Source organism: Pseudoalteromonas sp. UG3-2, assembly GCF_037120705.1.
GTDB lineage: Bacteria > Pseudomonadota > Gammaproteobacteria > Enterobacterales > Alteromonadaceae > Pseudoalteromonas.
On the sequence record NZ_JAWLJU010000002.1, the window covers coordinates 3,180,491 to 3,295,833 of the forward strand.

109 protein-coding genes, 5 tRNA genes and 1 riboswitch (2 of these 115 running past the window's edge) are annotated in these 115,343 nt (G+C 46.1%); of the genes, 71 read left to right on the top strand and 43 right to left on the bottom strand.

Annotated elements, in window-relative coordinates:
* On the bottom strand, positions 1-681 hold the 5' end (the start) of the coding sequence (locus tag R3P39_RS17465; protein ID WP_336569054.1) for a chloride channel protein. It extends 1,002 nt beyond the left edge of the window; only the first 681 of its 1,683 coding nucleotides appear in the window; its start codon is at positions 679-681; its stop codon lies off the left edge, out of view.
* A 190-nt stretch (positions 682-871) separates the two neighbouring features.
* Here R3P39_RS17465 and erpA point away from each other — a divergent pair, with 190 nt between their 5' ends.
* Positions 872-1,210: an iron-sulfur cluster insertion protein ErpA gene (gene erpA, locus R3P39_RS17470; RefSeq protein ID WP_336569056.1), complete on the top strand. Its 339-nt coding sequence runs from the start codon at positions 872-874 to the stop codon at positions 1,208-1,210.
* A gap of 73 nt (positions 1,211-1,283) precedes the next feature.
* On the opposite strand, the gene R3P39_RS17475 is transcribed toward erpA, so the two are convergent.
* Complete coding sequence (locus R3P39_RS17475; RefSeq protein WP_336569057.1) at positions 1,284-1,469, bottom strand: hypothetical protein; 186 nt, start codon at positions 1,467-1,469, stop codon at positions 1,284-1,286.
* A gap of 396 nt (positions 1,470-1,865) precedes the next feature.
* On the opposite strand from R3P39_RS17475, the gene R3P39_RS17480 reads away from it, so the two are divergent.
* Positions 1,866-2,108: a helix-turn-helix domain-containing protein gene (locus tag R3P39_RS17480; RefSeq protein WP_336569059.1), complete on the top strand. Its 243-nt coding sequence runs from the start codon at positions 1,866-1,868 to the stop codon at positions 2,106-2,108.
* A gap of 32 nt (positions 2,109-2,140) precedes the next feature.
* On the opposite strand, the gene R3P39_RS17485 is transcribed toward R3P39_RS17480, so the two are convergent.
* From R3P39_RS17485 to R3P39_RS17500, 4 genes are all read right to left on the bottom strand, one after another.
* Positions 2,141-3,523 (bottom strand): AmpG family muropeptide MFS transporter, encoded by a 1,383-nt coding sequence (locus R3P39_RS17485; protein ID WP_336569060.1) that lies wholly within the window; start codon positions 3,521-3,523, stop codon positions 2,141-2,143.
* A gap of 73 nt (positions 3,524-3,596) precedes the next feature.
* Positions 3,597-4,217 (bottom strand): peptidylprolyl isomerase, encoded by a 621-nt coding sequence (locus R3P39_RS17490; protein ID WP_336569062.1) that lies wholly within the window; start codon positions 4,215-4,217, stop codon positions 3,597-3,599.
* Positions 4,217-4,774 (bottom strand): YajG family lipoprotein, encoded by a 558-nt coding sequence (locus tag R3P39_RS17495; RefSeq protein ID WP_336569064.1) that lies wholly within the window; start codon positions 4,772-4,774, stop codon positions 4,217-4,219. The genes R3P39_RS17490 and R3P39_RS17495 overlap by 1 nt, the downstream gene beginning before the upstream one ends.
* Before the next feature lie 3 nt (positions 4,775-4,777).
* A complete protein-coding gene (locus tag R3P39_RS17500) occupies positions 4,778-5,908 on the bottom strand; it encodes a methyltransferase (RefSeq protein WP_336569065.1) in 1,131 nt (376 codons plus the stop codon).
* 38 nt (positions 5,909-5,946) lie between these two features.
* On the opposite strand from R3P39_RS17500, the gene R3P39_RS17505 reads away from it, so the two are divergent.
* The 19 genes from R3P39_RS17505 to ung all read left to right on the top strand — a co-directional run bounded on the left by R3P39_RS17505 (position 5,947) and on the right by ung (position 22,301).
* Positions 5,947-6,543: an alpha-ketoglutarate-dependent dioxygenase AlkB family protein gene (locus R3P39_RS17505; RefSeq protein WP_336569066.1), complete on the top strand. Its 597-nt coding sequence runs from the start codon at positions 5,947-5,949 to the stop codon at positions 6,541-6,543.
* A gap of 40 nt (positions 6,544-6,583) precedes the next feature.
* The gene (locus R3P39_RS17510; RefSeq protein ID WP_336569068.1) at positions 6,584-6,898 is read left to right on the top strand and encodes a BolA family protein; all 315 of its coding nucleotides are present in this window, start codon (positions 6,584-6,586) and stop codon (positions 6,896-6,898) included.
* Between the two features lie 152 nt (positions 6,899-7,050).
* Positions 7,051-8,241 carry an enoyl-ACP reductase FabV gene (fabV, locus tag R3P39_RS17515; protein ID WP_336569070.1) on the top strand — a complete coding sequence of 397 codons (1,191 nt, stop codon included), beginning with the start codon at positions 7,051-7,053 and terminating at the stop codon, positions 8,239-8,241.
* 423 nt (positions 8,242-8,664) lie between these two features.
* Positions 8,665-10,008 carry a Na(+)-translocating NADH-quinone reductase subunit A gene (locus R3P39_RS17520; protein WP_336569071.1) on the top strand — a complete coding sequence of 448 codons (1,344 nt, stop codon included), beginning with the start codon at positions 8,665-8,667 and terminating at the stop codon, positions 10,006-10,008.
* 2 nt (positions 10,009-10,010) lie between these two features.
* The gene (locus tag R3P39_RS17525; protein WP_336569072.1) at positions 10,011-11,213 is read left to right on the top strand and encodes an NADH:ubiquinone reductase (Na(+)-transporting) subunit B; all 1,203 of its coding nucleotides are present in this window, start codon (positions 10,011-10,013) and stop codon (positions 11,211-11,213) included.
* Positions 11,203-11,952, top strand: a complete 750-nt coding sequence (locus R3P39_RS17530) for a Na(+)-translocating NADH-quinone reductase subunit C (RefSeq protein WP_336569073.1) — start codon at positions 11,203-11,205, stop codon at positions 11,950-11,952. The genes R3P39_RS17525 and R3P39_RS17530 overlap by 11 nt, the downstream gene beginning before the upstream one ends.
* Positions 11,952-12,584, top strand: coding sequence for an NADH:ubiquinone reductase (Na(+)-transporting) subunit D (locus R3P39_RS17535; protein ID WP_336569074.1), 633 nt, complete (start codon positions 11,952-11,954; stop codon positions 12,582-12,584). Before R3P39_RS17530 ends, R3P39_RS17535 begins: the two co-directional genes overlap by 1 nt.
* A 10-nt stretch (positions 12,585-12,594) precedes the next feature.
* The gene (gene nqrE, locus R3P39_RS17540) at positions 12,595-13,203 is read left to right on the top strand and encodes an NADH:ubiquinone reductase (Na(+)-transporting) subunit E (protein WP_336569075.1); all 609 of its coding nucleotides are present in this window, start codon (positions 12,595-12,597) and stop codon (positions 13,201-13,203) included.
* Positions 13,204-13,223: 20 nt separating this feature from the next.
* Positions 13,224-14,450: an NADH:ubiquinone reductase (Na(+)-transporting) subunit F gene (nqrF, locus tag R3P39_RS17545; RefSeq protein ID WP_336569077.1), complete on the top strand. Its 1,227-nt coding sequence runs from the start codon at positions 13,224-13,226 to the stop codon at positions 14,448-14,450.
* A gap of 90 nt (positions 14,451-14,540) precedes the next feature.
* Positions 14,541-15,581 (top strand): FAD:protein FMN transferase, encoded by a 1,041-nt coding sequence (locus tag R3P39_RS17550; protein WP_336569079.1) that lies wholly within the window; start codon positions 14,541-14,543, stop codon positions 15,579-15,581.
* Positions 15,582-15,664: 83 nt separating this feature from the next.
* Positions 15,665-15,814: a hypothetical protein gene (locus R3P39_RS17555; RefSeq protein ID WP_336569081.1), complete on the top strand. Its 150-nt coding sequence runs from the start codon at positions 15,665-15,667 to the stop codon at positions 15,812-15,814.
* Entirely contained in the window at positions 15,805-16,053 is a 249-nt protein-coding gene (locus R3P39_RS17560) for a DUF1496 domain-containing protein (RefSeq protein ID WP_336569082.1), read from the top strand. Before R3P39_RS17555 ends, R3P39_RS17560 begins: the two co-directional genes overlap by 10 nt.
* A 207-nt stretch (positions 16,054-16,260) precedes the next feature.
* The gene (gene nqrM / locus R3P39_RS17565) at positions 16,261-16,473 is read left to right on the top strand and encodes a (Na+)-NQR maturation NqrM (RefSeq protein ID WP_336569084.1); all 213 of its coding nucleotides are present in this window, start codon (positions 16,261-16,263) and stop codon (positions 16,471-16,473) included.
* A 150-nt stretch (positions 16,474-16,623) separates the two neighbouring features.
* Positions 16,624-16,762, top strand: a riboswitch (cobalamin riboswitch).
* Positions 16,763-16,837: 75 nt separating this feature from the next.
* Positions 16,838-17,635 carry an ABC transporter ATP-binding protein gene (locus tag R3P39_RS17570; protein ID WP_336569085.1) on the top strand — a complete coding sequence of 266 codons (798 nt, stop codon included), beginning with the start codon at positions 16,838-16,840 and terminating at the stop codon, positions 17,633-17,635.
* Entirely contained in the window at positions 17,632-18,627 is a 996-nt protein-coding gene (locus R3P39_RS17575) for a FecCD family ABC transporter permease (protein WP_336569086.1), read from the top strand. Before R3P39_RS17570 ends, R3P39_RS17575 begins: the two co-directional genes overlap by 4 nt.
* A 90-nt stretch (positions 18,628-18,717) precedes the next feature.
* A complete protein-coding gene (locus R3P39_RS17580; RefSeq protein ID WP_336569088.1) occupies positions 18,718-20,190 on the top strand; it encodes a cobyric acid synthase in 1,473 nt (490 codons plus the stop codon).
* A gap of 1 nt (position 20,191) precedes the next feature.
* On the top strand, positions 20,192-20,788 hold the full coding sequence (gene cobO / locus R3P39_RS17585) for a cob(I)yrinic acid a,c-diamide adenosyltransferase (protein WP_336569089.1): 597 nt from the start codon (positions 20,192-20,194) through the stop codon (positions 20,786-20,788).
* Between the two features lie 41 nt (positions 20,789-20,829).
* Positions 20,830-21,636 (top strand): cobalamin-binding protein, encoded by an 807-nt coding sequence (locus R3P39_RS17590; protein WP_336569090.1) that lies wholly within the window; start codon positions 20,830-20,832, stop codon positions 21,634-21,636.
* A complete protein-coding gene (gene ung / locus R3P39_RS17595) occupies positions 21,633-22,301 on the top strand; it encodes a uracil-DNA glycosylase (RefSeq protein ID WP_336569091.1) in 669 nt (222 codons plus the stop codon). The genes R3P39_RS17590 and ung overlap by 4 nt, the downstream gene beginning before the upstream one ends.
* A 46-nt stretch (positions 22,302-22,347) precedes the next feature.
* On the opposite strand, the gene R3P39_RS17600 is transcribed toward ung, so the two are convergent.
* Positions 22,348-22,536: a DUF3545 family protein gene (locus tag R3P39_RS17600; RefSeq protein ID WP_336569093.1), complete on the bottom strand. Its 189-nt coding sequence runs from the start codon at positions 22,534-22,536 to the stop codon at positions 22,348-22,350.
* 445 nt (positions 22,537-22,981) lie between these two features.
* Complete coding sequence (gene tal / locus R3P39_RS17605) at positions 22,982-23,932, bottom strand: transaldolase (RefSeq protein ID WP_336569094.1); 951 nt, start codon at positions 23,930-23,932, stop codon at positions 22,982-22,984.
* 257 nt (positions 23,933-24,189) lie between these two features.
* Between tal and yaaA the strand changes: the two genes are divergently transcribed.
* On the top strand, positions 24,190-24,966 hold the full coding sequence (gene yaaA / locus R3P39_RS17610; protein ID WP_336569096.1) for a peroxide stress protein YaaA: 777 nt from the start codon (positions 24,190-24,192) through the stop codon (positions 24,964-24,966).
* 284 nt (positions 24,967-25,250) lie between these two features.
* Here the strand turns inward: yaaA and R3P39_RS17615 are convergent, their stop codons facing one another.
* From R3P39_RS17615 to R3P39_RS17625, 3 genes are all read right to left on the bottom strand, one after another.
* Complete coding sequence (locus tag R3P39_RS17615; protein ID WP_336569097.1) at positions 25,251-26,036, bottom strand: hypothetical protein; 786 nt, start codon at positions 26,034-26,036, stop codon at positions 25,251-25,253.
* Between the two features lie 89 nt (positions 26,037-26,125).
* The gene (locus R3P39_RS17620) at positions 26,126-26,311 is read right to left on the bottom strand and encodes a hypothetical protein (RefSeq protein WP_336569098.1); all 186 of its coding nucleotides are present in this window, start codon (positions 26,309-26,311) and stop codon (positions 26,126-26,128) included.
* The gene (locus R3P39_RS17625; protein WP_336569099.1) at positions 26,269-26,421 is read right to left on the bottom strand and encodes a tyrosine/phenylalanine carboxypeptidase domain-containing protein; all 153 of its coding nucleotides are present in this window, start codon (positions 26,419-26,421) and stop codon (positions 26,269-26,271) included. The genes R3P39_RS17620 and R3P39_RS17625 overlap by 43 nt, the downstream gene beginning before the upstream one ends.
* A 134-nt stretch (positions 26,422-26,555) precedes the next feature.
* Here R3P39_RS17625 and R3P39_RS17630 point away from each other — a divergent pair, with 134 nt between their 5' ends.
* Complete coding sequence (locus tag R3P39_RS17630) at positions 26,556-26,807, top strand: hypothetical protein (RefSeq protein WP_336569100.1); 252 nt, start codon at positions 26,556-26,558, stop codon at positions 26,805-26,807.
* A gap of 357 nt (positions 26,808-27,164) precedes the next feature.
* On the opposite strand, the gene R3P39_RS17635 is transcribed toward R3P39_RS17630, so the two are convergent.
* Positions 27,165-28,730, bottom strand: a complete 1,566-nt coding sequence (locus tag R3P39_RS17635; protein WP_336569101.1) for a methyl-accepting chemotaxis protein — start codon at positions 28,728-28,730, stop codon at positions 27,165-27,167.
* Positions 28,731-28,932: 202 nt separating this feature from the next.
* Positions 28,933-31,164, bottom strand: coding sequence for a S9 family peptidase (locus tag R3P39_RS17640; protein WP_336569102.1), 2,232 nt, complete (start codon positions 31,162-31,164; stop codon positions 28,933-28,935).
* 111 nt (positions 31,165-31,275) lie between these two features.
* Between R3P39_RS17640 and R3P39_RS17645 the strand changes: the two genes are divergently transcribed.
* Together R3P39_RS17645 and R3P39_RS17650 are read left to right on the top strand one after the other, a co-directional pair.
* Positions 31,276-31,674: an HIT domain-containing protein gene (locus R3P39_RS17645; RefSeq protein ID WP_336569103.1), complete on the top strand. Its 399-nt coding sequence runs from the start codon at positions 31,276-31,278 to the stop codon at positions 31,672-31,674.
* A 124-nt stretch (positions 31,675-31,798) separates the two neighbouring features.
* Positions 31,799-32,080 carry a hypothetical protein gene (locus tag R3P39_RS17650; RefSeq protein WP_336569104.1) on the top strand — a complete coding sequence of 94 codons (282 nt, stop codon included), beginning with the start codon at positions 31,799-31,801 and terminating at the stop codon, positions 32,078-32,080.
* A 74-nt stretch (positions 32,081-32,154) separates the two neighbouring features.
* Here R3P39_RS17650 and R3P39_RS17655 read toward each other — a convergent pair whose 3' ends face one another.
* The gene (locus tag R3P39_RS17655; protein WP_336569105.1) at positions 32,155-33,849 is read right to left on the bottom strand and encodes a dipeptidyl-peptidase 3 family protein; all 1,695 of its coding nucleotides are present in this window, start codon (positions 33,847-33,849) and stop codon (positions 32,155-32,157) included.
* Between the two features lie 355 nt (positions 33,850-34,204).
* Here R3P39_RS17655 and R3P39_RS17660 point away from each other — a divergent pair, with 355 nt between their 5' ends.
* Positions 34,205-35,044 carry an HDOD domain-containing protein gene (locus R3P39_RS17660; RefSeq protein ID WP_336569106.1) on the top strand — a complete coding sequence of 280 codons (840 nt, stop codon included), beginning with the start codon at positions 34,205-34,207 and terminating at the stop codon, positions 35,042-35,044.
* 149 nt (positions 35,045-35,193) lie between these two features.
* Here R3P39_RS17660 and rdgC read toward each other — a convergent pair whose 3' ends face one another.
* Positions 35,194-36,108, bottom strand: a complete 915-nt coding sequence (gene rdgC / locus R3P39_RS17665; RefSeq protein WP_336569107.1) for a recombination-associated protein RdgC — start codon at positions 36,106-36,108, stop codon at positions 35,194-35,196.
* Between the two features lie 163 nt (positions 36,109-36,271).
* Positions 36,272-38,032, bottom strand: coding sequence for an ATP-binding protein (locus tag R3P39_RS17670; protein WP_336569108.1), 1,761 nt, complete (start codon positions 38,030-38,032; stop codon positions 36,272-36,274).
* 199 nt (positions 38,033-38,231) lie between these two features.
* Here R3P39_RS17670 and R3P39_RS17675 point away from each other — a divergent pair, with 199 nt between their 5' ends.
* From R3P39_RS17675 to R3P39_RS17740, 14 genes are all read left to right on the top strand, one after another.
* Positions 38,232-38,597, top strand: coding sequence for a response regulator (locus R3P39_RS17675; protein WP_336569110.1), 366 nt, complete (start codon positions 38,232-38,234; stop codon positions 38,595-38,597).
* Positions 38,598-39,027: 430 nt separating this feature from the next.
* Entirely contained in the window at positions 39,028-41,442 is a 2,415-nt protein-coding gene (gene thrA / locus R3P39_RS17680; RefSeq protein WP_336569111.1) for a bifunctional aspartate kinase/homoserine dehydrogenase I, read from the top strand.
* Positions 41,443-41,450: 8 nt separating this feature from the next.
* A complete protein-coding gene (thrB, locus tag R3P39_RS17685) occupies positions 41,451-42,389 on the top strand; it encodes a homoserine kinase (RefSeq protein WP_336569112.1) in 939 nt (312 codons plus the stop codon).
* Positions 42,389-43,672 carry a threonine synthase gene (gene thrC, locus R3P39_RS17690; RefSeq protein ID WP_336569113.1) on the top strand — a complete coding sequence of 428 codons (1,284 nt, stop codon included), beginning with the start codon at positions 42,389-42,391 and terminating at the stop codon, positions 43,670-43,672. Before thrB ends, thrC begins: the two co-directional genes overlap by 1 nt.
* A gap of 253 nt (positions 43,673-43,925) precedes the next feature.
* Complete coding sequence (gene glyA, locus R3P39_RS17695; protein WP_336569114.1) at positions 43,926-45,182, top strand: serine hydroxymethyltransferase; 1,257 nt, start codon at positions 43,926-43,928, stop codon at positions 45,180-45,182.
* 285 nt (positions 45,183-45,467) lie between these two features.
* Positions 45,468-45,917 (top strand): transcriptional regulator NrdR, encoded by a 450-nt coding sequence (nrdR, locus tag R3P39_RS17700; protein ID WP_336569115.1) that lies wholly within the window; start codon positions 45,468-45,470, stop codon positions 45,915-45,917.
* Positions 45,914-47,029: a bifunctional diaminohydroxyphosphoribosylaminopyrimidine deaminase/5-amino-6-(5-phosphoribosylamino)uracil reductase RibD gene (ribD, locus tag R3P39_RS17705; protein WP_336569116.1), complete on the top strand. Its 1,116-nt coding sequence runs from the start codon at positions 45,914-45,916 to the stop codon at positions 47,027-47,029. Before nrdR ends, ribD begins: the two co-directional genes overlap by 4 nt.
* Before the next feature lies 1 nt (position 47,030).
* Complete coding sequence (locus R3P39_RS17710) at positions 47,031-47,687, top strand: riboflavin synthase (protein WP_336569117.1); 657 nt, start codon at positions 47,031-47,033, stop codon at positions 47,685-47,687.
* A 29-nt stretch (positions 47,688-47,716) separates the two neighbouring features.
* A complete protein-coding gene (ribBA, locus tag R3P39_RS17715; protein WP_336569118.1) occupies positions 47,717-48,829 on the top strand; it encodes a bifunctional 3,4-dihydroxy-2-butanone-4-phosphate synthase/GTP cyclohydrolase II in 1,113 nt (370 codons plus the stop codon).
* Positions 48,830-48,945: 116 nt separating this feature from the next.
* The gene (gene ribH / locus R3P39_RS17720; protein WP_336569119.1) at positions 48,946-49,410 is read left to right on the top strand and encodes a 6,7-dimethyl-8-ribityllumazine synthase; all 465 of its coding nucleotides are present in this window, start codon (positions 48,946-48,948) and stop codon (positions 49,408-49,410) included.
* Between the two features lie 11 nt (positions 49,411-49,421).
* Complete coding sequence (gene nusB / locus R3P39_RS17725; protein WP_336569120.1) at positions 49,422-49,832, top strand: transcription antitermination factor NusB; 411 nt, start codon at positions 49,422-49,424, stop codon at positions 49,830-49,832.
* A gap of 43 nt (positions 49,833-49,875) precedes the next feature.
* Positions 49,876-50,838 carry a thiamine-phosphate kinase gene (gene thiL, locus R3P39_RS17730; protein WP_336569121.1) on the top strand — a complete coding sequence of 321 codons (963 nt, stop codon included), beginning with the start codon at positions 49,876-49,878 and terminating at the stop codon, positions 50,836-50,838.
* 8 nt (positions 50,839-50,846) lie between these two features.
* Complete coding sequence (locus R3P39_RS17735) at positions 50,847-51,329, top strand: phosphatidylglycerophosphatase A family protein (RefSeq protein WP_336569122.1); 483 nt, start codon at positions 50,847-50,849, stop codon at positions 51,327-51,329.
* Positions 51,330-51,353: 24 nt separating this feature from the next.
* Entirely contained in the window at positions 51,354-54,434 is a 3,081-nt protein-coding gene (locus R3P39_RS17740; RefSeq protein WP_336569123.1) for a two-component regulator propeller domain-containing protein, read from the top strand.
* Positions 54,435-54,529: 95 nt separating this feature from the next.
* Here the strand turns inward: R3P39_RS17740 and dxs are convergent, their stop codons facing one another.
* From dxs to xseB, 3 genes are all read right to left on the bottom strand, one after another.
* Positions 54,530-56,395: a 1-deoxy-D-xylulose-5-phosphate synthase gene (gene dxs / locus R3P39_RS17745; protein ID WP_336569124.1), complete on the bottom strand. Its 1,866-nt coding sequence runs from the start codon at positions 56,393-56,395 to the stop codon at positions 54,530-54,532.
* Between the two features lie 157 nt (positions 56,396-56,552).
* Positions 56,553-57,452, bottom strand: coding sequence for a (2E,6E)-farnesyl diphosphate synthase (gene ispA, locus R3P39_RS17750; RefSeq protein WP_336569126.1), 900 nt, complete (start codon positions 57,450-57,452; stop codon positions 56,553-56,555).
* Entirely contained in the window at positions 57,452-57,691 is a 240-nt protein-coding gene (gene xseB / locus R3P39_RS17755; protein WP_336569127.1) for an exodeoxyribonuclease VII small subunit, read from the bottom strand. The genes ispA and xseB overlap by 1 nt, the downstream gene beginning before the upstream one ends.
* 234 nt (positions 57,692-57,925) lie before the next feature.
* On the opposite strand from xseB, the gene pomA reads away from it, so the two are divergent.
* Positions 57,926-58,693, top strand: coding sequence for a flagellar motor protein PomA (pomA, locus tag R3P39_RS17760; RefSeq protein ID WP_336569128.1), 768 nt, complete (start codon positions 57,926-57,928; stop codon positions 58,691-58,693).
* Positions 58,694-58,695: 2 nt separating this feature from the next.
* The gene (locus R3P39_RS17765) at positions 58,696-59,625 is read left to right on the top strand and encodes a flagellar motor protein MotB (RefSeq protein ID WP_336569129.1); all 930 of its coding nucleotides are present in this window, start codon (positions 58,696-58,698) and stop codon (positions 59,623-59,625) included.
* A 144-nt stretch (positions 59,626-59,769) separates the two neighbouring features.
* On the opposite strand, the gene R3P39_RS17770 is transcribed toward R3P39_RS17765, so the two are convergent.
* The 14 genes from R3P39_RS17770 to leuS form a co-directional block, all read right to left on the bottom strand.
* A complete protein-coding gene (locus R3P39_RS17770) occupies positions 59,770-60,972 on the bottom strand; it encodes an aromatic amino acid transport family protein (RefSeq protein ID WP_336569130.1) in 1,203 nt (400 codons plus the stop codon).
* Between the two features lie 229 nt (positions 60,973-61,201).
* Positions 61,202-62,167 (bottom strand): lipoyl synthase, encoded by a 966-nt coding sequence (lipA, locus tag R3P39_RS17775; protein WP_336569132.1) that lies wholly within the window; start codon positions 62,165-62,167, stop codon positions 61,202-61,204.
* A complete protein-coding gene (gene lipB / locus R3P39_RS17780) occupies positions 62,164-62,817 on the bottom strand; it encodes a lipoyl(octanoyl) transferase LipB (RefSeq protein ID WP_336569133.1) in 654 nt (217 codons plus the stop codon). The genes lipA and lipB overlap by 4 nt, the downstream gene beginning before the upstream one ends.
* 15 nt (positions 62,818-62,832) lie before the next feature.
* Positions 62,833-63,111, bottom strand: a complete 279-nt coding sequence (ybeD, locus tag R3P39_RS17785) for a DUF493 family protein YbeD (protein WP_336569134.1) — start codon at positions 63,109-63,111, stop codon at positions 62,833-62,835.
* Positions 63,112-63,252: 141 nt separating this feature from the next.
* The gene (locus tag R3P39_RS17790) at positions 63,253-64,416 is read right to left on the bottom strand and encodes a serine hydrolase (protein ID WP_336569350.1); all 1,164 of its coding nucleotides are present in this window, start codon (positions 64,414-64,416) and stop codon (positions 63,253-63,255) included.
* Between the two features lie 105 nt (positions 64,417-64,521).
* Positions 64,522-65,295 carry a septal ring lytic transglycosylase RlpA family protein gene (locus R3P39_RS17795; protein ID WP_336569135.1) on the bottom strand — a complete coding sequence of 258 codons (774 nt, stop codon included), beginning with the start codon at positions 65,293-65,295 and terminating at the stop codon, positions 64,522-64,524.
* Positions 65,295-66,401: a rod shape-determining protein RodA gene (rodA, locus tag R3P39_RS17800; RefSeq protein ID WP_336569136.1), complete on the bottom strand. Its 1,107-nt coding sequence runs from the start codon at positions 66,399-66,401 to the stop codon at positions 65,295-65,297. The genes R3P39_RS17795 and rodA overlap by 1 nt, the downstream gene beginning before the upstream one ends.
* Positions 66,385-68,265, bottom strand: coding sequence for a penicillin-binding protein 2 (gene mrdA, locus R3P39_RS17805; RefSeq protein WP_336569138.1), 1,881 nt, complete (start codon positions 68,263-68,265; stop codon positions 66,385-66,387). Before mrdA ends, rodA begins: the two co-directional genes overlap by 17 nt.
* Before the next feature lie 2 nt (positions 68,266-68,267).
* The gene (gene rlmH / locus R3P39_RS17810) at positions 68,268-68,738 is read right to left on the bottom strand and encodes a 23S rRNA (pseudouridine(1915)-N(3))-methyltransferase RlmH (RefSeq protein WP_336569139.1); all 471 of its coding nucleotides are present in this window, start codon (positions 68,736-68,738) and stop codon (positions 68,268-68,270) included.
* A 1-nt stretch (position 68,739) separates the two neighbouring features.
* A complete protein-coding gene (rsfS, locus tag R3P39_RS17815) occupies positions 68,740-69,057 on the bottom strand; it encodes a ribosome silencing factor (protein ID WP_336569140.1) in 318 nt (105 codons plus the stop codon).
* 95 nt (positions 69,058-69,152) lie between these two features.
* On the bottom strand, positions 69,153-69,791 hold the full coding sequence (gene nadD, locus R3P39_RS17820; RefSeq protein WP_336569141.1) for a nicotinate-nucleotide adenylyltransferase: 639 nt from the start codon (positions 69,789-69,791) through the stop codon (positions 69,153-69,155).
* Positions 69,788-70,831, bottom strand: coding sequence for a DNA polymerase III subunit delta (holA, locus tag R3P39_RS17825; protein WP_336569143.1), 1,044 nt, complete (start codon positions 70,829-70,831; stop codon positions 69,788-69,790). Before holA ends, nadD begins: the two co-directional genes overlap by 4 nt.
* A complete protein-coding gene (locus R3P39_RS17830; protein ID WP_336569145.1) occupies positions 70,831-71,340 on the bottom strand; it encodes an LPS-assembly lipoprotein LptE in 510 nt (169 codons plus the stop codon). The genes holA and R3P39_RS17830 overlap by 1 nt, the downstream gene beginning before the upstream one ends.
* Positions 71,324-73,912: a leucine--tRNA ligase gene (leuS, locus tag R3P39_RS17835; protein WP_336569147.1), complete on the bottom strand. Its 2,589-nt coding sequence runs from the start codon at positions 73,910-73,912 to the stop codon at positions 71,324-71,326. The genes R3P39_RS17830 and leuS overlap by 17 nt, the downstream gene beginning before the upstream one ends.
* Positions 73,913-74,241: 329 nt before the next feature.
* Between leuS and R3P39_RS17840 the strand changes: the two genes are divergently transcribed.
* The 5 genes from R3P39_RS17840 to yegD all read left to right on the top strand — a co-directional run bounded on the left by R3P39_RS17840 (position 74,242) and on the right by yegD (position 81,417).
* Positions 74,242-76,377: a TonB-dependent receptor gene (locus R3P39_RS17840; RefSeq protein ID WP_336569148.1), complete on the top strand. Its 2,136-nt coding sequence runs from the start codon at positions 74,242-74,244 to the stop codon at positions 76,375-76,377.
* Positions 76,378-76,485: 108 nt separating this feature from the next.
* The gene (locus R3P39_RS17845) at positions 76,486-76,944 is read left to right on the top strand and encodes a zinc ribbon-containing protein (protein ID WP_336569149.1); all 459 of its coding nucleotides are present in this window, start codon (positions 76,486-76,488) and stop codon (positions 76,942-76,944) included.
* Between the two features lie 67 nt (positions 76,945-77,011).
* Positions 77,012-79,423 carry a Lon protease family protein gene (locus tag R3P39_RS17850; RefSeq protein ID WP_336569150.1) on the top strand — a complete coding sequence of 804 codons (2,412 nt, stop codon included), beginning with the start codon at positions 77,012-77,014 and terminating at the stop codon, positions 79,421-79,423.
* Position 79,424: 1 nt separating this feature from the next.
* On the top strand, positions 79,425-79,904 hold the full coding sequence (locus tag R3P39_RS17855; RefSeq protein WP_336569151.1) for an FKBP-type peptidyl-prolyl cis-trans isomerase: 480 nt from the start codon (positions 79,425-79,427) through the stop codon (positions 79,902-79,904).
* A 157-nt stretch (positions 79,905-80,061) separates the two neighbouring features.
* Positions 80,062-81,417, top strand: a complete 1,356-nt coding sequence (yegD, locus tag R3P39_RS17860) for a molecular chaperone (protein WP_336569152.1) — start codon at positions 80,062-80,064, stop codon at positions 81,415-81,417.
* Here yegD and R3P39_RS17865 read toward each other — a convergent pair.
* The 3 genes from R3P39_RS17865 to putA all read right to left on the bottom strand — a co-directional run bounded on the left by R3P39_RS17865 (position 81,414) and on the right by putA (position 86,564).
* On the bottom strand, positions 81,414-81,872 hold the full coding sequence (locus tag R3P39_RS17865) for a methylglyoxal synthase (RefSeq protein WP_336569153.1): 459 nt from the start codon (positions 81,870-81,872) through the stop codon (positions 81,414-81,416). The two genes, yegD and R3P39_RS17865, sit on opposite strands and share 4 nt — an antisense overlap.
* Before the next feature lie 57 nt (positions 81,873-81,929).
* Entirely contained in the window at positions 81,930-82,574 is a 645-nt protein-coding gene (locus R3P39_RS17870; protein ID WP_336569154.1) for a LysE family translocator, read from the bottom strand.
* A gap of 186 nt (positions 82,575-82,760) precedes the next feature.
* Positions 82,761-86,564: a bifunctional proline dehydrogenase/L-glutamate gamma-semialdehyde dehydrogenase PutA gene (gene putA, locus R3P39_RS17875; protein WP_336569155.1), complete on the bottom strand. Its 3,804-nt coding sequence runs from the start codon at positions 86,562-86,564 to the stop codon at positions 82,761-82,763.
* 391 nt (positions 86,565-86,955) lie between these two features.
* Between putA and R3P39_RS17880 the strand changes: the two genes are divergently transcribed.
* Together R3P39_RS17880 and R3P39_RS17885 are read left to right on the top strand one after the other, a co-directional pair.
* Positions 86,956-87,444, top strand: coding sequence for a winged helix-turn-helix transcriptional regulator (locus R3P39_RS17880; RefSeq protein WP_336569156.1), 489 nt, complete (start codon positions 86,956-86,958; stop codon positions 87,442-87,444).
* A gap of 18 nt (positions 87,445-87,462) precedes the next feature.
* Positions 87,463-88,209: an SDR family oxidoreductase gene (locus R3P39_RS17885; protein WP_336569157.1), complete on the top strand. Its 747-nt coding sequence runs from the start codon at positions 87,463-87,465 to the stop codon at positions 88,207-88,209.
* On the opposite strand, the gene R3P39_RS17890 is transcribed toward R3P39_RS17885, so the two are convergent.
* The 4 genes from R3P39_RS17890 to srmB form a co-directional block, all read right to left on the bottom strand.
* The gene (locus R3P39_RS17890; RefSeq protein WP_336569158.1) at positions 88,147-88,749 is read right to left on the bottom strand and encodes a GNAT family N-acetyltransferase; all 603 of its coding nucleotides are present in this window, start codon (positions 88,747-88,749) and stop codon (positions 88,147-88,149) included. The two genes, R3P39_RS17885 and R3P39_RS17890, sit on opposite strands and share 63 nt — an antisense overlap.
* Complete coding sequence (locus tag R3P39_RS17895; RefSeq protein WP_336569160.1) at positions 88,742-88,969, bottom strand: helix-turn-helix domain-containing protein; 228 nt, start codon at positions 88,967-88,969, stop codon at positions 88,742-88,744. The genes R3P39_RS17890 and R3P39_RS17895 overlap by 8 nt, the downstream gene beginning before the upstream one ends.
* A 576-nt stretch (positions 88,970-89,545) precedes the next feature.
* Positions 89,546-90,526 carry a transposase gene (locus R3P39_RS17900; protein WP_336569162.1) on the bottom strand — a complete coding sequence of 327 codons (981 nt, stop codon included), beginning with the start codon at positions 90,524-90,526 and terminating at the stop codon, positions 89,546-89,548.
* Positions 90,527-91,081: 555 nt separating this feature from the next.
* Complete coding sequence (srmB, locus tag R3P39_RS17905; protein WP_336569164.1) at positions 91,082-92,299, bottom strand: ATP-dependent RNA helicase SrmB; 1,218 nt, start codon at positions 92,297-92,299, stop codon at positions 91,082-91,084.
* Between the two features lie 67 nt (positions 92,300-92,366).
* On the opposite strand from srmB, the gene R3P39_RS17910 reads away from it, so the two are divergent.
* The gene (locus tag R3P39_RS17910) at positions 92,367-93,065 is read left to right on the top strand and encodes a tRNA1(Val) (adenine(37)-N6)-methyltransferase (protein ID WP_336569165.1); all 699 of its coding nucleotides are present in this window, start codon (positions 92,367-92,369) and stop codon (positions 93,063-93,065) included.
* Between the two features lie 309 nt (positions 93,066-93,374).
* Here the strand turns inward: R3P39_RS17910 and fldB are convergent, their stop codons facing one another.
* On the bottom strand, positions 93,375-93,896 hold the full coding sequence (gene fldB / locus R3P39_RS17915; RefSeq protein ID WP_336569166.1) for a flavodoxin FldB: 522 nt from the start codon (positions 93,894-93,896) through the stop codon (positions 93,375-93,377).
* A gap of 53 nt (positions 93,897-93,949) precedes the next feature.
* Here fldB and xerD point away from each other — a divergent pair, with 53 nt between their 5' ends.
* The 11 genes from xerD to R3P39_RS17970 all read left to right on the top strand — a co-directional run bounded on the left by xerD (position 93,950) and on the right by R3P39_RS17970 (position 104,210).
* Positions 93,950-94,903, top strand: coding sequence for a site-specific tyrosine recombinase XerD (gene xerD / locus R3P39_RS17920; protein WP_336569167.1), 954 nt, complete (start codon positions 93,950-93,952; stop codon positions 94,901-94,903).
* Positions 94,904-94,980: 77 nt separating this feature from the next.
* Positions 94,981-95,718: a bifunctional protein-disulfide isomerase/oxidoreductase DsbC gene (gene dsbC / locus R3P39_RS17925; protein WP_336569168.1), complete on the top strand. Its 738-nt coding sequence runs from the start codon at positions 94,981-94,983 to the stop codon at positions 95,716-95,718.
* 134 nt (positions 95,719-95,852) lie between these two features.
* The gene (gene recJ / locus R3P39_RS17930) at positions 95,853-97,580 is read left to right on the top strand and encodes a single-stranded-DNA-specific exonuclease RecJ (RefSeq protein WP_336569351.1); all 1,728 of its coding nucleotides are present in this window, start codon (positions 95,853-95,855) and stop codon (positions 97,578-97,580) included.
* A gap of 195 nt (positions 97,581-97,775) precedes the next feature.
* A protein-coding gene (gene prfB, locus R3P39_RS17935) for a peptide chain release factor 2 (RefSeq protein WP_336569169.1) occupies positions 97,776-98,874 on the top strand; the annotation gives its coding sequence in 2 pieces (ribosomal slippage) (positions 97,776-97,850 and positions 97,852-98,874; 1,098 coding nt in all).
* A 27-nt stretch (positions 98,875-98,901) separates the two neighbouring features.
* Complete coding sequence (gene lysS, locus R3P39_RS17940) at positions 98,902-100,452, top strand: lysine--tRNA ligase (RefSeq protein ID WP_336569170.1); 1,551 nt, start codon at positions 98,902-98,904, stop codon at positions 100,450-100,452.
* An 851-nt stretch (positions 100,453-101,303) separates the two neighbouring features.
* Positions 101,304-101,396, top strand: a tRNA-Ser gene (locus R3P39_RS17945).
* Between the two features lie 23 nt (positions 101,397-101,419).
* Positions 101,420-101,496 (top strand) — tRNA-Arg (locus R3P39_RS17950).
* Positions 101,497-101,629: 133 nt separating this feature from the next.
* Positions 101,630-101,706: transfer RNA gene (locus tag R3P39_RS17955), tRNA-Arg, on the top strand.
* Between the two features lie 133 nt (positions 101,707-101,839).
* Positions 101,840-101,916, top strand: a tRNA-Arg gene (locus R3P39_RS17960).
* Between the two features lie 131 nt (positions 101,917-102,047).
* Positions 102,048-102,124, top strand: a tRNA-Arg gene (locus R3P39_RS17965).
* A 928-nt stretch (positions 102,125-103,052) separates the two neighbouring features.
* Positions 103,053-104,210, top strand: a complete 1,158-nt coding sequence (locus R3P39_RS17970; protein ID WP_336569171.1) for an exo-beta-N-acetylmuramidase NamZ family protein — start codon at positions 103,053-103,055, stop codon at positions 104,208-104,210.
* A 7-nt stretch (positions 104,211-104,217) separates the two neighbouring features.
* Here R3P39_RS17970 and R3P39_RS17975 read toward each other — a convergent pair whose 3' ends face one another.
* Positions 104,218-105,063, bottom strand: coding sequence for a MurR/RpiR family transcriptional regulator (locus R3P39_RS17975; RefSeq protein WP_336569172.1), 846 nt, complete (start codon positions 105,061-105,063; stop codon positions 104,218-104,220).
* Positions 105,064-105,273: 210 nt separating this feature from the next.
* On the opposite strand from R3P39_RS17975, the gene R3P39_RS17980 reads away from it, so the two are divergent.
* The 8 genes from R3P39_RS17980 (at position 105,274) to csrA (ending at position 113,668) form a co-directional block, all read left to right on the top strand.
* Complete coding sequence (locus R3P39_RS17980) at positions 105,274-106,650, top strand: Na+/H+ antiporter NhaC family protein (protein WP_336569173.1); 1,377 nt, start codon at positions 105,274-105,276, stop codon at positions 106,648-106,650.
* Positions 106,651-106,753: 103 nt separating this feature from the next.
* The gene (locus tag R3P39_RS17985) at positions 106,754-107,260 is read left to right on the top strand and encodes a DUF3087 domain-containing protein (protein ID WP_336569174.1); all 507 of its coding nucleotides are present in this window, start codon (positions 106,754-106,756) and stop codon (positions 107,258-107,260) included.
* Positions 107,261-107,452: 192 nt separating this feature from the next.
* Complete coding sequence (locus tag R3P39_RS17990) at positions 107,453-108,076, top strand: GTP cyclohydrolase II (RefSeq protein WP_336569175.1); 624 nt, start codon at positions 107,453-107,455, stop codon at positions 108,074-108,076.
* A gap of 197 nt (positions 108,077-108,273) precedes the next feature.
* A complete protein-coding gene (locus R3P39_RS17995) occupies positions 108,274-109,065 on the top strand; it encodes a BPSS1780 family membrane protein (protein ID WP_336569176.1) in 792 nt (263 codons plus the stop codon).
* On the top strand, positions 109,065-109,553 hold the full coding sequence (locus tag R3P39_RS18000) for a regulatory protein RecX (RefSeq protein WP_336569178.1): 489 nt from the start codon (positions 109,065-109,067) through the stop codon (positions 109,551-109,553). The genes R3P39_RS17995 and R3P39_RS18000 overlap by 1 nt, the downstream gene beginning before the upstream one ends.
* A 4-nt stretch (positions 109,554-109,557) precedes the next feature.
* Positions 109,558-112,161, top strand: coding sequence for an alanine--tRNA ligase (gene alaS, locus R3P39_RS18005; protein WP_336569179.1), 2,604 nt, complete (start codon positions 109,558-109,560; stop codon positions 112,159-112,161).
* 7 nt (positions 112,162-112,168) lie between these two features.
* Positions 112,169-113,392, top strand: coding sequence for an aspartate kinase (locus tag R3P39_RS18010; protein WP_336569180.1), 1,224 nt, complete (start codon positions 112,169-112,171; stop codon positions 113,390-113,392).
* Positions 113,393-113,482: 90 nt separating this feature from the next.
* Positions 113,483-113,668, top strand: coding sequence for a carbon storage regulator CsrA (gene csrA, locus R3P39_RS18015; RefSeq protein ID WP_336569181.1), 186 nt, complete (start codon positions 113,483-113,485; stop codon positions 113,666-113,668).
* Between the two features lie 121 nt (positions 113,669-113,789).
* Here the strand turns inward: csrA and R3P39_RS18020 are convergent, their stop codons facing one another.
* Complete coding sequence (locus R3P39_RS18020; RefSeq protein ID WP_336569183.1) at positions 113,790-114,293, bottom strand: hypothetical protein; 504 nt, start codon at positions 114,291-114,293, stop codon at positions 113,790-113,792.
* 452 nt (positions 114,294-114,745) lie between these two features.
* Here R3P39_RS18020 and R3P39_RS18025 point away from each other — a divergent pair, with 452 nt between their 5' ends.
* Both R3P39_RS18025 and oadA read left to right on the top strand, forming a co-directional pair.
* On the top strand, positions 114,746-115,000 hold the full coding sequence (locus tag R3P39_RS18025) for an OadG family protein (protein WP_336569184.1): 255 nt from the start codon (positions 114,746-114,748) through the stop codon (positions 114,998-115,000).
* 9 nt (positions 115,001-115,009) lie between these two features.
* Positions 115,010-115,343, top strand: the start of a protein-coding gene (oadA, locus tag R3P39_RS18030; protein WP_336569185.1) for a sodium-extruding oxaloacetate decarboxylase subunit alpha. 1,448 nt of this gene lie beyond the right edge of the window; the window shows 334 of its 1,782 coding nt (coding positions 1-334); its start codon is at positions 115,010-115,012; its stop codon lies beyond the right edge, outside the window.

Genomic DNA, 115,343 nt, shown 5'->3' on the forward strand with positions numbered 1-115,343 from the left:
AAAACTCAGAGGCGTAATGTCAATCAACGCAAGTTCAGAGCTGTTACCAAACACATATTGCGTGCTGAGCGCCCCAATCACTGAGGCCAGCATAATGGGCACAAAAATATGCACTTTATATTCCCGTAACACCACCTCCATGACAAAAATAACGGCGGCCAAAGGAGTGTTGAAAGAAGCCGAGATCCCAGCGGCAACACCGCAGCCTGCGAGGGTTCTGGCGGCGTTGAGTGGTAAGTGGAGGCGCTCTGAAAGCACGCTGGCTGCCGTCGCGCCCATATGCACAGAAGGGCCTTCGCGACCAACCGAAAAGCCACTGATTAACGCCACGGCACCACCAAAAAATTGGTTGGCAGAATTCCAAATCGGCATATGGCCATAATGGTGCTTTATGCGATTAATCACATAAGGAATGCCAAGGCGATAATGTTTAAAGCCTGTTAAAGCGGCAAAGGTGGCAATTAATAACGCGGCTAACACCGGAAGAAATAAACGGTGTAACTGAGATAATTCGGTAAAGTCATCGCCGTGGCTTAAAAAGCTGGCTTGCACCAGTTCAATGGTGAGACGAAAAGCAATAATTAATAGCGCCGCAAGCAAGCCTGCTACTGCACCAAGGAGGCACAGTTGTACTGAGGTTTTAGGTTTTGCGAGACTGCGTCTGAGCGCATCCAATGACATGAGCCGCCTTCCATAACTATCGACCGCTTAAGAATAACAAATTTTTTAAATTAAATCCTTGTGCTATCACAAGTTACTGTTATCAAAACACCGTAACAAGGGAATTAGGCACAAACAGGCTTTGCTATACTTGATTAAAACACTCAGGTATTAGATAATTTGGCTATTACAGGATTAGGGGTTTAAATCTATGTCTGAACAGTTACCAATACAGTTTTCCGATGCCGCGGCAAGCCGCGTGAAAGAGCTTATCGAAGAAGAAGAGAACAACGATCTTAAGCTTCGAGTGTATGTCACCGGTGGTGGTTGCTCAGGCTTTCAATATGGTTTTACTTTTGATGAAAAAGTTAATCCAGGTGATTTAGAAATCGTAAAGAACGGTGTCACTATGGTGGTTGATCCAATGAGTATTCAGTATCTCATCGACGGTGTTGTGGATTACACTGAAGGGCTTGAAGGCGCGCGTTTCTTTATTGATAACCCCAATGCCACCACCACCTGTGGTTGCGGTGCCAGCTTTAGCGTTTAACTCACGCGGGTATTGCACGCGGGTATTGATTGAGCCACGATAATTATCGTGGCTTTTTTGTATCTACAACGTGTTATAGCGAGTCAAAGCTACCTGTTACGTACATCATCAACAAAAAGAAACCCAGCACTAAGGTTGAAAAAACCAGGATATAAATGAATCCTCGCTTTCCTTGCTTTAAGGGCACGCCGTTGCTACGTAGAAAGTAATACCAGCCGAAGCACAGCAAAGCCGGTAGTAAGAACAGTAATCGCATCATTTCTATTTCGCCTTAATTTTCACCACTTAGACAATGTTAGCTCTAAGTTTTTATTTTTTAAAGAAAAATAATTTATTTCAAATACTGGTACATTTTTTAAAAAATTTGTTAAAGTGTTACGGTGTAATACAGCAAAGTAAAGCGCTTACAGAGACCGCAAAAAAGCAAAAATAAATTAGGTAGTTTAATGGTTTTAGGCTATACCTTATTGGGTACATAGGTATAAGTTAACATTTTATTTTCTTGTAACTATCTCTGTCATCAGTATTGCTGAACAATGAGTGCTATACGCTCAGGTTCACAATAGTGATTGCTGTAATGTCTAGAAACTAAATGAGACGGGCATATTTCATTTAGTAAATTTTAAGTTGTTCATCTAGTAGGAGATGTTTAATTATGATGGGTAAAACGGTTTCTTCGGAAGAAAACGGTAAACTAACTAAGTGGCTAAAATCAAAACGCCATGAGAAAGGCCATACAATGCGCAGCCTAGCTCAAGTATTAGGCACACCGCATTCATTTATCGGTAAAATTGAAAACCAAGAGCGCCGTTTAGATGTGATTGAGTTTTTGCGCTACTGTGAAGCACTAGAAGTAGACCCGTACGAAGGCCTACAACTTCTAAAAGAGGAGCAATAAGCTCGAGCTTCTAGGTGCAAGGATAGGCACCTCTAGTTTTTATTGGCGTGATACGATTTTTCAATGGCATACAGTTTATGCCGGATCAAATACAAAAACACCAAAGACGGTAACACCATCACCGCCGTCAACGCGAAGAACAGCGCCCAATCCCCTTTTAACAAGTCATCTATTACAAAGCCACTGTATCCTGATAGCACCGTGCGACTTAAACTGCCCAGTGAGGCCAATAGGGCATAATGAGTTGCGCTAAAGGCACGGTCGCAAAGCATCGAAATAAACGCCACCATCGCCACTAATGACCAAGCTTGAGTAAAGCCATCGACCACAATGGCCAACATGTATAGCTCTTCAACAGGGCCTGCAAGCGCAATCCAAGAGAACATTAAATTCGAGCCTGCCATGGCCACACCACTGATGAACAAGCCTTTAACAATACCGTATTTGTGGTTAAACATACTGCCTAAGAAGGCAAAGATGATGGTAATGATACCGGTACCGAGTTTCGAGTATTGGCCTATTTGGGTGTTACTAAAACCGATTTCTTTATAAAACACGATAGACATTCGGGCCAAGAATGCCTCACCAATTTTAAACAAAAAGATAAATGCCAGCAGGGCACAGGCAGTTTTCACTCCGTTGTTTGCAAAGAAGCGCCGAAACGGCTCAACCAAAGTGACCGCCAACCAGGCAAGCGCTTTTTTTATTCGACTGCTAGAGCCGGCTTGGCGCAGCTTTTCTTCGTAACTTGCCTGCAGCTGTGCTTGCACTTGTTCGCGGTGTGAGCTGGGCTCAGTGGCCAGCAGAGTCACCAACAGTAACACCAGCATCATGAGCGCTAAAAGTTGATAAATCAATGGCCAAGTAAAGTCAGGTAAATCCGCAATAAAAAATGGGATCGCGCCTAACAAGGCGTAGCCTGACCACCACCCTGAAGTGGCCATGGCCGCGGCTGCAGTGGCTTTATCGCTTTCTGACTCAGGGATAATGTCGATGCGATAAGCATCGATAGCAATATCTTGAGTTGCCGAGAACAACGCAATGATAAAGCACAATAAGGCGGCATAGAAAAGGTTGTCTTTGATAGCCAAGCCGGATAGAAAAAAGGTGGTTATGACAATGGCCAATTGGCAGGTTGCTATCCAACTGCGGCGCTGACCTAGGAGCCGATACAGGGGTAATTTGACTCTATCGACTAAGGGAGACCAAAGAAAGTTGATGGTATACGCACCATAAACCAAGCCAAACAGCCCAATTGTACTGCGACTTAGGCCTTCGTCTTTGAGCCATGCTGACATCACCGAGCCAATTAATACCCAGGGAAAGCCACTACTCATGCCAAAAGCAAAAATAGTCAATAAGCGTTTGTCTTTATAATAACTTAAATATTGTGAAAAGCTTGATGATATAAGCATTGAAAGCCAAGGTCCTTGACGGTGAGTAACAGCTTACTCACCATACTATTTTTTTATTGTTGTCACCGAGAGTTTAGTACTCTGGTTGTTTAAGTACATCCACAGAAAGAATAATAATGGGTTCTTTGGGGATAAAGGTATAACCTAGCTTTTCATTGTAACCGGTTTCTACGCGCATGATTTTGTCTAAGGTTTCATACCCCTCAATGACGTTACCAAACACCGCAAAACCCCAATCTTTGCCTGGGTTTAAATGTTCATTATCGTCCATATTAAAGAAGAACTGGCGTGTGGCAGAGTGCGGTTTGTTGTCTTGGTAGGCCATGGCGACGGAGTACATGTCATTTTCTAAGCCATTGCCGCTTTCGTTAAAGATGGCTTCACGCTCGAACATACCATCGTATTCGCGGTCGTAACCGCCACCTTGAATAACAAAATCTTGGTCGTTGACTTCGTCACGCTCAACACGATGAAAAACCGAGCCATTGTAGTCTTTGTTTACCACATAGGTTAAGAAATTATTGACCGTAATGGGAGCTCGAGAGCGGTCTAGCTCCAGTACGATGGGGCCTTTACTGGTATTAATCTGTACCCGAGGAAATAAATTATTTTTTTGTACAAACTTGCCGCTCATTTCAGCAATGGCGCAATTACTTAGTAATAAGACAGTTAAGCAGAGTATTATTTTTTTCATTAGCTTCCTCTTACAAATTTAATTAATTCAGGATCTTGGACAATTCTAGACACCACATGTTGGGCCAACTGGTTGAGCTGCTGCTCAACGCCAGCCTGGCTGTGTTGCAGAGGCCCTGTGAGGTTGGCGTTACCTTGATACTGCTTTTCAAAGCGGCGTGTGCCCTGAGTAACTCGTACGGTAACCGCAGCGTTGGCCTGACTTTGATGCTGCGATAAAGACTCTGTAATGATGGCTTTTAAGCGCGTAATATCAACCTCTAGTTGTGTTGCGGCATTGCCTGAAACTTCTGCGCCGTGCGCGGCCAGTGCTTGCTGCATAACGTCTTGAAAGTTTAGTGGCAGGTTGGCATCTGGCATATAGAGTGCGGGCTCCTGATCTTTAACCCGAATGGTGTACTTGGTGGTACGCAAGTCATTGACTTGTAGCGCAACTGACAGCGGCAATTGGTTTGAACTATTACCCTGATATTGCGGATGCAAAATAACGCTTCTGGGTGAGCTCGCGCACCCCACAAGTAACATAACAACCACAGCGATTAGTAGCTTTGCAGGCATTGATCAGTTCCTCTTTATTGCACTTAATACGGTAAATTTTTTATTATTCCCCAGCACCTTACAGTTTCCGAACAGACGCTTGAGTTTGTCATCATAGTCTAAGTGGCGGTTACCAATAATCCTCAGCTCGCCACCTGAGCGAAGCGCTGCTTTGGCTTGGAGAAACATTTGCCACGCTATATGGTCGGTAATGGCGTTCGCTTGGTGAAAAGGTGGGTTACATAATACTAAATCCACCCCACGGTGCTCAAAGCCAGTTAAACAGTCGTTTTGCACAAACTCACAGTGTTGCAGTCGCTCTGGCAAGTTAGTCATGATGTTTTGCTTGGCGCTGTGTACTGCCATGGCCGACTCATCAATAAAGGTGACCTTGGCATTGGGCATTTTTGCTAGTGTCATTAAACCTATCACGCCATTGCCACAACCCAAATCAATGACATTCAATGGTTTTTTTCCCATTGGCAAGTAATTTAAGAAAAACCGTGCGCCAATATCTAAGGAATCGCGCGAGAACACATTGGCTTCATTGCTGATAGTGAAGTTGCTTTTCTCTAACGGCCAAGTCACCGGGAACTTACTATCTAACTGTTTGGCTGAAGTTCGACTGAATATAAGCCGCGACTTTTTTACCGCCAAGCTGGTTTTGGGTTCAGTTAAAAAGTGACTGAAACTTTTGAGCGTTGAAGTGTGAATTTCTTTTACTTTACCGCCGGCCAGTACCGGAATATCGGCTTTTAACTGACTCAGGCGTGCCAGTTGTGACTGCAATAGCCCCGCATTTTTAGGCACCTTGAGCAGTACCAAATCAACGTCTTGAGGGTAGTCTTGTAAGCTGTCTAATACGTCAAGTTGGTCATCATCAAGGCCATTACAGGCAAGGTTGTGACGATAGGCCAAGGTGCTAACATAAGAGTCGGTCACGGCGGCGGCCACCTGTGGCGCCAGGGCGCAACAGAGGGCACCAAAACTGTCATTAATAATGAGTATCTTGGTTGCATCGCGATGATGTTCGAAGACATAATCCAACAAATACTCATCGGCAGAATCCCAAGCTTGTAAGCTTCGGTTTTTTTGATCAAGAGGGAAGCGCTCTAGCGTATAAGGTTTCCCAGCAAGAATAGCATCAGTGGTCATAGTCATTATCTATAATAAAAAGCAGCGAGTAGTCTAACATGAGAGCAGCTGGCAAAGCACCAGTCTTACCGCCTGGATTTAGTTACCAACCGCAGGCGCTAAGTTTTGACAAAAGCATAGCGCTTTATCAGGCGTTATCGCAATCCTTAGCCTGGCAGCAAAATAGCATTCGTTTATTTGGTAAAAGCCATACTCTGCCGCGCTTAGAGCTGTTTATTGCCGACCCAGACGTGCGCTATAGCTATTCTGGTAAAGTGTTAAACAACGCACCTTGGCCACCGATGTTACTGGGAATTCGTAACACCTTAGAGCAGCGCTTTGGGCAGTCATTTAATGCGGTATTGGCAAATTACTATCGCGATGGCCAAGACACCATGGGGTGGCACAGCGATGATGAGCCGGAGCTTGGGGCGCAACCGCTGATTGTGTCACTCTCTTTAGGCGCCAGTCGTAAGTTTAAAATTCGCGATAAACACAGCAAAGCGGTGACCGACCTGATGTTAGAAACAGGCAGTTTGCTGGTGATGCAGGGCAACAGCCAAAGAGATTATCAGCATGCCTTACCGAAACAAGCCAAAGTACATCAAGGTCGTATTAACCTAACATTCCGAAGTGTTGGCAATACATCAGCTTAGGCGTATAGTAGCGCCAAGATTGACCAGAGGAGACCTGACAATGTCAATGCAGTCACAGATTTATGACAAGCTTGCAGCGGCGATTGAGTGCAAGCACCTTAACGTAATCAACGAAAGCCACATGCACAGTCGTGGTGAAGACTCTCACTTTAAGGTCATTGTGGTCAGTGAGTCATTTTTAGGACAACGTTTGTTGCAACGTCACCGTGCCATTAATGAGGCGTTAAAAGAAGAGCTGAGCAATCACATTCATGCTTTAGCGATCCACGCCTATACCCCAGATGAATTTTCTGAAAACCAAGGCCAAGCACCACAGTCGCCGACTTGTATGGGCGGCTCCAAGTTTGACAGTTAAGCCCAGCTAGCTGATCAGATGTGTATTTTTGGCATCTCGCAGTAAACTAGGCGGCAAATTATCGTGACTCGCATAATAAAGCGAGTTGCTACTGTGAAAGGCGGCACGAGTACCACCTTTAACAATATCAAAATCAATGGATAGGATCTCATATGGTCATTAAGCCAAAAATTCGTGGATTTATTTGCACTAACGCGCACCCAGTTGGGTGTGCTGAGCACGTGCAAGAGCAAATTAATTATGTAAAACAACAGGGCAAAATTGAAAATGGCCCAAAAAATGTTTTAGTTATTGGTGCTTCAACCGGCTATGGTCTTGCTTCTCGCATTACCGCCGCTTTTGGCGCAGGCGCCAAGACTCTAGGTGTGTTTTTTGAAAAAGAAGGCACAGAAAAGCGCACCGGGTCGGCTGGTTGGTACAACACAGCCGCATTCCAACAGGCGGCAGACGAAGCCGGCCTTTGGTCGAAAAACATCAATGGCGATGCCTTTTCTGACGAACTAAAGCAGCAAGCTATTGAGGTCATTAAGTCAGAGCTTGGTAAAGTGGACCTGGTGATCTATAGCCTAGCTTCACCGCGTCGTAAAGACCCAAAAACTGAAGAAGTATTTTCATCAACGCTAAAACCGATTGGTTCGAGCATCACCACCAAAAACCTCAATACTTCTAAGCGAGTGATTGATGAAGTGACGGTCGAAGCCGCTAACCAAGAAGAAATCGACAACACCATTAAAGTTATGGGTGGCGAAGATTGGGAGCTGTGGATTGACGCGTTAAAACAAGCCGATGTGCTTGCTGAGGGTTTTAAAACCACGGCCTATACTTATATTGGTAAAGAGCTAACTTGGCCAATTTACGGCCACGCCACGATTGGAAAAGCTAAAGAAGATTTAGACCGCGCTACTCAGGCCATTCGTGCAACCACTGAAAATATTAACGGTGAAGCGTATGTGTCATCGCTTAATGCGGTGGTTACACAGGCAAGCTCTGCGATTCCAATTATGCCATTGTATATTTCTGCACTGTTCAAAGTCATGAAAGGCGATGGCACTTATGAGGGCACTATTGAGCAGATCCACGGTTTATTTACTGAGAATCTCTACGGTGAGTCTCCGCGTTTTGACGAGGGTGGCCACTTATTCCAAAACTACAAAGAGCTCGAAGACGGTGTTCAAGCCCGGGTGCAAACCATTTGGGATACAGTGGATACCGATACCATTGATGAGCTGACTGATTATGTTGGCTATCACAATGAGTTTTTAAAACTGTTTGGTTTTGGCGTTGATGGTGTTGACTACGACGCTGACGTTAATCCAGAAGTAAAAATTAATCACTTACTTTAGGCCTGAGCTGTCGCTTTGATGAGCGACTCATTAGCCTAGAAAATAGGATGCCGAGTGAAAGTGCCGAGGTACTTTTCTCGGCATTTTTGCTTTATTTGGTAATTAATACTTTATCTATCCAACTTTGGTCTATACTGCCAGCAGTGATTGATTTTTCAACTAATCTAAATCCACGTTAAAGTCGTATTAATTTCATAATTCCACTCGCATACTCAGTACGATTAATGTTAAAATCAGAGAAATATGTGAGGACTTTTATCACGACGCTACTTTTTTGTACGCGTTAGGCGGTAATTCGAAGGGGAAAGTTTGGGACCCTAAGCAGGACTCATAGCATTGCTCTTTAAACCTAGTACAAATGAGGTGGCGCGTGGTGACAAAAGATAATTTCAGTTTCTTTCCGTTAATGTAATGCAAGTGCGTATGATCAACATAAAAAAAGGTCTGGACTTACCAATCGAGGGCGCACCTCAGCAAGTTATTCATGATGGCCCTGCCGTCAAACGAGTAGCTGTGCTAGGTGAAGAATTCATCGGTATGCGTCCTACCATGCATGTTCGTGTGGATGACCAAGTCAAAAAAGGCCAAGTTCTTTTTGAAGACAAAAAGAACCCAGGCGTCAAGTTTACTGCGCCAGCTACTGGTGTAGTTAAAGAAATCAACCGTGGTGCTAAGCGTGTGCTGCAATCCGTAGTGATTGAGGTACAAGGCGACGAGCAGATCACTTTTGACAAATTCTCGGCTGCTGAATTAAGCAACCTAGATGCGGAGAAAGTGAAGGAAGTGCTAATCGAGTCTGGTCAATGGCCAGCGCTTCGTGCACGTCCATTCAGCCGTGTTGCCGAGCCTAGTGCAAAGCCAAACTCTATCTTTGTAACAGCAACAGATACGAACCCGCTGGCAGCCGACCCTGCTGTAATTATCGCTGAAAACGTGGAAGCGTTTGAAGCGGGTCTTGCAGTGGTCTCGCGTCTGACTGAAGGCAAAGTATTTGTGTGTAAGAAAGCCGGTGCTAACGTACCTAGCTCTTCTTTGTCACAAGTAGAAGTACATGAGTTCTCTGGCGTGCACCCAGCAGGTAACGTTGGTACACACATTCACCATTTAGATGCCGTGGGCGCAAACAAACAAGTTTGGCACCTTGGTTACCAAGATGTCATCGCGTTTGGTCAATTGTTCCTAACCGGTGAAATCTATACAGACAGAGTGGTTGCGCTAGCAGGACCTCGTGTTAAGAATCCTCGCTTAGTAAAAACTCACATGGGTGCGTCGCTAACAGATTTAGTTGCAGGCGAGCTTGAAGAAGGTGATAACCGAGTCATTTCTGGCTCTGTGTTAGCTGGTAAAACAGCAACCGGACCTCACGCTTACCTTGGCCGCTACCACAATCAAGTATCTGTGCTACTTGAAGGTCGCGAAAAAGAGCTATTTGGTTGGATTGCCCCAGGCAGCGATAAATTCTCTGTAACACGTACATTTATCTCACACTTAGCACCAAGTCGTTTGTTCAAAATGACCACATCTACTGGTGGCTCTAAGCGTGCGATGGTACCAATCGGAAACTATGAGCGTGTTATGCCACTCGATATCTTGCCAACACTATTACTACGTGACCTGATTGCAGGTGACTTAGATGGTGCGATTTCGTTAGGTGCATTAGAGCTAGATGAAGAAGATTTAGCACTATGTACTTACGTATGTCCGGGCAAATATGAATACGGTTCAATCCTACGTGATTGCCTGACTACTATCGAGAAGGAAGGTTAAAAATGGCCTTAAAGAAATTTTTAGAAGACATTGAACCTCACTTTGAACCTGGCGGTAAACACGAAAAGTGGTATGCGCTGTACGAAGCAGTAGCGACTATTTTCTATACTCCAGGTTACGTCAACAAAGGTGCAACGCACGTTCGTGACAACATCGACCTAAAACGTATTATGATTTTAGTGTGGATGGCAACGTTCCCAGCGATGTTCTTTGGTATGTTTAACATCGGTCACCAAGCGGCGATGGCGCTAGGTAACGGCTTTGAACTGGCAAACACTTGGCAGGTTGCTATTTTCCAAGGCCTAGGTGGTGAGCTAACCGCTGACTCGGGTTGGGGCGCCAAGATGTTCTATGGTGCGTGCTTCTTCCTGCCTATTTATGCCACTGTGTTTGCGGTAGGTGGTTTCTGGGAAGTGCTATTTGCCTCAGTTCGTAAACACGAAGTCAACGAAGGTTTCTTCGTAACCTCAGTGTTGTTTGCGCTTATCCTACCAGCAACGATTCCGCTGTGGCAGGTCGCTTTAGGTATTACTTTCGGTGTTGTTATTGCTAAAGAAATCTTTGGTGGTACGGGTCGTAACTTCCTAAACCCGGCACTGGCTGGTCGTGCATTCCTGTTCTTCGCTTATCCTGCGGATATTTCAGGTGACACTGTGTGGACAGCGGTTGACTCGTTCTCAGGCGCGACTTACCTAGGCCAAGCAGGCGCGGGTATGCTTGATTACAGCAACATGGACCTATGGTTCAACGCTTTCTATGGCTTCATCCAAGGTTCTATGGGTGAGACTTCAACATTGGCTATCTTACTAGGTGGTTTGTTCCTGATTTACGTGCGTATTGCGTCATGGCGCATCGTACTAGGAACGTTCGTTGGTATGGTAGTGATGTCATTCATTCTTAACGCAATTGGCTCTGAAACAAACGCCGCATTCGCAATGCCTTGGCACTGGCACTTAGTGTTAGGTGGATTTGCATTCGGTATGTTCTTTATGGCAACAGATCCGGTATCAGCGTCTTTCACAGACAAGGGTAAATTCGCCTACGGTGCATTGATCGGTATTATGGTTGTGCTAATCCGTGTGGTTAACCCGGCATACCCAGAAGGCATGATGTTAGCAATCCTTTTCGCTAACTTGTTCGCGCCACTGTTTGACCACTTTGTAATGCAGTCAAATGTGAAGAGGAGATTGGCACGTGTCAACTAATAATGAATCAATGGGCAAAACGCTCGGCGTAGTTGTTAGCTTATGTTTAGTGTGTGCAATCGTAGTATCTTTTGCTTCGGTTCAACTTCGCCCTATGCAACAAGCAAACAAAAACGAAGATATTCAGCGTAATATCTTAGCTGTTGCTGGCTTTGATAAGGTCAAAAACGTTTCTGAGGTGTTTGAGCAAAACATCGAGCCACGTGTTGTGAGCTTAGAAACCGGTGAATTTGTTGAAGATGTTGAAGCAACATCATTCGACTTTGAAGCCACAAAGTACGATGCGAAGCGCAGTAAAAAGCTGTCGAAAGAAGAAGATAAAGCCGGTATTCAGCGTATCACGCACAATTCTCCAGTTTATTTTGCCAAAGACGAGCAAGGTGCTGTAGAGACTATCATTCTTCCTATTCAAGGCTACGGTCTTTGGGGTGTTATGTATGGTTTCCTAGCGCTTGAAGCAGATGGTGAGACAATCAAGTCAATCAACTTCTACAAGCACAACGAAACACCGGGTCTAGGTGCAGAAATTCAAAACCCGAAGTGGACTGCTAAATGGGATGGCAAAGAGCTTCCTATCGACGTAGTAAAAGGCAGCGCAGGCGACAGCGAGCATAAAATCGACGGTCTATCTGGTGCAACGCTAACCTCAAACGGTGTTGACCATACAGTTGATTTTTGGACTAGCGACAAAGCGTTCGGTCCTTTCCTTGCGAACGTACGTAAAGGAGCATTGAACTAATGGCTAATGCAAAAGAAATGAAGGAAGTCTTGTTTGGTCCTGTTTTTGCGAACAACCCGATTGCACTGCAAGTATTGGGTATTTGTTCTGCTCTAGCAGTAACATCAAGCCTTAAAAACGCGCTTATCATGTCAATTGCATTGACATTAGTGTGTGCGTTTTCAAGTTTATTCATCTCGATGATCCGTAACCACATTCCTTCGAGTGTGCGTATCATTGTACAAATGACGATCATCGCTTCTTTGGTAATCGTAGTTGACCAAGTATTGCAAGCGGTTGTTTACTCAACAGCAAAAGAGCTATCAACTTTCATCGGTCTGATCATTACTAACTGTATCGTAATGGGTCGTGCTGAAGCATATGCGATGAAGTCACCACCGGCGATGTCATTCCTTGATGGTATCGGTAACGGTTTAGGTTACTCAATTGTACTACTTACTGTTGGCTTTATTCGTGAGCTATTCGGTGCTGGTACATTATTTGGCGTTGAAATCTTACCACTTATCTCTGAAGGTGGTTGGTATCAGCCTATGGGTCTACTAGTTATGCCATTCAGTTCATTCTTCATCGTAGGTGCATTCATTTGGGCACTACGTACTTGGAAGAAAGACCAAGTAGAAGCGAAGGCATAAGGGGAGAGAGATGGAACAGTATATTAATTTATTCGTTAAAGCCGTTTTCATTGAAAACTTAGCTTTATCTTTCTTCTTAGGTATGTGTACTTTCTTGGCAGTATCTAAGAAAGTAACCACCTCACTGGGCCTAGGTGTTGCGGTAATCGTAGTACTTGGTATTTCAGTACCAGTGAACAATTTGGTTTACCACGCCGTATTGGCTCCAGGGGCACTGGAGTGGCTTGGTTACCCAGATGTGGACTTAAGCTTCTTACGCTTCTTGACCTTTATCGGGGTAATTGCAGCACTAGTGCAAATTCTTGAGATGACACTGGATAAGTTTTTCCCTGCACTGTACAACGCGCTTGGTATCTTCCTACCGCTAATCACAGTAAACTGTGCGATTTTCGGTGCGGTATCATTCATGGTTGAACGTAACTTAAACTTTGGCGAGTCAATCGTTTACGGTTTAGGTTCTGGTGTAGGTTGGGCACTTGCTATCGTATTGTTAGCAGGTATCCGTGAGAAAATGAAATATGCAGATGTGCCAGATGGTTTACGTGGCTTAGGTATTACCTTTGTTACCGTAGGTCTAATGGGCTTCGGCTTCATGTCATTCTCTGGTATTTCACTGTAAGGTAGCGAGGAAACTATACGATGGAAACGATTGTATTAGGCGTAAGCATGTTCATCGCTATCGTTGTGATGTTAGTACTTATCATCATTGCAGCGAAGTCTAAGCTTGTCGCAAGCGGTGACGTGACAATTGATATTAATGGCGATCCAGACAAAGCCATCAAAACAGCGGCTGGCGGTAAACTGCTTGGTGCGCTTGCTGATGCAGGTATCTTTGTATCGTCTGCGTGTGGTGGCGGTGGCTCTTGTGGCCAGTGTCGCGTACACGTTAAAGAGGGTGGTGGTGACATTCTACCAACCGAACTTGACCACATCACTAAAGGTGAAGCACGTGAAGGCTGTCGTCTAGCGTGTCAGGTTAATGTTAAAAACGACATGGAAATCGAAGTTGAAGAGTCAATCTTCGGTGTTAAAAAGTGGGAATGTGAAGTTATCTCTAACGATAACAAAGCAACTTTCATCAAGGAGCTAAAACTAGCTATCCCTGAAGGTGAAGTCGTACCATTCCGCGCCGGTGGTTATATTCAAATTGAAGCACCTGCTCACCACGTTAAATACAAGGACTTTGATATTCCTGAAGAGTATCGTCCTGACTGGGAACGTTTCGGCTTCTTTGACCTAGAGTCAAAAGTAGACGAAGAAACTATTCGTGCTTACTCAATGGCGAACTACCCAGAAGAGTACGGTATCATTATGCTTAACGTGCGTATTGCAACGCCGCCGCCAAACAACCTAAGCCTACCTTGCGGTAAGATGTCATCGTACATCTGGTCACTGAAAGAAGGTGATAAGGTAACGATTTCTGGTCCGTTTGGTGAGTTCTTCGCCAAAGACACTGATGCAGAAATGGTCTTCGTAGGTGGTGGTGCAGGTATGGCACCGATGCGTTCACATATTTTCGATCAGCTTAAGCGTCTGAATTCAGACCGTAAGATGTCGTTCTGGTATGGTGCACGTTCGAAACGTGAAATGTTCTACGTAGAAGATTTTGACGGCCTAGCAGAAGAAAACGACAACTTTGAATGGCACGTTGCACTTTCAGATCCTCAACCAGAGGACAATTGGGAAGGCTACACAGGCTTTATTCACAACGTACTTTATGACAACTACCTAAAAGATCATGAAGCACCGGAAGATTGTGAATTCTACATGTGTGGTCCACCGATGATGAACGCCGCGGTGATCAACATGCTTAAAGACCTAGGTGTAGAAGAAGAAAACATCCTACTTGATGACTTCGGTGGTTAATTAGGTTGTCGTCTGACTACCATTTTAGGTTAGAATATGAGCCCTCAAGCATTGCGCTTGGGGGCTTTTTTATTTTAAACAGGATCTGCAATGAACATTGGAAACGCTTTTTTATCCCGCTTTGTTTTAATGGTCGCGGCGCTGTTATTTGTCAGCGCCTGCCAAGATGCCAACCACTCCCAAGAGCCCATGCTTCTGAGCGGCAAAACCATGGGAACGACCTATAACATCAAGCTGTTTGTGGGCGAGAGTCAGGTCAGCAAAGAAAGCTTACACCAAGAAATTGAAGCCGCCCTCGCGGCGGTCAATCAGTCTATGTCTACCTATATACCAGATTCTGAGATCAACCAATTTAATCGCTTACCAGCACAGCAAGTGATGCCTATCAGTGATGATTTTCGCACTGTGGTGGCGGATTCGATTCGCTTAGGCAAGTCTACCGAGACCTTAGATGTTACTATGGGACCTTTGATCGACTTGTGGGGCTTTGGTCCGGATAAGCGGCCGACTAAAAAGCCGTCACAACAGCAGCTTGATGACATGCGCTCGCGTATTGGGGTTGATAAACTGGTATTGAATGAGACCGGTCTGGCTAAGACCATTACTGGTTTAGAGTTGTCCTTTTCAGCCACAGCAAAAGGTTATGGCATTGATAAGGTCGCTGAACTGATTGAAGACCATGGCATTAACAATTATATGGTGGAAATCGGTGGAGAACTGCGCCTTGCTGGTCAGAAGCCTAGCGGGCCATGGGCCATTGCCATCGAAAAGCCAGATGCGCCACTGGGGCAGCGGCAAATTCATCGTGTGATTGAACCTGGCACTAACGGCATTGCCACCTCGGGGGATTACCGTATTTTTTACCAAATGGATGGCGAGACATACACTCACTTAATCGATCCGACAACAGGCCACCCCGTAAAGCATGAATTGGTGTCTGTCACGGTATTGCACCCTTCCGCCATGACCGCCGATGGTTTGGCTACGGCGTTAACGGTAATGGGGCTAGAGCGTGCAAAAGCCTATGCACAGCAACAGCAATTGCCAGTGTATTTAATGTATAAAACCGCTGACGGTATCAACAGTTATGCTAGCGAAGCATTTAAGCGATATGTGAATGAGGTTGATTAATTGTTGCTTTTTTGATACTTTTCACTTTGCCCTACTTAAGGGGAAAAATGGAAAATACACATATCTAATGTAAGGAAATAAACATGTCTAAAACAAATCTAAAAAAGTTTAAACAATTGAAGTTAGCCGACTTAAAAAAAGTAAGCGGTGGTGACTGTTATTATGATGGTAGGCGCTTTTCCGAGGGCGCTGAATTCAAAGGTAAGACATGTCAAGGAGGCGAATGGATGTGATGAAAAGGTTTTTATTAGCTTTGACAATTATTAGCTCTTCTTCATTTGTACTTGCGAATGACGCGGTGTTTGATGAGCAAAAGCATACCTTAAACGTTGAAGAAAAAGTGTATGATAGTAAAAAATATTGCTATTATGCTGACCAAGAATATTCGAAAGGGGCTGTGATGAAACAAGGCTCAAGCATAAAAGTTTGTGAAGTTGGTTCAGACGGCACTTTGATTTGGGTAAATCAGTAAAGATTAATTTATAAAATTTAAAGCCGCCGCCCGCGGCTTTTTTTGTTTTTTGTTTTTTGTTTTTTTGTATATGAATGGGTTTCGAGTCATTACCTTATGAAGCATATATTGTTGTAACACCCAATAATTTAATTGTGGGCGGCGCTTCGAAAGAGTATAATTTCGGCGTCGTCACATACTCTATGTAGCAAAAAAAGGGGCTAGATAATGTCTTTATTCTTACTGACTTTCGGTTTAATTATGCTTATCGCAGTTGCGATGGCCGTAGGCGTTATCGTGCAAAAGAAGTCAATGTCTAGCAGTTGTGGTGGTCTTGGCTCTATGGGTATCGATAAAGTATGTGACTGTGATGACCCATGCGATAAGCGCATCAAACGCATGCGTAAAGAGCAAATGTGGAAAGATAATCAAATTCTTTAATACCACCCAAAACGCAAGCTTAGCTTGCGTTTTTGCTTTTAGTCCAGCCTCAACGTCAATGTCTTATCACTATTATTCTGCCATGTTTTTATACTAATCTGGAGTGCAATTGCTGCACGGTTAACAATGACAACAGTTGTGTTTTAGACGTCTAGACTTCATAATGACCATAATTTATCGATTGGCAGATATTGGGAATGAGGTGCAAGTCCTCAACTGTCCCCGCAACTGTAAGTGATTTGCAAAGCGCAAATAACAAGTCAGATACCAAGGCCGTCGCAATACTTAAGCGGGCAGACTTAAGTCAAAGTCGAGTGCTGAATACCATACAGCATCGCTTTGCCATGCCCATGTTAGAGGTATTATGGCTCAAAGCGAACAATTTCATGTAGACCAGCTCGGTGTTACCTTTGGCAGCAAGCCGGTACTGTCAGACATTAGTTTTAGTGTAAAACACGGAGAGTTTATTGGCTTGGTCGGGCCCAATGGTGCGGGTAAATCAACCTTGCTGCGCGTTCTCTACCAGTTTCTTGTCGCCTCCACAGGCGCGGTGTATTTTAACGGCAAAGCCTTATCACAATGGTCAAAAAAAGCCTACGCCAAACAGATTGCCGTGGTATTGCAAGATATTCCAAGCGAATTTAATTTGCCTGTGTTCGATATGGTCAGCATGGGGCTGACTCCCAATAAGTCCTTACTAGCCAGTGTCACGACAGAAGAAAAGCACGCTGTCATGGAGGCATTGGAGCAGGTAGGTTTAGCCTACAAGGCGCAGCAATGCTTTAGCCTGTTATCGGGCGGTGAGAAGCAACGGGCAATGATTGCCAGAGCCATGGTGCAGCAGCCGCAGGTACTGATCATGGATGAGCCTACTAGTCATCTAGACATTAAGTATCAAATTCAAATTATGGAACTGGCCAAGCAATTGGGGGTAACTATTATTGCCTCTTTTCATGACCTTAACCTGGCCAGTGCACTATGTCACCGCTTACTGGTGTTGCAGCAAGGAAAACTCGTCGCCCAAGGCACACCAATGGCGGTAATAAGTGAAGAGTTGCTGAGCTCAGTATTTGGTGTTTGCGCCGAGGTAAGTGCAGTCAGTCATCCGCACTGTGACGATAAAGTCCCGCATATTCGCTTTCATTACGGTTATGTGCAATGAGCAGACACCTAATCACATTCATACTTTTACTGATCACCCTAGTTAGCGTTTGCTGTGCCTTGAAACTGGGGGCCGTGGAATTGCCTTGGCACGTCGTGGCTCAAGCGCTAATGGATTACAACGATCAGCAGCTCCAGCAAAAAATAGTGGTGGAGCTGCGTTTGCCACGAACGCTATTGGCGTTAGCGGCCGGGGCGGGTTTAGCCATTGCCGGATTAATTTTACAAACGGTGATGCGCAATCCACTGGCGGATCCCTATTTATTTGGTATTTCTTCCGGCGCCTCTTTTGCTGTTGTGGTGTTAATTACCTGGTTTGGCGTGCAATCAAGCCTTGCCATGTCAGCGGCTGCTTTTGTCGGTAGCATGTTGGCGATGGTGTTATTACTGCTGATAGCCAGGCGTAATCACTTGCAACAAGTTGAAACCATGGTACTGGCCGGAGTGGCACTGTCATTTTTGTTTAGTGCGTTAACCAGCTTATTGCTGTATTGGAGTGATCCTCAAGCCATCAGCGCGATTATGTTTTGGAATTTAGGCTCTTTTGCTCGCGCTAGCTGGCAATGGCTGTGGCTGCCTTTGTCTGTGGTGTTAACTGGATTGGTGCTGCTCCTGATTATGCGCAGGCCCTTATCTGCCTTACTGTTAGGAGATGAAAGTGCCACCACGCTTGGGGTCAATGTCGCTCGGGTACGCATTGGTATGCTGGTTATTAGCTCCTTGATCACAGCGTTGTTGGTCGCGGCGTGTGGAGGGGTTGGTTTTGTCGGCTTGATGATCCCCCATATTGTGCGGTTCTTTATTTCACAAGCCCGCGTCAGTGGTTTAATGGCAACGGCCCTGAGTGGGGCGCTATTAATGCTTTGGGTCGATGTTATATCACGCACCCTGATAAACAACCAAGAGCTGCCTGTTGGGATCATTACCGCAGCCATGGGGAGCCTGTTCTTTTTAGCTATATTACTGATTAAAAAGCGTCATGCTGCGCTCTAGGGATCAAAGTATGAAGCAGAGTGAAGCAGCCAACGGCAATGCTAATGTGCTTATGATGGTAGTGTTAAGCTTCAGTGTGGAGGCCCGTTTATGCAGACGTTGATGATCCAAGGAACCACCTCCGATGCCGGGAAAACCACGCTGGTTGCGGGCCTTTGTCGAGTACTACGACGCAAAGGAATTAACGTTGCCCCATTTAAACCTCAGAATATGGCGCTCAACAGCGCAGTGACCGCCGATGGTGGTGAAATTGGTCGAGCACAAGCGCTGCAAGCACAAGCTGCCGGCATTGTGCCAAGCGTTGACCTTAATCCCATTTTGTTAAAGCCCAACAGCGACACTGGAGCTCAGGTAATTGTTCATGGCCGGGCACTGGATAACATGGCGGCTGCGACTTATCACGACTATAAAGCCACTGCCATGTCGGCGGTACTGAGCTCACATCAAAGGTTAAGTGAATGCTTTCAAGTGTGTGTGGCTGAAGGCGCAGGCAGTCCGGCAGAAATAAACCTACGAGCTCGTGATATTGCCAATATGGGCTTTGCCTGTGAAGTGAAATGCCCGGTGATCATTATTGCGGATATTGACAAAGGAGGAGTCTTCGCCCACTTAGTGGGGACTCTGGCATTGCTAAGCGAATACGAGCAGAGCTTGGTCAAAGGCTTTGTGATTAATCGTTTTCGTGGCGATATTTCATTATTACAACCTGGTCTTGAATGGCTTGAACAAAGAACGGCAAAACCCGTACTTGGCGTGCTGCCTTACTTACATGGTTTAAGTTTAGACGCTGAAGATGCCGTCAACACCGAAAGCCACAGCGAGCAGCCGCTAATAAAGGTCAAGGTGTTACTGCTGCCGCATCTCAGTAATCATACTGACTTTGATGCTTTGCGCTTAAATCCGCGAGTTGAATTAAGCTATGTGCGTTACCAACAAGCCATTGACAGCTGTGATCTGGTGATCATTCCCGGCAGTAAGAATGTCCTTGGTGATTTGGCATTTCTTAGGGAGCAGGGTTGGGCTGAGCAACTAAAGCGTCATTTACGCTATGGCGGCAAGGTGCTCGGTGTCTGTGGTGGAATGCAAATGTTAGGAAAACAAATTTACGATCCGTTACAGCTTGAGTCTAACCTTGGCGCCGTGGCAGGTCTGGGGCTTGCGGACTTTACCACCACCTTGCGTGCACAAAAGACCCTTCAGCAAGTGCAAGCAGAGTGTTTATTAACCACACCACCCTGTGCTATCCAAGGTTATGAGATCCATGCCGGCGTCAGTGAAGGTAAGGCACTCACCAGGCCTTTTTCTCACCATCAAGGTGAGTACGGGACGAGTATAAGTGATGGCTTTATTGCCGCTGATGACCAAGTTGCTGGCACCTATTTACATGGCTTGTTTGATACCCCATCAGCCTGTGATGCTATTTTGGCTTGGGCAAGTAGCGACAGCCAAACGTTTAATGCAATTGACATGGCACAACATACCGAGCAGCAACTAGAGCGGCTTGCCGATTGTTGTGAAGCGCACTTGGATTGGCAACAGTTAATGCAAATAATTGAGGAATAAAATGACGGATAAATCGGATAAGCACCAACAAAGACAACAAAAGGTGAAACAACAAGTCGATGCCAGAGTCGCTGCTGCGCAGCAAGAGCAGGGGGTTTTGCAAGTGATCACCGGCAATGGCAAAGGTAAGTCGACGTCAGGATTCGGCACGGTGGCGCGTTGCGTGGGCCACGGCATGAACGCTGCCGTAGTACAGTTTATTAAAGGCATGTGGGAGTGTGGCGAGCGTAACTTATTAGAGCAAGCTGGCGTGCCATTTGCGGTGATGAAAACCGGCTTTACATGGGAAACGCAGAACCGGGAGACCGACACCGCAGCGGCACAGCAAACCTGGCAACAAGCAAAACAATGGCTTAAAGACGACAGCATCGACCTAGTGTTACTTGATGAACTCACTTACATGGTCAGTTATGATTATCTTGATTTAGATGAGGTGATCGCTGCGCTCGAGCAGCGGCCCAAAATGCAGTCGGTGATCATTACGGGTCGTGGCGCTCACCGCCGCTTATTGGAAATGGCCGATACGGTGAGCGAAGTCCGTAACGTCAAACACGCTTTTGATGCCGGTATCAAAGCGCAAAAAGGCTTTGATTACTGATGTTACGATACGCTTGTTATTGGCTGGTTTTCTGTAGCTGTGTGGCAACAGCCAAACCGGCCGAGCGCATTGTAGCCTTAGCGCCACACATTGTTGAAAACTTGTATGCCATTGGTGCCGGTGAGCGCATTGTGGCCACGGTTGAACATGCCGATTACCCACAAGCGGCGCAACACATTGCTCGGGTCGGTGGCCATCATGGTATTCAGATAGAAAAAATATTGGCACTGCAGCCCGACTTGGTCATTGCTTGGCAGTCAGGCAATAAACAGGCGGATCTCGACAAGCTAATACAGCTTGGTCTAACTGTGGTTTACAGTGAGGCAAAAGAAATTGACCAACTAGCTGAAGAGTTGCGTTATTTCGGTCAGTTAACCGCGCGCGAAGCGGCGGCAGAAAAAGTGGCGCAAGCCTTTACTGAGCAGCTGTTGGCATTGCGCAAACAGTATCAAAACAGCCGCGCCATTGCTGCCTTTTATCAGTTATGGCCAGATCCGCTGATGACCGTGGGCCCCAATAGCTGGCTGCAACAAGTGTTAGATGTCTGCCAAGCAGACAACGTGTTTGCAACCGCGCAAAGTGATTATCCGCAGATCAGTATTGAAAACGTCATAGCGGCTCAGCCTGAGGTCATTATTATCCCGCAGCAGCAATCGGGGCAGGCTAACCCGAGTGTTGCATGGCAGCGCTGGCCCAGTATTCCAGCCGTTAAACAACAACAGCTGATCACCGTTGATGCTGATTTGTTGCATCGTTACAGTGTCCGCATGCTTAATGGCGTCGCCGATTTGTGTGTTAAACTGGACCGCTCTCGAGCGCAATTGACAGTAAATAAAGGTGAGAAATGACAAGTTGGAGCGATGTGTTAGGGGCTGAAAAGCAGCAGCCTTATTTTCAAGAAACCATGGAGTACGTGGCTGCGCGCCGAGCACAAGGGGTGCAAGTTTATCCTCCTCACGAGCAAGTTTTTGAGGCATTTAAAGTCACGCCATTTGAGCAAGTGAAAGTGGTGATTTTAGGGCAAGATCCATATCACGGACCGAACCAAGCCCATGGCCTGTGCTTTTCTGTGTTACCTGGGGTTAAGCCACCCCCCTCGCTGAAAAACATGTACAAAGAGCTGGCCCAAGACATCGAAGGCTTCACTATCCCTGAGCATGGCTATTTACTCGACTGGGCAAAACAAGGCGTGCTATTGCTGAATACCGTGCTTACGGTGGAGCAGGGGCAAGCCCATTCCCATAAAAAACTGGGTTGGGAGCGTTTTACCGATGTGGTGATACAACAGCTGAACGACCACAGCGAAGGCGTTATCTTTTTACTGTGGGGATCGCACGCGCAAAAGAAAGGCAAAACGATTGATAGCAATCGTCACCATGTGCTGCACGCACCGCATCCTTCTCCGCTGTCCGCACACCGAGGCTTCTTTGGCTGCGGCCACTTTAGCCAAGCCAATCAGTTACTAAGTGGCATGGGCAAACAACCAATAGACTGGCAGTTGCCTCTTTCTTAGCGGTGAATAGAAAACGAAAAAGAGCGCCACAAGGGCGCTCTTTTTGTTAAAACTCTAGTTCGTCTATATCAACACTTTCTGCAAAAATATCAAGTTCCTGTAGTTCTTTGCGTAAACGCTGTTTATCTTTTAGCGCTTCAATTTCGCGCCACTTTCTTTTTTTGCCCTTAGATGAAGTTTTTTTTCTAGCCTCTGGACTTTCTAATACTTGCATTAACTCGTCTAGGGTATCCATGAAAATCTCCTATTGATAAAACCAACCCAAAGTGGCATTTGCTTTGACGATTAGCTCAACAACTGCAATGACACCGTTGATTCTTCATACTGTTTGGCAAACCTCAAAAGAGGAACCGTGCAAAGTGTGATGGTTTTGTATACTAGCGTATTACTTATTATTGCTTGCTTTATATACAAAAACCGAGAACAGCGGCATCAATTTTCACTTCGAGTATTATTGATATACCACAGCCGCAACAAAAATAAAACACAAATGTGTCTTTGGGGTTAAAAGAAAGTGACAGTTTGATGAAGGTCAAAGGTTGCGGGCTTGATAAGGTAAGGGAAGTGGTGATGGGAGAGACTAAGTTGAAAATTTTTCGCTTTGCTAGTGTTTGTCAGCTGCGAGCTTGAAACAAAAAACGCCGCATAAGCGGCGTTTACAAAATGGCTGTGCAGCGCACTTACAGTGCTTTGAAGCGAGCCACTAAGGCTTCTTGGGCATCAGCAAATGAGCGAATGCCTTCAGCTAGCTTTTCAGTGGCCATGGCATCTTGGTTGTGCAACCAACGGAACTGACTTTCAGTGAGTGGTGCAGGCTTGGCCGCTGGGGTGAAGTCGCTTTCAAGAAGGTAGTCATCGTTGGCCGGCATGGCCGCTAACTCTTCAAGTAAAGCTGGGCTAATGGTGAGCTTGTCACAGCCGGTAAGCGCTAGGATTTCACCGGTGTTTCTGAAGCTAGCACCCATTACCACGGTATTATAACCGTGTTGCTTATAAAATTCGTAGATGCTGCGAACCGATTGTACACCAGGGTCTTGCAGTGGATCGGTTGGCTTTTCAAGGCCGTTTGCCACATGCCAATCTAAAATACGGCCAACAAAAGGTGAGATCAGAAAGACATTGGCATCGGCACAAGCACGCGCTTGTGCATCGCTGAATAGTAGCGTTAAGTTACACTTAATGCCCTCTTTCTCCAGTGCTTCAGCGGCTTTAATGCCTTCCCATGTTGAGGCAATCTTGATTAAGATTTTGTCTTTGCTCACCCCTTGTGCTTGGTATAAATCCAGCAGCGTTTTGGCTTTGGCAATGGTCGCTTCGGTGTCAAATGATAAACGCGCATCAACCTCAGTGGAAATGTAACCTGGTACTGAATTGGCGATTTCTTTACCGATAACCACGGCAAAATAGTCACAGGCAAGCTCTAATTGCTTGTCAGCATCACTTTCGTTGGCTTTGGCATAATCCCAAGCTTCGTTTAGATAAGGCTGATAAGCAGGCATATCGGCCGCTTTAAGCAGTAAAGACGGATTAGTCGTCGCATCCTCAGGTTGTAACTTACGGATTGCTTCTATGTCACCGGTGTCAGCGACAATCGATGAATGTTGTTTTAGCCTATCTAGTGCTGAAGTCATGTGTTCCTCATTCCAAAGTTGATAACAGCGAAGTGATATTAGACGCCTTATGTTGCAACACCATGAAAGTGCTTGATAGGTCATATGTCCGTTGTCTGACATATCAGCGCATGTTGGTGATGAAAATATTAAGGCGAAACCACTGTATGTGGCGGATTGTATCGCCTTGGGTTGCCAGTCTATAAAGACTTGAAGTTACCAAGGGATAGTGTTGAAATTGACATTAATTACCAGCTAAGTCAATAGGCAACCTATCTATGATCACAGTTATCTCTCCGGCGAAAAATCTGGACTACGAAACGCCAGCACCCACTGACCGTTACACGCAACCTGAGCTACTCAACCACAGCGAAGAGTTGATCTCGGTATGCCGTGAGTTGTCGCCACAGGACATCGGCTCGCTGATGAAGATCAGCGATAAATTAGCTGGCTTAAACGCAGCGCGTTTTGCCGAGTGGTCTCAGCCTTTTACTGCCGACAATGCCAAACCAGCGGTGTTCGCTTTTAACGGGGATGTTTATGTTGGCCTTGAGGCGGAAAGCTTATCAGACAGCAGCCTGGAGTATGGGCAAAACCATCTGCGTATTCTCTCGGGGTTATATGGGGTGTTAAAACCGCTTGATCTGATGCAGGCGTACCGCTTAGAAATGGGCACTAAGCTTGAAAACCCGCGGGGTAAAAACCTCTATGAGTTTTGGGGTACCACCATCGCCGAAAAACTAAATGAAGCCATGGCTGCGGCAAAGACCAAGCAGTTGGTGAACTTAGCATCAAACGAATACTTTAAAGCGGTAGATAAAAAAGCCCTAGAGGGTGAGATAATCACCCCGGTGTTTAAAGATTGTAAAAACGGCCAATACAAGGTCATTAGCTTTTACGCGAAAAAAGCCCGTGGCATGATGGCGCGCTATATCATAGAAAATCAAGTATCTGATTTAGAAAGCTTAAAAGCCTTTGACGTGGCAGGGTATTATTACAGTGAAGAAGCCACTAAAAAGGCACAAGAACCAGTTTTTTTAAGAGCAGAGCAATGAAAACAAAACTATTTTTAGCCACGGCTTTCGCTGTGGTATTGATGAGCGGCTGTAGCGGAAAATTCACATCTAGAGTAAGTAATGTACCCGTAGATTGTGACAGTAACTCTCGTTCCTGTTCGCTTACCTGCAGCAAAGATTATTCGGACCCTATGCAAGTACAAAGCTGTGAAGACAGATGTTTTCAACAGCAAAATCAATGTCGAGTGAACAGACCAACAGAAGATAAATGGGAAGTTACTGAGCAATCGACAACTTATCCTAGTTTGTTTTAACTAACTTCATTACGCGCCTTTTGGAAGGCTCATGTAGGCGCGTACTACTCTATCTCTAAACGCCATATCCTGCGCCTTCTGAGCACTCCTGTACAGTTGGCAAAAACCTTCAGGACTGCCTGTTTGCAATAAAATTTCATCCAGCGACTTAACCGTATTTAACGTCGCCCTCCAACGTGAAGCAATACTGGCGTCAGGCTCTGGAAGTTGTTTTAATATTTGTTCTGATAATAGGAAATCGCTGTTGCTGGCCACCTTAATCATGTCATCATTGGCAGCTGCTAACCAAGTTGCGCCTTTAGTGTCCACACAAATAAGCGGTAAATAAGGAGATATGGCTGGAAATACAGTGTTTTTATATACCTCGACCTGCCAGTAAGACTTGGCAATTGTAACAAACTGCTCAAAGCTAGTAATGGCCGCAAAGCCAGAGATGGCCAGTGGTTTTATCTCAACTCGAGGTTTGTTGGCATTCACGGTGTCATTGGCGGTGTCGATATACCAATCGCCAACGATAAGCGCGTTTTGAAAGTACTCATCGCGCAATGAACCCCATACTTTCTTTAATTCGGCATTTTCCTGTTGCATGTATTCACGCAGTGGCGCCAGCTGTGCATTGTTTTGCTTTAGCACGGCCACAATCCGTTTGTACATTTCATCGCGTACTTCCAAGCAGCGCCCGAGCGGATAGGGTTTGCCTGCAAAGCTGGGTATTTTCACTGCAAGCTTAAGATCCGCTTGCAGGCGGATGTTAGCCAGTTCATGGGCCAATAAGTCGATTTCTGTTTGCTGCAAGAGGTTGTCACTGGGCTTTTAGAATTTCTACCTAGTATAGCCACAGTGACAAAATTATCTATTAAAATATAGAGTTATAATAATAGCTATTACCTTACCGAAGAGATCAGATAACTTAAGATGGCATCGGGCTCCGGGTCACGGCTGGTGTCTGGTAAGTACTTCGCCGCTTGCAATACCTCTTGCTCAACCAAAATATCGAGGGCATCAAGCTGAGCTAAGCCGGTTTTTCCTAAATAGAGGTTATCGAGCTTACGCTGTTGGGCCAGTTGCACACATAGGTAAAACCTTTGAGGTAAAGGTGATCTTTGGTAAAGCCACCGACACGAAATACCCGGGTGGCCAGCGAAAATGCTTCATTAAGGCTCAGAATGCCCGAGTCCATCAAGTATTCTATAACTTGAGTACTGCTGTTACATTAATTGCCGAAAGTCACGACTATAGTACTTTGTAGCGCAATACGCTTATAATCAGAAACTTCAGCGTTAGCTGGCGCGAAGTAACAATGGAACACATACAATGCAGTTAATTATTTTATTGATAATCGGGGTAGTTCTGGTTTTACAGTATTTTGCAATCAAAAAGGGGTTGCTTGTCCCTACTGTTTACTCCAAAAACCAAAGAGTAAGAGCGGCTGTAATTGTTGCTGTACCTATTATGATTTGTGGCATCATAGAGAGCCAGTCAGCTATGGTCATTCTCGGTATGTTTCTGGGTTATGTATGCTTTAGAAGGCAAACTTGGTATAAGCGAAAAGAGAAGGGCAGCTAACAATTATATTCAAAGGGGGTTTTATAAGGACAGCCACCTTTGGGGGTTTTATAAGGACAGCCACCTTTTACTTTGGTGGATTGGTTGCGTTGTTCTCGTGACGGGTTTCTACGCCCATCCATGGGCGTTGACTGACTTATCGATGTCGCCTAAAAAAAATAAGTAAAGAAAGGGGTGTTGCTGCAAGTTCGCGGTTTTTAGCTAACAACTCGGCGGCGGGTATGATAGCAGTATGGGTGGAGGTTAAAGTATGATAAACACAGTAAAAACAAGCTGATGGTGTGAGCAAGCCTTTGCTCACACTTAGGTTCATTCTCCTACACCATAACGACTCCTACACCATAACGACTCCTACAATCACACCTTAAAGCGGCTCACTATTTCATTAAGCTGGTGGCTGGCTTGGGTTAGTTGTTCACTGGTGTCGTTGAGTGCTTGGGTGGTGTCGAGTGAGTGGTGGGTGGCGTCAGATAGGGCGGCGATACGCTCGTTGACTTCTTGGGCGGCGAGACTTTGTTCATCGGTTGCTTTGGCGATATGGCTGTTCATATCCGAAATGGCGTCGATAAGGCGTTCAATTTCTAACAGCGCGCTATTGGCTTGCTCAACTTGGCTAACGGTTTGTGCGGATATTTGCTGACTGGTTTGTACCGCGCTCACTGCTTGTTGCGACTCTCGTTGTAAGCGCTCTATGGTGGTTTGGATCTCGTCTGTGCTTTGTTCGGTGCGACTGGCTAGGGTTCTTACTTCGTCGGCGACCACGGCAAAGCCGCGGATGACATCAAGTACCGAGCCGATGTGCTCGCTTTCTTGTGCTAAGCTGCTGGTGGTACTGCTCACCGATTGAATTTGATCCGATAAGCGCTGAATGGCTGTGATGGTTTCAGCGATGGTTTGTTTGCCTTGGGCGCTATTGTTTCGGGCATCAGCCGCGGATTGTTCGGCGGTGTTGGCGTTGCTGCTGATTTCTTTTACCTGCATGGTCATCTGTTCAGCAGCAGCGGCCACTTGGCGGCTGTTGTCGTTTTGCGACTCGATAAAGGCGAGGTTTTCTTCACCCGCAGCGCGAACTTGTTCGGCAAGCGCTTCAACGTGCTTGGCATTGTCTGCAACCGTGGCAATCGAGTGGCGCATTTTATTGGTGTAAAGGTTAAAGCTTTTCGCCAGCTCAGTAATTTCGTCTTTGCCGCTTTCATCTAATTGCCGAGTTAAGTCGCCTTCACCTTCGGCGATATCTCGCATCATTGCTTTGGCGTGTGCAATCGGGGTTATGATGCTTTTGCTGATCATGGCACTAAAGGGAAACAAGAGTATAATTAACACGGCCATAGTCATAAGTAGCAGGTTACGGATAGTGGCAAACTCGGCTTCAATGGTGTCGAGGTACACCCCCGAGCCGACAATCCAGCCCCAAGGTTTGAAGCCTTTCACGTAGGAAATTTTGGCCACTGGTTTATCGGCACCCGGCTTGGGCCACAGGTAAGGTACAAACCCTGCGCCAGCTTTATTGACCACTGCAACCATAGCAACAAACAAGCGTTTGCCAGAGGGGTCTTTTGACTGACTGAGATCTTTGCCGTTGAGCTCTGGCTTAAACGGGTGCATCACCATGGCTGGCTGGTAATCGTTGATCCAAAAGTAGTTGTTGTCTTCGTAGCGCAGTGCCGAAACGGCATCTAGGGCTTCTGCTTTGGCCTCTGATTGTGACAGTTCACCACTTGTAAAGCGTTGATGATGATAAGCAATTAAGCTATGGGCATTTTCCACTAGGCTCTGAGTTTTATTGTATTGCTGCTGTTCCAGTGCATTGTACTGTTGTGACAAGCTGACAATGCTTTGCAATAGCACGCCGATAATGACCACACCGATGAGCAAGGCAAGGCGCTGGAAGATAGTTAGTTGGCGAAAAAACTGCTGAGGCATAATGCTGTCCTTAAGTCTGATAAATGCAAAAGCGCTTAATGCTTATTGTTTTAGCCTAGCGGCTGTTGGATTGGTATAGATTGAGCTAGAACAATAAGCTGAGTTTTTCTTATGCACTCAGTAAAAACAATTAGACCTAAGGCGTAGTAGGCGGAGCAGGAAAGTCACCCAACTCACTTCAAGCTGGGTGACAAAGGGGGAGTTAATCGGCTTTTACGTTAAAGTGACGATTAAAGAAGTCAGTAATGGTTTGATGCAGGTGCGTTTGCACTTTTTTACCGCGTAAGCTGTGCTTAGAGCCTGGGTAAGTCATCATTTCAAATGGCTTAACTTGGTCTTGCAGTTGTTTAAATAGCTTAGTGGCATGAGTGAATAACACGTTGTCATCGGCCATGCCATGGTAAATAAGCAGTGGGCCTTTTAAGCCGTCAGCATAAGGGAATACCGCGCTTTGCTCATAGCCTTTGGCGTTGGTGTTAGGGTGACCTAGGTAGCGTTCAGTGTAGTGGGTGTCATACAAAGCCCAGTCGGTCACCGGTGCACCCGACACGCCAGCGGTAAAGTAATCGCCAGCTTTAAACATGGTCATCAGTGCCATGTAGCCACCATAACTATGACCGTAAATACCAATGCGCTCAGGGTCGACGTAATCCAAGGTGCGTAAGAATTCTACGCCTTTAATTTGATCCGCCACTTCCACTTCACCTAAGTGCTTATAAATTGGGTCTTCAAACTGTTTACCACGATTGTAAGAGCCACGGTTATCAAGTTGGAAGATCACATAGCCTTGCTGGGCAAGATATTGGAAGTAAAGGTTTTTACTGCGCCAGCTATTGGTGACGCGTTGGGCGTGAGGGCCACCATAGACGTTCACAATCACTGGGTACTTTTTATCTTGCTCAAGATTTGCAGGTTTGAACAAGCGATAATACATAGTTTGACCGTCTTCGGCTTTTAGCGTGCCATATTCTGGAGTTACTAAATCAGGCAAGTAAGGCGTAAGTGGGTGGTCGCTGTCTAGCTGGTTTTGCTCCAGCCAAGTAACGAACTCTCCATTTACTTTGCGCAGAGCAACGCTTGGTGGCCGGTTTACCGAAGAACTCTTGTCGATAAAGGTGCGGTTGTCCTCAGCCATCACCACTTTGTGGTAGCTGCCTTTTGCGGTAATACGCTCGACTTTGCCTGCTTTAAACAGTGGCGCGCTGTAAAGGTGGCTTTCTAGTGGCGTATCTTTACGGCCAGAGAAGTACACTAGGCCTTTCTTTTCATCCACGCCTTCAAGGCTTTCAACAATCCAGTCGCCTTGGGTAATTTGGCGTACCAGCTGGCCGTTGGTTCTGTATAGATAAAGGTGTTTAAAGCCGTCGCGCTCTGACGCCCAGACAAAGTGTTTTTTATCTTTTAGGAACTTCAAGTCAAAATGCAGATTAATCCAGGTGTCGCTGGTTTCTGTCAGTGCCACTTGCTGGCTCTTATCTACGGTGTTGTAAAAGCGCAGTTCCAGTTTTTGTTGCGAGCGGTTTTGCCATTGGTATGACAAGGTTTTGTTATCTTTTAACCAGTTGGCACGAGCAATATAAATGTCTTTGTCTGCGCCTAAATCAATCCAGTCAACTTGTTGGTTGTTGAGCTTAACCACACCCAGTTCAATTTCAACATTGTCGGTGCCGGTGTAAGGGTAGCGCTGGTTAAACAGCTTAACCTCTTCGGCGTAAATTTCATTACGAATGGCTTCTTCTACTGGGCTTTCGTCAATGCGGGTAAAGGCGATTTGTTGCTCATCCCCAGACCACCAATAGCCAGTCATACGGCTCATTTCTTCTTGCGCGACAAATTCCGCCATGCCATTTTTGATGGTGCCACCGCCATCTTTAGTCAGCTGAATTTCTTTGCCGGAGCTGAGCTCAATGGCATAAAGGTTTTGCTCACGAATAAACGACACAAAGTTGCCTTTGGGCGAAAAGCGCGCGTCGGTTTCGAAGGCCTCGGTGTCAGTCAGCTTTTTGCTGTTACCCGAAGCCACTTGGTAATAGTACAAATCGCCATTCAGAGGAAAGAGCAGGGCTTTACCGTCTTTTGACCATTTATACTCTAAAATACCACGGCCAAAAATACGCTGGCGTTCACGGCGGGCTTTTTCTTCGTCGGAAAGGTTTTCTGGCCCCGAAAAAAGCTCAGCAGAATCCACCAACAAGCGGTTGCTGTTGTCTTTTAAATTGTATTCCCACAGGTCGTAGCGGTTGTAGTCTTCTTTCTTACCCTGCAGGTAAGTGACTCGAGAGCCATCTGGAGAAAACTTCAGGTTAGTGGGGGCTTTGCCAGAAAGGGATGGATCATCAAAAAGTCGCTCTAACGTTAGCGGCTCTGCACTGACTGTGACAGATGCGAGGGCTAACGGAAGGGCAAGCGTGTAATGTTTAATACGAGAGTGCACGGTGCCACCTTGTTCTTTTTTTAAAGTTACTTGGAATGGTAATGAAGCCGCTTTGCAATAGCAACAAATTGGGATAGAGTGCCCCGAAGAAAAGACTTAAGGAGTGGTACTATGGCCTATCAATTAGCCCCACAACTACAGCAAGACTGCATTATCATCGCAAACTGGTCGTTGTGTGATGTTTTACTGATGAACGACGCACAATATCCTTGGTTTATTTTAGTGCCCAGGGTCGCTCAGGCAAAAGAAATCATCGACCTCAGTGATGAGCAGCAACAGCAGTTTTGGCAAGAATCAGCTAAGTTAAGCAAACTGTTACAAGACACCTTTAACCCCGACAAGCTCAATGTCGCCGCATTAGGGAACATGGTTCCGCAATTACATGTGCATCATATTGCCCGCTTTAAAAGCGATCCAGCTTGGCCTAAACCGGTATGGGGGCTATTACCAGCACAGCCTTACACCAGCGAGCAAATAGCGCAACTTAAATTGAGTTTTGAGCAGCAGTAATTACCATAGCTGTTGCGCTTATTTCAGTTGCTTTTGCGGGCAGCTCTGTAAATTAGCGCAAAACCACAGTCACAGGTGAAACACCCCAATAGTGGATGATACAAAAATAAAGGAGTGTATTAAGATGAAAAAAGTCATTATTCCCGTATTGGCTACTTTATTCGTCGTTGGATGTGAAGCAACCACAGCGGAGCTTTATCAAAAGGACCGTAAGCCAGAAGAGAGAACCGAATACAGCGGTATAGAAGGGTTAACACAGCAGCAAAAAGATCAAAACTACTTGATGCGAAAAGAGCTACAAGATAAATGCGACAATGCCAAAGTGAATTTAGCGATTGCGAAATCAGAAGGCCAAACGCAAGCCATTGAGCAGCATCAAGAAGAAGTAAAAGACTACTGTATTTAATACTCGCTTTTAGCAAGCTAAAAAGAGATGCCACAGTGTTGCAACAAGCAACATTGTGGCATGGTGGTTTGCGGTTACTTAAGTCCTAGTACCTGCTTACCTTGCTTAAAGGTTACATCAACCGGAATATTGGCTTTAGAAAGCTTATCCAAGTCTTTTTGCAGCTCTTCTTTAATGTCACCGTGGGTCGCAATAAGCTGGTCAACTTTTTGATAGTCGCCATCTCCTTGCAGGGTGAGAATTAAGTTCGACAACTTCTCCATGGCAACCGCCATTTTGTCCATATTCACTTGATATAAGCCTTCGGCGTTTTTCGAGAACGCGCCTTCGTCTTTAAAGAAGTTAAAGCGGATCATATTGGCTTTACCGTGAGCGCTTGAGGCACCAAAGCGAACAGAGCGGAAAATACCAGCCATAAAGGTAACGTAGTAGTCTTCTAATGTGCCTTCCGTGATCTCACCTTTTTTCAGCAATTGCTCAACCATGTAAAGGCCAAGAATATCGGCTTTGCCTTCCTCGATGGCACTGGCATGCTCTTGCAAAGATTGGCGCACAGTGCCTTTGCCAGTGATGGTGTTTTTAATCCCCAAACCGTGTGCCACTTCGTGGAACATGGTGTTAGCAAAGAAGGCATCAAAGGTAATGTGCTTACGCTGCTCTGGCACTATAAGCTGCTCTGAAATAGGCACTAAGATTTTATCGAATTTAGCGCGCATGGCGTTTTTCAGTTGTAAGCGACGGGTGCCTTTTTCCAACTGCACTTGCTCATCGTTAGGCAGGTTAATGGCAATGGTTTTGCTGCCGGCATTGGAGTGGCCAGCGTAATAGATAACGTCGTATGCGTTTAAGTCGGCATCAGAGCCTGGCACTTCTTGCTTATATTCGTCGGCCACTGGCAAGCCCTGTTGCAGCTCAGGCAAAAAAGCGGCGAATTTAGCTAAGCGTTCGCTCCACGCCATGTCTTTAACCAAGACATAAGACTCAAACGCAGCACGATAGCCAAATAACTGATCTTCATACGTTTCAATTGGACCAATCACTACATCGATGGGGTTATTTTTCATGTCCATCCAAGCAAAATCAGACGTTTGGTAGCTGTTATTCACTAGGGCGTCGGCGCGTAAGTTCAAGTAGTTGGCAAACTCTTTGTCTTTGGCCAGCTGACTTGCCTCGCGTAATAGCTTGGCCGCTTGCCCAAGTTCTGTTTTATAGGCAGTCGAGTAAGGGATGCTGTATAGCTCACCTTGTTCATCGCGGCGAATAAGAGAATATAAGCCTTGCTTATCTTTAACGTCGGCTTGGTTCAGCTCTTCTTTGCTGATATCTGCAGGATAAAACTGTGCGCCCATGGGCTTTTCAGAAAACTCAGATAAGAACGCTTGGTCGCCATTGAGACGGTCCCATGGGCCATAATTAATATCGGCGAATTGACGAACTTTGTCATCGTTAATGTTATTCAAAAACGCGGCTTTATTGTCGCCAAATGCTTGCTGCCAAAACAGGTCATCCATTATGACTGAAGCATCTATCAGCAGGCTCAGCATTTTTTTCTGATTGTCGCTTAAATGGCTTAAGTCGGTTTTTAGGGTCACCTGAGTGTAAATATCTAGGCGGTCACGGTCAGCGTTAACAAGCTGGTAGCCACTATCAGCCGTTGCCGACTGCTCTGCGGCGGTTTGTGTGGAGTTTTGCTGTTGTGGCTCTGAGCAGCCAAATAATGTCAAACTTGTTGCCAATGCAACGGCAGCTGAAATCTTAGAGTGTTTCATTGTGCTCCCTTATATTTTCTTCATATTGTTCGTAGTGGCTTCAACTTTACACCAATTTCTCGATTTAATCGCCCCCTTGCTATTGATGCAGAGTATTTCACTCTTTGCAATGCAATGTGCACTCGGCTCATGCTATTTTATGGCGATAACTCAAACCAGTAGTGAAAAGAGTTTACTTTTTTGTCTGCAGGTTTATTTTGATTATTTCAGGTAAAGAAATAATGGATTATTTTCTGTGTTTTTCTTAACTTTATCTGAAAGTTAGACAATACTTAGGGCGTCTAGGTAAAAATTCGTAACAGCTATCCAAAGTATCGCGTTGCAGAACGAATAGATTGATAAGGGACCGTGATTCATGTCTACAGAAAATGCACTACTGACAATTTTAACCGACAGGATAAATAACGATACGTTAGTGTTACCGACGCTACCCGAAATCGCGGTAAAAGTAAGGCAAGCAGCCGACGACCCAGATATAAACTTGATGCAAATGGCGGACGTTATCTCACACGATCCGGCACTGGCTGCACGTATGATTAAAGTGGCCAATAGTGCGTTTTTAGGTCGCTCGGTCAAAGTGAATACCTTAAACCAGGCAGTCACCCGCATTGGCTTGCGACAAATTAAAAACATTGCCACAGCCATGGCAATGGAACAGCTGTTTGTTTCAAATAATAAATTAATTAAAACGTATATGGATAAAGCGTGGCAAAAGACCTTAAAAGTGGCTTGCCAGGCTATCACTACCATGGAGTTTTATTTACGCGAAAACAAACACACCTCGTTAAACCGCGACACCATTACCTTGGCTTCTTTGGTGTTTAATATTGGTGTGCTCCCGATTCTGACCGAAGCCGAGCGTCACCCAGAAGTTTTTGCTAACCCCAGCTTTTTAGCTCATGCCATCCAAAAGCTCGGAGGCAAAATAGGCGGCACCATAATGCGCGAATGGGAATTCACCGACGAATTTATCGAGGTAGCAGAGTGCTGGGCCAACCCGAACTTCAAGCCTGAACAAGTGTGTTATGTCGACTTTATTCGCGTGGGCGCCATTGTCGAGGGCATACTGCAAGTGTCCGATAAAACGGCAGCATTAAAGTTGTATCAAGATAAGGGCGTGATCAGAGAAGTGAGCGTATTTGCCGACGATGATTATTTGGCGGTATTAGAAGACGTTAAATCTATGTTTGCGTAACCGCTAATGTCGTGAAGTGACTTACCAGTAAGGCCCACTGTTGAGGAAGTGCTGTTTGAAATTTGTTCGAGCGTGCTGAGCTAACTGAGGCTTACAGCGGTTTTAAATACAAAAACCGCTGTGAGTTGTTAGCACCACTGCAAATGCTGTTAGGCGTCGATGCCTTCGTCGTCACCTAAGCCTTGGGTTAGCTCTTCCAGTAGCTCTTTAATTTCTTCAGAGACCAGAATAAAGTCGGCGTCGAGTTTCACCGCTAAATCTTCTTTGGGAATGTCGGCATTTTGCTCTTTAAGAGCATCGGCATAGCTTACACGCTTTAAAGTACCATCGTTTTGCAGCATAAACTTAACGCGCTCTCGCCAATCCAGTGCTAGTTTGGTTACGCGTTTGCCATTTTCAAGGTGGGCTTTAATTTCATCGCAAGCGAGATCGTGTTGTTTTAATTTAACCTGAGCACCGTTATCGTCAGCCTCTTGCAGCTCGGCGTCATTACCAATGGCAAAGCCCTCTGGTGCGTTAAACTCAGTCAACCAGTGTGTGAGTTGTAAGTCTAAGTCGTAGTTTGCAAAAGCAGGTACCACAGGAAGGGTTCCTAGTGATTTACGTAATAGCGCAAGCAGTTCTTCCGCTTTATTAAAGCTGGCACTATTTACCACTACCCAGCCTGACTTTTGGTCGATAAAGGCAAACTGTAAGCTCGATTTTTTAAACGCTTGAGGCAGTAAGGTGGCTAGAATGTTTTCTTTGATGTCATCTTTTTCTTTTTTCTTAACCGGGCGATTCTCTTGTTGCTCGATTTGCTCGATTTTGTCCGCCACCATTTCGTTGACAACAGCAGCTGGGAGGACTTTTTCTTCACGCTTGGCGCACACTAAAATACTGTCTTGGGAGAAATGCGATAGCATTTGACCGTGTTTACCAAACGCCTTAGTCCACCCAAAAGTTGTCATATCTTGGCTGCCACAAGGGCGAAATACATCTTGCTCTAGTGCTTTTTCGAAATCTTCTTGTGTGTAAGATACGTCTTGTTTGAATTTGTAGCAGATTAAGTTACTGAACCACATAGAAATATGCCCATCTGGAATTAAATTGCCGACATCATAGCAAAAAGCAGTAAACTTGTATTGCCATGCAAGCAGGAAATAGGGCTATTTTACCGCGGCGCCTAATATAAACGACTGCCGCAGCCTCAAACCCCAACGCCGCGAGTTTGCGCCCAGTGGTCACTTAATTAAACATCGACATGGGCTTTTGTAAGTCTTTGGGGAAGCTGATTTGGTAAGTCAGCCCTTGTCCTTCATCACTGCTTACTTCAATGTCGCCATTAAGGGTTTGTTTTACCAAGTTCAGGGTAATATGGGTCCCTAAACCACTGCCACCTTGGTCGCGTTTAGTGGTGAAGAAGGGGTCAAATAGTTTATCTAGCTGCGCTTTACTAACACCTTTACCATTGTCTTTGTAGGTAATATTTACGCTGCCATTTTCTTCTGTCACAAGAATATCAATCTGACCTTGATTCTGGCCTTCAAAGCCATGGATCAACGAGTTCATGATTAAGTTTGTGAAGATCTGACTTATTGCCCCCGCCGGTAAATTTAACGTCAGCTCTTCAGGGCATTGGATATTAATGTTGTGCTGAGTCTTTTTCAGCTTTGGATGAAGCGAGCGGATCACCTCGCCGAGGTACTGCTTAAAGTTAATCTTCCTTACGGCTTCACTGGCCTGATCCACAGCAATTTGCTTAAAGCTGGCAACCAACTCCGATGCTCGGTCTAGGTTGGTAGTCAGTAGGCTCGTACTTTGCTTCGCTTCACTAATGAACTCTTCCAGTGCTTTTGGCGACAGTGTTTTGCCATTATAGGCTTGTTCTAATTGGTCCAAGCGCTCTTGCAAGAAAGAGGTTGCCGTGACACCAATGCCAACCGGGGTATTTATATCGTGAGTAATACCAGCCACTAAGCCACCTAGGGCTGCCATTTTTTCTGAGCCCACTAAGCGCTCTTGCGCCATATTCAGTTCGTCTACGTATTTCTCGAGCTCTTTTTGCTTGGTTAATAGCTCTTCCTCGGTTTGCTTACGTAGGTCGATCTCTTCGGTTAAGGTTAACTTTTGTTTTTCCAGCTCGTATTTTTGTTGTTGCAAATCCATCATGGCTTGGCTGAGGTTTGAGGTTTTCCGAGCCACCTCTTGCTCAAGTTGAATGTTATGTTGATCGAGCTTTTCGTTACTGATCATCAACTCTTTTTGCGTTTGATCGAGTTTTTTGCGGTACTCTGAAATCTTGTCGATTAACTTGTTAAACGCTTCTTCCATGATTTTTAATTCATTGCGTTCATTGGTGCCAATATCTATCTTGTGACCATCGACGTTGTCGATCTCGAACTCTTCAATTTGCTCGGTTAAATCGCCTAATGGTTCGGTGAGCAGTTTGCGAAATGCAATCAAGAATAAGATGATTAAAAACGTGGTTTTTATCATGGCATTACCGATCAAAAAATAGATCGATATCATAATGCGACTAAACACCACTTCGCGACTCGAGAACAAAGTGACATCACCGACTTGGGTCGCGCGGCCAGAAAATTCAAATATCAGCGGGAAAGTATAACCAAATAAGCCAGAAGGGGTGTCTTCTATTATTGCTTCTTCTTGCACAAGTTGCTGACTGTAGAGTTCATGAATATCCAATGAGCGACCTAATTGTGAAATAATTTCGCCGCTGTCATCACGGACAATAATGCCTTCGATCATCGGAATGGCTAATAACCCTTCGGCGGTGGTGACGGTTTGCTTGGTATTGAGTTCCCAAATTGCACGGGTTAAGCTGCGGCTGAAGGTCTTTTGCAGCATAGTTAGCTCATTACGAATGTAGTCTTTGGTATTGACGTACTCAGCTACTACTTGACCGCACGTGACGACAAAGGTTAGTAGGAAATAAACCGACAGCACATTAGTGAGCAATTTTTTTGAGAGGCTTTTTTGCAGCATGAATTTAGCTGAGCTCCTACGGTAAAGTTTATTGCCTTGGGATGATCTGTTGTTAAAGTTAGCCAATAAACGGTTAAAAATAAATAAATATCTTCATTAAATATGTTTTTTAACGACTTACTAAGGTGGGGTTTATGTGTTATAAGGTATTTATGTCTCATGACTGTTTTATTAACAACAACACAAGACTGACCACTTTATGAGTTATTCTGTCCTAGTTTGCGACGACTCCACAGTTGCTCGAAAACAAGTCGTTAAGCACCTTCAGCGTGCCCTTGATTTGACTGTTTTTCAAGCAGAAAATGGTCAGCAAGCGCTACAATTACTGCAGCAGCAACAGATTGACTTATTGTGTCTTGATTTAACCATGCCGGTTTTAGATGGCATCGGGGTGTTAGAGGCAATAAAAGCACAGCAAATTGAATGCTATGTGGTGGTTATTTCTGCTGATATTCAAGCGCAAATGAAAGCCAAAGTAGAGAGCTTAGGGGCGTTAGGTTTTCTAGAGAAACCGGTAAACGCCGAACAACTGCTGTCGTTGTTGCATCAATATGGTATTCGTTAACGCCGAATAGGCTCTTGTCACCCCCAATAAACTTACAGCTCATCCCCTAGCTTTTCATTCAATAACAAAGCGATATCGATAGATCTTTGTATTTACGCGGCACTTATCACTGTACAGACTTAAACTTCTCGTCATCAACAAACGACCCCATTCGCAATATCAAATAGAGCAGGAAACCATTTAGCTAGGTATTATCTATGTTGGGCTCTATTTACACCATGAGTTTTTTGCATAATTTATTTTGATTTTCTGTATTGACAGCTAGCCTAATCATCAGGCACTCTAGAATTATGAAAACGAATATTATCACTACGACCATTATTACAACCACCATCCTAACGGGATAGTGGCATAGGTCGGTGCAAGTTTAAAAAAGGCCTGTGTTCACTTCGAACACAGGCCTTTTTTGTTTTTAGGAATGAGGAAAATAATGCGAGTACTAAAATTTGGAGGGTCGTCCCTCAAAGATTATGCCTGTTTACAAAGTGTCAGTGCTTTGGTCAAAGATTACGGGGGTCAACAAGGGCTTGTGGTGTTATCGGCACCGGGTGGCATGACTGATCAATTGGTTGAGCTAGCAACCCTTGCCGCTAGCGGCACTGACTTTGAGCCACAATGGCAAGCGTTAACCAGCCGTTGTCAGCAGCTTTACCAACAAGTTGAGCAAGACTATGGTAGCGTTTTACAGTGGCCCGATTTTGCGGCTTTAAAACAGCAACTTGATGGGGTCAAGCTATTACGTTATTGCCCTGAGCAAGTTGAGGCCTTTGTTATTAGCTTTGGTGAGCGGGTGAGCGTGGCCTTGATGACGACGATGTTGCAAGCCGAGGCCATTGCACTGGATGCCGTTGCTTGTGTTAAAACGCAAGGGGGCTATGTCGATGCCGAAGTAGATCTTAAGCTTAGTCGCTTGTGCTTTAGTGAAATGGTACGCTCGCAAGCCTCTCGCTTTTATGTCATGGCTGGGTTTACTGGCAGTAATGAAGCCGGTGAGCTCACAACTCTGGGTCGAAATGGCTCAGACTATTCGGCTGCCGTCGCTGCCGCCTGTTTAGATGCCGAAGTATGCCAAATCTGGACAGACGTAGATGGGGTATACAGTGCTGACCCTAGACTGATAAAAAAAGCCATGAAAGTAGACGTACTGTCTTATAAAGAAGCCATGGAGCTGTCTTATTTTGGTGCTAAGGTGTTACACCCAAAAACCATTCTCCCTTGCGCTAAAGCCGATGTACCTTGTGAAATAAAAAATACTCATGCGCCAGACGTTCCAGGCTCTGTGATTTGTGCTCAAGGGGGAGGAGAAGCCCCGGTCAAAGCGTTATCAAGCCTCGATAATTTAGCTATGCTAACGGTGGCGGGTCCTGGCATGAAAGGCAAAGTGGGCATGGCCGCACGGGTGTTCTCTGCCTTAGCTGCCGATAACGTTTCTATCGTCCTCATTACCCAATCCTCGTGTGAGTTCAGTATTAGCTTTTGTGTTCATGAACAAGATTTAGACCTAGCATTACAGGCATTAGAGCACGCCTTTGAATTGGAAACGCAAGCTGGGCTGATTGACCCCATTGAAGTGCAAAGGAACCTGGCGATTGTCACGCTAGTAGGTGATAACATGCGAGCACACAAAGGTTTGGCCGCAAAGTTTTTCGCCTCGTTAGCGCAAGCTCAAGTGAACATTGTCGCCATCGCCCAAGACTCTACTGAAAGCGCCATCTCTGCGGTGGTCGACGGCGAGCTGTGCCAAGACGCCGTAAAAGTGTGTCATGAAAACTTTTTCACCCACATGCCATCCATCGATGTGTTCTTAATAGGTTGTGGCTTGGTGGGACAAGAGCTAATGCAGCAGTTTCATAAGCAGCAAACTTGGCTTGAACAGCGCAACATTCGTTTAAATCTGTATGGCATTGCCAACTTATCAAAGTGCTATTTAGACAGTGAAGGTGTGCCTTTTGATAATTGGTCATTGGCATTACAGCAGGCGCAAACGGGTTTTGATTTGGCTAAGTTAAGTCAGTTTGTTAAGGAGAACCATTTAATTAACCCGGTGATCGTGGATTGCAGTGCCTCACAACAGGTTGCAGACAACTACCTCGATTTTCTTAATGCCGGCTTTCATGTGGTGGCGGCAAACAAAAAGGCCAACACCGGCTCTTATCAATATTATCAGGCGCTGCAACAAGCTGCCTTGGATAAGCGTCGCCACTTTTTATATGAAACCAATGTTGGAGCAGGGCTGCCGGTATTAGATAACCTCAAGTTACTATTTGGCGCCGGGGACGAGCTATTATCATTCAATGGTATTTTATCTGGCTCATTGTCTTATATTTTTGGTGTCTTGTCTGACGGCTTAACCCTGTCACAAGCCACGGAAAAAGCGAAACAAAATGGCTTTACCGAGCCAGATCCTCGCGACGACCTGTCGGGCACCGATGTGGCGCGTAAACTGCTTATTATCGCCAGAGAGTCAGGGTTGGCACTGGAGCTTGAGGACATCGAGGTCGAATCCGTGTTGCCGGATAGCTTTGCTAAAGGAGCCAGTGTCGATGAGTTTATGCAGCAGTTACCGCAATTAGACGCCGCCTTTGCAGAGCGCATCGCCGCAGCTAGCCGAGAGGGCAAAGTGCTACGCTACGTTGGCACCATTGAGCAAGGTAAGTGTCGAGTCGGAATTGAAGCAGTAGATGCATGCCATGCATTATATGATATTCGCGATGGTGAAAATGCCTTGGCTATTCTTAGTCAGTACTATCAGCCCAAACCTGTGGTGATTCGCGGTTATGGTGCCGGAGCTGAAGTGACTTCAGCAGGTGTATTCGCTGATATTCTAAAAACATTGTCGCGCTAGAGGTAAAGATGAAAACATTTTATGCTCCTGCCTCGATGGGAAATTTCTGTGTCGGCTTTGATGCTCTGGGCGCTGCGATACAGCCGATTGATGGTTCCTTACTGGGCGATCAGGTGAGCATTGAAGCAGCCGCGACAGACAGCTTTAGCTGTATTGGTCCATACGCTGACAAGCTTTCTCCACAGCCTGAAGACAACCTTGCTTATCAGTGCTGGCAGCACTTTAAACAGCAGGTAGCGCCCACCATGCCAGCCGCGGCAATGACCTTACATAAAGGATTGCCAGTGGGCTCGGGGTTAGGCTCCAGTGCCTGCTCTGTGGTGGCTGCGTTTGCGGCGCTTAATGACTTTGCCAACACTCAGCTTTCCCGCGAGGCGATGATAGAACTTATGGCTGATTTTGAAGCGAAAGTCAGTGGTGGTCGTCATTACGACAACATCACACCCTGTTACTTAGGCGGCTTACAGCTGACTGCTGATTGCATTGCCGGCAAAGCCTTACAGCTTGACTGCAATGCCAGCTGGTATTTTGTTATTGCTTACCCAGGTTTTGCCTTGAATACGGCCAAGGCACGTGCTGCATTGGCCTCGCAGGTTTCGCTTGGCGATACTATCGAGTTTGCCCAACGCCTGTCTGGGTTTTGTGTACTTATGCAAAGCGGACGCTTTGATGAAGCACTGAGCATGATGCAAGACACCATTGCCGAAGCGGCACGAGCGCCGTTAATTCCTGGCTTTTATGAAGCAAAACAAGCGCTTGAAAACCATGTTGCTGAGCTTGTAAGTATTTCTGGGGCCGGCCCAACGCTGTTTGCGCTATGCACCTCATTGGATAGCGCTAAGCAAGCACAAACGTGGTTGCAGCAGCACTACATTAATGAAGCTGGGTTTAGTCATATTTGCCAACTTGATAATAAAGGCACAAGAGAATTGGGGGAGCAGGGATAATGAAATTAGAGAATTTAAAAGATAGACAACAAGTGGTGTCATTTATTGAGGCAGTAAAAGTGGGCTTGGGCCGTGATCAGGGAGTGTTTTTTCCAAAGCAGTTAACGCCATTAGCAGACATCGAGAGTTTGCTTGAGCAACCCTTTGTAGAGCGGAGCAGCAAAATTTTACAACACCTCATTGGTGATGAGCTACCGGCCGATAGCATTAACAGTTTGGTGGCAAATGCATTTAACTTTCCTGCGAAACTCGTTCCAGTTGCAGCACAGCAATACTGTTTGGAGCTGTTCCATGGCCCCACGCTAGCGTTTAAAGACTTTGGCGGGCGCTTGATGGCAGAGTGCATTGGCATGTTTAGCCAAGGAGAGCGGGTCACTATTCTAACGGCCACCAGTGGCGACACGGGAGCAGCCGTTGCCCACGCTTTTTATAACAAAGAAAACGTGGATGTGGTGATCCTCTATCCCCACGGTAAAATCTCTTTGGCTCAGCAAAAACTGTTTACTACCCTTGGTGGCAATATCCATTGTTATGCGGTAGATGGCAGCTTTGACGACTGCCAAGCTATGGTTAAATCGGCATTTTTAGATGATGAGGTAAAGCAAAAGCTGGGGCTCAATTCAGCAAACTCGATCAATATTAGTCGCCTGCTAGCACAGGTGTGTTATTACTTTGAAGCACTCGCGCAATTGCCTAAAGCTGAGCGTAACAAGATACACATTTCTGTGCCCAGTGGTAACTTTGGCAATGTCTGTGCGGCGATGATTGCAGCAGCCATTGGCTTGCCAATTGCAAAGCTCAGTGCCACAACCAACCAAAATGACACAGTGCCGCGTTATATTGACTCTGGTGAGTGGGCACCGAACGCCACATTAGAGTCACTGTCCAATGCGATGGACGTGAGCAAACCTAATAACTGGCCTCGGGTAGAAACCATGTTAGAGAGAGGGAATTTTAGCAAACATGACTTTTATTCATGTTCGGTGTCAGAGCAGCGAACTCGAGAAGTTATGCTGGAGCTACTGGCTCAGGGCTACTTGGCTGAACCACACACGGCCATTGCTTACGAAGGGTTGCAACGAGACAGTGAGCCACAAGCAACCGGTATTTTTCTCGCCACGGCTCATCCGGCAAAATTTAAAGAGTCGGTTGAAAATGTTATAAATCAAGAGATTGAGATGCCTGAAGCGCTTGCTGAAGCCTTGCAAAAACCGTGTTTAGCAGAGCCACTCAGCGCTGACTACTCGGCGTTAAAAGATGCCATGATGGCCAAGTTACTGTGACAGCCACGAGCTAACTACGGGGTGCTTGCACCCCGTTTTCACCTAACCCATTAACCGCTATATTACCATTTTTAATGAAACTTCTGTTTTTGTATAAAAATTTTAAATGTTTAAATAAAAAAATATCATCGCCATAGGGGTGTGAAATAAATTCAATCCCTGCTTAAATATGGCCATGCTAATTTTACAGATGAATGAGTGTGGCTATCACCTCAGCATCTTTTAAAACCTTTACGTTTACCTAGGAGAAACCATGTTAGAACGTAACATGAACATCGCAGATTTTGATCCTGAACTACATGCAGCGATTGCGGCGGAAACTTCGCGCCAAGAAGAGCACATCGAGCTTATCGCCTCAGAAAACTACTGTAGTCCACGTGTTCTTGAAGCACAGGGATCGCAGTTAACCAATAAATATGCTGAGGGTTATCCAGGTAAGCGTTATTACGGTGGTTGTGAGCACGTTGATGTGGTTGAACAATTAGCCATAGACCGCGCTAACGAACTATTTGGTTCAACCTACGCAAACGTGCAACCACACGCAGGTTCGCAAGCCAATGCAGCGGTTTTCCAAGCGCTACTTCAGCCACACGATACCGTACTAGGTATGAGCCTGGCACACGGTGGCCACTTAACTCATGGTTCGCACGTAAACTTCTCTGGTAAAACCTATAACGCCATTCAATATGGCCTAAACGAAGAAACCGGTGAAATTGATTACGCTCAGGTTGAAGCATTAGCTCTTGAGCACAAGCCAAAAATGATCATTGGCGGTTTCTCTGCTTATTCAGGTATTGTTGATTGGGCTAAGTTCCGCGAGATTGCTGATAAAGTAGGTGCTTACTTACTGGTTGATATGGCACACGTAGCAGGCCTTGTTGCCGCGGGTGTTTACCCAAGTCCAGTGCCTCACGCCCACGTAGTTACCACCACAACGCACAAAACGCTAGCAGGCCCACGTGGTGGTCTGATCATTTCAGCTTGTGGTGACGAAGATATCTACAAAAAGCTAAACAGTGCGGTTTTCCCTGGTGGTCAAGGTGGTCCTTTGTGTCACGTAATTGCGGCTAAAGCAGTGGCGTTCAAAGAAGCACTTGAGCCAGAGTTCAAAGCATACCAAACCCAAGTGGTAAAAAATGCCCAGGCAATGGTAGAAGTACTGCAACAGCGCGGCTACAAAGTGGTTTCTGGTAAAACCGATAACCACTTATTCCTGCTTGACCTGATTGACAAAGACATCACGGGTAAAGACGCAGATGCGGCACTGGGTAATGCCAATATCACGGTAAATAAAAACTCAGTACCGAATGACCCGCGTTCACCGTTTGTTACTTCTGGTCTGCGTATCGGCTCGCCGGCTATCACCCGTCGTGGCTTTAAAGAAGCGGAATCGAAAGAGCTTGCAGGTTGGATTTGTGACGTCTTAGATAACATCAACGACCCAGCGGTTCAGGCCCAAGTGAAAGAAAAAGTAAAAGCAATTTGTGCTAAATTACCGGTTTACGCATAAAATCGCACACAAAAAAGCAGTTTTTTTGTTATGATTAAGGCCGCATTTAAGCGGCCTTTTTTGTTTGCCCGGTTCTCATTAAGGTCGCTCTAACCAATTGCCTGTTTGCTCAAAGTAACAGTTGGCAAAGCTGGTCAAGGCGAGTGATGGCCAAACTCAGTCAAACACTCACTGGTATTCCAGCCTCGTTTGGTTAGCGATGAAGCCGTTACGCATTAACACGCGATGACTGCATAAACATCCTATTTAGTTTTGTAGAGCTGGGGTTAGTTAACGAGAACGCTTATGCATTGCCCATTTTGTACAGCCAAAGACACCAAAGTGATCGATTCCAGATTGATCGCATCCGGTCATCAAGTTCGCCGCCGCCGTGAGTGCATTTTATGCCATGAGCGCTTTACCACCTTTGAAGGCGCTGAACTGCTTATGCCCAGAGTGATAAAACAAGATGGTTCGCGTGAGCCTTTTAACGAAGACAAACTTCTCAATGGTATGCATCGGGCACTAGAAAAGCGTCCCGTCAGCACCGAACAAATAGAAGAAGTGGTACATAAAATTAAGTCGCAAATTCGTGGCACTGGCGAGCGCGAAGTGTCCAGTGACTTGATTGGCGAATGTATCATGGAGTCATTAAAAAAACTCGATAAAGTGGCGTATGTGCGCTTTGCTTCTGTGTATCGCTCGTTTGAAGATATTCGTGAATTTGGCGAAGAAATTGCGAGGCTAGGAGATTGAGCCAGTCGTTTAGCCCACAAGACCAAGCCTATATGCAGCGCGCCATTGCGCTGGCAAAGCGTGGTCAGTTTACCACCAGTCCTAATCCCAATGTTGGCTGCGTGATTGTTAAAAACGATGAAATTGTTGGTGAAGGCGCGCACTTGAAAGCAGGCGAGCCCCATGCTGAAGTGCATGCACTGCGAATGGCAGGCGCGCGTGCCCAAGGGGCCACCGCTTATGTGACATTAGAGCCATGCAGTCACTATGGCCGCACGCCACCCTGTGCTGAGGGGCTGATCAAAGCCAAAGTGGCCAAAGTCATTGCCGCGATGGTGGACCCCAACCCCGAAGTCGCTGGGCGCGGTCTGGCGATGTTACAAGACGCTGGCATTGACACCGCTTCAGGGTTGTTAGAGCAGCAAGCGGTAGAGCTTAATCGTGGTTTTTTAAAGCGTATGGCAACAGCAATGCCGTTTGTGAGCTGTAAATTAGCGGCCTCACTGGACGGTAAAACGGCGCTGAATAATGGCCAAAGTAAATGGATCACCTCTGAGCCCGCTCGCCTGGACGTACAACAACATCGCGCCCAAAGCTGCGCCATTCTCAGCGGCGCCGATACCGTGCTTGTAGACAATGCCCGATTAAACGTGCGCAGTGAATTTGCCACGCAAGTAGAGTATCCATTAACGCAAATTCGCCAACCGCTGCGCGCCGTGATTGACTCTGCGAATCGTTTGACCCCAGACTTGGCGTTTTTTCAAATTGCTGCACCGATAGTTATTTTCCGTCGTACTATTGATAATTCACACGATTGGCCTCATTACGTAGAACAAATTGTTATACCTGAAGTGGCAGGAAAGCTGGATTTGCAGGCGATCTTGCTGACGCTCGGTGACAAACAATGTAATGCCGTGTGGCTCGAGGCTGGAGCTACTTTGTGTGGTGCCATGCATGAGCAAAACCTAATTGATGAATACATTGTTTATTTGGCACCTAAAATCATAGGTCCAGGGCGGGGGTTATTTAATACATCGGAACTGACTCAGATGAGTGACATCGCTGAGCTGCAATTTAATGCCGTGAGCCAAATTGGCCCAGATATAAAAATCATCGCAAGTAAAGAGAAGTAATATGTTTACAGGTATTGTTGAAGCAACAGGTAAAATTAGCGAGCTACAGTTACAAGGCGGTGATTTAATTGTCAGAATTTCTAGCTCGTCACTGGATATGCAGGATGTGGAATTAGGCGATAGCATTGCCACCAATGGTGTGTGCTTGACCGTGACGGCAAAGTTTAACGACGGTTTCCGTGCCGATGTCTCTAATGAAACACGGGCGCTAACGCTGTTTTCTGAATACCAAAAAGGTCAACTGGTGAACCTTGAAAAGGCGCTACAGCCGACTTCGCGTTTAGGTGGTCACTTGGTCTCCGGGCACATCGATGGCGTTGCTGAAGTGGTGGCGATTAACCCTAATGCCAGAGCCACGGAGTATTGGTTAGAAACCAAACCTGAGCTAATGAAATACATCCCCTATAAGGGATCTGTTGCTATTGACGGTATCAGCCTAACGGTGAATGCCGTAGAAGAGAATAAATTTAAATTGACCATAGTGCCACATACGGCACAAGAAACCACCGTAGCGGGGTTTCAGGTTGGGTCAAAGGTCAACCTTGAAGTTGACCAAATTGCGCGCTACCTCGAAAGGTTAATTCATGCCGAGCAAGGCGCAGCCAGCGGTTCTACTCTCACAACAAGTTTATTGGCGAAAGCTGGCTTTATAAAGTAGCCAAAGACAAAGTACAAAATGGGAAAACTATGAGTTTAAACACTGCTGAGGAAATCATTGCTGACATTAAAGCCGGTAAAATGGTGATTTTAATGGATGATGAAGACCGAGAAAATGAAGGTGATCTGATCATTGCGGCAGAACACATTACACCAGACGCAATCAATTTCATGGCGACCTACGGCCGCGGTTTAATCTGTTTGACTATGACTCAGGAGCGTTGTGAGCAATTAAACTTACCGCTGATGGTAAAGTCGAATGGCGCGCAATTTTCCACTAACTTTACTTTGTCTATCGAAGCGGCAAAGGGAGTCACTACCGGGATCTCAGCCGCTGACCGCGCGCGCACTGTTCAGGCTGCCGTTGCCAAAGGCGCAGTACCAGAAGACATTGTGCAACCAGGGCACATTTTCCCTATTATGGCGCAGCCAGGTGGGGTATTAACCCGTGCAGGGCACACCGAAGCAGGCTGTGACTTAGCCAGGCTTGCTGGTCTTGAGCCGTCATCGGTGATCGTCGAAATTCTCAATCCCGATGGTACCATGGCACGTCGCCCGCAATTGGAAGTGTTTGCTAACGAACATGGCATTAAAATTGGCACCATTGCCGATTTAATTGAGTACCGCAACCTTAATGAAACCACCATTGAAAAAGTGGCACAGTGCAAGCTGCCGACTGAATATGGTGAGTTTAATCTAGTGACTTACAAAGACACCATCGACAATCAACTGCACTACGCCATGATTAAAGGCGAAGTGAAAAGCGATGCTGCCAACCTAGTTCGAGTGCACTTGCAAAGCACCTTTAATGATATTTTGCATTCAGACCGCAGTGCTGACAGAAGTTGGACTTTGCCAAGTGCCATGCAATACATCGCCGAGCACGATGGCGTGTTGGTGATTTTAGGTAAACAAGAGCACAGCGAAGACATCGAAGCTTTGGTTAAAGCCTTTGCCGCAGAAGATGCCGGTGAAAAAGTGAATTACCGCAAGTTTCAAGGCACCTCGCGTACCGTAGGGGTGGGCTCACAAATTTTGGCGGATTTGGGGATCCAAAAAATGCGCCTAATGAGCTTACCGAAAAAGTATCACGCGCTGTCGGGCTTCCACCTCGAAGTGGTTGAATACGTAGAACCGCAATAAAAAATCACAGCCAAATTGATTGTTATTGTCTACGCTGAGATAGTAGGCGAATGTCATAATACTGTGTTATTATGCGCCTCAATTTGGCAATTGCTCAGACTGATTAGGAACATCTGATGAAAGTAATCGAAGGTAATAAATACGCACCAGGCAAAAAATTTGCCATTGTCATTTCACGCTTTAATGATTTTATTGGCAGCAGCTTGTTAGAAGGCGCCGTTGATGAATTAAAACGCACCGGCGGTGTGAGTGAAGATGATATTACGGTTGTATATGTACCTGGCGCTGTAGAGCTACCACTGGCGGCAAAACGCATTGCAATGAAAAAAGAGCATGATGCTATCATTGCCCTAGGCGTGATTATTCGCGGCGGTACACCTCACTTTGATTTAGTCGCTAACGAGTCAAACAAAGGCTTAGCCAGTGTTTCACTCGACTACGATGTTCCTGTGGCTTTTGGCGTACTGACTACTGAAAGCATTGAGCAAGCCATAGAGCGCGCGGGCACCAAAATGGGCAACAAAGGCGGCGAAGCTGCTCTTGGTGCACTGGAAATGGTGAACGTGCTTGAGCAAATTTAAGAGGAATCTCAGTGAAACCAGCAGCTAGACGCAAAGCACGTGTACTCGCTTTACAAGCTATTTATTCATGGCAGCTAAGTGGCAATCCAATTGCCGATATTGAACAGCAAATGCTTATCGAGAACGACGTCAGCAAAGTTGATGTCGAATACTTTAAAGACTTGGCTCGTGGTGTGGTGGTAAACCAAAAGCAATTGGATGAAGTCATTGCACCACACCTAGCACGCCCACTTGCTGAGCTCGATATGGTCGAGCTTGCGGTGTTACGAGTAAGCGCTTATGAGCTTAAGTTCCGCGAAGATGTACCATACAAAGTGGCCATCAACGAGGGCATTGAGCTGGCGAAGATGTTTGGTGCTGAAGAAAGTCACAAGTTCGTTAATGGCGTACTAGATAAAGCCGTTAAGTTTATACGCAGGTAAGTGTGATTATAGGAACAGCCGGCCTAGGCCGGCTTTTTTGTGTATGAAAGAATTTGAGCTAATCAATCATTACTTTAAAGGTCGTGGCATCGTTCGTCGCGATGTTGAACTGGGGATCGGTGATGACTGTGCATTAGTCAGTGTTCCCGATGGTTATCAATTAGCGATCACCACAGACACCTTGGTGAGCGGAGTGCACTTCTTCTCCGATATTCCAGCAAAAGCCTTAGGCCACCGTGTTATTGCGGTTAACCTCAGTGACTTAGCAGCCATGGGCGCGGAGCCGGCGTGGATTTCGCTAGGCTTGACCCTGCCGAATGCGGATATGGATTGGCTCGAGGCTTTTACCGCTGGCATGCATGAAATTGCCCAGTATTATAATGTCCAAATCATTGGCGGAGATACCACCCAAGGGCCACTGACCGTCACTGTGTGTGCCAAAGGTATTTTACCCGCAGGCAAAGGGCTAAAACGCAGCGGTGCTAAGGTGGGTGACTGGATTTATGTCACTGGGCCTTTAGGAGATGCCGGTTTGGCCATTGAAGCGCGCAAGCAAGGCTGGTCGCTAGCCGCTGAACACTTGGCGGCAGCACAGCACAAGTTTCACTTTCCTGCGCCACAGGTGGCAGCTGGGCAAGTACTCCGAGGCTTAGCCACTGCAGCGATTGATATCTCTGATGGGTTACTGGCCGACTTACAACACATTCTTCGCAGTTCCGATGTTGGTGCTAAAGTAGACGCCGATAAGGTGCCCATGTCTGCGGCGTTAACTGAGAGCTTGGCAGAGGATCAAAGATTAGCACTGGCGCTTGGCTTTGGTGATGATTATGAGCTGCTGTTTACCGTCAATGACAACAACAAAAGTGCTGTTGAAAGTCGTTTACAACAGTATGGTGTAGAGCCGGTTTGTGTCGGCCAAATTACAGCCCAAAGTGGTGAAATTCAATTGCTCAACCAAGGCCAGCCGTACCAATTACGTGGTATGGGATTTGAGCACTTCAGCTAGGAGTCGGTTTGATTACGCAGTACAAATTTGATTTAACTAAACCCCATCAGTTTTTTGCCTTAGGGTTTGGTTTAGGGCTTGCTAAAAAGGCGCCTGGAACCGTGGGCACCATAGGCGCACTGCCATTTATTTTTCTTACTTATGGCATGCCAATTTGGTTTCAAGGCATTGTTGCTATCATCATGACCTTGTTTGGTATTTGGGTTTGTGGCAAAACCGCAGATGATGTTAATGTACATGACCACCCCGCTATTGTGTGGGACGAGGTGGCTGGATTTTATATAACCATGATTGGTGCTGCCTTGAGTTGGCAGGCATTGTTAGTGGGGTTTATTTTATTCCGCTTTTTTGACATTCTAAAACCCGGTCCCATCCGCTTTTTGGATAAGCGCCTTCATGGCGGTTCGGGGATTATGCTAGATGACGTATTGGCTGGTCTTTTTTCATTGGTTTGCGTGCAAGCTTTGTTTAAAACTGGCATTTTAACTTAACTGTGCTTATGTGATGGAATCCCAATGACACGGCTCTTGTTTTTGCTTTTTGGTTTGCTGCTTTCAAGCTCGAGCTTGGCGGCCATTGACGACTATGTTGTCAAACAGTGGAATATACAAAGCGGATTACCATCGCAAAGCGTTAAAAGTGTGGTACAAGACGAGCAGGGCTACATTTGGTTAGGCACCCAGTTTGGCTTAAGTCGTTTCGACGGTCATCAATTTCAAAACTTCAACACCCAAAATACCGACTTTCTCAATAGTAACGCCATCAATAAGTTGCTGGTGGACCGCTTTGGGATGTTATGGATTGGCACCCGCCGCGGCTTATTGCGCCTAGACCCACAAACCATGGTGGCGCAGCGGTTTGACTTACAAGGTCCGGTGCGCGATATTTTGGCTGATGAAGACGGTGGTATTTGGGTTGCCGCCCATGGTCTTTATTATGTCTCTGCGAAAAAGTTAACCCTTGCTGCAAATAACATCGAGCAATCCAACCTCAGCGTCACTCAGATTAATCAAATCGTCGGCTCCGTCACCAAAATGGCACTGGTGCCCGATGGCATTTGGCTGGTCAATGAGCGGCACTTGCTGAAAATCAGCGAGTCCAGCAACCGCAGTGGTGATGGCGTTAGACTGGAATTGGCCAGCAAAGTCTCTCTTCCTGAACAGCTGGCCCAAACCATAGTGCATGACTTGGCTTGGGTGGATGGGAAGTTATTTCTAGCTTCTGAGTTAGGTGCCTACTTTCTCGACTTTGACGAGGTGCTAAGGCGCTATCAAGAAGTGGGCAATAATGCCGTGTATAAGTTCCTCAATGACAAAGAGGGTGGGCTATGGGTATCCACCTATGGCCGTTTATTGTATCGTCAGAGTAATGGTATTTGGCAGTCCGTTGAGCCCATACAGCTGGATCAAAGTATTTGGTTTGCTGATATCTTTATGGACGATGACAGCAATATATGGCTGGCAAGTTTGAACGAAGGGTTATGGTTAGCCCATGCCGGTAAAGTGGAACGCCATCATATTGGCCAGCGCAGCAGCCAAGCCATTTCAGCCATTACGCAAAGCCCAGATGGCGACATTTGGGTTGCCAGCCGAGAAGGGCTTGGGATCATCGGCCCCAGAGAGGGCTATAAGCCAGTGCTCAGCAGTTTGCAGCTCAACCGCTCGGTGATCCACGATTTAGAATTTGTCGATGAGCGCTTAATTATCGGCACAGATCGCGGCGCTTTGTTGTATGAAGAGGGCTCGCTGCAACCGATTAGCGATCGTGAGCTACGACAAAATCCGGTGTTCTCGTTAAGCCCATCAAACCGTGGCGGCATGTGGTTTGGTACCGGACGAGGACTGTATCGTCTTGATTATAATGGCATCACGCCGTTTGCTTACAATGCCTTTTTAGGCAGTCAATTTGTCACCTTTGTGCAAGATTTTCCCCGTTACGGCTTTATTGGCACCAATAAAGGGGCGTATCGCTATAACGACAAAGGCATTGAAAAAATTGGTGCGCAGATTTCTTTAGACTCGGCATACGTCACCAGTATTTTGCATCTAGATACAGTGACCACCTTAGTAGGATCGCTTAATGACGGCTTATTCTATCGTACCAAGACCGGCGACTGGTATCAGCTCGATGCTTCCAACGGCTTACCTTATGGCTCCATTTTTTCCTTGCACTTTGATAAAAATAACCAGCTGATCTGGGTTAGCACCATGAAAGGTGTGTATCGCATGCCCGTGAAACAGTTCAGCACTAAGATAGAAAGCCTTAAGGTTGAGCAAGTGATCAGTCCGTTTGACCGTCAGCTCGATGGTCGACCTAGTCAATGCTGTTCAGGGCTTGGCCATGATGCGGTGGTAGAAACTGATGAAGCGATTTTTTATCCCAGCTTACAGGGAGTGGTGGAGATACCTAAAAACGTCCAGCTGTTCGGCGGCGGGGATTTACAGCCACGTTTTGAATCCCTGGTCACAGACGAGCGCACATTAAGCTCAAACGCGCTCACTTCTGAGGTTGAACTCGATACCTCAGAGCGTGACTTAACCATTAATTATACTGCGATTGATTTTTACGCCCCCCACAGCATTGAGTTTCGCTATCGCTTAGAAGGGCATGATAGTCAATGGCGCGATGCTCAGTCTCGTCGTGAGGCGATTTATACCAACTTGCCACCAGGCAACTTTCGCTTTCTACTAGAAGTAAAGCGGCAAGGGCAAGACTGGGAGCAAGCAAAAACCTTGGCACTGGATATTCTGATGCCGCGGCGCTTTGACGAAACCGTGTACTTCAGGCTGTTTATTACCTGTGCCTTTGTGTTTATGTTCTACCTGATCTTTTGGGTCTTCAGAGCGCAAGAAAGGCGCAAGCAGGCCGCTTTAGAAGATTTAGTTGCTGAACGTACCACCGAGTTACGTAAGGCCAATGAAAAGCTTAACCAGGTCAATACTCAGCTAAAACTGGTGAGCCACTCTGATGAGCTCACTGGGCTGCGGAGCCGCCGCTTCTTGTTCGACCAATTACCCAAAGACGTTGAGCACTATCAGCGCAACGCGCAATCCCTACAGGCACAAAATAAGAGCCTAGTATTGATGATCATGAATATCGACAACTTCAGCAAGATCAATGATTCTTATGGGCCCATTGGCGGCGATAGTTGCTTACAACAGTTAGCCACGTTACTGAATACTCGTACCCAAGGCTCGGATTATGTGGTGCGGTGGAGTGGCGATGAGTTCTTATTGTTGCTCAGGGATTTCAGTCGCGATCACATTGAAGAATACGTTAGCGACTTGTGTAAGGCCATTGCAGAGACGGATTATTTATTACCTAACGGTAAGTCCACCAAGCTAACGGTATCCATGGGCTGGTCTTATTACCCGCTGCCGCTGTTAGGTGGCAAGGTAATTGGTTGGGAGTCGTCGGTGAATTTAGCGGATATTGCCCTGCACCAAGTGAAACAGCGCGGAGGCGATGGCGCCGCCACCATCATCTTTGATGAGCAACTGGATGCCTTTGAATTTGAACAAAGTGCCAACATAGAGGCGCAATTGGAGTTACTCCAGAGCAATGGCTTAGCCGACGTTAAAGTCTGGATGCGCTAGTAGTATTAATCACTGGGGTTTACTTAAGCGCATGAATAAAAAAGGCTTCTTAGTAGAAGCCTTTTTCGTATTTGGTGCGAGCGACAACGGCCGCGTTATTGTTGCATCCAGCGGTTGATTTGCTCGCGGATCCCGTCGCTGCTTAAGCCTAGTTCGGCATGAATTTCACCTTGAGTTCCGTGTTTAATGAACTCATCCGGTAAACCTAGTAGCTTCACAGGCTTGCTGTAGCCTTGGGCGGCAAAGTACTCAATCACCGCCGAGCCAGCGCCGCCAGCAATGGCGTTATCTTCTAGGGTGACAAAACGCTCGTGACTACCCACAAGCTCATCCAGCAGTACGGTGTCGAGTGGCTTAACAAAGCGCATATCCACCAAGGTCGCGTTCAGCTCGGCGGCCAATTCTGTGGCATTGTCCAATAAGGTACCAAAGTTTAAAATAGCCAGCTTTTCACCTTCGCGGACTACTTTGGCTTTGCCTATTTCTAGTGCCGTCATGGTCTGACTGACTTCAGCACTGCCTGCGCTACCACGAGGATAACGTACAGCAGCCGGTTGCTGTAATAAATGACCAGTGTAAAGCATCTGACGACACTCATTTAAATCACTCGGGGCCATCACCACCAAATTAGGAATACAACGTAAGAAGCTTAAATCGTACGCACCTTGGTGAGTTTCTCCATCAGCACCCACCACACCAGCGCGGTCAATAGCAAACAGGACTGGTAAGTTCTGTAGTGCCACATCGTGAATAAGCTGATCGTATGCCCGTTGTAAAAACGTCGAGTAAATCGCCACAACCGCGTTCAAGCCTTCACAGGCAAATCCTGCACCAAGGGTCACGGCGTGTTGCTCGGCAATGGCAACATCAAAATATTGCTGTGGATACTCTTTTGAGAAGCGCACTAGCCCAGAGCCTTCGCGCATAGCCGGCGTTATGGCCATCAGCTTGCTGTCTTCGGCGGCCATGTCACAGAGCCAGTCGCCAAACACTTTTGAGAAGGTCGGGGCACTGGGTTTGGATTTCGGTAGACTGTGCACGCTAGGATCAAACTTAGGCACGCCGTGGTAGCCAATAGGATCGGCTTCTGCAGGTTTGTACCCTTTGCCTTTTTGCGTCTTGATGTGCAGCAGTTGCGGGCCTTTTAGGCTGCGCATATTACGCAGCGTGTCGACTAACATGCCAACATCATGGCCGTCGATGGGGCCAATATAGTTAAAGCCCAGCTCTTCGAAGAAAGTCCCCGGTATAATCATACCTTTGAGGTGTTCTTCCATTCTTCCAGCCAGCTCTTTCACCGGCGGTACTCCTGAAAGCAGCTTTTTGCTGCCTTCACGAATATTGGTGTAAAAGCTGCCAGAAAGAATTTTTGCAAACTGGTTGTTCAATGCCCCGACGTTTTCAGAAATCGACATTTCATTATCGTTGAGGATCACCAGCATATCTGGATTGACGTCGCCAGCGTGATTCATGGCTTCAAATGCCATGCCCGCGGTCATGGCACCATCGCCAATCACCGCCACCGTTTTTCTGCCTTGGCCTTCTTTTTCAGCGGCAATGGCCATAGCCAATGCGGCAGAAATAGACGTACTTGAGTGACCGACACTAAAGGTATCGTATTCACTTTCGCCACGATAAGGGAACGGGTGGAGGCCATCTTTTTGGCGAATGCTATGCATTTGGTCACGGCGACCTGTGAGTATTTTGTGGGGGTAGGCTTGATGGCCAACGTCCCAAACTAACCTGTCGGTTGGGGTCGAGTAGACGTAGTGCAATGCCACTGTAAGCTCAACGGTGCCTAAACCCGAAGCAAGATGGCCACTGCTTTGTGACACTGAATCGAGTAAGTAGGCACGTAACTCATCACTAAGCGCCATTAACTTGTGTTGTGGTAGTTGACGAAGCTGACTCGGTTCGTCAATTAACGCCAATAAAGGATACTTGCTGCTATCAAGTTTCATGGTAATTATCAGAGTCCTAAGCGAGCCTGTGCAAGCAAATTGGTATAAATTGGCACGACTCACTGCAAAGTTATTAAAATTCTTCAGCAACTGGTCATATTATTACGTTCACCAGTTTTTACAAAGCAATTGTGTCTTTTTTCTTACGCCTGAGTGCTTAATGATCTCTGGCAATAATATAATTGGCTAACGCCGCCAGGGTTTGCGTATTTCCTGGTACATCCTCTAAGGCTTGCAAGGCGGTATCTATCAACTGCTCTGCTTTCAGTTGTGCTTGTGGTAGTCCAAGTAATGCTGGGTAGGTCGCTTTGTTGTGACCTAGGTCCGAGCCTTGTGGTTTGCCCAGTGTAGCCGTATCGCCCTCAACATCAAGAATGTCATCTCTAACCTGAAAGGCCAGACCAATGGCGTTACCATAGGTACGCATGGCGCTACGCACTTGATCAGTGATGGTATCGCTGCGGCCGCACAGCAAGCCCAGTTCAATAGCGCTGTTCAGTAAGGCACCGGTTTTTAAGCGGTGAATACGCTCAAGTTCGCTGATGGTGATGGCTTTATCTGTGGCGGCGATATCAAGCGCTTGCCCACCCACCATACCTTGCAACCCTGAGGCTTTAGCCAACACTTGGATCATCTGCAGTTGCTGTTGCTGGCTGACTGCAAAGCTGTGATTGCTTAGCAACTCAAACGCCAAGGTTTGTAGGGCGTCGCCTGCTAAAATGGCCGTTGCTTCATCATACATAACATGACAAGTCGGGCGCCCGCGCCTGAGATCGTCGTCGTCCATGGCTGGCAAGTCATCGTGAACCAAAGAGTAACTGTGAATACATTCAATGGCTGCCGCAGCACGGTTAAGGTCTTCAGCGTCAGCGCCAAACAGCTCACCTGTACTGAATACTAAAAATGGCCGTAACCGTTTGCCGCCATTTTCGATGCTGTATCGAGTTGCTGCTTTGATGGTGTCATCGGTGTCGAGCTGTTGTGCAAAGTAGTCGACAATGGTGCTTTCTACTCGAGATTTGGCACGTTCTAATTGTGTGTGTAGTTCGTTGGACATTATGCTTCGTTATCAAATGGCTTTAACTGCGCTTGTTCGCCTTCGCCCATTAAAATGGCAACCTGTTGTTCAGCTTGTTGGAGCTTTTGATTGGAGGCGTTGGCCAGCTTAATGCCGCGCTCAAACTGTTTTAATGCTTGGTCAAGCGCTAAACTGCCATTTTCCATATCTGCAACAATTTGCTCAAGTTCTTGCATGGCTTCTTCAAAGCTTAAGTTTTCTGGTTTTTTAACCGCCATAAGTAACATTGACCTGTAATATGAAAGTGCAGCAATTTTAGGGGGATTGGGCGCAGAGGTCAAAAAAACCCGCGACTTTTTGATCCCAGTGCGTATCGTCATCACAAGATCTGCTATAAACTCGCATTTTAAACACTTTTTAATATAATAGTGTTAAGTTGTAGCAAAACTTGCCGATAAACCGAATAATAATAACTGCGTGATTTATCACAAATAACTTCCCCCGGAGGACATGTGGATTTAGCAACGGTAATAGGGATCCTGGGTGCCATAGGTTTGATTATTATGTCTATGGTACTAAGTAGTGATGGCCAGGTCGCGATGTTCTATAACACGCCTTCCGTCGTTATCGTATTTGGTGGCTCGATCTTCATCGTGTTATCCAACTTTACCTTAGGTCAGTTCTTTGGCATCGGTAAAGTGGCCGCAAAGGCCTTTATGTTCAAAATTGAAACCCCAGAAGAATTGATCGAAAAAGCCGTTGAACTTGCTGACTCTGCTCGTAAAGGGGGCTTTTTGGCGCTGGAAGAAGCGGAAATTCCCAACCAGTTTATGCGTAAGGGCGTAGACATGCTGGTGGATGGTCACGATGCCGACGTGGTACGTGCTACCTTACAAAAAGACATTGCATTAACGACCAATCGCCATGAAATGGGGGCGGGGTTATTTAAATCACTGGCAGATATTGCTCCGGCAATGGGGATGATTGGTACCCTTATCGGGCTAGTGGCGATGCTATCTAACATGGATGACCCAAAAGCCATCGGTCCGGCAATGGCCGTGGCACTCTTAACCACTTTGTATGGTGCCTTCTTAGCCAACGTGGTTGCTATCCCAATTCAAACCAAGTTGGAATTGCGTAAAGACGAAGAAGAGCGCAACCAACGCCTCATTCTGGATGCGGTGTTAGGCATTCAAGATGGTCAAAATCCGAAAGTCATTGAAGGTATTCTGAAAAATTATTTACCTGAGTCTAAGCGTGGTGTCGAGGCCGAGGAGTAACTATGTCAGATGAAAAAGAATGCAAATGTCCACCGCCTGGCCTGCCGGCTTGGATGGGGACGTTTGCCGATCTGATGTCGTTGCTAATGTGCTTTTTCGTATTGCTATTGGCTTTCTCGGAAATGGACGTGCTTAAGTTTAAGCAAATTGCAGGCTCAATGAAGTTTGCTTTCGGGGTGCAAAACAAAATTGAAGTAAAAGACATTCCCAAGGGCACCAGCGTCATTGCGATGGAGTTCACGCCAGGTAAACCAGAACCCACTCCCATTGAAACCATTCAACAACAAACCGTTGAGATGACCCAGCAAATGCTGGAATTTCAAGCGGGCGATGAGTCATCAGCAGGGGGGCGTCAGGAGCAGCGTGGCAACAAACGTGGCGGTGAGTCTTCGAGCACTGCTCAGCAACAGGCCTCTACACAGGCCGTTGCTTCTGCCGATCAAGAACAAGTTAACGAGTTGGTGAAAAAGATAGCGCAGCAGTTAGAAAAGCAAATTATGGACGGCGCTATTGAACTGGAGTCACTGGGGCAACAAATCATTATCCGCATTCAAGAGAACGGCTCTTTTCCCGCCGGTAGCGCGTTTTTACAGCCCAAATTTGAGCCTGTGATTGAAGATATTGCCGAGTTACTTAAAGACGTACCTGGTGAAATCACCGTATCAGGCCACACCGATGATTTTCGCGTTACCAATGAGCTTTATTCCAATAACTGGGACTTATCTGCCACTCGAGCGGTGGCGGTAGCCAGCGTAATGGAGGGAGTTCCGGGTTTTGATAAAAACCGCATGGTGGTAGTAGGGCACGCCGACACTCGGCCGTTGGTTCCCAATGAAACCAACGCTGACAGGCGCCGCAACCGCCGCGTAGAGATTTCTATTCTGCAAGGCAAGCCGAAAGAATCTGATCCCATTGAAGTAAGAGAAAATTAATTACATCTTATTACGCAACAGTTATTCTCATTGTCAATGTTGCAACCTTGTGGCGTTAATAAGCTTTTGGCAGCTAAGAAAGCGGCGCAAGACCTAAAGCAGCATGGCGAGACTAGCTGCTAAGCAGCCAGTCACGAATGGCGTTTAGCCAAGGCTTGGGATCAATCCCGCCATTTGCATAAATTGCGAAGAGATGATCATTATCCCAAACAGAGCGGCTAACCCCAGCCCCAGGTTTCCACCTTTCACTCGATAGCCTTCAGCGCCTCGTATTTTTCGTTGCTTCCAGACCATGGCTACAGGCAGGAAAACCGCTAACACAACCAGTGCAATGGCGGCGTAACCCAGTGCCATAATAAACCCTTTAGGATAAAACAAGGCAAAGCCCAGCGGTGGCAAAAAGGTAATTAGCGCGGTTTTAATGCGATCTTTACTGGTATTTTGCTTTTTAAAGGCATCGGCAAAAAAGTCGAACAGTCCTAAACTCACACCTAAGAACGAAGTCGCCAGCGCTAAGTCAGCAAACACCGTCACAAACACTTGAACATTGTCGTTGTGAGCAATGGCAGAAATACTACTGACAAAGCCAGGTAAGCCTTTGCTGGCCATTAGGCTTTCTTGACCCATTACGCCTTGGCTTAATAATTGCCAAAAGACATAAATGATGAGTGGCAGCGAGGCGCCAAACATCATCACTCTGCGCAATTGACGAATATCGACGCCCACGTATTTTACGATAGACGGGATAGAGCCATGAAAGCCAAACGAAGTAAAAATGACAGGAATGGCGGCGATCACTAAACCTTGCTCTACCGGCATGTCGACTAAGTGCTGACCATGGACGTAGGGCGTTAAGATAAAAAATAAACTGGCCAACACCACTACTTTAATGGTGAATAGCAACTGATTCAGCTTATCCACCGTGCCGGTGCCTAAAGTAACTATGGTGGCAATCACTAAGGCCAATAGAATTGAGCCGGCTTGAGGTGAGACCTCACTGCCAACTAAATTGATCAGTTTGGTTTGTAGCTGAGAGCCGCCGCCAGCGATATAGGCGGCACACAGGGCATAAAATAAAAAGATCATGGAGAAGTTAGCAATATACTGTCCTGGTTTACCCAATAAGTTTTTTGCCAGTGTATTTAAGGTGGCGTTCTGATCGGCATACTGATGCACTTCCAGCATGAGTAATGCAGTGTAGGTCATTAGTAGCCAAGTGGCGGCCAGTAAAATGATGGCAGTAGAAAACCCCAGCCCTGCAGATGCGATGGGCAGAGCTAGCATGCCCGCACCGATGGTCGTCCCTGCGACAATCAGCATGCTGCCCAGCGTTTTATTTTTAAGCACGTTTTGCCCCTGATTATTATTTTCTGGAGTGGCAAGATATAACGAATGACGCACAATTGAAATAGTTTTGCCATGACAGGCAAGTTTACAGCGGGGCAAATTAAGTAAATGAAAGATGACAGCTACCCAGATTTAAGGGCTGTGGCTGCATAGCTAAGTTTACGTCAACGAATAGCCACAAAAAAAGCCGCGATGAGCGGCTTTTTTAACACCACGGTTGTGGTAGCCGTTATTTTACTTCTTTACCAGCGGCTTGTTGGTCAGCGTGGTAGCTAGAGCGTACAAATGGACCACAAGCGGCATGGGTGAAACCAATGTCATCGGCATAGTCTTTCAATGCGTCAAATTCTGCCGGTGGCACGTAGCGCTTTACTGGCAGGTGGTGTTTTGAAGGCTGGAGATATTGACCCACAGTCAACATATCGACCTTGTACTCACGTAGGTCACGCAGCACTTCTTCAATTTCACTCATTTCTTCACCGAGCCCCACCATTAACCCTGACTTGGTTTTCACTTCTGGGTGCATTTCTTTAAAACGGCGTAATAACTCTAACGACCACTTATAGTCCGCTCCCGGGCGCGCCAGTTTATACAAGCGTGGTGCGGTTTCGAGATTGTGGTTAAAGACATCGGGTGGTGTTTCGCTAAGAATTTCCAATGCCCGGTCCATGCGGCCACGAAAATCTGGTACCAGAATTTCAATGGTGATCCCAGGGTTGTGTTTACGGATCTCGCGAATACAATCGGCAAAGTGCTGGGCTCCGCCATCACGCAAGTCGTCGCGGTCAACTGAAGTGATAACCACGTAGTTAAGTTTCATGTCTTTAATGGTCAGTGCCAGCTTTTCCGGCTCTGCAGCATCCGGTTTTAGCGGACGACCATGAGCAACATCACAGAATGGGCAACGGCGAGTACAAATGGCCCCTAAAATCATAAAGGTAGCCGTACCATGATTAAAGCATTCTGATAGGTTAGGGCAAGACGCCTCTTCACAAACAGAGTGCAAGCCGTGTTTACGCATTGCTTGTTTGATGCCATCGATGCGCTCGCTCGACTTTGGTAAGCGGATCTTAAGCCAATCTGGCTTTCTGAGCATTTCATCGCGTTCTGTTGGCATCACTTTTACTGGGATCAATGCCATTTTTTCAGCATCGCGGAGCTTTACCCCAGGCTCCATTTTGACTGCTTTACTCATTCGTTTTCAAACCCTTCAGTGTATTCAACATGCTCGGCGTTTATACGTTCTAGCATGTGTTTGACCAAGCCAGCGCCGGCCTCTGTGACGCTCGGTGGTCCATTTAAGTCGCTGCATTGCACCATGTTCATTCCGGCATAACCACAGGGGTTAATACGCAGAAATGGGCTCAAATCCATATTGACGTTAAGCGCCAAGCCATGGAAAGAGCAACCTCTGCGTACTCGCAGACCCAGCGACGCGATTTTGCTATCATCAACATATACCCCAGGGGCATCGGCCTTGGCGTACGCGTTAATGCCATACTCGCCAAGGGCAGCGATAATACATTCTTCAAGCCAAGTCACTAACTCACGTACGCCAATTTTGAGACGTCGTAAATTGAACAACACATACATCATTTGCTGGCCAGGACCATGATAGGTGACTTGGCCGCCGCGATCGACTTTGACCACAGGGATATCCCCAGGAGCCAAAATATGCTCGGCCTTGCCGGCTTGCCCCTGAGTGAATACTGGCTGATGTTCAACTAGCCATATTTCATCTGCCGTGTTGTCATCACGGTTGTCAGTGAAATGCTGCATTTTTTGCCAAATGGGCTCGTAACTACGAAGTCCTAATTGGCGTACAATCAACTTACCCGATGCCATCGCAACCTCTCGCAATTATAGGACGTAGCGTACGTCGTCTAGGCTGCCGATCTCAGTGTATATTTGTTCAATATGCTCTTTGCTAGTGACGGTAGCAACTAGCGTGACTGACTCATAATTGCCCTTACTGCTTGGCTTTACTTTAGGGGCATAATCGCCAGGTGCTAATTCTTGAAACTTGGCGACAAGTTGATCCGTTAAATTGACGTTTGCCAGGCCCATAATTTTGAACGTAAATGGGCAAGGAAACTCTAAGTACTCATCAAACTTAGTATTTTTAACCGGTTTTACCACAGTGGTGTCCTCAAAACTGACTACTTGCTGATACGAGTCATAGCACGCTTTGGCTCAATACCAGATAATTGCTGCATTCTATCATTTTTGGCGCAAAAAAAAACGCCCGTACTGGGCGTTCCATCCTTATCTAAAGTAAGGTTATTGCGCTATCTGTAAACGTAGATAGTCGTAAATTTTAGAGAAGAAGCCGCCTTCTTGAATTTCCTCCAGCGTAACCAGCGGATATTGTGCAATGTCTTCGCCTTCTAGCTGTAAGAACAGGGTGCCCACTTTGGTGCCTTTCGCCAGTGGCGCTTGCAGCGTTTTATCCAGTTCAAAGTTGGCTTTTAGGTTTTTACTTTGCCCACGCGGGATAGTGATCGGGGTGTCTTCCATAATTCCCAATGAAACCGTTTCTTTGTTGCCCATCCAAACGCGTTGATCTGCAAAGGCATCGCCTGCTTGATAAGGTGTGATGGTTTCAAAAAAGCGGAAGCCATAGTTCAGTAGCTTTTTGCTTTCTACCTTACGGGCACGCTCACTGTCTGTGCCCATCACCACTGCAATCAGACGCATGTCGTTCTTAACTGCAGAAGTCACTAGGCTGTAGCCGGCTTCTGAGGTGTGGCCGGTTTTTATGCCGTCGACGTCGAGGCTAGCATCCCACAGTAGTGAGTTACGGTTATATTGTTTAATGCCGTTAAAGGTAAACGATTTTTCTTTGTAAATCGCGTACTCTTCAGGGACATCGCGAATGAGCGCGGCGCCAAGGGTGGCCATGTCTCTTGGCGTAGTGTAGTGCTCATTGGTATCAAGACCATGGCTGTTAACAAAGTGACTGTTGCTCATGCCCAGCTTTTCTGCGTGGGCGTTCATCAGATCGGCAAACGCGCCTTCACTGCCGGCAATATGCTCGGCCATGGCAACACAGGCATCATTACCAGACTGAATGATAATGCCACGGTTCAAGTCTTCAACACTGACTTGCTTACCGACCTCGATAAACATTTTTGAAGACTCAGGGAAGTTTTTCGCCCAAGCATTTTCACTGATGGTCACTTGATCGCTGGGACTGATATTACCCGCTTCTATCTCCACACCAATCACATAACTGGTCATCATCTTGGTTAAGCTGGCTGGAGCAAGCTTAGTGTCTGGATTACCTTCGGCAATGACTTTCCCAGTGGTGTAGTCGACTAGAAAGTAGCCTTTGGCGCTCACTTGTGGCGGTGAAGGAATAATCTGTGCGCTGGCACTCATGATTGAGAAAGTGCACACCAGTCCGAGGACTTTTTTTACGATTTTTGGTTTGATAGAAGTCATCATGCTCGCTTTTTAGTTTATCGGCAATTCTTGCCTGCTTGTCATTGCAACCTTCGTTGCCCCTAGGCAGTTAATCCCTCGGGAGTTCAGGCTAATAGGTTTATTCTAAAGTTCCTGCTCACTGTAAAGCAAGAAAGCACGTTTAAATTGACCTTTTTTTAAGGTGTTGAGTAATTTTTGTGCTTGATTATCGTCTGCAATCGGGCCTACGCGCAACTTATACAGGTTATCTTCGTAGGCGATTGGGGTGGCAAGACCCAGCTCTTGCTGTAATTGGTTTGCCACCAGTTGTATGTTCTCGAGTTTGCTTGCAGCGGCCACTTGCACGTAGGTCAAGCGCGGCGTTTCGCGCGATAGCGTAATGGCTTCTACCTTAACCCGAGCTGTACCTTTGTGGTGGTAGCCAAGGCGGTAGGCCGCGGCGTAAGACAAATCAATCAGACGGTCATCATGAAACGGACCACGGTCATTAACGCGGACTATGGCACTGCGGCCGTTGTCTAAATTCGTCACTTTGACAAAACTCGGCAGCGGCAGGGTCTTATGGGCTGCGGTCATGTCAAACATATTAAAAATTTCACCATTGGAGGTGTGATAGCCGTGGAACTTACGGCCATACCAAGACGCTATCCCTTCTTGCTCGTAACCGTGTTCATCGGAAATAGGCGTGTAGCGTTTGCCAAGAACCACATAGGGGCGGTTGGCACTGGCGCTTTTTTTCTCGTTAGTGACCACGGCATCTTGCATCTCTAACTCGGTTGGTGTGCGCAGCGGCGCTTTGTCATGGCGCATATGATAACGGCTGGAGCAAGCCGACAATAACGTCATGGTCAGTAACGCTAGCAATAGCGGTATGCTGTGTGGTGTTAAGCTTTTCATTATTTTAACAACATCCTCTTATCTGTTGCGATGGCCATAATAATGCCAAACCCCGCCATTAAGGTCACCATGGATGTGCCACCATAGCTAATTAATGGTAAGGGCACGCCAACCACAGGAAGTAACCCCGATACCATGCCGATGTTCACAAAAACATAGACAAAAAAGGTGAGGGTTAATGCCCCCGCCAACAGTTTACTGAAGGCATCCTGCGCTTGTACGGCAATATACAGGCCGCGACCAATGATAAACAAATACAAGCTTAATAAAATGGTCACCCCTAATAAGCCAAACTCTTCGCTTAACACCGAGAAGATAAAGTCGGTATGACGCTCAGGTAAAAACTCCAATTGTGATTGCGTGCCATGGAGCCAGCCTTTGCCCTCAACCCCACCTGAGCCAATGGCGATTTTGGACTGAATAATATGATAGCCAGAGCCTAAGGGGTCGCTCTCTGGGTCTAAAAAGGTTAATACCCGCTGTTTTTGGTAGGCATGCATGCCATAGTGCCAAAAAGCATAGCCGCCAGGAATGGCCAGTAATAGCCCTGAGCCAATCAACCGCCAACTGAGCCCTGCCAGAAACAACACAAAAATTCCTGAGCTGGCAATGAGGATAGAAGTACCTAAGTCGGGCTGCTCTTTAATTAAAATGGTAGGCACTAACACAATGGCAAAACCCACGATTAAGTTCCAAATACTGGGAGGTAAGTGAGCGCGGCCAATAAACCAAGCAACCGTCATCGGCACCGCCAGTTTCATAATTTCCGACGGTTGGAAGCGGGTAATGCCTAAATCTAACCAGCGCTGTGCGCCTTTACTGCTGACACCCACAAATAATACCGCCACCAGCATGCCTAAGCCCACTAAATAGACTGGGATGGCAACACGTTTTAGAGTACTGGGTGAGAATTGCGCCATAAACAGCATGGCCAGTAAGGCGCCGAACATACGCGTAGCATGGCGCATCATCATGCCCATGTCTTGGCCACTGGCGCTGTAAACGACCGCTAAGCTCCCCATCATCATCGCCAATAGGGCGGCAAACAAAGGTAAGTCGATATGCACTTTTTCAAACCAAGAGCGGGGTTTAGTCAGTGGCGTCATTGGCTTCCTCCTTGCTAAGTGGGTTCATGGCGAAGTAATAGTCCATGACCTTTCTGGCAATGGGGGCTGCCACAGTACTGCCACCACCTTGGTTTTCCACCACCACGGCCACCACAATTTGCGGGTCGTCAAACGGCGCATAGCCCACGTAGATGGCGTTATCTCGCAGACGTTCATCGAGCTTTTCGGCATCGTACTCTTCACCTTGGGCAATGCTGACTACCTGCGCAGTACCGGTTTTACCGGCCGGGAAGTAGTCGGCGCCCTTGAAGGCGGTTTTAGCCGTACCAATCTTGGCGGTGTTGCGCATGGCTTTCAGTGCAATGTCCCAATTATGAGGATCTTTTAGTGTCACCGGAGGTTTTTCTTCAGTGAAAAGTTGCTCTACTTCGCTATCTTGCTTAGATACTTGGACTAGGTGAGGCTGTTTATGAGCACCACGATTAACCAAAATACTCACCGAGTTGGCAATTTGCATTGGCGTTGCCGTCCAGTAACCTTGGCCAATGCCCACAGAGATAGTATCTCCAGGATACCAGGCTTCTTTATAGCGGCCGCGTTTCCAATCAACGGATGGCATAATGGCGGACGTTTCTTCATGAATATCAATGCCGGAAAGATCGCCAAAACCAAACTGATTCATAAAGTTACTAATTTTGGTAATACCCAGTTTGTAGGCGGTTTCATAGAAGAAAGTATCGCAGGATTGCTCTATTGCCTTGTACACATCCACATGGCCATGACCCCAAGAGCGCCAATCGCGCCATTTGTGCTTCACGTTAGGGATCTGAAAAAAACCGGGGTCCCAAATTTCGGTGTCTTCTTGGACGATGCCTTCTTCCAATGCCAAAATGGCCAAGTGCGGCTTGACCGTTGACGCTGGAGCATAGCGGCCTTGTGTGGCGCGGTTGATAAGTGGCCTGTCGGGGTTGAGTAGGGCGCGGTAATCTTTACCACTGATGCCATGAACAAATAAATTGGGGTCGTAGCTGGGGTTGGAGTAAAGAGCGAGAATGCCGCCGTCTTTAGGGTCCATGGCGATGATGGCGCCACGCATATCTTGTAAGGCATCTTGAGCGATTTGTTGTAAGCCGATGTCTAAGGTCAGCACCAAGTCTTTTCCTGGTTGCGGCGCTTCCATACTGAGAGTGCGAATGATGCGGCCGCGGTTATTCACTTCAACCCGACGTGAACCAACTTGGCCATGGAGCTGTTGCTCGTAAAACTTTTCGATCCCCAGTTTACCAATATCATGGGTGGCACGATAATTGGTCGCTCGGCCTTCCATTTCCAACTCAAACAACTCTTTTTTGTTGAGCTTAGCCACGTAACCCAGTGCATGAGTTAGGGTATCGCCGTAAGGGTAATAGCGCGACAGTCGGGCTTCGACACTGAACCCTGGCAAACGATGTTGGTTAACAGAAAGAATGGCGACTTCTTGTTCATTAAGCCGACCTTTTAATACCTGACTTTTAAAGCGTCGTTGTTGTTTTATCTCTTTTTTAAACTCTTGTATGCGCTCATCAGGTAAATCGATCAGGGCTTTCACTTGTTGTAAAGACGTCGCTAAGTCATCGACCTCTTCGGGTACCACTTCGAGGTTGTAAACTGGGCGGTTTTCAGCCAGCAAAATACCATTGCGATCATAGATTAAGCCGCGGTTAGGGGCCACAGGAATAACTTTAATGCGATTGTCGTTGGAGCGTGTGCGGTAGGTTTCGTGTTCTACCACCTGAAGGTTATAGACATTATGAAACAGGATACCGATCACGATAACCACAAAAACAAAGCCGACAAATGCCCTTCTTGCAAACAGGTTTGCCTCAGCTGAATGATCCCTTATCGTCGGCCTTTTTTTGAGCATTATTATTCCCTATGATACGGGTGATTGTTATTAAGACTCCAGCCGCGATACAGGCTTTCGGCAACGATAATACGAACTAACGGGTGGGGGAGTGTCAAGGTTGACAGTGACCACTTTTGCTCTGCAGCAGCAATGCACTCAGGTGCTAAGCCTTCAGGCCCACCGATCAGCAAACTGACATCACGGCCATCGAGCTGCCACTTTTCCATATTTCGCGCTAACTGGTGGGTGTCCCATGGCTTACCGGTGACTTCTAAAGTCACAATACGATTACCTTTCGGGATGGCGGCAAGGGTTTTCTCACCTTCTTGTTGCAAAATACGCTTTATATCGGCGTTTTTACCGCGTTTCCCTGCGGGTATTTCCAGCAACTCAAGCGGCATATCTTTGGGAAAGCGGCGTTGGTACTCGCTAAAACCGGTTTCAACCCACTTTGGCATTTTGGTGCCAACGGCGATGAGTTGTATTTTCACACTAGCCCCAAAGCTTTTCTAGGTCATAAAAGTCACGGGTTTGGTCTTGCATCACATGGACAACCACGTCGCCTAGGTCTACTAATACCCACTCACCAATGTCTTGGCCTTCTTGACCAATAGGCGGCTCACCGGCATCACGGGCTTCTTTGGCAACGTGATCGGCAATGGATTGCACGTGGCGTTTAGAGTTACCACTGCAAATAACTAAATAATCGGTTATTGATGACACATCACGAACGTCAAGTTTGACAATATCACGCGCTTTCATGTCGTCGACTTTGTCTAGCGCGAAATCTAATAATTGTTGTGAATCCAAGTTGCTATCTCTTTATTACAAATAATCGGTGATTTTAACATGGTTTTGCCGTATTTGTAGCGCCAAAACCGAGCTTGCCCATTTATAGAGCGTTGCTACTGTTCGCTATAAAGCTGTTGTTGAGCAATATATTCTATGACTGAGGGATGCAGCCATGGTTCCAAAGCGGTGGTATTATGTTGTTTAATCGCGGCGCGAATATCACTTGAGGCCACGTCTTTTTGCGCACCCGATAAGAAATAACAGCCGCCAGCGAGTTGCTGATGGAGTTGGCTTTTATCTTTCATCTGAGCCTGTTGTAGGTATTGTTGCACCTCAGTATCTGGCTGCAAGGTTTCCCCTGGGCGTTGATAGACCAGAATATGGCAAAGCTGTACGATTTCCTGCCACTGATACCACTTATGCAAACTGTTAAACGAGTCCATGCCCATTAAAAAGACTATGCCAGTGTTGGGATTTTCCTGACGTAGCTCTTGCAACGTTAATAAAGTGTATGAGGGCCCATGGCGCTCTAGCTCTCGGGTATCAATACAGAGCTTGGGCTCGTTTTGTAACAGCTTTTCAAGCATGGTGAGGCGGTCTTCGTCAGTCACGCTTGGGCGTTGCTTATGCACTGGAATGGCGCAAGGCAAGAAACGCAGCTCAGTGAGGCCAAGCTCTGCAACGCAGTGTTTGGCCATATTGAGGTGGCCTAAATGCGGGGGATCAAAAGTCCCGCCAAACAATGCAATCATAACACCTCTTTGCAACTGATGGGTAAGTCAATGGCTAATGGTTTGGCAAAGCTCAGGGCAATATGCGTCAATGCTTGGTAAGGCGCGGTGACACGGGCTTCTTTGTAAGCACTGTCAAAATCCGCCATCAGCGATAACAGCTGTTTTAATTGTGCTGTGGTCAAGCGGTCTAATGCCTGTTGCGTGGGCCCTTGTTGGTTTTTCCAGACATTGTGTTTTTTAAAGGCTTCTGGCAGCGGCGTACCTGATTGCCACAGTGATTTTACCCCTAACAACACTCGCGCTTGGTTTTGTAAAGTCCAAAGAATGCTGGCAGGCTCAACATTGTCGTGGGCAAGTTTGTTCATCACCTTAACAATGTGCTTGATATTGCCACTGAGTAAACCACTGTTGAGGTCGAAAATATCGAACTTCGCTTGGTTCAACAGGCCGCTTACCAGCTGCTGTTCATCGATGGCTTGTTTGCCAAACAACAAAGAGAGCTTTTCTAGCTCTTGATAACAGGCCAGCAAGTTTCCTTCCGTTGCTTGCAATAAAGCGCGCTTTGCCGTGGCACTCAATGACAGTGTTAAGCGTTTACATTGCTCGTCAAGCCAGCGCTCTAAATGACGGCCACTAAGGGCATAGCAAGGTACAAATAAGCCTGGTTTCTCGAGTGCCTTAAACCAAGCGGTTCGTTGCACATCTTGGCCCGCTCCTAGCCCTTTAAAAATAATCACCACATCTGGATTGATTTGCTGTGCCAATGACTTCAAGACATTGACCCCAGCGCTGGGGACCTTTTGCTCATTAAAGTCGAACTCGATTAAGGTACGAGTGCTGAACAATGACATACTATTGTATTGCGCACTCAGTTCTTGCCAGTCGAAGCCTGGCAGCTGAGCAAACTTGATGACTTCATCAAACCCTTGTTGCTTAGCCGTTTGACGGATGGCACTGACACACTGACCTTGCTGAAAGGGTTCTTCGCCAAACACCAAATAAAATGGCGCTAAGCCCTTTTGTAGTTGAAGCGGTAATTGATTGGCATAACAGCGCATTACAGTTGTGATAACTCCCTGATGATGCGTTGACTGGCGCGATGGCGCATCTCGGAGAGGATCAGCTCCAACTCTTTGGCTTTGGCCAAGGCGTTATCTGGGTCATCTTGGTAGTTACGATACAGTTCAAACATTTGCTCAACCGGTGCTTGGTCGGGGCGAGTGAGGCGATATCTTACCCGATAAGCCAACTCGTATTGCGCCACTTGGCCGTTTTTAAACAAGCTCAAGGTTTGTCGCTCTAATGAGTCATTGTACAGGTATAACTCGGCTGCCGACTGCGAGTTGGCGGGTTGCAACGAGACTTGAGCGCGTTTTAAATCCGCCTGCAGCTGCTCAAACAAAGCTGAGCGGCGATCGTCGCCACTGAGGGTCAATTGCTTTAAGTCAGCGGGCAAATACGACGCTTGCTTGAGGTGAAAGCCACAGCTTGCCACTACCAAGCAAGCTAGCACAATGGCTAGCTTGCTGATGCCAAATAGGCCGCGCATCTTAGTTTGCAACCACATTAAGCAGCTTACCTGGCACATAAATGACCTTACGAATGGTCTTGTCATCGGTAAACTTAGTGACGTTCTCTTCGCTAAAGGCAATGGCTTCGACCTGCTCTTGGCTTGCGTCTGCAGCCACTGTGATTTTCGCACGCAGCTTGCCGTTAACCTGAACCACAATGAGCTTTTCGTCTTCAACCAATGCGCTTTCATCTACTTTTGGCCAAGCTGCGTCGAGCACATCACCTGAGTTACCCAGCTCAGTCCACAATTCGTGTGACATGTGTGGTGTGATAGGGGCCAGCATGATGATGATGGCTTCCAGCGCTTCATTGGCTAGGGCAACGTCTTGCTCGTCGGCGATCTGCGCTTTGATAAGCTTATTCGATAACTCCATGATAGCCGCAATGGCGGTATTGAAGGTCTGACGACGCTCAATATCATCGCTCACTTTGGCAATGGTCTTGTGAATTTCGCGACGCAATGCTTTTTGCGCTGAGTTAAGTTTGGCAACATTAAGTTCAGCTTTACCAACAGCCTTAACATCAACAGCATATTTCCAAACACGGCGTAGGAAGCGATGTGCACCTTCTACTCCAGAGTCTGACCACTCTAAGGTTTGCTCTGGCGGAGCGGTGAACATCATAAATAAACGCACGGTGTCGGCACCGTATTGCTTGATCACCGTTTGCGGATCGATACCGTTGTTTTTCGACTTCGACATTTTACTCATGCCAGCTGAGAACACTGGCTCGCCATCGTCTTTATGCCACGCTTTGATAACGCGACCTTTGTCGTCGGTTTCGGTTTCGATATCGGTAGGAGCAATCCAAACGTCGCCACCTTTTTCGTCTTTGCGGTAGTAGGTGTCGGCTAACACCATACCTTGACACAGTAAACGTTCAAACGGCTCATCGGAATTAACCAAACCAAAGTCACGCAACAGCTTATGGAAGAAACGTGCGTACAGTAGGTGCAGGATGGCGTGTTCAATACCACCGATGTATTGGTTTACCGGTAGCCAGTAGTTTGCCGCACCTGGCTCTAGCATGCCTTCGTCGTAGCGAGGGCTACAGTAACGGGCATAGTACCAAGAGGACTCCATAAAGGTATCGAAAGTATCGGTTTCGTGGAATACGGTCTCACCATTAACGTTGGCTTTGGCCCACTCAGGATCGGCTTTAATCGGCGAGGTAACCCCATCCATGACCACATCTTCTGGCAAGCGCACCGGTAACATCTCTTCTGTTGCAGCCAGCTCCGAGCCGTCTTCTTTATTGAGCATTGGAATAGGCGAGCCCCAGTAACGCTGACGGCTCACGCCCCAATCACGTAGGCGGAAGTTCACTTTGCGTTTACCAACACCCATTTGCTCCAGCTTGCTTGCAATGGCTTCAAATGCTGCGGCAAAATCAAGACCATCAAACTCACCCGAGTTAATTAAGGTGCCTTTTTCTGTGAAGGCTTCTTTTGCTAAGTCAGCCTGCACTTCAGCGTCGCTGTTAGGCTGGATAACTTGCTTAATTTCAAGACCGTACGCGGTAGCAAATTCATAATCACGTTGATCGTGACCTGGAACGGCCATTACCGCACCTGAGCCATAATCCATTAGGACAAAATTAGCGACCCAAATAGGCACTTCTTCGCCGGTGAGTGGGTGAATCGCAGAGAAACCCGTGGCGATGCCTTTTTTGTCCATGGTGGCCATGTCGGCTTCGGCTACTTTGGTGTTTTTACACTCTTCCACAAAGCGCGATACCGCTTCGCTATTTTTCGCAGCTTCTTGGGCAATAGGGTGGCCTGCAGCAACGGCAACATAAGTCACGCCCATAAAGGTATCTGGACGCGTGGTATACACGGTGAAGCTGTCGTTGTTGTCGGCACGCTTAAAGTCAATTTCTACGCCTTCTGAGCGGCCAATCCAGTTGCGCTGCATGGTTTTAACTTGCTCAGGCCAGTGCTCAAGCTTATCTAAATCATCTAATAGCTCTTGAGCGTAATCGGTGATTTTGATGAACCACTGAGGAATTTCTTTTTGCTCGACAATGGCACCAGAGCGCCAGCCGCGGCCGTCGATAACCTGCTCGTTCGCCAACACGGTTTGATCCACTGGATCCCAGTTCACCGTTGACATCTTTTTATACACTAAGCCTTTTTCATAAAGCTTGGTGAAGAACCACTGTTCCCACTTGTAATACTCTGGGTGACAGGTGGCGATTTCACGGTCCCAGTCATAACCAAAACCCAGCTGCTTGAGTTGGTCTCGCATGTAGTCAATGTTTTCGTAAGTCCACTTCGCCGGCGCGGTGTTGTTTTTAATTGCGGCGTTTTCTGCTGGCAGACCAAAAGCATCCCAGCCCATTGGCTGCATTACATTTTTGCCCTGCAGGCGCTGGAAACGCGAAACCACATCACCAATGGTGTAGTTACGCACGTGACCCATGTGAAGACGTCCACTTGGGTATGGGAACATTGAGAGGCAGTAGTACTTCTCTTTACTCTCGTCTTCAACAACTTTGAAGGTGTTATTTTCTTCCCAGTACGACTGTACTTTGGCTTCGATATCTTGCGGGTTATATTGCTCTTGCATTTAAGTGTCCAAACATCTGGCAAAATTAGTAGAAAATTGTCCGATAGCATACCCGAAATACGGCGCTAATCACAGCACCTAAGCGCCATATTTTTATTCGCTCTTTGTGAATTAGATTCGTTCAGCGATGCTTTCAACTGATGCCCTTTTTGCTTCGGTAAAAATGTACTTAAAGGCGTACTGATAAAGTTATTTTCAGCTGTGAGCTGAGGAATGCTTGATTGAACTACAAATGCAAATTGTTCTTGTTTGTATTGCCTTTGTGGGCTTTTATCTCTACCATACCGCCAATTTTACTCTCTATTGTTCATAATTTATCAAGGATACTTATGTATAAAACCACGCTCAGCTTAGTTGCATTAGCTGTAAGTACGACTGTGCAAGCAGACAGTGAAAATAATAAACTGCCTACAGCTGCAGAGATGGAGCACATTATTGTTTCTGGTAGCCGGGTCTTTGAAAGCATTGATGAAGTACCCGCTTCTATTACCATCATTAACCAACAGCAAATTGAAGCTCACTTAAAGGTAAACCCTGAGCTGCAAAGTCTGTTGTCGCAAATCGTTCCAGGACTTGCGCCCGATACCGGTAGTTCTAGTAATACCGGTCAGTCGTTACGTGGTCGAGCACCTTTGGTTATGATTGACGGGGTGCCGCAATCAACACCATTGCGCAATGGTTCTTTGGGGATTAAAACAGTAGACCCCAGCGCTATTAGTCGTATCGAAGTGATTAAAGGAGCCACTTCAATTTATGGCAACGGCGCATCTGGTGGAATTATTAATTACATTACTAAACAAGCAATGAATGAAGGCACGGTGTCAGGAGAGCTTAGCCTCTCTAGCCGTTTTAGCGCTGTGAAGTTAGAGGAAAGTGGCGGCGCTAGGCTGTCTGCAGCAGTAAATGGTCGGCTTGAACAGTTTAGCTATCTGATCACCGCAAGCTATGAAGAAAATGGCGTACAACGCGATGCTGAAGGTGATATTTTGGGGCTGCAGTACGGCTTGTCTGATACTGTAACGGAGAATTACTTTACTAAGTTTGGCTACGACCTAGATAGAGACAAGCAAATTCAGTTTAGCTATAACTATTACAGTTCGCAACAAAAGACGGATTTAGGCGATGTGTTTGGTAATGTTAATTTAGGAGAAAAGTCCTACGCCATCCACATGCCACCCTCTATGCAGAAGCAAGGTAAGCCGCAAGGTCCAGACGGCAACGAAAATATTACCTTAAAATACACGGACTATGCATTTTTAGATAACACCCAGCTAACCCTAGACGCTTACATGCAAGACATTGAAAATGTCTTCTTCTTCTCACCTAACCTGGCTAATCCTGAGCAAGGCTACTCGGGAGGCCAGTCGGTCATTCGTTCAGAAAAAACAGGAGCGAGGGCGACGTTTAATACTCAGATCGACTTTTCAGGTGTAGAAGCAACTTTCATATACGGAGTGGATGCGTTAAATGATATCACATCTCAACCATTAGTCGATGGTCGTATCTGGGTGCCAGAAATGGACATGGAGAGCGTGGCGGGCTACTTGCAGACGAAGTGGATTTTAGCTGACGACTTAGTACTTAAAGCAGGTGTCAGACAAGAAAGTATCGATCTTGCTGTGTCTGATTATCAAACACTAAAACTTTGTCGTTCAGAAGATCAGTGTTCGGTGCCGCTGAACGTAAAGGGTGACACCATAGATTATGATGCCACTACTTATAATGTCGGTATCAAATACAATGCTCATGAGAAGTTCACTCCATTCGCTAGCTATTCACAGGGTTCTGATATCTCTGATATTGGTCGCCTACTGCGCAGTGCGACGGTGGAAGACATTGGACTTATTCAAACCGAAGCCTCGATCATTGATAATTATGAAATCGGTTTTAACTCACAATGGCATGATATGCGACTTGAGGTTGCGGCGTATCGCAGTACCTCTGAACTTGGCACGACTAATAGGTTCAACGAAGTTACAGGGGTCTATGAGCCGGTTCGAGCACCACAAAAAATATGGGGTTATGAGGCCCTGGTTGACTATAAAATAAATCAGCAGTTAAACCTCGTTGCTACGTATAGTTATGTGGAAGGCAAAAATACCGAAGCCGATGTTTACTTAGGTGCGAAACAGATCAGCCCGGCGAAGTTGACTGCTAATCTAAATTGGCAACCTACAGAGCCCATGTCACTGACATTAAGCTGGCTTCATGTTGGTGATCGTAAGCGTTTTGACAGAAACTCAGAGGGAGACTATGTTGGCGACCAAGGTCCCGTAGATAGTTACAACGTAGTAAACCTGAGTGGTCAGTATCAGTTAAAAACTAACTGGCAAGCTTACATCGGGATAGAAAACCTATTGAATTCGGATTATTTCCCTGCCCGAGCACAAGCCTATACGTATGGTGGTTATAACATCAAAGGGTTAGGCACAACGGTGACTATGGGTATGAAATATCAATTCTAGGGAGACTACGTGGGCGGTTTTGTTGAAAAAACTCAACAAAGCCGCATACATTAGATAGCGCAACTGGTCTACACTGTAAAAAAGTCCTTTATTGTGAGGAGTGTGAACATGGCAAGTTATAAAAAATGGTTAGATCAATTTAGTGACTGGCTAAAAGACGTGAAGGAGCATGAACTCGATGACTTATCGAAGCGACTATGGCAAGCACAAAGTGAATTTAAGGATTACACCAAGCAAACTTATGACGACTACAGTTACTACTTAAAACGCGATCTTGAACACCTACTGGAAAATAAAAGCTTCTACGATGAGGTGGCATGGGCTGAATTAAAGGCCAACATTTTATTCGAGATTTCGCAGTTGGAAGACCGCACTCAGCTGGAATGGTCAGCCTTATTAAAAGACTTTGAGCATCAGGGCATATACAAACAAGGGGAATGGATAGCCTTAGGGCAATTAGTGTGTAAGAATTGTGGCCATAAAGTAGATGTTTATTACGCCATTGAGATCCCTGCTTGCGCTGAATGTGGGCATGGGGAGTACACCAGAAAAGCGCTGGCGCCTTAATTATTGTTAGCTGCCTAAGGGGCAGCTAAGCACTGGGCTGGCGTTCGTCACATTACAAGAAGTTAGAATGACCAAATCCAAACTGTTGTCTGAAAAATCATTAGCAGCTGAGCAACTTGCGCCATCTGTTTCTTTGAGTCATATTGAAACCTGTATTAAAAACCCCTATCCAGAGCCGTTACCTTTTATTGGTCAGCAACGCGCTCAAACCGCATTAGACTTTGCTTTGGGAATGGACTTGCCGGGTTACAACGTCTACGTCATGGGTGAGGCGGCGTTAGGCCGTTTTACCATGGTCAAAGATAAGCTAGAGGCACACAGCAAAACCAAGCCAACACCGCGAGAATGGCTTTACGTTAACAATTACGATGACCACCGCGAGCCCATTGCTCTGTTTATGCAAGCCGGTGAGAGCAAACAGCTGGAAGAAGACATTGACGCTTTTATCGATGAAATCATTGATACTTTTCCGGCGGCGTTTGACAACCCAGGTTACCAGCGCAAGAAAAAGTCGTTAGACAAAGAGTTTGAACAAAAATACGATGCCGCCATCACCGCCGTAGAGCAGCAAGCCAATAATTTAAGTGTGGCCTTAATTGAAGATACTGGAACGGTGGGCTTTGCGCCTGTGGTGGACGGTAACCAGCTTAGCGATGCCGAGTTTTCGGCATTGGATGAGCATGTGCAAGCACACTTTCTCAGCGCCATAGACTCTTTAGAAGATGCTTTGATTGAATCGTTAATTGAGCTGCCACGATGGAAGCGAGAATCTTCAGAAAAACTGAGAAACCTGAAAAAAACCACCATCGAAATGGCCACAAAACCGCTGCTTAAAGCTCTCGAGCATAAGTATGCCGCGCACATTGGGGTGTTGCGTTACTTAAAAGATTTGAAAGTTGAAATTGTTGATGCGGTACTCGATTGGCTAGACGACGACAGCAATAGCGAAGATGGCAAAGACGATTTTGATGCCAAAGCCATGCTGACCGATTTCTTTGCACCGAACATACTGGTTGAGTTTAAAGAAGACGATCCTGCCCCTGTGGTGTATGAGCCCAACCCCACCTTTGGAAATATTTTTGGCACCGTTGAGTACGCCACCTCCCAAGGTAACCTAATTACCAGTTACCGTTCCATTCAGGCCGGTGCGTTACACCGCGCCAATGGTGGGTACTTGATCATGGATGCGGAAAAAATGATAGCAAGCCCTCAGGTGTGGGATGGCTTAAAATTGTCACTAAAGACTCATCAGATTAAAAACGATCTGCCTTATCAAGACAGCTCGGTGGGCAGCAGCTTTACGCTAAAACCGCAACTGATCCCGCTGGACGTCAAAATCATCTTGCTCGGCTCTCGAGACTTGTATTACACCATAGGTGAATACGATGAAGAGTTTGCGGAGTTATTCCGAGTGCTGGCTGACTTCGATTACTTCTTACCCAGCTCCGACAAAATGCAGTACCAGTTTATTACTAAGGTGATGGAGTACTGTCAGCAAACCCTAAAAATAGAGCTGTCGGCACAAGCCTTAGCGCGACTGTTAAAGTTTAGCTATCGCCAAGCGGAGCATCATAGCAAGCTATCTGCTCGTTTTGCCGACGCCTTAGAGCTGGTGGCCGAAGCCAGTTTTTATGCCAAACAAGACAATGAAAGTAAAATTACCGACAGTCATATTGATGAGGCCATTGCCGGTAAAGAGTATCGTACCGGGCAGCTCAGTGAAAACATGCTCAGTGACATTAAAGAAGGCCACACACTGATTGCAACGTCTGGCACAGCCATTGGTAAGGTAAATGGCCTAACCGTGCTGCATATTGGCGACACAGCGTTTGGTACCCCTGCACGGATCACCTCCACAGTTTACGCAGGTGCCGATGGTGTCATTGATGTCGAGCGGGAAGTCGAGCTGGGTAAATCGATCCACTCTAAAGGCGTGATGTTGTTAACCGGCTACTTAGGCAATAAGTATGCGCAACACTTTAGCCTAACCTTAAGCGCCAATATTGCCATTGAACAAAACTATGGCTTTATCGATGGTGACAGTGCGTCTTTGGCGGAGTTGTGTGCTTTGCTGTCAGCGGTGACTCAGTTACCGGTGGTTCAGTCCATTGCCTTGACCGGTTCGATAAACCAGCATGGTGAAGTACAAGCCATTGGTGGGGTAAACGAAAAAATAGAAGGCTTCTTTAAGCTATGTAAGATGCGCGGCTTAACCGGCTCGCAAGGGGTGATCATTCCCGAATCCAACCGAGTTAATTTAGTCTTGGCAGATGAAGTCATTGCTGCGGTGGAAAAAGGCATGTTCCATGTGTATGCCGTTGCCAGTGTTGATGAAGCGCTGAGTATTTTAATGCAAAAACCCGCCGGGGAGCTCAGTGATGACGGCTACCCAGAAGGCAGCATTAATGCTGTGGCCATGGCCAAATTAGAACGCATCGCTAAAGTAGTGAATGGCGATGATGAAAAAGGAGAAGAATAACATGACCACAACCAATATTATTTTAATCGTGGTGGCTTTAGTGATTGCGCTGGTGTTTTTCCGCGGTGGCCAAAAACAAAAGCAAGTGGCGCAATACAATCGTGTGCAAGCGGCCGACTTCTTAAAAGAAAACGAAAAACGCGAAGAAGTACACAAAACCGACTCTGGGTTACAATATGAAGTGATCACTGAAACCGAGGAGGGCGCCTCGCCTGGGCCCAGCAGTCGAGTCAAAGTGCATTATCATGGCACCTTATTAGACGGTACGGTATTCGACAGCTCAGTAAACCGTGGTGAACCAATCAGCTTTGGCCTCAACCAAGTTATTCCTGGCTGGACTGAAGGGCTGCAACTGATGACTGAAGGCGATAAATACCGCTTTTGGATCGGCCCAGATTTGGGCTATGGCGACCGCGGCGCAGGGCAAATTGAGCCCGGTTCGCTACTGGTATTTGAGGTTGAACTGCTTAGTGTAGAGTAGCGCTGCTGCTTTTGGTTATATCTGTGGCTCATACTCGGTGAGCCGCTAGCTTCCCCTTTTAATCCTATGATGTTTTTCTCTTAAAGCGCTAAGCAACCGCTGACATTGCCATCAGGCGTGATAAAATGATCGACTTTTTACTGGTTTAGGGTGATCCATGAAAGTAGGTTTTGATTACGGTAGCTCGAATTGTGCGGTGGGTGTCATTGATAATAACACCACGACCATGCTGGAGTTGGAGCAAGGCAAACCCTATCTGCCTTCAACCATGTATGCCATGCATAATAGCCTGATCCCCGCGTTTGTTAGTCAATCGGGCGCAGCAGAGGCTGATTATAAGCAATCTCGCCATGGCTTACTTAATGTCGCACAACAAGCCAAGCGTGACTTAGACCTTGAGGCAGATGAAACGGGATTGTTTTTTGGCCAAGCGGCCATTGCAGAATACATCGAGTTTCCCGAGGAAGGTTTTTACGTAAAGTCGCCTAAGTCTTTTTTTGGTGCGGTAGGGTTAAAGCCGCAGCAAATCGCCTTTTTTGAAGACATTGCCGCGGCGATGATGATTGAGATTAAGCGTCGAGCCGAAGCACAATTACAGCACACCATTACCGATACGGTGATTGGCCGTCCAGTGAACTTTCAAGCCATCGGCGGCGAAGAGAGCAACCGTCAAGCGCTGGCTATTTTAACCAATGCAGCAAAACGCGCCGGGTTTAACGGTGTGGAGTTTTTATACGAGCCACTGGCGGCAGGCATCGAGTATGAAAGTCACTTACAGCAAGACAAATTGGTGTTGGTGGTGGACATTGGCGGCGGTACCAGTGATTGCTCAATGGTTAGAATGGGCCCCAGCTATCGCACTAAGGTTGACCGTGGAGCAGACTTTCTTGCCCACACCGGAAAGCGTGTGGGTGGTAATGATTTGGATATTGCCTTGGCATATCAGCAGCTGATGCCGTTGTGCGGCCGCGGTAGCCTAATGAGCTCAGGCTTACCTATGCCGGATCAACTGTATTGGCAAGCATGTCGTATTAATGACATCCAGTCGCAAACGGATTTTTATAATCCTAAAGTTGAGCGTGAATTACACAGCTTGCTGCGCGATGTGGCAGAGCCGGACAAGTTGCGGCGATTGCTCACCATTCAACAACACAAGCTAACCCATCAAGTAGTACGTCAAGGTGAGCAGGCTAAAATAGCGTTATCGGAGCAAGAAGACTTTACCGCAAAGCTAGACTTTATTGAGTCACAGCTAGCGCAACCTATTAATCAGCGCGACCTGAGCGAGGCCGTTATGGCGAATTTAACGCAAATGAGTGACTTGGCCCAGCAAGCCATCAAGGACGCGGGCTGCAAACCAGATGTGATTTACCTCACCGGTGGCAGTGCTCAGTCGCCGCTGTTAAAAGCGACGCTGGCAAATCAGATTGGGGACATAGCCATGGTCAATGGCGATAACTTTGGCAGTGTCACCGCTGGGCTGACAAAGTGGGCTGAGAAAATCTTCGCCTAGTCGAGGCGGTCTGCTAAATAGCCTTCATAATCTGGCAAATGGCGTTCAATAGGGTGGTTAATTTTGTCACATGCCATGAGTAGATCAGCGGTTGCTTCGTTACAGGCTACGGGGATATTCCACACTGCGGCCAAGCGCAGTAACGCTTTTACATCGGGGTCGTGAGGCTGAGAAGCCAAAGGATCCCAAAAGAAGATCAACACATGGATGTCTTGCTCTGCTATCTTGGCACCAATTTGTTGATCTCCTCCCATCGGTCCACTGTAAAGCTTAGTGACCTCAAGACCGCTGTGTTTTTCGATTAAACTGCCAGTGGTGCCTGTGGCATAGAGAGTATGTTGCTTGAGGCTCGCCAAATGCGTTTGGCACCACTCCAGTAGCGCAGGCTTCATGCCGTCATGGGCAACCAGAGCGATGTGCTTTTTAGCCGGCAAAGGCTGGGAACGTTTTTTCATGGTAATTCCTCAGTAAGTAAGCGGTGAGCTGGGGAAACCCCAGCATGACTAAAGCAGTTAAAAAAAGCCCAGCAGCAAATTCACCGCCAAGGCAATAAAAATGACACCCGAAAACCTATCTATCCACACTGGCGCAGCGGGATGAGTACGAAAGTAACTGGCAATTTTATCGCCGCCATAAATGTACATGCAGTCAATGGGAAAGGCTAAAATAGGGTACAGTAAACCAAACAAAGCCAGTTGCATCGTGGTTGAAGTACTGAGGCTGCTGTCAACGAACTGTGGAATAAAGGCAATAAAAAACAGCGCCACCTTGGGGTTCAGCACCTCCGTCATCATGCCCTGTAGCAAAACACTTTTGGGCTTTTTAGTACTGAGATGGGGTTTTTCTTCTGAACTAAGCTGGCTGCGGTGTAAAGTTTCCTTAATGGTACTGACACCCAAATAAGCAAGGTAGGCTGCGCCTAAATACTGCACTGTGGTGTAAGCCGTTTCTGACGCCTTTAATAACGCCGACAACCCCACCACAGCAAAAATGGTGTGGATCACGCCTCCTAAGGCGAATCCTAAAGCACTTTGCATACCCGCACTTCGGCCGTTAGCAAAGGTTTGTGCCATTAAAAACGCATTGGAAGGCCCAGGCGCTACGGCAATGACGGCGCTGGCAATGAGAAATGAGATCAGGTACTCGGGGTTAAGCATACTCAATTAGATTGTAAATATTATATTTTATACCAGCCTACCGAAAAGCACTGAGCTTGGAAACCAGTTATATTAACTTGTTGCCAAGAAACGCCATCAGCAACAACACTTCGTAAACCCCGAGGCAATAAAAAAGCCAGCATCTGAGCTGGCTTTTGTTGGCTTTGCTTTAGTATCACAAGCGGGTTATTCGTCGTCTTCCACTAGGGTCATCAACGAGGTATTACCACCCGATGCTGTGGTGTCGATACTGATGGTTTTTTCCGTAATTAAACGGTTGATCAAGGTATCGTAGTACTCAGCACTGATCACCGGCAGAATAGCGCCTTTGCGTTCAGCCAACTGCTGTGAGAAGTAGCCAAGACGTGAAGAGCGCGCCGCGACCACGGCACCTGCTAGGTGAGGGTGTGCCAAAATAGCTTGTAGCTGGTTTTGCTTAGCTACTTGGAATACCCCTTCGGCAACGCCAGTTGAGATAAATTTATCTCTAAACGCCAACGCTTCTTCGTAGAACAAGTCCGAGGCTACGGTGATAACCGTATTACCAGCCGCCAGAGCGGTGATGATTGAAATCGCCCAGAAATTGAATGATGTACTCTTATCGGCATACACCACCACACAACCACGTGGCTCAATGTGCAAGGTGTTAGACTCGCCCGTTGGACCCGGCAGGGTAGTGTAGGTGCGCATGCGCTTTTCGAGACGGTTCAGCTGAGCACGGGCATCGGACAAGGTTAAGGCCAAGTCATCTGCCAGCTCATCGATAATATCTACGGTTGCCACTTTAGCCAGTAGCTGACGCACTGCAGACACTCTGTCGTTCAGTGCGGTGCGACGCCAAATTTTCTCATCGCGCATGGAGTTTTGCATCAATTGCTCAACCTGCTCAACAGCGCCTGGGAAGTGGTGTATTTGCAGCTCATCAGGCGTTAGGTCGGTCATTTGCACGTTATCTGGTGACGCCTTTTCTTTCACTAAGCGCACTAAGTAGTTCGGACCACCGGCTTTTGGACCAGTACCAGATAGACCACGGCCACCAAAAGGTTGCACGCCCACAATCGCGCCAATCATATTGCGGTTAACATAGACGTTACCGGCGCGAGACATTTGTGCGACATACTCACAACGCTCTTCAATACGTGAATGAATACCCATGGTGAGGCCATAGCCAGTGCCATTAATTTGGTCAATCACGTTGTCGAGGTCTTCAGCTTTATAGCGCACGATGTGTACGATTGGGCCGAATACTTCGCGCTTAAGTACCGATAAATCTGCAATCTCATACAAGCGCGGAGCAAAGAAGTAGGCGCCGTTTTCGTTGTTATCTGGGATCTTAGATTCAAATAACAATTTACCGTTGCTCTTCATGTAATCAACGTGCTTGGTCAAGGTATTTAATGCTTTTTCATCAATAACAGGACCAATATCCGTTGACAGTAATGCCGGATCGCCAACATGCAGCTCTTTTAATGCCCCTTGTAGCATCTCAATAATGCCATCGGCGACATCATCTTGAATGAACAGCACACGCAATGCAGAGCAGCGCTGACCAGCACTTTGGAAGCCAGATGAAATGACGTCGTCTACCACTTGTTCTGGCAGTGCCGTAGAATCGACAATCATACAGTTTTGACCACCGGTTTCGGCAATCAATGGTACTTGGATATCATTACGCTGCGCCAGAATTTGCGAAATCAGTGTGCCGGTTTCGGTCGAGCCGGTGAACATAACGGCTTGAATACGTTCATCAGGTACTACGTGCTTACCAACGTCGCTGCCGCGGGCAATAATCGGCTGTACCACGTCTTCTGGTAGTCCTACTGTACGCATTAACTCGATGCAACGCAGCGCAATCATGCTGGTTTGTTCAGCTGGTTTGGCAACTACTGTGTTACCGGTGACGATGGCCGCAGCCACCTGACCTAAGAATATCGCCAGAGGGAAGTTCCAAGGGCTAATACATAGGACAACACCGCGTGGTTCAAAGCGCTCATCTTTGGAAAGCTCTTCGGCGCGGGCAGCATAGTAACGACAAAAATCAACGGCTTCACGTACTTCATCAATACTGTCTTGCGTGACTTTACCGGCTTCTTTAATACAAATAGCCACTAGCTCATCGTGATGACGCTCTAAGATATCGGCGATACGACGCAATAAATGCGCACGCTCTTCGACTGGTGTTTGTGACCACTCTGTAAAGGCTTCATCCGCTTTGGTGAGCGCGCTTTTCATGTAGTCTTCGCCGTGCAGAGGGATAGCTCCAACAACTTCTTTATGGTTTGCAGGGTTACGTACTGCAAGATGGCCGTCTGGTACTTGAGACTCATCAATTAAGTGATCGTTAAACCAGTTATCAAGGTTTTCTTTAAACGGCGTTAACTCATTGATGTCGGTAAGGTCTTTACCTTTGGAGTTAGGACGCTCATCGCCATAAAGCTCAATAGGCAGTTTAATTTGCGTGTTATAACGATTGCGCAGCCCTTGCAAAGTCTCTACCGGATCCGGCAAGAGTGCTTCAACGGGTTTGGTGGTATCGACAATGGCGTTAACAAAAGAAGAGTTGGCGCCGTTTTCCAGTAGACGTCGTACTAAGTAGGCCAGTAAGTCTTCGTGCTCACCCACAGGGGCATACACGCGGCACTGGATCCCTTCTTTTTCAACGATCTGGTCGAAGAGGGACTCACCCATACCGTGTAAGCGTTGGAATTCAAAGCCTTTGTTGTCGCCTTTAGCGACTTCTAAAATGGTTGCGGCGGTGTAAGCGTTGTGCGTTGCAAATTGCGGGAAAAGCACATCGCGCGCTTCTAATAATTTGATGGCACAGGCTTTGTAAGAAACGTCAGTGGTTGCTTTACGGGTAAATACTGGGAAGTGATCTAAACCGTCTTGTTGCGTGGTTTTGATCTCGGTGTCCCAATAAGCGCCTTTTACTAAGCGCACCATTAGCTTACGGCCAACGCGACGGGCCAATTCAGCGACCCACTCAACAACAAAGATAGCGCGTTTTTGGTAGGCTTGAACTGCCAGACCAAAACCATTCCAGCCATCAAGCTCTGGGTCTGAGAACACTTGCTCTATTACGTCTAAAGAAATATCTAGACGGTCAGCCTCTTCGGCATCAACGGTAAAACCGATATCGTACTCTTTTGCCACTAAGGCCAGTGATTTTAGCTTAGGTGCCAGCTCATTAAGTACGCGATCGCGATGAGTGAATTCAAAGCGTGGGTGGATAGCAGAAAGCTTTACTGAGATCCCTGGGCTTTTCAGTGGACCGCGACCATTAGCGGCTTTACCGATGGCGTGGATGGCTTCAAGGTAACTGTCGTAATAGCCTTCGGCATCACGCATGGTGCGAGCGGCTTCGCCTAGCATATCGTAAGAATAGACATAGCCTTTTTGTTCTTTCTCGGCAGCACGCTCGATGGCTTCTTGAATGGTTTCACCCATTACAAACTGCTTACCCATGATTTTCATCGCGTAGTTCACCGACTTACGGATCACAGGCTCACCTAAGCGTCCGATGGTGCGTTTTAGTACACCGAACTGTTGTTCTTTATTTCTATCAGAATAGTTGACCATTTTACCGGTAACTAGCAGGCCCCAACTAGACGCGTTTACGAACAATGAGTCGCTACTTCCTAAGTGCGAACTCCAGTCGCCGTTGGCTAGTTTGTCTCTGATAAGACTTTCTTGCGTTTTTTTGTCTGGCACGCGCAGTAGCGCTTCGGCCAAACACATAAGCACAACACCTTCTTCAGTCGAAAGTGAAAATTCATTTAATAACGCGTCAACTCCGTTTTGACCATCTTGGTCTTTACGGATATTCAACACCATTTGACGTGCACGTTCCCATGCTCGGCTTCGAGCTGTAACGCCTACCTCAGCCAAAGGTAAAATATGATCAATTACTGCATTCTCATCAATACGGTAAAAATCACGGATCTTTTGTCGGATAGGACAGTCAGTTGTCAAATCGCCGTTATAAAGCATAAGCAACCCTCAAAAAATTAGAGTCAAAAATACATGTAATTCGCGCCTGTTTGTAACGCCATCAACATCAATTTGGCTGTATAACCACATCTAAACTGATGCAAAATCAAGTGATTCCATAACCACCACAAACAGGGAGCCTCAATTACGACAAAATGATGCAGTCACATTGCTAACCATAACACACCTCAGGGCGCGTTCAACTTTTAGCCAGAATGCACAAATTAGAGCCTCGGTGTTAAACCATAAAAAGTGCTGAAAATACGGTTTAACCCTTTTTGTTAATTTCCGTGGCATTCTAGCGAAAAGACAGCAGAATATGCTGTTTTATTTTTTCGGAATACGGTAAATTTGCGGGTAATTAAAAACCCTCACAGAATTTTATGCTGATATGACAACCTCCATTAAAACGCGAGTATTAGACCGCATAGATATGGCCATTTTAGACGCTTTACAGCGCAATGCGCGGATCTCTAATGTTAACCTTGCAAAGGCGGTGAACTTGAGTCCGAGCCCTTGTTTGGACCGGGTTAAGAAGTTGGAAGCGGAAGGGTATATTGAAGGCTATACGGCACGATTAAATGCTGCAAAGCTGGGCCAGCATTTGGTGGCGCATGTGGAGATCACGCTAAAAAGCTCCACCGAGGAAGTATTCGATATATTCAAGCAGCATATCTTGGAAATTCCCAATATTGTCTCGTGCGATATGGTTGCCGGTGGTTTTGACTATTTAGTTAAAATCCGGGTACAAGATATGCGGCAATATCGTGAAGTGTTGGGGAGCATTATTGAGATCCCTGGGGTGGCGACCAACCACACTTATATGGTGATTGAGCATGTTAAAGAGGACATGGGGGTTGAAGTATTAAATTATCAGTAATCCATCAAGGAAGAAAAAATGCAAAAAGTGGCATTAATCACTGGCGCTAGCCGCGGAATTGGCGCAGCTACCGCTAAGCTGTTGGGTCGTCGCGGTTTTGTTGTCGCGGTTAATTACAAACAAAATGCTGTGGCAGCAAACAAAGTGGTTGATGATATTCAAGCTGCGGGCGGTAATGCCCTAGCAATTCAAACCGACATTACTGACGAAGCAGCCGTAGTGACAATGTTTCGCACAATAGAGGAAAAGTTAGGATGTGTGACCCACTTGGTTAATAACGCCGGTGTGTTAGACACCCAATCACGTGTGGAGCAGATGAGCGCCGAGCGAATTAATAAAATGCTGTGTAACAATGTTACGCCATACTTTATTTGTGCACGAGAAGCACTGAAACACATGCGGCGCAGTGGCAATACCGCACAATGTGCTGTGGTTAATGTGTCATCTGCAGCATCATACCTTGGCGGTGCCAACGAGTATGTTGACTATGCCGCAGCAAAAGGCGCAATTGATAGTTTTACTAAAGGCCTTGCGCTTGAGTTAGCGCCAGAGCAAATCAGGGTGAATGGTGTTAGGCCTGGCTGCATTTACACCGATATTCATGCTGATGGTGGTGAAGCTGATAGGGTAGATAGAGTAGCCCACTTATTGCCATTGCAGCGCGGCGGTCAGCCTGACGAGGTTGCTACAGCCATTGCTTGGTTACTCAGCGGTGAAGCGAGCTTCGCCACAGGGAGTTTTATTGATTTGGCTGGGGGCAAGTAACTTATAAAAGTAGCTAGTGGCGTGAAAACAGCCTGAATTATCAATACTATAATCTGGGATTTGACCTACCAGACGATAACCTATTTGATTATAAAATACTTCGGCGCTTGAGCCTGTTTGGGTGTCGAGTACTAATAAAGATACCTGCCGCTTGCGACATTCATCCTCGAGCTTTTGCATTAAAATGGTTGCGATGCCATGACGTTGAAAGCAAGGAGAGATCAGTAGTTTTTCCACTTCTGCCCGATGCAGACCGTTGTGTTTATGGTTCATTGATAACTGCACACACCCAATAATTGCCTCAGCCAACTTAGCTAATAGTAATATTTTATGTGACTGTGATACTTGTTCGATAACATGCTGCCAATAGCTGGTTATTTCTCGCCGGCTTGTGGTGTTAAGAAAGCCAATCGATGCTCCTTGCTCTAGCACTTCCTCAGTAAGTGTACAAAGCTGATTAGACAAAGCGATACAATCAACTTGCTGTAAAGTGAGATCAGGAGATCGAATGGCTTGGTAGCAGACCTCTGAACTAAGCATAGTACTGTGTTAACTCCTTGTTTATTTGCGCTAGGCTCTGCTCAAGCTTTACTTTTTCATGCATTAAGCGCTGCCATCGATTTTGCTGCCCTTTAGCTGACTGCCTTAATGCCTCGTACAAGCTGCGTTTAGAAACATGGTAAGTGTTTGCGGCTTGCGAGGGAGTTAACATGCCATTATTAACCGCGTGCAATGCGGTTTCGATTTTTGATAAAGCCATTATGCTTGCTCCTTAGCGCTATTGCGTTTAGTTGAAGTGTCATGAACCGGCCAAACACTGACATCTAAATACCACAATAAATACATAGTTTGATAGAGCGTATACATGGTGCGTCTCCATTGCTGTGAATAATATCGAGGAGATATAAGGAAAAACTGTGCCAAGAATTTAAGGCCTTAAATTTCAATTACTTATAAAAAATTAAGCCTGTTCTAATGCTTTAACATGCACAGTTTTAGGGAGATGCACCGAGAAATTGCACCGAGATGATCAGGTAATACAGTTGACACCCACCTTTAAATAGGTAATACAGTTGACACCCACCTTTAGATATTTACGTTAAAATTATCAAAACAGACACCCACTTATACTGAACAAAAGAGGTTAAATGACACCCACCTTTAAAAAACTACCTTTTTAAGGAGTGGTGTTAGGAAACTGTAGTTTTATAGAGGGTTACAGAGATAGCATCAAACCAATAGTAAATGATTAACGTAACTGCCAATCAACAAGTATCAGTTATCTAAACCTACATGCGAGGTTGTGTGCATAGGCTTGTTACTAGTTTAAATGCTTTTAGGCCGAGCAAGCTAACATAAGCTGAGAGTTACTTATGTTGGGTCGCCGCTTTTTATTTAGTGTTACGCAGTAGTTAGTAATTGCTTGAGGCCGCCCAACAGCTCCGTGAAAAGCTCTAGAAAACTGTGTAGTGAGTTTTATCCAGTTTGCTGGTTCGATATTTAACCTAGCCAGAATTGGTTGAGATTCATTAATAAAGCCTGGCTTGTCTTGGCGTAGGCTCTTACCAGTAAATTCAACAAGCTCAATATAATAATTAAGTGTAAATGGTAGACCTTTAAGAATGTGGTTGCTTTGACTCCCTGTAAATTGCAGCAAGCTTCTGGGTTGCTTGCCTAATCTCGCGTGGTCAATACGATTTTTTATACTTGTATAGTCTGACGTTTCGGGTGATTCAGCTTGCTTTGCCCGAATAGGGTTTAAATCAACATAAGCTAAACAGGCAACAAGGGCGGCTTCATCTAATAACGCCTGAGACTTAAACCTGCCCTCCCAAAATCGCCCGGTACAGTCATCTTCTTTATTCGCTCGCCGGGCAATGTCTTCATTTAAAGAGCGCATAAACCAACTGATACTCGCAAGTCGGTTTCTATACTCGTTAATCGTCCTATCAAGTATCAATTGCTCAGATTCATTTAGTGCTTCGTTATTAATGAATTTCTGGGTGAGCCAATTACCTTTAAAAAGCTTATGCCAGCGAATTACGATTGCTCTGGCCGCTAAACGTTTTGCTCTTTTATCATCAACATGTAATACGAGGTGAGTGTGGTTGCTCATCACTGCATAACCACAAATGTCGATACAAAAAACTTTGGTAAGTGTAGCTAGCTTTTGCTCAACCCAGTCTCGGCGGTGCTCATAGGATTTACCTGTCAGGGAGTCTTTGCCACATAAAAAAGCTCGTCTTACGCAGCGGGAAACGCAGTGATAATATTTGGTATCGACTAAGCTAATTTGTCTTTTTCGGGCAGTAGCCATAATTACTATCCTCAGTCCTTGAGTACAACTTTTAATATAGACAAAGATTAACCAAGTAACAAACTATTCAAACCTTACATTGGGTGTCAGTTAAAGCTTTTGGGTGTCAGTTAAAGCTTGGTGTGGTGGGTGTCATCTGAAGCTGGTTATATGGTATGTGATTGCCTGAATATAAATGAGCTACACCTTGGTTGTCGCAAAATTAAACTTTAAAAAAAACATTCCAAAGCTAAAGTGTAACTCTTCTGAACCATTTTTAACTTTCCGTGATAGAGCTAATTGACATTCAACTTTGAGTAGTAAATATTGAATGTCTAGGCTTGATGTGCGGTGTTATTTTTTTAATTAACCCGCATAACTTTTATAGGAAAAACAGGTAGTAAAGGGATTTTCGAAGGTATTTAGCATTGCGCTTTTGTGGTTTCTAAGCACTCTACTGACAGGACTAGTCTAAGTCGGTTTATTTTGGTTGATCCACTTATCATCGTTAAAAAGTAAAGCGCCTTATTAACTAAAAAGCCAACCCTAAGAGTTGGCTTTTATTAGTCGAAGCGGTTACTTCTTCTTTTTCGCTTTTTTCTTGGCTTTAATTTTTGCCGGATCTTTTTTCTTTTTCGGCGCTTTAGCTTCTTTATGTTTCGGCTCTAAGCCTTTAATAACTCGGCGCTTTAACTTTTGGTCTGTATAACGTTCCACTTTACCTAGAATTTCAGCGTCGTGGGCTTCAACTAACGATATAGCAGTGCCTTTTTTACCAGCACGACCTGTACGCCCAATTCGGTGGACATAAATATCTGCCGTGCGAGGCATATCAAAGTTTACAACATGACTGATATCTGCGACGTCGATACCCCGGGCGGCAACATCCGTGGCAACTAAAATTTTAGTTTTACCACTGTGGAAGCTGGCCATTGCTGTCATTCTTTTGTCTTGTGGCATTTCCCCACGCAGCCAAGTTGTTTTAATACCTTTAGCAAAAAGTTCTCCAACCAGAGTTTCTAGGCGTTCGCGAGTCTTCACAAACACTACGGCTTTGGTGACTTCTTCGTCATCAAGAATATTAGCTAATAAATTAACTTTGTGCTGATAGTCGTCAGCCAAATGAATCCATTGATGGATTTTGCCTTTTTCTTTGCGAGATGGGGTTGCCTCGAGTAATGCCGGGTCTTGCAAAATGCGCTCTGCAAATCTCTCAACACTCTCTCCTTCAAGTGTGGCAGAAAACAGAAAGCATTGACGTCGATTTACCGCTTCAGAGCAGATACGGAGCATCTCTTTTCTAAAGCCCATGTCTAGCATGCGGTCGGCCTCGTCTAAAATGAGTAGCTCGACGTTTTCAGCGTGGAAGTTTTCGGTTTCTAGGTATTCCATTAACCGGCCTGGGGTAGCAATCAAGATGTCATTGTTTTTTTCAAATATCTCTTTATGGCTACCGTAGTTAATCCCGCCAGTCACTACGCCAATTTTTAAATTCACTCCCGCAGCCAGTGCTTGGCATTGTTCATGAACTTGATAGGCTAATTCACGAGTTGGTGTCATTATTAATACTCGGGCAAAACCAGGATCCTTGCGCGGGAAGTCAAGCAAATACTGAATCGCGGGGATCAAAAATGCAGCGGTTTTACCTGTTCCGGTAGGGGCGCTGGCGAGAATATCTCTTCCTATCAACGCTTCTGGAATGGCCATCTGTTGAATGCTTGTTGGGGTTTCAAAGCCCATTTTTTTAATCGCATTAATCAGCTTGCCGTCTAAATCAAATTCAGTAAATTGCATAGTGCATCACAAATAAAGGACAATAGCGGAATTATACGTTGCAATTGCATTTTCTCAAAGGTGTTGAATGTCTCAGTTTGCATTTAAGCAATTTATTATTGGTCAAAACCATGCTGCTATGAAAGTATCTACCGATGGTATTTTATTGGGTGCGTGGGCACCATTGAATGGCGCTGGCAAAATTATTGATGTTGGCAGTGGCACTGGGTTATTAGCTTTAATGCTAAAACAGCGGGCTCCCCGAAGTGAAATCCATGCTGTTGAGCTAGACAATGAGGCTATTTTCGATGCTAAGCAGAACATAGCTCAGAGCCCATGGACTGATATTCAACTTCATCACTGTGCTATTCAAAAGTTTGATACGCACGGTAATTTTGATTTAATGATCTCAAACCCTCCTTATTTTAATGACAGTTTAAAAGCTCAAACGCCGCAACGTAGCCGTGCAAGGCATACCGATTCATTAAGCTTTCTGGAGCTTTTACAGGCATTTAAGCAGTTAACTAATCCAAATGGTCACTTAGCTATCATTTTACCTTTATACGAAAGTGAACACATATGCGAAGTAGCAAGTAAAGTGGGTGTCTTTGTTATCAAGCGCTGTGAGGTAAAAGCCACGCCCAAGAAAGCGGTATCACGGTGTCTCCTATATTTCTCAAAAGTACGAGGAGAGTGTGAAAGCACTGAGCTGACTATTTACGATCATAAGAATCAATATAGTGATGATTACGTGGCGCTTTGTCGTGAGTTTTACTTAAAAATGTAGTTTCAGCATAAAGTCTTATTGGTATCCGTATAAGGTATGGTTTGACTTTTTAGGTGGGTGTCTTCGCTAATTCTAATTGGGTATGGTTTGGTTTTTCATATGGGTGTCTTTTATGTAAAGACAGCTTATTTTACTTATACTAAAGGTAGGCTTTGTAAAAAAAGTGGGTGTCTTTATAATTTCTGAATTAAAGCTTTGGCATAGATGTGTTTTTATTCACTTTTAGGTGGGTGTCTTCGCTAATTGGAGGGCATACAGGTCATAAAAGCAGGGCAGCAACAAAGTGCTGCCTGTTTTTCATACAAGAAATCAGTCTAGTTCACTGTACTCGGTCATCACTTGTTCTATCCATGTGGCAATGCGCTCATCGCTCATGTCGTACTGACTGTCTTCATCCAGTGCCAGTCCCACAAACTGAGACTTATCTTCAGTGAGTGCTTTAGACGCTTCAAATTCATAGTCGTCGGAGTTTGGCCAGTAGCCCAAAAACTGCACGCCTTGTGGGGCTATTTTATCGTGTAACATGCCTAATGCATCTTGAAACCATTCGCCATAACCTTGCTGATCGCCCATGCCATAAAGGGCAATCACCTTACCACTGAGGTTAACTTGGTCAATATCGTCCCAATGCGATTCCCAATCTTCTTGCAACTCACCAAAGTCCCAAGTCGAAATACCAAAGATCAAAAAATCAAACTGCTCAGCCTTGGCGAGCGGTTCGTCTTTGATATTGAACAAGGTGACGCTGTCTTTGCCGATGATTTCTTGAATCTTCTCTGCGGCCATCTCGGTGTAGCAAGTCGTGGAGCCGTAAAATAAGCCAATTTGCATTGTATTTATCACTTTCAATTTGACTGGTATTATATAAAGCGCAAGTCTACAACATGACGCCATTAAATTATACAGGTACCGCGGTGAGCGAACAGCATCAAACTTCTACCCCTCAAAACAGCAGCGAGTGCATCGAAATCTTTTTAGATGCGTTATTTTTAGAGCAGGGGCTTAGCGAAAACACCATTGCAGCGTATCGTAACGATCTTGAAAAGTTTCGCCGCTTTATGCAGGAGGTGCAAAAAACAGATGACTTGCTTGCAGTAAGTAGCCAAGATATTGAGTCCTATTTGGCGTTTCGTATCGACTCCGGTTTAAAATCACGCAGCAATGCCCGAGCGATCAGTGCTTTAAAGCGATTTTATTTATATTGGCAGCGGGCACAGCAAATTCCCTTTAGCCCCCTTGAGACTATTGCGCAGCCTAAAACAACGCAGTCATTACCTAAGACCTTATCGGAGCAAGAAGTCGAAGCTTTGCTCAATGCCCCAGATTGCGATGACCCTATGGGGTTAAGAGACAAAGCCATGCTTGAGTTACTGTACGCCACCGGGCTTCGCGTTACTGAGCTGGTGGGGTTAAGAATGGAGCAAATCAATCTGCGTCAAGCGGTGGTGCTGGTGCGCGGTAAAGGTGGTAAAGAGCGCATGGTTCCCATGGGAGAAGAAGCGTTGCACTGGATTGAACAATTCCTTAAAAAAGGGCGTAGTTTAATGGTCAAACACGCCACCGATTTTGTCTTTCCATCCAAACGCGGTGTGGGCATGACACGACAAACCTTTTGGCATCGGATAAAACACTATGCTATTTTGGCAGACGTAAAGTCGCCATTATCGCCACATACAATGCGTCATGCTTTTGCAACACATTTATTGAATCATGGCGCTGATCTTAGGGTCGTGCAAATGATGCTTGGCCACAGCGATTTGTCGACCACTCAGATTTATACGCATGTTGCCAGCGAGCGCCTAAAAAGCTTGCACCAGCAGCATCACCCAAGAGCATAAAACATTGTGCTGGGAATTATTTATGGTTACTCCGGTCTTAGTGAGTAATCGAGAGTAAAAGATTTAAAGAGAGCAGAATGAAGAAATTGATCCTTGCCGCGTCAATGGCACTTAGCTTTGGCGCTTTTGCTGAGTCATCAGAGGCTCCAGTGACACCGATGACACAACCTGATCCAATCACAACTCAGTTCCAAGGCTTAGGGCTAAAAGTCAAAGAGCTTTCAGACAGCCCGCTTGCAGGGTTAAAAACGGTCATCACGGATAAAGGTGTTTTTTACGCCAGTAGCGACGGCAAATACTTAATTCAAGGTACCATGATCGACCTTGATAACCGTCGTAATATTACTGAAGAAGCGCTGGGCAAAGTACGTAAACAAGGCATTGCTGAGTACCAAGACTCTATGATTGTGTATAAAGCCGAAAATGAAAAGCACCAGATCACCGTATTTACTGATATTACCTGTGGCTACTGCCGTAAATTACACCGCGAACTAGAAGATTATCTAGCCGCTGGGATCACCGTAAACTATCTTGCCTTCCCACGCGGTGGCTTACGTGGTAACGGCTATGAAGACCTAAGAAATGTGTGGTGCGCTGATGACGCGCAAACCGCATTAACAGAGGCTAAAGCCGGCGCTGAAGTGAAAGAAGTAGAAAACTGCAGTGCGCCAATTGCTGAGCATTATCAGCTTGGTCAAAGCTTTGGTATTTCAGGTACACCAGCCATTATCCTAGAAGACGGTGCGATGATACCAGGTTACCAACCTGCGGCTGCCATTGCCCAAATGCTGGATGCAAAAAACAATCAGTCTTAGTGCTTAACCGTTGTTGCTTGGTGGCGTTTATTGTTTAAAGCCATTAAGATAGCAACAATAAGAAATAGCGTATCCACGTCGTTATCGTGGATTGAAAAAAGGCCTGTATGGCCTTTTTTGTTTGTGAAGAGCCCATGCATACTGAAATTAAACCCAGAGTTCGAGTCGACGATAGTCATTTACCCGATTCACTTCACCCTGTTATCAAACAGCTTTACGCCGCCAGAGGGGTCAAGTCGGCCACTGAGTTAGACAACAGTGCTGCGACTCTACATGATTTTAAGCTGTTTAAGGACATTGAACTAGCAGCTGAAATCCTCGCAGCGGCCCTTGAGCAACAACAGCAAATATTAATTGTGGGCGACTTTGATGCCGATGGTGCCACAAGCACCGCAGTGTTAATGGAAGGGTTGCCACAATTTGGCTTCCAGCAAGTTGATTATTTAGTTCCCGATCGTTTTAGCCTAGGCTATGGCTTGAGTCCTGCACTTGCCCAGCACATTGTGTCACTGGCACCCGATTTAGTGATCACGGTCGACAATGGCATATCCTGTATCGCGGGCATTGACATTGTTAAGCAAGCTGGGATTAAGGTTATTGTTACCGATCACCATTTGCAAGGAGAGCAGCTGCCTAATGCCGATGCCATTGTGAACCCTAACCGCTTTGACTGCCGTTTTCCCTCCAAAGCCATTGCCGGTGTCGGCGTTGCCTTTTACCTACTTATTGCGCTGCGCCACCACCTACGCGGCCTTGACTACTTTGCCAAGCAACAAATAGCAGTGCCAAACTTAGCGTCATTATTGGACATTGTTGCCTTAGGCACAGTTGCAGATGTGGTTGCCTTAGATGCCAATAACCGTACTTTAGTACACCAAGGGTTAGCGCGGATCCGTAGCGGCAAAACCCGCCCTGGCATACAAGCATTGATTGAAGTGGCCAACCGCAATAATGCGCGTCTTAATGCCAGTGATTTTGGCTTTGCATTGGCCCCTAGGCTGAATGCCGCGGGCCGTTTAGATGATATGAGTTTAGGTATCGCATGCCTGTTAGCAAAAGACACCCACCAGGCAAGGCGTATTGCCGCAGAGCTCGACAGCTTGAACGTGGAGCGGCGTGAGATTGAGCAAAGCATGCAGCAAGAAGCACAAGCTGTGCTTGAGCGGATTGTCTTACAAAACCAAGAAGTGCCCGATGCCTTGTGTCTTTATCAAGATGATTGGCACCAAGGCGTTATTGGCATACTGGCAGGGCGACTGAAAGAAAAGTATCACCGACCTACCATTATTTTTGCGCAAGGTGATAATGGCGAAATTAAAGGCTCATGTCGCTCTATTGAAGGGCTGCATATGCGTGATTTATTGGAGCAAATCAATACCCAACATCCGGGTCTAATTGTCAAATTTGGTGGTCACGCTATGGCTGCCGGACTTACCATTCCTGAATCGGAATTTAGCCGCTTTAAACAGATCTTTTCCGAGCAGGTGAGCAGTACGCTGTCGGAAGAGGCCAAGCAAAGTATTTTGCTCACCGATGGTGAATTACCACCAGAGTGTTTTTCAATGGATTTTGCCTATGAATTACAGCAAGCCGGCCCTTGGGGACAGCATTTTAGCGAGCCGGTATTTCAAGGTGTTTTCGAATTGGTGCAGCAGCGTATTGTTGGTGAAAAACATTTAAAGTTGGTGCTAAAGCATTCTTCTGGCCGTTTAGTCGATGCTATTGCTTTTAATGTCGATGTCAGGGCTTGGCCTAATCACCAAGCAAACCATGCGCTTGTCGCTTATCAGCTCGATATTAATGAATTTCGCGGCAAATATACCTTACAACTGATTGTTCGTGAGCTTCAGGCGCAAACGTAAATTTAGACTGGCATAGGGGCTAAAAAAGCCAGAAAATTCCACCTTAAAGGGATGCTATACGCGGCGATTATTTGATACTATTGTGCGCTTATATAAAAGCTGTGGCGCTGACATTTGGGTCAACACAAGCCATATCCTCGCATACGGGGGGTGGCAAATGCACAGTAATCAATTTTAGTTCTGGAGTAATGGTACATGTTTGAAGTGAATCCTGTGATTAACCAAATCAGGGAAATTCGCGAGCGCACAGAGCTGCTCAGGGGGTATCTTTGACTATGCTCTAAAGCAAGAGCGTTTAGAAGAAGTCAATGCCGAGTTAGAAGACCCCGCGGTTTGGAATGAGCCAGAAAAAGCACAAGCTTTAGGTAAAGAAAAGTCCAACCTAGAAGTCATTGTGGAAACCATCGACAATCTTGTAGCCGGTGCCGATGATGTTGAAGGGTTAGTTGAGCTTGCGGTTGAGGCCGAAGACGAAGAAACCTTTCAAGAAGCAGAGGCTGAGGTGGATGGCCTAGTTGCGCAACTAGAGAAGCTTGAATTCCGCCGCATGTTCTCAGGCGATCAAGACGCCAATGATGCCTATATTGACCTGCAGTCTGGTTCCGGCGGAACGGAAGCGCAAGACTGGTGTAATATGCTACTGCGCATGTATTTACGTTGGGCTGAAGCTAAAGGCTTCAAAGCCGAGATTGTTGAAGCGACCGATGGAGACGTGGCTGGCATTAAAGGGGCTACCGTAAAAATTAGCGGTGAATACGCTTATGGCTGGCTGCGCACTGAAACTGGCGTACACCGCTTAGTACGAAAGAGTCCATTTGATTCTGGCGGCCGTCGTCATACTTCATTTGCCTCTGTATTCGTTTACCCAGAAATAGACGATAATATTGAAATTGACATTAACCCAGCTGATTTACGCATAGACGTATACCGTGCATCAGGGGCTGGTGGTCAGCACGTAAACCGGACTGAGTCAGCGGTGCGTATTACCCACTTGCCAACCAATACCGTGGTGCAGTGTCAAAACGATCGTTCGCAGCACAAAAACAAAGATCAAGCAATGAAGCAGTTAAAAGCAAAACTGTTTGAACTTGAGCTGCAAAAGCAAAATGCTGAAAAACAAGCACAAGAAGATGCCAAATCTGACATTGGCTGGGGCAGCCAAATTCGTTCATATGTACTAGATGACTCGCGTATCAAAGATTTACGCACCGGTGTTGAAAATCGAAATACCCAAGCCGTATTAGATGGCAACTTAGACAAATTTATCGAAGCAAGCCTGAAATCAGGCCTTTAATCCACAAGCTAAACTAAGAGCTAAACAATGACAGATCACAATCAAGACGAAAATAAACTTATTGCTGAGCGTCGTGGCAAGCTAGATGCGATCCGTGAGAATTGCCCTGCCAATGGCCACCCGAACTCATTCCGCCGTGAAGATTACACAGCCGATCTACAAGCTAAGTTTGGTGATAAATCGAAAGAAGAGTTGGTGGAGCTAGACCATCAAGTTTCTGTTGCTGGCCGTTTGCTTGCAAAGCGTGGTCCTTTCTTAGTATTGCAAGATATGAAAGGGCGCATTCAGGCCTATGCTTCGAAAGACGTACAAAAAGACCTTAAAGCGAAATACGGCCAGTTAGACATTGGCGATATTATTGGTGTTAAAGGACCATTACATAAATCAGGTAAAGGTGACTTGTATGTTCACATGAATGAATACGAGTTACTGACCAAAGCTTTGCGTCCGTTACCTGAGAAGTTCCACGGCCTGACTGACCAAGAAGCTAAGTACCGTCAGCGCTATGTTGATTTAATTACCAACATGGACACCCGTGAAACCTTCCGTATTCGCTCTCAAGTCATTAATGGTATTCGTAACTTCTTGGCTGAGCGTGATTTTATGGAAGTCGAAACACCAATGTTACAGGTAATTCCTGGTGGTGCTACGGCACGTCCTTTCGTTACTCACCACAATGCCCTAGATATCGATATGTATCTGCGTATTGCTCCTGAGCTTTACTTAAAACGTTTAGTGGTTGGTGGCTTTGACCGCGTGTTTGAAATTAACCGTAACTTCCGTAACGAAGGCCTTTCAACTCGTCATAATCCTGAATTCACTATGATTGAATTCTACCAAGCGTACGCGGATTACAATGACTTGATGAACCTGACTGAAGACATGTTACGTAACGTTGCACAAGATGTGCTTGGTACCACTACGGTTGTTAATACCGTCAAAGATGCCGAAGGTGAGGTACTAGAAACCATCGAATACGATTTTGGTAGCCCGTTCCAGCGCTTATCAATGGCAGATGCTATTTTAAAATATGGCCCAGACGCCGAAGCACAAGCTGAAATCTTCAAAGATCCAGAGAACCACTTTGAAGCACTAAAAGCTTACGCCAAGAAAGTACACGTTAAGACGCCAGAAAACTGCGTATGGGGCCCAGGTAAGTTCCTATGTGAAATCTTCGAAGAAGTGGCTGAGCACAAGCTTATCCAGCCAACCTTTATTACCGAGTATCCTTGGGAAGTGTCGCCACTGGCACGTCGTAATGATGAAAACCCATTTATTACTGACCGCTTTGAATTCTTCGTTGGTGGCCGTGAGTTAGCGAACGGCTTCTCTGAGCTCAACGATGCCGAAGACCAAGCTGCACGTTTTGCTCGTCAGGTAGAAGAAAAGGACGCCGGTGATGACGAAGCAATGCATTACGACGCTGATTATATTCGCGCGTTGGAGCATGGTTTACCACCGACAGCAGGCGAGGGGATTGGAATTGATCGTTTGGTGATGTTATTCACTGACTCTCCAACAATTAAAGACGTGATCCTGTTCCCACATATGCGTCCAGAGTTACAATCTGAGCAGTAACCCTGTTAGCAAATAAAGACAAAAAAGCGCCTTTAAGGCGCTTTTTTTGTCTTTTGTGACCCATCCTAGAGAGCGATGACACTTTTCCAGCTTGATTAAGAAAAACTTACCTAGACACCCACTACAAGGTTTAAGAACTAAGTTTACCGAAGTCGAGCACTGCACTTAGTAAGACACACACGACAACGAATAAATTTTACATGACACCCACTCTAAGAATACAACTTAGTGAACTTAGTAAGACACCCACGATAAGGTTTCAGAACTGAGTCTATCTAGTTAGGTCTCTTAATCAGCTTTAAAAGACACCCATTCTTAGCGTGAGCATGGTTAAAACCAACGAACTTACCTAGACACCCACTAAAAGTTTAAGAACTAAGTTTACCGCAGTCGAGCACTGCACTTAGTAAGACACCCACGACAACGAATAAATTTTACATGACACCCACTCTAAGAATACAACTTAGTGAACTTAGTAAGACACCCACGATAAGGTTTCAGAACTGAGTCTATCTAGTTAGGCCTCTTAATCAGCTTTAAAAGACACCCATTCTTAGCGTGAGCATGGTTAAAACCAAAACACCATGCAAAGCATAGTAAGCTCTCTTGCTTTGAAACGGCTTTCACATGCGGCAGGTTTATTATTATGGGGTTATTTGAGTGGCGCTCAAGAGCCAAAAGCAGTGGGGGAGTTAATGGTATTTTTCCGCTAAGCCGTTACAAAATCGCTATAAAATATGGGGAATGTTGAGATTCTAGGCAGACTGCACAATCTATCACCATTCGGTGCTTTTTAACAAGAAAAGTGTTTGACATATTTTTTATAGGCTATATTATACGCCCCACAAGACGGAGAGGTGGCCGAGTGGCTGAAGGCGCTCCCCTGCTAAGGGAGTATAGGGTTTGTAGCCCTATCGAGGGTTCGAATCCCTCCCCCTCCGCCATTTTATTATGGTTATCTTGTAACGGACGCATAGCTCAGCTGGATAGAGTACCTGGCTACGAACCAGGCGGTCGGAGGTTCGAATCCTCCTGCGTCCGCCACTTTTCCCCAAGTGGTAAAACAAGGGTAACGGATACAGGCGGTAAGAGGTTCACTCTTTACAATTCATGTCCTGCATCCACCACTTTACTTCAAGTGTAAAAAGAAGCAGTTGAAAAACTTAAAATTTATACCGGACGCATAGCTCAGCTGGATAGAGTACCTGGCTACGAACCAGGCGGTCGGAGGTTCGAATCCTCCTGCGTCCGCCACTTTTCCCCAAGTGGTAAAACAAGGGTAACGGATACAGGCGGTAAGAGGTTCACTCTTTACAATTCATGTCTTGCATCCACCACTTTACTTCAAGTGTAAAAAAAAGCAGTTGAAAAACTTAAAATTTATACCGGACGCATAGCTCAGCTGGATAGAGTACCTGGCTACGAACCAGGCGGTCGGAGGTTCGAATCCTCCTGCGTCCGCCACTTTTCTTCTAGTGTAAAAAAGAAGAACCGGAAACAGGCGGTCGGAGGTTCACTCTTCACAAGATACGTCCTGCATCCACCACTTTACTTTTAGTGTAAAAGAAGTAGTTGAAGAACTCTAAATTTATATCGGACGCATAGCTCAGCTGGATAGAGTACCTGGCTACGAACCAGGCGGTCGGAGGTTCGAATCCTCCTGCGTCCGCCACTTTCTCTCAAGTGGTAAATAAGAGATAGACAAGCCGACTTAAAGTCGGTTTTTTTGTGCCTGCAGAATAGTAGAAAATCACTATAAAGACGGTCGGAGGTTCACTTTTCACAAGATTGGTCCTGCGTCCGCCACTTTCTCTCAAGTGGTAAAATAAGAGATAAACAAGCCGACTTAAAGTCGGTTTTTTGTGCCTATAAAACAGCAGATAAAACTATAAAACAGCAGACACCCACATCAAGAGTCGTTAAGAATTCACTGCGAAGTAAAATAACGGACATCCACTTTAACAAGCGCTCAATAAGATACGCTCTGAGTATGCAGCGCTTACCCAACTGCCTATAAAACAGCAGACACCCATAAAACAGCAGACACCCACATTAAAAGTCGTTAAGCATTTACTGCGCGGTAAAATAACAGACACCCACTTTAAAAAGCTCTTAACAAGGTACGCTCTGAGTTTGTTGTACTTATCCAATGGCTAATACCAGCCTGCGTCCAGGTTGGCTTAATCAGAAAGAACAAAATTGATGCTTGCGGCGTAAAAAACTTCTTGCCGTAAGTGATACCAATCCGCATTAATACTTGCTCAATTTGAGGGAGCAAATTCGACGCTTACTGCGTTAAAAATTTCTTATTTAGAACAACTAAATAGCAAAATTTTTGCCTTGCCTACACGGATTTAAGTACCTTGGCGGTAGCAGGACGCAAGAGCGGTGTTATCGACAAAATTTTCTTGCCTCAAATGGACCGCTTAATTAAGCGAATTGGTATTAGCTCACTAAATTAACCGAATGGGTAAACCTGAGTGTAAAGCAGGCTGTGTCTGCTGTTAGACCTTGCTAAGTTCCATCATTTGTCTCAAAAAACACTTTTCATTCTCTTCATTATTGCTAACCTGTACTCAGTTTCAATACGGTTTAATACAATGAATTTTCGCAGTATTTTCTTTATTATTATTGTAATCACGCTGAGCTGGAATGGTCACGCACTGACTCTAGGCGCTGAGCGCACAGAGCTCTATTTACCTGAGCTTAAAGGCAAGCGAGTCGGTTTAATCGTCAATCAAACTTCAAAAGTCGGTGAGCAGCACTTGGTTGATTTATTGCTGCAGCACAATATTGCGGTGAAGAAAATTTTTGCTCCCGAGCATGGTTTTAGAGGGAAGCAAGATGCTGGTGCATTAATTGCGGATGGTAAAGATAAAAAAACAGGGTTACCAATCATCTCCTTGTATGGCAAAAATAAAAAGCCATCTCAACAGCAATTAGCTGATGTCGATATTCTGGTTTTCGATATCCAAGATGTTGGCCTTCGTTTTTATACTTACATAAGTACTATGCACTTGGCGATGGAGGCCTCCGCCGACGCCAATATTGAGTTTATGGTTTTGGACCGGCCAAACCCCAATATAGCGCATGTAGATGGGCCGGTATTAGAGCCTCAGTTTCGCTCTTTTGTGGGCATGCATCCTATTCCTGTGCTCCATGGCATGACCGTTGCTGAGCTGGCCAAAATGATTGTTGCACAAAAGTGGTTAGAAACAGAACAGCAACTTAAGCTGATCGTGATCCCAATGCTGGAGTACCACGATCAGGTTGAGTATCGTTTGCCTGTGCCTCCAAGCCCAAACCTTCCGAATCAGCAAGCAATCTACCTTTACCCATCGCTGTGCTTTTTTGAGGCAACACCCGTGTCGGTTGGCCGTGGTACCGAGTTTCCATTTCAAGTGTACGGGCATAGCAACCCTAAGCTAGGTGAGTTTGCGTTCTCACCGAGAAGCATTATTGGTGCCGCCTCTAACCCTAAATTAAAAGGTCAAATTGCCTATGGCCAAGACCTGAGGAAAAGCCGCGTAACCGGGTTTAATTTACACTGGTTTATCAGCGCATATCGTATTTTCAACCAAGCAGGCATGGAGTTTTTTACGGCTGCCAATTTTATGGATAAATTGGCTGGAACCGATACGGTAAGAAAGGCTATGCTAGCAGGTGCCAATGAAACCCAGTTGCAGCAACTATGGCGCCAAGATGTCGCCGATTTTTTACAGCTTAGACAGGCCTATTTACTTTATCCACGGCAGTAAAGCTAAGTTATAAGCGCATGGATTGCATATTTTCGTTAGCCCGGTCTACACGCTTTTGCCAATGTAGGTTAGATTGCGCGAGCGCCGTAAACAGTACGTCAATGAGATAGGCTTGTGAAGTGCGCGATAACATCCCTGAGTGCTTTAACGGTTCATCATCGCTAGTACAGTAAAGCACGGCATCGGCCAGCTCGACTAGCGGGTGGCTACCATAGCGGGTGATCATTAAGCGTTTGCAGTCATTGCTTTTCGCTTGATTTGATAGGGTGAGTAAGCTTTTACTATCACCGCTACTACTGAGCACAATAAGCAAATCATCTTTGTTCATGGTCGCCAAATAACCTGAGGCACTGAGCTCATCGACTTGTGCAATGGCTGGGATCCCCAGCTTTTGCAGCTTCCAAGTTAAGTCTTGTGCCATGGTAAATGTGCTCCCTAAGGCGCAAACAATCACTTTACGGGCACTTTTTATTAATTGAATGGCAGATTCAAATTGCTTGGCTGTGTTTAACTTTCTGGTTTCTGAGATCACCGTCTGCTGTTTTTGTTGTAATTTATCGGCAATCAGTTCAATTGAATCATTGTGTGAGATCAGTGCATCGATGGCTAGGGTGTTGTCTGCCTGCTCATTCAAAGCATCAACGACCGCCAACTTAAAAGTGGGGAAGCCTCTGTAGCCCAGCTTTTGCGCAAATTTTACTACGCTCGATTGACTTACTCCTGCGGCTTTTGCCAGTTCAACCGAGGATAATGCACGTATTTTTTCCCCTGAGTTGAGAGTAAAGTCTGCTAATTTCGCTTCGCTATTTGAGAGCGAGGGGCGCAGTGCCTTTATTTTTACAAATGTAGACATGTAATATAAAACCCGAACGAATGAATTTGTATTCATTATAGGTTCATAGCACTGAATGTGATAGCCCCAATTGGCAGATCATTGCATTAATTGCAGGAAAAATAGCAGGATCCACCGCTGCTTTTTTTATTTGCAAGGTTAAGCGCAAAAATTTGTTGTTTTCAGTCACTTAATTTAAGCTAAAGGTTTTAAAATTTTAAGTTGAAGAATATGGACTGGGTTTCAATATTACCGCCATTGATCGCCATTCTGGTGGTGTTTTGGCGCAAGGAAGTGATCATTGCGTTAATACTTGCACTAATCTCTTCAGAGCTGCTGTTGGCATTACAAAATAATAACAGTCTACTCATTGGCGGCTTCTTTGGCAGTATTGAACGTATTGTCACGGTTATTACGTCCGCAGGCAACAGTCGTATTTTGATGTTCAGTGTGCTGATTGGTGCCTTATTAGCGTACATTCGCGAGTCGGGAGGGGTCGCTGCAACCGTGAACATGCTACTTAATCGTGGCGTGGCGAAAAGTAAGCGCCAAGTAGGGCTTCTGACTATGTTTACTGGCACCGCGGTATTTATTGAATCGAACATGAGTGTGCTGACCTCAGGTATTGTTGCCCGAGGCTTGTTTGATAAATTTAAAATGAGCCGTGCTCGGCTGGCTTATATTATCGATAGTACCAGTGCCCCAATCTGTATCTTAATTTTGCTCAACGGTTGGGGGGCATACGTGTTGGGTTTGTTGAGTAACTATGAGCTAGAGCAGTCTGCCGTGAGTATTTTATGGGGCAGTGTGGCCTTTAACTTCTATGCCATTATTGCCTTACTCATCGTCTTTTACACCATAGTGTTTGATAAAGTACATGGCCCAATGAGAGCCGCAGAAGCTGAATTAAAACAGCAAACAACCGCACTCGAAGCAGGCCCAGCGGCAACTAAATCACGCTATATGCTAGTGCCATTAGCCACGCTTATCATCAGTATGATCGGCTTTATGTTTTGGACCGGCGATGGGGTGCTGGCCAATGGCAGCGGCTCAAAGTCAGTGCTGTATGCCACCATTTTAGCCTCTGTGGTCGCCTATATTTTGCTCCTCAGTGGCAAGCGCTTTAGCCACCACGAGTTAATGGATGTTGGCTTTAAAGGCATGGGAGAGCTGCTTCCTCTTGTCAGCATTGTGCTGTTGTCGCTGACACTCGGTGCTAGCCTTAAAGATCTTGGTACCGGCACCTTTGTGGCTTCCTTAGTTGGAGATTATTTACCCATTTACCTAATCGTACCGGTACTATTTATTACTGGGGCCATTATGTCTTTTACTACCGGCACGTCTTGGGGCACCTTTGCCATTCTCATTCCCATTGGTGTACCGCTTATCCAAGCATTAGGCTTGCCGCCAGCGTTAGTGGTGGGCGCTATTTTAAGTGGCGGAATATTTGGTGATCATTGCTCTCCAATTTCAGATACCAGTGCGGTATCAGCATTGGCGTCGGGCTGCGATCTGTTAACCCACGTCAAAACCCAGCTGCCTTATGCTTTACTGGGTGGCGCCTTGGCCATCGTATGCTTTTTTATCGCCAGTGTGGTCATGATTTAATGTTAGCCGAATGAAAGCTAGATTATTGATTTACATCGTGGTGCGAAGCAGTGACTTGGGCTAGAATGCTCGCACCAAAGGCTGATGATTAACTGCAGTAGTGATGAAGTTACAACAAATAGATAAAAAGCGTTACCGTAAACATTTAAATCAGGTGATAGTCGCTTGCGTCGTCGCACTTACGGCAGGCAGCCTGGGTATTGCACAAGCACTAATTCAACTGTTTCCAGACCCTGATGGCAGTCACTTTCACTGGAATCTCAGCGGAGTGATCGTCAGTGTCATTGCCATTGCGCTAGTCTTGAAAAAGTACAAACACCATCCGTATATGACGGAAGTGACCTATGTCTGGGAGCTTAAGCAGTCGCTCAATAAAATTACCCGAAAAATGCGCAAGCTTAAGGCCGCTGCAGAGCAAGGTGATCTCGATGCCATGATAGCGATTCAATATAGCTACGCGGGCTCGAGACAATTATGGCAACTCGACGACAATACCATCACCATGGAAGAGCTGGCGATTTGGCAGGCTGAGTTAGATGCCCTAGCGGCGAAATACAATCTTGAGCCTAAAGCAGAGCAATACCGGCCAGAATTACTCGACAAGTTTTAATACCAATTCGATCTAACTGAGGCTTAGCCACGTAAACTAATGCCTCACTGAGCGCATTTTAGTTAAAATGATTGCAGGCAGCGGTAATATACAAGCGTTCTGTTTGCAGCCCTTGTATAATGTCAGTAGAGACACCATATCTCAGTTATGGTAGCATATTGTTATATTATCACATTTAGGCAAGATTAAGACGTGGCAGAAGTTAGAGCGAGAGTCGAGCTGAATGTAGGGCAGCACAGTAATATCCCTGCAGAAATAGTTTCTTTTTCGGGGTTAAAAGACGGGCAGGAGCATGTCGCGTTAGTATTCAATGGTGCTGATAAAGCACAAACTCCCCTGATCAGGATGCATTCGGAGTGCCTAACCGGTGATGTTTTTCATTCTTCACGCTGCGATTGTGGCGAACAGCTAAATGAATGCATTGAAACCATGCACCAACAAGGTGGCGTTTTGCTGTATCTTCGTCAAGAGGGAAGAGGAATTGGTTTATACAACAAAATTGACGCCTATGTACTGCAATCGCAAGGCATGAACACCTATGAAGCGAATAACCATTTAGGCTTTGAGGATGACTTAAGAGATTTCTCCGATGCGGTACTGATGCTTAAAGCGCTTGGCTTACACCATGTTAAACTCATGACCAATAACCCCAGGAAGCTGAAAGCCTTACGTGAAGCTGGTATCACCGTGGATGAAGTGGTTGGCACTAAGGCACATATTAAAGCTGGTGTGTCAGGGAATGAAAATTACCTAAAAACCAAAGTGCAGCATGGCGAGCACATGTTGGACATTAAAAAAATATCCAAAGCCGATTAACCCCTTTTGCTTAGTAAGCGCAATGTTGGCTTTGCCCATGAAAGGCCTGCATTCACATTGCACACTTTAGCCAGCAGCGAAAACTTTCTTTGCTGGCTAAATACCCGCCTTAAGGCCGCATAAATCAACCCAACATGGCTTTTCAGTTGTCTTGCGAACCAGTATAATCGATGCGTTTTTGCTAAATTAAGTGGATTATGTCAACACCAATCAGAGTTTTTAAAGCAAACATGGGTGTGCAATGGATAAAAGCTGGATGGCAGATTTTTAGAACCCAGCCGCTCACCTTTATGTTGATGTATATTTTTATGGCCGTCGTCAGTCTGATGCCTATTCTTGCGCCGATTTTGCATGTCGTTGCCGCGTTATCGGGCCCGTTTTTGACTGCTGGCTTTTATCTTGCGGTGATTAATAAGCAAGTCAACAAATCCATCAAGCTCGCAGATATTTTTGAGCCATTTGCCGCGAAAGGCCGGCGCATGCACTTATTCCGTGTTGGTATTTATCAAATGGCGGCAGCGCTTTTACTCACCATGGTAGCAGGGGTATTATTCAGTGACGTTGGCACTGCTCTTGAAAACGCAGGGCCAAACACCGATGCCAACCAATTAATTGAGCTTATCGCCACTAACATCACCCTGACCCAGGTGGGTTTTTATGTAATTGCACAATCATTGGTAATGATGGCGTTTGCTTACGTTGTGCCTATAGTATTTTTTCAAGGCGAAAAGCGCATATTTCATAGCATGAAATTATCGCTTGGTGCGTTCTACCACAACATGGCACCGTTGACCATTTATGGCTTGATTATCGCGGCTCTGTTAGTGGCGGCTCTGCCATTATCGATGATCCCTGCGATAATTATCATGCCGGTGGCCATGATCAGCTTTTTTGTCTCATTTCAGGCGATGTTTATGCCAATTAATAAGGCGGAAGTTGAACAGGGCCAACAAAGTGAGCAGTCCAGCTCCGGCAGGTTTGATGCTTAATGACAGAAGATGAAGTTAAAAAGCTGAAAAACTATGCCGTTTGGTTGCTATCACGACAAGAGTACTCAACCTCAGGTTTGCGGCAAAAACTACAGCAAAAAGGGGCCACATCCGAAGTAGCCGAGGAGTTATTACAGTGGCTACAGTCCCTCGATTACCTGAACGATGAGCGCTACGCTGAGAGCTACCTTAATCGTCAAGTTGCCAAAGGGCTCGGTGAAAAAAGAGTGTTACTGGACGCAAAACAAAAAGGCGTAAGCCGTGAAACGCTGCAACAATTAATTGCAGAACAACAAATAGATTGGTACACGCAAGCCGCTAATACTTACCAAAAAAAATATGGTATTTGCGCAACAAAATTAGAATACAAAGAAAAGACTAAACGCGTGCGCTACATGAGCTATCGTGGTTTTAGTTTCGATGAAATAGAATTTGCAATCGATACTGCAATCAATGCAGCTGAGCAAGAAGCAATAAAAGGTGAATGATCACATGCAGCAGATGACTACCGCACAAATTAGGCAAAGCTTCTTAGATTTCTTTGCCAAACAACAGCACCAAATCGTGCCATCCAGTTCCCTTATTCCGGGTAACGATGCCACCTTACTGTTTACCAATGCCGGAATGGTGCAATTTAAGGACGCATTTTTAGGAGCTGAGAAGCGCCCTTATACTCGAGCAACCAGCTCGCAGCGTTGTGTTCGTGCAGGTGGTAAACATAACGATCTTGAAAACGTTGGCTACACCGCCAGACACCATACTTTTTTCGAGATGTTAGGAAACTTTAGCTTTGGTGATTACTTTAAGGCCGAAGCGATTAAGTTTTCTTGGCAGTTCTTAACCGAAGTACTGCAACTGCCAAAAGAAAAGTTGCTAGTAACCATTTATCATAACGATGATGAAGCTTTTGATATTTGGTCAAAAGACGTAGGCATTGCAGAAGACCGTATTATTCGTATTGATACTGCCGATAACTTCTGGTCAATGGGCGACACAGGTCCTTGTGGTCCGTGCTCGGAAATTTTCTACGATCACGGTGAACACATTTGGGGTGGACCTCCTGGCACACCAGAAGAGGATGGCGATCGCTTTATCGAAATCTGGAATCTGGTTTTCATGCAATACAACCGTCATGCTGATGGCACCATGGAACCGCTACCGATGCAATCGGTCGATACCGGAATGGGCCTAGAGCGTATTTCAGCCATCATGCAAGGCGTGCACTCTAACTATGAAATTGACCTATTCCAAGCGTTAATTAAGGCTGCGGCAGAAATCACTGGTGCGCAAGATTTAGAAGACAAGTCTTTGCGCGTAGTGGCCGACCATATCCGCTCTTGTGCGTTCTTAATTGTTGATGGCGTAATGCCATCGAATGAAGGCCGTGGCTATGTGCTACGTCGAATTATTCGTCGTGCGGTGCGTCATGGTAATAAGCTTGGGGCGAAAGGGGCTTTCTTCTACAAACTGGTTGCGGCATTAACTGAACAAATGGGCGCTGCTTACCCTGAGCTGGCAAAACAGCAAGCCATTATTGAAAAAGTGTTGCGCATTGAAGAAGAACAGTTCGGTAAAACACTCGACCGTGGTTTAGCGATTTTAGAAGAGAACCTGAATGACATTGAAGGTGATGTTATCCCAGGAGACTTAGTCTTCAAACTTTACGATACTTATGGCTTTCCAGCGGATTTAACCGCCGACGTTGCCCGTGAGCGCTTTATGACCATCGATGAGCGCGGCTTTAAGCAGTGCATGGACGAGCAGCGTAAGAAGGCACAAGCCGCAGGTAAGTTTGGCGCCGATTACAATGAGCGCTTAAAGTCTGATAAGCACACTGATTTTAAAGGCTATGATGCGGTTCACCATACTGGTACTGTTATTGAGATCTTTAAAGAGGGACAACATGCCGTCACCTTAGAAGACGGTGAGCAAGGGGTTGTCGTGCTTGACCGTACCCCTTTCTACGCCGAGTCGGGTGGTCAGGTTGGTGATACTGGGGTGCTAAAAGTAGCCAACGGCGAGTTTGTGGTCACTGACACGCAAAAATTAGGTAACGCGTTTGCCCATCACGGTCACGTTGTTGGACGTATTGGTATCAACGATAAAGCCGATGCCCAAATTGACGCGGAGCGTCGTGAGCGAGTGAAGAAAAACCACACCGCAACGCACTTAGTGCACAAAGCGTTACGCGATTTACTCGGTGAACATGTTACTCAGAAAGGTTCATTGGTGCTGCCAGATCGTCTTCGTTTTGACTTCTCTCACTTTGAAAGCGTCACCAAAGCACAGCTACAACAAGTTGAAGATGCCGTGAACGCTGAAATTCGCCGCAACTTTGCACTCGAAACACAGCTGATGGACATTGACGCTGCCAAAGATAAAGGCGCTATGGCTTTGTTTGGCGAGAAGTACGATGACGAAGTCCGCGTGGTTTCCATAGGTGACTACTCGATTGAACTGTGTGGTGGTACACACGTAAATCGTGCAGGCGATATTGGCCTGTTCAAAATCGTTTCAGAAGGCGGTATTGCTGCTGGGGTTCGTCGTATTGAAGCCGTTACTGGTGCCGATGCCATTGCATACGTTAATGACCAAGAGGCGCTGTTAAATGAAATTGCTGCGCTAGTGAAAGCAGAGCCAACCACGGTAGTGGATAAAGTCACTGCACTACTAGAAAAATCCAAAGGCCTAGAAAAGCAAGTGGCTCAGCTGAATGACAAGCTTGCCAGTGCTGCGGGAGCATCGCTACTTGACTCGGCAACTGAGGTGAATGGCATTAAGTTGCTGGTTGCTAACGTGGCCGGAACGGAAGCCAAAGCCCTGCGTGGCATGGTGGATGATTTGAAAAACAAGATGGGCTCTGGCGTTATCGCCCTTGGCGTTGCCAACGGTGAAAAAGTCAGCTTAATTGCTGGGGTAACAAAAGATCTGGTTGGCCAAGTCAAAGCCGGTGAACTCGTTAACCACATGGCTGCTCAAGTCGGTGGTAAAGGTGGCGGTCGTCCAGATATGGCGCAAGCCGGTGGCTCACAGCCTGAAAACCTCGACGCAGCACTCAATAGTGTACCTGCCTGGTTAAGTGATTTAATCAAGTAATCAGCACGTGGCGCTGATTGTTCAAAAGTTTGGTGGCACTTCGGTGGGCTCTATCGAGCGCATCGAGGCTGTCGCTGAACATATCATCAAAACGCAGCAGCAAGGCCATCAGGTTGTGGTGGTATTGTCTGCCATGTCAGGCGAAACCAATCGGCTGATCTCATTAGCGCAACAAATTGATGCACGTCCCAGTGCTCGAGAGCTGGATGTGTTATTGACCACCGGTGAGCAAGTGTCGATAGCGCTGCTGGCGATGGCCATCATTAAGCGGGGTCATTCGGCGGTAAGTTTACTTGCCGATCAGGTGGGCATAAAAACCGACAATATGTTCTCCAAAGCGCGTATTACTGCCATTGATACTGCTCGCTTACAGCAGGAGCTGCAGCATAATCGCATTACCATCATTGCCGGTTTCCAAGGTCGTGATCCTGAAGGCAATATCACCACATTAGGGCGCGGTGGTACCGACACCACAGCAGTGGAAATTGCCGGCGCATTACAAGCGGATGAGTGCCAAATATATACCGATGTTGATGGCGTATATACCACTGATCCACGCATTGAACCCCACGCAAAACGCCTTTCCTATGTGACCTTTGCAGAGATGTTAGAACTTGCTAGCCTCGGCGCCAAAGTTCTGCAGATCCGCTCTGTTGAAGCGGCGGGGCGATATAATGTGCCGCTGAGGGTATTGTCATCATTTGCCCCTGACAGTGGCACATTAATTAGCTATGAGGAACGCAAAGTGAATGCACATAAAGTGGTGTCTGGCATTGCTAGTAATAAAGATGAGGCACTGATCTGGGTAAAAGACGTTGACGTAAAACCAAGTAACCTAGCTAATTTACTCGCTATACTAGGTGAGCATGGTATCGAAGTGGATATGATTAACCAATTGAACCACAGAGAGAAAAAAATAGACTATGCTTTTACTGTAGACGTTTCGGATGTACCACTAGTGACAGAAATCATTACCGCGCAATCACCACAATTAGGTGGCGCAGTGGTCGATGTTAATGCTAACGTAGCAAAAATATCAGCGGTTGGTATTGGTATGAAGTCTCATCCAGGGGTAGCAGGGTTGTTCTTTAAGGCTCTGGCTGAAGAAGGGATCCAATCGTTGCTCGTTGCCACCGCAGAGATAAAAATCTCAGCGCTGGTAGAAGAAAAGTATTTAGAGCTAGCGGTAAGAGCGTTACACGCAAAGTTTGAATTGGAAAGTATTGAGTAAACTAAGTTTTTGCTTACTTTTCTGGGAAGTTTTATTTAAAATGGAAGTGACGCGGAATCTTTTAAATTTTGGAATAACAGGAGCAAGAGAATGCTAATACTAACTCGTCGAGTAGGTGAAACCCTGATGATTGGTGATGAAGTAACTGTAACTGTGCTAGGTGTTAAAGGTAACCAAGTACGTATTGGTGTTAACGCGCCGAAAGACGTTTCAGTTCACCGTGAAGAGATTTACATGCGAATTCAGGCTGAGAAGTCGAATCCTGGCAACATGTAATTCAATAGTAAGTACTGAATTTTGAGTAAACCCCGCAACTAGCGGGGTTTATTGTTTCTGTCACAGAAAAACCTATTACTTAATAAATGTCACTGGAAGGCGGTATCAACAGCACATGACTTTAGTGCTTAATTATCTCGCTTTGCTTGGTCAAAAAAGCGCACGCTTCTGGCGTTAATACCGACTTGCTGATGTAGCTTGGTTTGCCGCCCTGAACAATTAAAAAGCCGCGCTCGGTTTCTGTTAGCGCCTCAAGAGCAGTAAAAGGATAAGAAAACTCAGCATGGTGCGCTTGCGTCTCAATGCCTTGTTGAGACACCTTAACGGTCACCATATTGCCCGCAGCCCGAGATAAGTTCTGCCTAATCACCCACCAAGACTTACGGTAATAAAAGGCCAAACACTCAACCACAGCCAGCAAGATTAAAAAGTTACCGAGATAGGGCTGCTCTAAGCCATAAATTGCCAATAAGCCCAGAGCTGTTAGCAATACCAGCAAGCCATATTTTGGCTTGATGGCAAAACCATTGGCTTCTGATTCCTCAAAACACTCTTTAAAGTATGCTTTATCAAGCTTGAATTGGCTATGAAACGACAAATTTTCATTTTCTTTTACTGACGACATAAGCTTATCTTTGGTGATTTTTCTGCCGCTCATTATACCGTGTTGAGATCTGATATCAGCAGTTTAGCGGCAATTAATTTTTGCTAAGGCAGTAATAGTATAGGTTTTAGCTTTACGTTTACGTAAAGGTTATGTTTTGGTCAGTCCAATTTACAAGTTGTCAGCTAGGCATTGTGATGCCACTGCGATCCCTTAGCTGTAGGGGGCATTTAGGAGCGATATTTTGAATATTTTTCATATTTATTCGCGGATAAAGCCCTTATTTAGCCATGTTCCAAGCGTAACTCTCTGATAGTAATTGATTAATATATTTTGGTATTACCAATTTACAACTTGCTTTACAGCACCGTGTTTTTTGTTATAAGGTGAATAAAATACATAAAAAGTGACGCTTTGTTGCAGCAGGTTAACAAGCTGAGCGACAAAGCGAATAGCAAGTTTAAGGGGTAACAATGGATATAGGTGCGCAGTTATTGCAGGCAGCAAACCTCATGCTAACAGGCATGGTTGGAGTGTTTGTATTTCTATCCATATTGATATTTGCAATGCGACTACTTGCCAGCTTTGCTCGCAAGGTGAGCGCGGCAACTCCTGCCAATACGGCGGCGTCGACACGGGCCAAGCCGGGATCATCACAGGGCGTTCCACAAGCGCATATTGCAGCAATTAGTGCTGCTATTGCGGCCTACAGAAAGAATAACAAATAGGGGTTTAGCATGTCACAGTTAAAACTTACCGAATTAGTTCTGCGCGATGCGCATCAGTCACTACTCGCTACTCGAATGCGCTTGGAAGATATGCTTCCAATCGCCAAACAGCTGGATGAAATGGGCTATTGGTCTGTGGAATCTTGGGGTGGGGCGACGTTTGACTCCTGTATTCGTTATTTAGGGGAAGATCCGTGGGAGCGGATCCGTGCGTTAAAAGCGGCGATGCCAAACACCAAACAGCAGATGTTGTTGCGAGGGCAAAACTTACTGGGCTACCGCCATTATGCCGATGACGTGGTAGAAAAATTCGTTGAGCGGGCGCACCACAATGGCGTTGATG

Coding starts and splice junctions, on each gene's coding strand:
- R3P39_RS17475 (WP_336569057.1), bottom strand. CDS start 1,469: ATGATGCGATTACTGTTCTTACTACCGGCTTTGCTGTGCTTCGGCTGG.
- R3P39_RS17870 (WP_336569154.1), bottom strand. CDS start 82,574: ATGCTTAACCCCGAGTACCTGATCTCATTTCTCATTGCCAGCGCCGTC.
- xseB (WP_336569127.1), bottom strand. CDS start 57,691: ATGGCGGTTAAAAAACCAGAAAACTTAAGCTTTGAAGAAGCCATGCAA.
- nadD (WP_336569141.1), bottom strand. CDS start 69,791: ATGATTGCATTGTTTGGCGGGACTTTTGATCCCCCGCATTTAGGCCAC.
- R3P39_RS17985 (WP_336569174.1), top strand. CDS start 106,754: ATGAAGTTACAACAAATAGATAAAAAGCGTTACCGTAAACATTTAAAT.
- R3P39_RS17505 (WP_336569066.1), top strand. CDS start 5,947: ATGAGAGCAGCTGGCAAAGCACCAGTCTTACCGCCTGGATTTAGTTAC.
- rdgC (WP_336569107.1), bottom strand. CDS start 36,108: ATGTGGTTCAGTAACTTAATCTGCTACAAATTCAAACAAGACGTATCT.
- R3P39_RS17850 (WP_336569150.1), top strand. CDS start 77,012: ATGACCAAATCCAAACTGTTGTCTGAAAAATCATTAGCAGCTGAGCAA.
- tal (WP_336569094.1), bottom strand. CDS start 23,932: ATGACTTCAGCACTAGATAGGCTAAAACAACATTCATCGATTGTCGCT.
- R3P39_RS17480 (WP_336569059.1), top strand. CDS start 1,866: ATGATGGGTAAAACGGTTTCTTCGGAAGAAAACGGTAAACTAACTAAG.
- dsbC (WP_336569168.1), top strand. CDS start 94,981: ATGAAGAAATTGATCCTTGCCGCGTCAATGGCACTTAGCTTTGGCGCT.
- R3P39_RS17675 (WP_336569110.1), top strand. CDS start 38,232: ATGAGTTATTCTGTCCTAGTTTGCGACGACTCCACAGTTGCTCGAAAA.
- nqrE (WP_336569075.1), top strand. CDS start 12,595: ATGGAACAGTATATTAATTTATTCGTTAAAGCCGTTTTCATTGAAAAC.
- R3P39_RS17660 (WP_336569106.1), top strand. CDS start 34,205: ATGTCTACAGAAAATGCACTACTGACAATTTTAACCGACAGGATAAAT.
- leuS (WP_336569147.1), bottom strand. CDS start 73,912: ATGCAAGAGCAATATAACCCGCAAGATATCGAAGCCAAAGTACAGTCG.
- R3P39_RS17550 (WP_336569079.1), top strand. CDS start 14,541: ATGAACATTGGAAACGCTTTTTTATCCCGCTTTGTTTTAATGGTCGCG.
- thiL (WP_336569121.1), top strand. CDS start 49,876: ATGAAAGAATTTGAGCTAATCAATCATTACTTTAAAGGTCGTGGCATC.
- fabV (WP_336569070.1), top strand. CDS start 7,051: ATGGTCATTAAGCCAAAAATTCGTGGATTTATTTGCACTAACGCGCAC.
- R3P39_RS17890 (WP_336569158.1), bottom strand. CDS start 88,749: ATGCTTAGTTCAGAGGTCTGCTACCAAGCCATTCGATCTCCTGATCTC.
- R3P39_RS17980 (WP_336569173.1), top strand. CDS start 105,274: ATGGACTGGGTTTCAATATTACCGCCATTGATCGCCATTCTGGTGGTG.
- R3P39_RS17880 (WP_336569156.1), top strand. CDS start 86,956: ATGACAACCTCCATTAAAACGCGAGTATTAGACCGCATAGATATGGCC.
- R3P39_RS17630 (WP_336569100.1), top strand. CDS start 26,556: ATGCAGTTAATTATTTTATTGATAATCGGGGTAGTTCTGGTTTTACAG.
- mrdA (WP_336569138.1), bottom strand. CDS start 68,265: ATGCTCAAAAAAAGGCCGACGATAAGGGATCATTCAGCTGAGGCAAAC.
- R3P39_RS17580 (WP_336569088.1), top strand. CDS start 18,718: ATGCAGACGTTGATGATCCAAGGAACCACCTCCGATGCCGGGAAAACC.
- glyA (WP_336569114.1), top strand. CDS start 43,926: ATGTTAGAACGTAACATGAACATCGCAGATTTTGATCCTGAACTACAT.
- R3P39_RS17910 (WP_336569165.1), top strand. CDS start 92,367: ATGTCTCAGTTTGCATTTAAGCAATTTATTATTGGTCAAAACCATGCT.
- R3P39_RS17885 (WP_336569157.1), top strand. CDS start 87,463: ATGCAAAAAGTGGCATTAATCACTGGCGCTAGCCGCGGAATTGGCGCA.
- cobO (WP_336569089.1), top strand. CDS start 20,192: ATGACGGATAAATCGGATAAGCACCAACAAAGACAACAAAAGGTGAAA.
- R3P39_RS17520 (WP_336569071.1), top strand. CDS start 8,665: ATGATCAACATAAAAAAAGGTCTGGACTTACCAATCGAGGGCGCACCT.
- R3P39_RS17625 (WP_336569099.1), bottom strand. CDS start 26,421: ATGGACTCGGGCATTCTGAGCCTTAATGAAGCATTTTCGCTGGCCACC.
- erpA (WP_336569056.1), top strand. CDS start 872: ATGTCTGAACAGTTACCAATACAGTTTTCCGATGCCGCGGCAAGCCGC.
- nrdR (WP_336569115.1), top strand. CDS start 45,468: ATGCATTGCCCATTTTGTACAGCCAAAGACACCAAAGTGATCGATTCC.
- srmB (WP_336569164.1), bottom strand. CDS start 92,299: ATGCAATTTACTGAATTTGATTTAGACGGCAAGCTGATTAATGCGATT.
- recJ (WP_336569351.1), top strand. CDS start 95,853: ATGCATACTGAAATTAAACCCAGAGTTCGAGTCGACGATAGTCATTTA.
- R3P39_RS17795 (WP_336569135.1), bottom strand. CDS start 65,295: ATGAAAAGCTTAACACCACACAGCATACCGCTATTGCTAGCGTTACTG.
- R3P39_RS17840 (WP_336569148.1), top strand. CDS start 74,242: ATGTATAAAACCACGCTCAGCTTAGTTGCATTAGCTGTAAGTACGACT.
- R3P39_RS17495 (WP_336569064.1), bottom strand. CDS start 4,774: ATGCCTGCAAAGCTACTAATCGCTGTGGTTGTTATGTTACTTGTGGGG.
- R3P39_RS17535 (WP_336569074.1), top strand. CDS start 11,952: ATGGCTAATGCAAAAGAAATGAAGGAAGTCTTGTTTGGTCCTGTTTTT.
- R3P39_RS17970 (WP_336569171.1), top strand. CDS start 103,053: ATGAATTTTCGCAGTATTTTCTTTATTATTATTGTAATCACGCTGAGC.
- R3P39_RS18020 (WP_336569183.1), bottom strand. CDS start 114,293: ATGTCGTCAGTAAAAGAAAATGAAAATTTGTCGTTTCATAGCCAATTC.
- R3P39_RS17635 (WP_336569101.1), bottom strand. CDS start 28,730: ATGCCTCAGCAGTTTTTTCGCCAACTAACTATCTTCCAGCGCCTTGCC.
- ung (WP_336569091.1), top strand. CDS start 21,633: ATGACAAGTTGGAGCGATGTGTTAGGGGCTGAAAAGCAGCAGCCTTAT.
- R3P39_RS17560 (WP_336569082.1), top strand. CDS start 15,805: ATGGATGTGATGAAAAGGTTTTTATTAGCTTTGACAATTATTAGCTCT.
- xerD (WP_336569167.1), top strand. CDS start 93,950: ATGACGCCATTAAATTATACAGGTACCGCGGTGAGCGAACAGCATCAA.
- R3P39_RS17740 (WP_336569123.1), top strand. CDS start 51,354: ATGACACGGCTCTTGTTTTTGCTTTTTGGTTTGCTGCTTTCAAGCTCG.
- ispA (WP_336569126.1), bottom strand. CDS start 57,452: ATGTCCAACGAACTACACACACAATTAGAACGTGCCAAATCTCGAGTA.
- yaaA (WP_336569096.1), top strand. CDS start 24,190: ATGATCACAGTTATCTCTCCGGCGAAAAATCTGGACTACGAAACGCCA.
- ribBA (WP_336569118.1), top strand. CDS start 47,717: ATGAGTTTAAACACTGCTGAGGAAATCATTGCTGACATTAAAGCCGGT.
- R3P39_RS17655 (WP_336569105.1), bottom strand. CDS start 33,849: ATGAAACACTCTAAGATTTCAGCTGCCGTTGCATTGGCAACAAGTTTG.
- lysS (WP_336569170.1), top strand. CDS start 98,902: ATGACAGATCACAATCAAGACGAAAATAAACTTATTGCTGAGCGTCGT.
- csrA (WP_336569181.1), top strand. CDS start 113,483: ATGCTAATACTAACTCGTCGAGTAGGTGAAACCCTGATGATTGGTGAT.
- R3P39_RS17710 (WP_336569117.1), top strand. CDS start 47,031: ATGTTTACAGGTATTGTTGAAGCAACAGGTAAAATTAGCGAGCTACAG.
- thrA (WP_336569111.1), top strand. CDS start 39,028: ATGCGAGTACTAAAATTTGGAGGGTCGTCCCTCAAAGATTATGCCTGT.
- R3P39_RS18000 (WP_336569178.1), top strand. CDS start 109,065: ATGACAGAAGATGAAGTTAAAAAGCTGAAAAACTATGCCGTTTGGTTG.
- thrC (WP_336569113.1), top strand. CDS start 42,389: ATGAAATTAGAGAATTTAAAAGATAGACAACAAGTGGTGTCATTTATT.
- putA (WP_336569155.1), bottom strand. CDS start 86,564: ATGCTTTATAACGGCGATTTGACAACTGACTGTCCTATCCGACAAAAG.
- R3P39_RS17975 (WP_336569172.1), bottom strand. CDS start 105,063: ATGTCTACATTTGTAAAAATAAAGGCACTGCGCCCCTCGCTCTCAAAT.
- R3P39_RS17500 (WP_336569065.1), bottom strand. CDS start 5,908: ATGACCACTGATGCTATTCTTGCTGGGAAACCTTATACGCTAGAGCGC.
- ribH (WP_336569119.1), top strand. CDS start 48,946: ATGAAAGTAATCGAAGGTAATAAATACGCACCAGGCAAAAAATTTGCC.
- R3P39_RS17600 (WP_336569093.1), bottom strand. CDS start 22,536: ATGGATACCCTAGACGAGTTAATGCAAGTATTAGAAAGTCCAGAGGCT.
- thrB (WP_336569112.1), top strand. CDS start 41,451: ATGAAAACATTTTATGCTCCTGCCTCGATGGGAAATTTCTGTGTCGGC.
- nqrF (WP_336569077.1), top strand. CDS start 13,224: ATGGAAACGATTGTATTAGGCGTAAGCATGTTCATCGCTATCGTTGTG.
- R3P39_RS17670 (WP_336569108.1), bottom strand. CDS start 38,032: ATGCTGCAAAAAAGCCTCTCAAAAAAATTGCTCACTAATGTGCTGTCG.
- R3P39_RS17575 (WP_336569086.1), top strand. CDS start 17,632: ATGAGCAGACACCTAATCACATTCATACTTTTACTGATCACCCTAGTT.
- nqrM (WP_336569084.1), top strand. CDS start 16,261: ATGTCTTTATTCTTACTGACTTTCGGTTTAATTATGCTTATCGCAGTT.
- R3P39_RS17830 (WP_336569145.1), bottom strand. CDS start 71,340: ATGTGGTTGCAAACTAAGATGCGCGGCCTATTTGGCATCAGCAAGCTA.
- R3P39_RS18025 (WP_336569184.1), top strand. CDS start 114,746: ATGGATATAGGTGCGCAGTTATTGCAGGCAGCAAACCTCATGCTAACA.
- R3P39_RS17865 (WP_336569153.1), bottom strand. CDS start 81,872: ATGAAAAAACGTTCCCAGCCTTTGCCGGCTAAAAAGCACATCGCTCTG.
- R3P39_RS17845 (WP_336569149.1), top strand. CDS start 76,486: ATGGCAAGTTATAAAAAATGGTTAGATCAATTTAGTGACTGGCTAAAA.
- R3P39_RS17855 (WP_336569151.1), top strand. CDS start 79,425: ATGACCACAACCAATATTATTTTAATCGTGGTGGCTTTAGTGATTGCG.
- R3P39_RS17765 (WP_336569129.1), top strand. CDS start 58,696: ATGTCAGATGAAAAAGAATGCAAATGTCCACCGCCTGGCCTGCCGGCT.
- R3P39_RS17650 (WP_336569104.1), top strand. CDS start 31,799: ATGAAAAAAGTCATTATTCCCGTATTGGCTACTTTATTCGTCGTTGGA.
- R3P39_RS17900 (WP_336569162.1), bottom strand. CDS start 90,526: ATGGCTACTGCCCGAAAAAGACAAATTAGCTTAGTCGATACCAAATAT.
- R3P39_RS17790 (WP_336569350.1), bottom strand. CDS start 64,416: ATGACTTCTATCAAACCAAAAATCGTAAAAAAAGTCCTCGGACTGGTG.
- alaS (WP_336569179.1), top strand. CDS start 109,558: ATGCAGCAGATGACTACCGCACAAATTAGGCAAAGCTTCTTAGATTTC.
- R3P39_RS17645 (WP_336569103.1), top strand. CDS start 31,276: ATGGCCTATCAATTAGCCCCACAACTACAGCAAGACTGCATTATCATC.
- R3P39_RS17490 (WP_336569062.1), bottom strand. CDS start 4,217: ATGAAAAAAATAATACTCTGCTTAACTGTCTTATTACTAAGTAATTGC.
- R3P39_RS17485 (WP_336569060.1), bottom strand. CDS start 3,523: ATGCTTATATCATCAAGCTTTTCACAATATTTAAGTTATTATAAAGAC.
- R3P39_RS17995 (WP_336569176.1), top strand. CDS start 108,274: ATGTCAACACCAATCAGAGTTTTTAAAGCAAACATGGGTGTGCAATGG.
- R3P39_RS17895 (WP_336569160.1), bottom strand. CDS start 88,969: ATGGCTTTATCAAAAATCGAAACCGCATTGCACGCGGTTAATAATGGC.
- fldB (WP_336569166.1), bottom strand. CDS start 93,896: ATGCAAATTGGCTTATTTTACGGCTCCACGACTTGCTACACCGAGATG.
- rodA (WP_336569136.1), bottom strand. CDS start 66,401: ATGACGCCACTGACTAAACCCCGCTCTTGGTTTGAAAAAGTGCATATC.
- R3P39_RS17525 (WP_336569072.1), top strand. CDS start 10,011: ATGGCCTTAAAGAAATTTTTAGAAGACATTGAACCTCACTTTGAACCT.
- lipB (WP_336569133.1), bottom strand. CDS start 62,817: ATGGCATCGGGTAAGTTGATTGTACGCCAATTAGGACTTCGTAGTTAC.
- holA (WP_336569143.1), bottom strand. CDS start 70,831: ATGCGCTGTTATGCCAATCAATTACCGCTTCAACTACAAAAGGGCTTA.
- yegD (WP_336569152.1), top strand. CDS start 80,062: ATGAAAGTAGGTTTTGATTACGGTAGCTCGAATTGTGCGGTGGGTGTC.
- R3P39_RS17510 (WP_336569068.1), top strand. CDS start 6,584: ATGTCAATGCAGTCACAGATTTATGACAAGCTTGCAGCGGCGATTGAG.
- R3P39_RS17555 (WP_336569081.1), top strand. CDS start 15,665: ATGTCTAAAACAAATCTAAAAAAGTTTAAACAATTGAAGTTAGCCGAC.
- lipA (WP_336569132.1), bottom strand. CDS start 62,167: ATGAGTAAAGCAGTCAAAATGGAGCCTGGGGTAAAGCTCCGCGATGCT.
- dxs (WP_336569124.1), bottom strand. CDS start 56,395: ATGAAACTTGATAGCAGCAAGTATCCTTTATTGGCGTTAATTGACGAA.
- R3P39_RS17570 (WP_336569085.1), top strand. CDS start 16,838: ATGGCTCAAAGCGAACAATTTCATGTAGACCAGCTCGGTGTTACCTTT.